The organism is Mesorhizobium sp. M0894 (assembly GCF_040319725.1).
Lineage (GTDB): Bacteria > Pseudomonadota > Alphaproteobacteria > Rhizobiales > Rhizobiaceae > Mesorhizobium.
Genome location: NZ_JAMYOG010000007.1, coordinates 1 through 111,159, shown reverse-complemented (window position 1 = coordinate 111,159; position 111,159 = coordinate 1). Strand labels below are relative to the sequence as shown.

At 61.6% G+C, this 111,159-nt stretch carries 115 protein-coding genes and 1 pseudogene (1 of these 116 only partly in view); 62 read left to right on the top strand and 54 right to left on the bottom strand.

Annotated features, from left to right (window positions below):
• The 6 genes and pseudogenes from NKH91_RS15840 to NKH91_RS15815 form a co-directional block, all read left to right on the top strand.
• Positions 1–591 carry the 3' portion of a TIGR04290 family methyltransferase gene (locus NKH91_RS15840; RefSeq protein WP_352884744.1) on the top strand. The gene continues 171 nt to the left of window position 1, outside the view, so the window shows 591 of its 762 coding nt (coding positions 172–762); its start codon lies beyond the left edge, outside the window; it ends in the stop codon at positions 589–591.
• Positions 584–1,516 (top strand): glycoside hydrolase 5 family protein, encoded by a 933-nt coding sequence (locus NKH91_RS15835; protein ID WP_352850532.1) that lies wholly within the window; start codon positions 584–586, stop codon positions 1,514–1,516. The genes NKH91_RS15840 and NKH91_RS15835 overlap by 8 nt, the downstream gene beginning before the upstream one ends.
• A 20-nt stretch (positions 1,517–1,536) precedes the next feature.
• Positions 1,537–2,601 (top strand): glycosyltransferase family 4 protein, encoded by a 1,065-nt coding sequence (locus tag NKH91_RS15830; RefSeq protein WP_352638939.1) that lies wholly within the window; start codon positions 1,537–1,539, stop codon positions 2,599–2,601.
• A 7-nt stretch (positions 2,602–2,608) separates the two neighbouring features.
• A complete protein-coding gene (locus tag NKH91_RS15825; protein WP_352884746.1) occupies positions 2,609–3,598 on the top strand; it encodes a GNAT family N-acetyltransferase in 990 nt (329 codons plus the stop codon).
• A 59-nt stretch (positions 3,599–3,657) separates the two neighbouring features.
• Positions 3,658–4,314, top strand: a pseudogene (locus tag NKH91_RS15820) (class I SAM-dependent methyltransferase); the annotation flags it as partial.
• 267 nt (positions 4,315–4,581) lie between these two features.
• Positions 4,582–4,800, top strand: coding sequence for a hypothetical protein (locus NKH91_RS15815; protein ID WP_023717099.1), 219 nt, complete (start codon positions 4,582–4,584; stop codon positions 4,798–4,800).
• 379 nt (positions 4,801–5,179) lie between these two features.
• Here the strand turns inward: NKH91_RS15815 and NKH91_RS15810 are convergent, their stop codons facing one another.
• On the bottom strand, positions 5,180–5,764 hold the full coding sequence (locus NKH91_RS15810) for a sigma-70 family RNA polymerase sigma factor (RefSeq protein WP_036244131.1): 585 nt from the start codon (positions 5,762–5,764) through the stop codon (positions 5,180–5,182).
• A 271-nt stretch (positions 5,765–6,035) separates the two neighbouring features.
• On the opposite strand from NKH91_RS15810, the gene NKH91_RS15805 reads away from it, so the two are divergent.
• From NKH91_RS15805 to NKH91_RS15795, 3 genes are all read left to right on the top strand, one after another.
• Positions 6,036–6,239, top strand: coding sequence for a hypothetical protein (locus NKH91_RS15805; protein ID WP_023716611.1), 204 nt, complete (start codon positions 6,036–6,038; stop codon positions 6,237–6,239).
• A gap of 126 nt (positions 6,240–6,365) precedes the next feature.
• Entirely contained in the window at positions 6,366–6,713 is a 348-nt protein-coding gene (locus NKH91_RS15800) for a DUF982 domain-containing protein (protein WP_023716610.1), read from the top strand.
• A gap of 33 nt (positions 6,714–6,746) precedes the next feature.
• Positions 6,747–7,046 (top strand): DUF982 domain-containing protein, encoded by a 300-nt coding sequence (locus NKH91_RS15795; protein ID WP_352638936.1) that lies wholly within the window; start codon positions 6,747–6,749, stop codon positions 7,044–7,046.
• A 43-nt stretch (positions 7,047–7,089) separates the two neighbouring features.
• Here the strand turns inward: NKH91_RS15795 and NKH91_RS15790 are convergent, their stop codons facing one another.
• From NKH91_RS15790 to NKH91_RS15775, 4 genes are all read right to left on the bottom strand, one after another.
• A complete protein-coding gene (locus NKH91_RS15790; protein WP_352638935.1) occupies positions 7,090–7,584 on the bottom strand; it encodes a hypothetical protein in 495 nt (164 codons plus the stop codon).
• Positions 7,585–7,669: 85 nt separating this feature from the next.
• On the bottom strand, positions 7,670–8,260 hold the full coding sequence (locus NKH91_RS15785) for a LysE family translocator (protein WP_352884804.1): 591 nt from the start codon (positions 8,258–8,260) through the stop codon (positions 7,670–7,672).
• Between the two features lie 49 nt (positions 8,261–8,309).
• Positions 8,310–8,495 carry a hypothetical protein gene (locus tag NKH91_RS15780; protein ID WP_352638933.1) on the bottom strand — a complete coding sequence of 62 codons (186 nt, stop codon included), beginning with the start codon at positions 8,493–8,495 and terminating at the stop codon, positions 8,310–8,312.
• Between the two features lie 84 nt (positions 8,496–8,579).
• Positions 8,580–9,410 carry an SIR2 family NAD-dependent protein deacylase gene (locus NKH91_RS15775; RefSeq protein WP_023716605.1) on the bottom strand — a complete coding sequence of 277 codons (831 nt, stop codon included), beginning with the start codon at positions 9,408–9,410 and terminating at the stop codon, positions 8,580–8,582.
• A gap of 323 nt (positions 9,411–9,733) precedes the next feature.
• Here NKH91_RS15775 and NKH91_RS15770 point away from each other — a divergent pair, with 323 nt between their 5' ends.
• The 10 genes from NKH91_RS15770 to NKH91_RS15725 all read left to right on the top strand — a co-directional run bounded on the left by NKH91_RS15770 (position 9,734) and on the right by NKH91_RS15725 (position 18,844).
• Positions 9,734–10,399, top strand: a complete 666-nt coding sequence (locus NKH91_RS15770; RefSeq protein ID WP_502898995.1) for a heme-binding protein — start codon at positions 9,734–9,736, stop codon at positions 10,397–10,399.
• A 71-nt stretch (positions 10,400–10,470) separates the two neighbouring features.
• Complete coding sequence (locus NKH91_RS15765; protein WP_502898998.1) at positions 10,471–12,264, top strand: methanol/ethanol family PQQ-dependent dehydrogenase; 1,794 nt, start codon at positions 10,471–10,473, stop codon at positions 12,262–12,264.
• Positions 12,245–13,114: a substrate-binding domain-containing protein gene (locus NKH91_RS15760; protein WP_352482827.1), complete on the top strand. Its 870-nt coding sequence runs from the start codon at positions 12,245–12,247 to the stop codon at positions 13,112–13,114. Before NKH91_RS15765 ends, NKH91_RS15760 begins: the two co-directional genes overlap by 20 nt.
• A complete protein-coding gene (locus NKH91_RS15755) occupies positions 13,111–13,644 on the top strand; it encodes a c-type cytochrome (protein ID WP_023716601.1) in 534 nt (177 codons plus the stop codon). The genes NKH91_RS15760 and NKH91_RS15755 overlap by 4 nt, the downstream gene beginning before the upstream one ends.
• Before the next feature lie 38 nt (positions 13,645–13,682).
• On the top strand, positions 13,683–14,657 hold the full coding sequence (gene coxB, locus NKH91_RS15750; protein ID WP_352482828.1) for a cytochrome c oxidase subunit II: 975 nt from the start codon (positions 13,683–13,685) through the stop codon (positions 14,655–14,657).
• Positions 14,654–16,630, top strand: a complete 1,977-nt coding sequence (gene ctaD, locus NKH91_RS15745; RefSeq protein WP_352482829.1) for a cytochrome c oxidase subunit I — start codon at positions 14,654–14,656, stop codon at positions 16,628–16,630. Before coxB ends, ctaD begins: the two co-directional genes overlap by 4 nt.
• A complete protein-coding gene (locus NKH91_RS15740) occupies positions 16,627–17,232 on the top strand; it encodes a cytochrome c oxidase subunit 3 (protein WP_352482830.1) in 606 nt (201 codons plus the stop codon). Before ctaD ends, NKH91_RS15740 begins: the two co-directional genes overlap by 4 nt.
• A 40-nt stretch (positions 17,233–17,272) precedes the next feature.
• A complete protein-coding gene (locus NKH91_RS15735; RefSeq protein WP_352547417.1) occupies positions 17,273–17,575 on the top strand; it encodes a hypothetical protein in 303 nt (100 codons plus the stop codon).
• Complete coding sequence (locus tag NKH91_RS15730) at positions 17,572–18,450, top strand: cytochrome c oxidase assembly protein (protein WP_352482832.1); 879 nt, start codon at positions 17,572–17,574, stop codon at positions 18,448–18,450. The genes NKH91_RS15735 and NKH91_RS15730 overlap by 4 nt, the downstream gene beginning before the upstream one ends.
• Positions 18,431–18,844: a c-type cytochrome gene (locus tag NKH91_RS15725; protein WP_023716595.1), complete on the top strand. Its 414-nt coding sequence runs from the start codon at positions 18,431–18,433 to the stop codon at positions 18,842–18,844. Before NKH91_RS15730 ends, NKH91_RS15725 begins: the two co-directional genes overlap by 20 nt.
• Before the next feature lie 3 nt (positions 18,845–18,847).
• On the opposite strand, the gene NKH91_RS15720 is transcribed toward NKH91_RS15725, so the two are convergent.
• The 9 genes from NKH91_RS15720 to NKH91_RS15680 all read right to left on the bottom strand — a co-directional run bounded on the left by NKH91_RS15720 (position 18,848) and on the right by NKH91_RS15680 (position 25,978).
• Positions 18,848–19,651 carry a lanthanide ABC transporter permease protein PedC gene (locus NKH91_RS15720; RefSeq protein WP_023716594.1) on the bottom strand — a complete coding sequence of 268 codons (804 nt, stop codon included), beginning with the start codon at positions 19,649–19,651 and terminating at the stop codon, positions 18,848–18,850.
• A complete protein-coding gene (locus NKH91_RS15715; RefSeq protein ID WP_023716593.1) occupies positions 19,648–20,373 on the bottom strand; it encodes a lanthanide ABC transporter ATP-binding protein PedB/LutE in 726 nt (241 codons plus the stop codon). Before NKH91_RS15715 ends, NKH91_RS15720 begins: the two co-directional genes overlap by 4 nt.
• On the bottom strand, positions 20,370–21,338 hold the full coding sequence (locus NKH91_RS15710; protein ID WP_352884750.1) for a PQQ-dependent catabolism-associated beta-propeller protein: 969 nt from the start codon (positions 21,336–21,338) through the stop codon (positions 20,370–20,372). Before NKH91_RS15710 ends, NKH91_RS15715 begins: the two co-directional genes overlap by 4 nt.
• Positions 21,326–22,504: a lanthanide ABC transporter ABC transporter substrate-binding protein PedA1 gene (locus NKH91_RS15705; RefSeq protein WP_352884752.1), complete on the bottom strand. Its 1,179-nt coding sequence runs from the start codon at positions 22,502–22,504 to the stop codon at positions 21,326–21,328. The genes NKH91_RS15710 and NKH91_RS15705 overlap by 13 nt, the downstream gene beginning before the upstream one ends.
• A 192-nt stretch (positions 22,505–22,696) precedes the next feature.
• Positions 22,697–23,842 (bottom strand): pyrroloquinoline quinone biosynthesis protein PqqE, encoded by a 1,146-nt coding sequence (gene pqqE / locus NKH91_RS15700; protein ID WP_352884753.1) that lies wholly within the window; start codon positions 23,840–23,842, stop codon positions 22,697–22,699.
• Positions 23,812–24,108 carry a pyrroloquinoline quinone biosynthesis peptide chaperone PqqD gene (gene pqqD / locus NKH91_RS15695; protein WP_023716589.1) on the bottom strand — a complete coding sequence of 99 codons (297 nt, stop codon included), beginning with the start codon at positions 24,106–24,108 and terminating at the stop codon, positions 23,812–23,814. Before pqqD ends, pqqE begins: the two co-directional genes overlap by 31 nt.
• Positions 24,105–24,845: a pyrroloquinoline-quinone synthase PqqC gene (pqqC, locus tag NKH91_RS15690; RefSeq protein ID WP_352884754.1), complete on the bottom strand. Its 741-nt coding sequence runs from the start codon at positions 24,843–24,845 to the stop codon at positions 24,105–24,107. Before pqqC ends, pqqD begins: the two co-directional genes overlap by 4 nt.
• 14 nt (positions 24,846–24,859) lie before the next feature.
• Complete coding sequence (pqqB, locus tag NKH91_RS15685; protein WP_352884755.1) at positions 24,860–25,792, bottom strand: pyrroloquinoline quinone biosynthesis protein PqqB; 933 nt, start codon at positions 25,790–25,792, stop codon at positions 24,860–24,862.
• Positions 25,793–25,879: 87 nt separating this feature from the next.
• Positions 25,880–25,978: a pyrroloquinoline quinone precursor peptide PqqA gene (locus NKH91_RS15680; RefSeq protein ID WP_352482840.1), complete on the bottom strand. Its 99-nt coding sequence runs from the start codon at positions 25,976–25,978 to the stop codon at positions 25,880–25,882.
• A gap of 342 nt (positions 25,979–26,320) precedes the next feature.
• On the opposite strand from NKH91_RS15680, the gene NKH91_RS15675 reads away from it, so the two are divergent.
• The 3 genes from NKH91_RS15675 (at position 26,321) to NKH91_RS15665 (ending at position 28,562) form a co-directional block, all read left to right on the top strand.
• On the top strand, positions 26,321–27,517 hold the full coding sequence (locus NKH91_RS15675) for a M20/M25/M40 family metallo-hydrolase (protein WP_352884756.1): 1,197 nt from the start codon (positions 26,321–26,323) through the stop codon (positions 27,515–27,517).
• 166 nt (positions 27,518–27,683) lie between these two features.
• On the top strand, positions 27,684–27,959 hold the full coding sequence (locus tag NKH91_RS15670) for a hypothetical protein (RefSeq protein WP_352482842.1): 276 nt from the start codon (positions 27,684–27,686) through the stop codon (positions 27,957–27,959).
• An 81-nt stretch (positions 27,960–28,040) separates the two neighbouring features.
• Complete coding sequence (locus NKH91_RS15665; protein ID WP_352482843.1) at positions 28,041–28,562, top strand: ferritin-like domain-containing protein; 522 nt, start codon at positions 28,041–28,043, stop codon at positions 28,560–28,562.
• 311 nt (positions 28,563–28,873) lie between these two features.
• On the opposite strand, the gene NKH91_RS15660 is transcribed toward NKH91_RS15665, so the two are convergent.
• The 9 genes from NKH91_RS15660 to NKH91_RS15620 form a co-directional block, all read right to left on the bottom strand.
• Positions 28,874–29,788 carry a hypothetical protein gene (locus NKH91_RS15660; RefSeq protein WP_352493901.1) on the bottom strand — a complete coding sequence of 305 codons (915 nt, stop codon included), beginning with the start codon at positions 29,786–29,788 and terminating at the stop codon, positions 28,874–28,876.
• The gene (locus tag NKH91_RS15655; protein ID WP_352493900.1) at positions 29,785–30,180 is read right to left on the bottom strand and encodes a phage holin family protein; all 396 of its coding nucleotides are present in this window, start codon (positions 30,178–30,180) and stop codon (positions 29,785–29,787) included. The genes NKH91_RS15660 and NKH91_RS15655 overlap by 4 nt, the downstream gene beginning before the upstream one ends.
• A complete protein-coding gene (locus NKH91_RS15650) occupies positions 30,177–30,905 on the bottom strand; it encodes a hypothetical protein (protein WP_245278485.1) in 729 nt (242 codons plus the stop codon). The genes NKH91_RS15655 and NKH91_RS15650 overlap by 4 nt, the downstream gene beginning before the upstream one ends.
• A gap of 270 nt (positions 30,906–31,175) precedes the next feature.
• On the bottom strand, positions 31,176–31,649 hold the full coding sequence (locus tag NKH91_RS15645) for a DUF2269 family protein (RefSeq protein WP_352638917.1): 474 nt from the start codon (positions 31,647–31,649) through the stop codon (positions 31,176–31,178).
• Positions 31,649–32,935, bottom strand: a complete 1,287-nt coding sequence (locus NKH91_RS15640; RefSeq protein WP_352884758.1) for an SDR family oxidoreductase — start codon at positions 32,933–32,935, stop codon at positions 31,649–31,651. Before NKH91_RS15640 ends, NKH91_RS15645 begins: the two co-directional genes overlap by 1 nt.
• Positions 32,936–32,971: 36 nt before the next feature.
• Positions 32,972–33,310 (bottom strand): hypothetical protein, encoded by a 339-nt coding sequence (locus tag NKH91_RS15635; RefSeq protein WP_352638915.1) that lies wholly within the window; start codon positions 33,308–33,310, stop codon positions 32,972–32,974.
• Positions 33,310–33,672: a hypothetical protein gene (locus NKH91_RS15630; protein ID WP_352638913.1), complete on the bottom strand. Its 363-nt coding sequence runs from the start codon at positions 33,670–33,672 to the stop codon at positions 33,310–33,312. The genes NKH91_RS15635 and NKH91_RS15630 overlap by 1 nt, the downstream gene beginning before the upstream one ends.
• On the bottom strand, positions 33,672–34,892 hold the full coding sequence (locus NKH91_RS15625; protein ID WP_352638912.1) for an NRAMP family divalent metal transporter: 1,221 nt from the start codon (positions 34,890–34,892) through the stop codon (positions 33,672–33,674). Before NKH91_RS15625 ends, NKH91_RS15630 begins: the two co-directional genes overlap by 1 nt.
• Positions 34,889–35,287 (bottom strand): hypothetical protein, encoded by a 399-nt coding sequence (locus tag NKH91_RS15620; RefSeq protein ID WP_352638911.1) that lies wholly within the window; start codon positions 35,285–35,287, stop codon positions 34,889–34,891. Before NKH91_RS15620 ends, NKH91_RS15625 begins: the two co-directional genes overlap by 4 nt.
• Before the next feature lie 218 nt (positions 35,288–35,505).
• Here NKH91_RS15620 and NKH91_RS15615 point away from each other — a divergent pair, with 218 nt between their 5' ends.
• Positions 35,506–35,718 carry a DUF2934 domain-containing protein gene (locus tag NKH91_RS15615; RefSeq protein WP_352638910.1) on the top strand — a complete coding sequence of 71 codons (213 nt, stop codon included), beginning with the start codon at positions 35,506–35,508 and terminating at the stop codon, positions 35,716–35,718.
• Between the two features lie 6 nt (positions 35,719–35,724).
• Positions 35,725–35,853 carry a hypothetical protein gene (locus NKH91_RS15610; protein WP_352638909.1) on the top strand — a complete coding sequence of 43 codons (129 nt, stop codon included), beginning with the start codon at positions 35,725–35,727 and terminating at the stop codon, positions 35,851–35,853.
• Positions 35,854–36,067: 214 nt separating this feature from the next.
• On the opposite strand, the gene NKH91_RS15605 is transcribed toward NKH91_RS15610, so the two are convergent.
• From NKH91_RS15605 to NKH91_RS15580, 6 genes are all read right to left on the bottom strand, one after another.
• Positions 36,068–36,853, bottom strand: coding sequence for a GntR family transcriptional regulator (locus tag NKH91_RS15605; protein WP_352884760.1), 786 nt, complete (start codon positions 36,851–36,853; stop codon positions 36,068–36,070).
• Positions 36,854–36,924: 71 nt separating this feature from the next.
• Positions 36,925–37,707 (bottom strand): SDR family NAD(P)-dependent oxidoreductase, encoded by a 783-nt coding sequence (locus NKH91_RS15600; protein ID WP_352884762.1) that lies wholly within the window; start codon positions 37,705–37,707, stop codon positions 36,925–36,927.
• 96 nt (positions 37,708–37,803) lie between these two features.
• Positions 37,804–38,718, bottom strand: a complete 915-nt coding sequence (locus NKH91_RS15595; protein ID WP_352482857.1) for a PfkB family carbohydrate kinase — start codon at positions 38,716–38,718, stop codon at positions 37,804–37,806.
• Entirely contained in the window at positions 38,715–39,914 is a 1,200-nt protein-coding gene (gene uxuA / locus NKH91_RS15590; RefSeq protein ID WP_352884763.1) for a mannonate dehydratase, read from the bottom strand. The genes NKH91_RS15595 and uxuA overlap by 4 nt, the downstream gene beginning before the upstream one ends.
• A 157-nt stretch (positions 39,915–40,071) precedes the next feature.
• The gene (locus tag NKH91_RS15585; RefSeq protein WP_352884764.1) at positions 40,072–40,731 is read right to left on the bottom strand and encodes a ThuA domain-containing protein; all 660 of its coding nucleotides are present in this window, start codon (positions 40,729–40,731) and stop codon (positions 40,072–40,074) included.
• Positions 40,732–40,742: 11 nt separating this feature from the next.
• The gene (locus NKH91_RS15580; protein WP_352884766.1) at positions 40,743–41,840 is read right to left on the bottom strand and encodes a Gfo/Idh/MocA family protein; all 1,098 of its coding nucleotides are present in this window, start codon (positions 41,838–41,840) and stop codon (positions 40,743–40,745) included.
• 265 nt (positions 41,841–42,105) lie between these two features.
• Here NKH91_RS15580 and NKH91_RS15575 point away from each other — a divergent pair, with 265 nt between their 5' ends.
• Complete coding sequence (locus NKH91_RS15575; RefSeq protein ID WP_352884767.1) at positions 42,106–43,014, top strand: dihydrodipicolinate synthase family protein; 909 nt, start codon at positions 42,106–42,108, stop codon at positions 43,012–43,014.
• On the opposite strand, the gene NKH91_RS15570 is transcribed toward NKH91_RS15575, so the two are convergent.
• The 6 genes from NKH91_RS15570 to NKH91_RS15545 form a co-directional block, all read right to left on the bottom strand.
• Positions 43,015–43,416 carry a DUF1801 domain-containing protein gene (locus NKH91_RS15570; RefSeq protein ID WP_198030445.1) on the bottom strand — a complete coding sequence of 134 codons (402 nt, stop codon included), beginning with the start codon at positions 43,414–43,416 and terminating at the stop codon, positions 43,015–43,017.
• Positions 43,417–43,505: 89 nt separating this feature from the next.
• Positions 43,506–43,976, bottom strand: a complete 471-nt coding sequence (locus tag NKH91_RS15565; RefSeq protein WP_352884769.1) for a DUF1801 domain-containing protein — start codon at positions 43,974–43,976, stop codon at positions 43,506–43,508.
• 4 nt (positions 43,977–43,980) lie between these two features.
• A complete protein-coding gene (locus tag NKH91_RS15560) occupies positions 43,981–44,211 on the bottom strand; it encodes a hypothetical protein (RefSeq protein ID WP_023716563.1) in 231 nt (76 codons plus the stop codon).
• Positions 44,212–44,297: 86 nt separating this feature from the next.
• Positions 44,298–44,690 carry a VOC family protein gene (locus NKH91_RS15555; RefSeq protein WP_352884771.1) on the bottom strand — a complete coding sequence of 131 codons (393 nt, stop codon included), beginning with the start codon at positions 44,688–44,690 and terminating at the stop codon, positions 44,298–44,300.
• Positions 44,691–44,764: 74 nt separating this feature from the next.
• Positions 44,765–45,166, bottom strand: a complete 402-nt coding sequence (locus NKH91_RS15550) for an SRPBCC family protein (RefSeq protein ID WP_502898997.1) — start codon at positions 45,164–45,166, stop codon at positions 44,765–44,767.
• 5 nt (positions 45,167–45,171) lie between these two features.
• Entirely contained in the window at positions 45,172–45,495 is a 324-nt protein-coding gene (locus NKH91_RS15545) for an ArsR/SmtB family transcription factor (protein ID WP_023716560.1), read from the bottom strand.
• A 199-nt stretch (positions 45,496–45,694) separates the two neighbouring features.
• Between NKH91_RS15545 and NKH91_RS15540 the strand changes: the two genes are divergently transcribed.
• From NKH91_RS15540 to NKH91_RS15525, 4 genes are all read left to right on the top strand, one after another.
• Positions 45,695–45,937 carry a type II toxin-antitoxin system Phd/YefM family antitoxin gene (locus tag NKH91_RS15540; protein ID WP_352482868.1) on the top strand — a complete coding sequence of 81 codons (243 nt, stop codon included), beginning with the start codon at positions 45,695–45,697 and terminating at the stop codon, positions 45,935–45,937.
• A complete protein-coding gene (locus NKH91_RS15535) occupies positions 45,937–46,362 on the top strand; it encodes a type II toxin-antitoxin system VapC family toxin (protein ID WP_352482869.1) in 426 nt (141 codons plus the stop codon). The genes NKH91_RS15540 and NKH91_RS15535 overlap by 1 nt, the downstream gene beginning before the upstream one ends.
• A 100-nt stretch (positions 46,363–46,462) precedes the next feature.
• Positions 46,463–46,693 carry an AbrB/MazE/SpoVT family DNA-binding domain-containing protein gene (locus NKH91_RS15530; RefSeq protein WP_023676182.1) on the top strand — a complete coding sequence of 77 codons (231 nt, stop codon included), beginning with the start codon at positions 46,463–46,465 and terminating at the stop codon, positions 46,691–46,693.
• Positions 46,683–47,090, top strand: coding sequence for a PIN domain-containing protein (locus NKH91_RS15525; RefSeq protein ID WP_352482870.1), 408 nt, complete (start codon positions 46,683–46,685; stop codon positions 47,088–47,090). Before NKH91_RS15530 ends, NKH91_RS15525 begins: the two co-directional genes overlap by 11 nt.
• A 64-nt stretch (positions 47,091–47,154) precedes the next feature.
• On the opposite strand, the gene NKH91_RS15520 is transcribed toward NKH91_RS15525, so the two are convergent.
• The 9 genes from NKH91_RS15520 to NKH91_RS15480 form a co-directional block, all read right to left on the bottom strand.
• A complete protein-coding gene (locus tag NKH91_RS15520) occupies positions 47,155–48,411 on the bottom strand; it encodes an RNA polymerase sigma factor (protein WP_352547396.1) in 1,257 nt (418 codons plus the stop codon).
• Between the two features lie 118 nt (positions 48,412–48,529).
• Positions 48,530–48,898 carry a YciI family protein gene (locus NKH91_RS15515; RefSeq protein ID WP_352547395.1) on the bottom strand — a complete coding sequence of 123 codons (369 nt, stop codon included), beginning with the start codon at positions 48,896–48,898 and terminating at the stop codon, positions 48,530–48,532.
• Positions 48,899–49,101: 203 nt separating this feature from the next.
• Positions 49,102–49,884 (bottom strand): ABC transporter ATP-binding protein, encoded by a 783-nt coding sequence (locus NKH91_RS15510; protein ID WP_352884776.1) that lies wholly within the window; start codon positions 49,882–49,884, stop codon positions 49,102–49,104.
• Positions 49,885–49,894: 10 nt separating this feature from the next.
• A complete protein-coding gene (locus tag NKH91_RS15505) occupies positions 49,895–50,692 on the bottom strand; it encodes an ABC transporter permease (RefSeq protein WP_352884805.1) in 798 nt (265 codons plus the stop codon).
• A 97-nt stretch (positions 50,693–50,789) separates the two neighbouring features.
• Entirely contained in the window at positions 50,790–51,791 is a 1,002-nt protein-coding gene (locus tag NKH91_RS15500; protein ID WP_352638896.1) for an ABC transporter substrate-binding protein, read from the bottom strand.
• 215 nt (positions 51,792–52,006) lie between these two features.
• Positions 52,007–52,738, bottom strand: coding sequence for a histidine utilization transcriptional repressor HutC (gene hutC, locus NKH91_RS15495; RefSeq protein WP_352547392.1), 732 nt, complete (start codon positions 52,736–52,738; stop codon positions 52,007–52,009).
• Positions 52,739–52,769: 31 nt separating this feature from the next.
• Positions 52,770–53,792 (bottom strand): zinc-dependent alcohol dehydrogenase, encoded by a 1,023-nt coding sequence (locus NKH91_RS15490; protein ID WP_352884778.1) that lies wholly within the window; start codon positions 53,790–53,792, stop codon positions 52,770–52,772.
• A 15-nt stretch (positions 53,793–53,807) separates the two neighbouring features.
• The gene (gene hisD, locus NKH91_RS15485; protein WP_352884779.1) at positions 53,808–55,130 is read right to left on the bottom strand and encodes a histidinol dehydrogenase; all 1,323 of its coding nucleotides are present in this window, start codon (positions 55,128–55,130) and stop codon (positions 53,808–53,810) included.
• An 80-nt stretch (positions 55,131–55,210) separates the two neighbouring features.
• A complete protein-coding gene (locus NKH91_RS15480) occupies positions 55,211–55,984 on the bottom strand; it encodes an SDR family NAD(P)-dependent oxidoreductase (protein ID WP_023716546.1) in 774 nt (257 codons plus the stop codon).
• 197 nt (positions 55,985–56,181) lie between these two features.
• On the opposite strand from NKH91_RS15480, the gene NKH91_RS15475 reads away from it, so the two are divergent.
• Positions 56,182–58,242: a N,N-dimethylformamidase beta subunit family domain-containing protein gene (locus tag NKH91_RS15475; protein WP_352791310.1), complete on the top strand. Its 2,061-nt coding sequence runs from the start codon at positions 56,182–56,184 to the stop codon at positions 58,240–58,242.
• A 55-nt stretch (positions 58,243–58,297) separates the two neighbouring features.
• Here the strand turns inward: NKH91_RS15475 and NKH91_RS15470 are convergent, their stop codons facing one another.
• Positions 58,298–59,152, bottom strand: a complete 855-nt coding sequence (locus tag NKH91_RS15470) for an SDR family oxidoreductase (RefSeq protein ID WP_352482882.1) — start codon at positions 59,150–59,152, stop codon at positions 58,298–58,300.
• Positions 59,153–59,346: 194 nt separating this feature from the next.
• Here NKH91_RS15470 and NKH91_RS15465 point away from each other — a divergent pair, with 194 nt between their 5' ends.
• The 8 genes from NKH91_RS15465 (at position 59,347) to NKH91_RS15430 (ending at position 65,751) form a co-directional block, all read left to right on the top strand.
• Positions 59,347–59,634: a winged helix-turn-helix transcriptional regulator gene (locus NKH91_RS15465; RefSeq protein WP_245278483.1), complete on the top strand. Its 288-nt coding sequence runs from the start codon at positions 59,347–59,349 to the stop codon at positions 59,632–59,634.
• A 280-nt stretch (positions 59,635–59,914) separates the two neighbouring features.
• Complete coding sequence (locus NKH91_RS15460; RefSeq protein ID WP_023716542.1) at positions 59,915–60,268, top strand: hypothetical protein; 354 nt, start codon at positions 59,915–59,917, stop codon at positions 60,266–60,268.
• A 103-nt stretch (positions 60,269–60,371) separates the two neighbouring features.
• The gene (locus NKH91_RS15455; protein ID WP_352884781.1) at positions 60,372–60,734 is read left to right on the top strand and encodes an ArsR/SmtB family transcription factor; all 363 of its coding nucleotides are present in this window, start codon (positions 60,372–60,374) and stop codon (positions 60,732–60,734) included.
• The gene (locus tag NKH91_RS15450) at positions 60,715–61,233 is read left to right on the top strand and encodes an SRPBCC family protein (protein WP_023716540.1); all 519 of its coding nucleotides are present in this window, start codon (positions 60,715–60,717) and stop codon (positions 61,231–61,233) included. Before NKH91_RS15455 ends, NKH91_RS15450 begins: the two co-directional genes overlap by 20 nt.
• Positions 61,234–61,577: 344 nt before the next feature.
• On the top strand, positions 61,578–61,994 hold the full coding sequence (locus tag NKH91_RS15445) for a hypothetical protein (RefSeq protein WP_352493877.1): 417 nt from the start codon (positions 61,578–61,580) through the stop codon (positions 61,992–61,994).
• Positions 61,995–62,097: 103 nt separating this feature from the next.
• Positions 62,098–63,312 (top strand): glycosyltransferase family protein, encoded by a 1,215-nt coding sequence (locus tag NKH91_RS15440; protein WP_352884782.1) that lies wholly within the window; start codon positions 62,098–62,100, stop codon positions 63,310–63,312.
• Between the two features lies 1 nt (position 63,313).
• A complete protein-coding gene (locus NKH91_RS15435) occupies positions 63,314–64,558 on the top strand; it encodes a glycosyltransferase (RefSeq protein WP_352884783.1) in 1,245 nt (414 codons plus the stop codon).
• Positions 64,555–65,751 carry a glycosyltransferase family protein gene (locus NKH91_RS15430; RefSeq protein ID WP_352482311.1) on the top strand — a complete coding sequence of 399 codons (1,197 nt, stop codon included), beginning with the start codon at positions 64,555–64,557 and terminating at the stop codon, positions 65,749–65,751. Before NKH91_RS15435 ends, NKH91_RS15430 begins: the two co-directional genes overlap by 4 nt.
• A gap of 129 nt (positions 65,752–65,880) precedes the next feature.
• Here the strand turns inward: NKH91_RS15430 and NKH91_RS15425 are convergent, their stop codons facing one another.
• Entirely contained in the window at positions 65,881–66,555 is a 675-nt protein-coding gene (locus NKH91_RS15425; protein WP_502898994.1) for a class I SAM-dependent methyltransferase, read from the bottom strand.
• On the opposite strand from NKH91_RS15425, the gene NKH91_RS15420 reads away from it, so the two are divergent.
• The 4 genes from NKH91_RS15420 to NKH91_RS15405 all read left to right on the top strand — a co-directional run bounded on the left by NKH91_RS15420 (position 66,538) and on the right by NKH91_RS15405 (position 71,317).
• Positions 66,538–67,002: a hypothetical protein gene (locus NKH91_RS15420; RefSeq protein WP_352884784.1), complete on the top strand. Its 465-nt coding sequence runs from the start codon at positions 66,538–66,540 to the stop codon at positions 67,000–67,002. The two genes, NKH91_RS15425 and NKH91_RS15420, sit on opposite strands and share 18 nt — an antisense overlap.
• A gap of 17 nt (positions 67,003–67,019) precedes the next feature.
• The gene (locus NKH91_RS15415) at positions 67,020–69,734 is read left to right on the top strand and encodes an ABC transporter transmembrane domain-containing protein (protein ID WP_352715982.1); all 2,715 of its coding nucleotides are present in this window, start codon (positions 67,020–67,022) and stop codon (positions 69,732–69,734) included.
• Between the two features lie 157 nt (positions 69,735–69,891).
• Entirely contained in the window at positions 69,892–70,341 is a 450-nt protein-coding gene (locus tag NKH91_RS15410) for a cyclic nucleotide-binding domain-containing protein (protein WP_254023581.1), read from the top strand.
• Between the two features lie 121 nt (positions 70,342–70,462).
• On the top strand, positions 70,463–71,317 hold the full coding sequence (locus tag NKH91_RS15405; RefSeq protein WP_352884785.1) for an MBL fold metallo-hydrolase: 855 nt from the start codon (positions 70,463–70,465) through the stop codon (positions 71,315–71,317).
• A gap of 90 nt (positions 71,318–71,407) precedes the next feature.
• On the opposite strand, the gene NKH91_RS15400 is transcribed toward NKH91_RS15405, so the two are convergent.
• Positions 71,408–72,184 carry a polysaccharide deacetylase family protein gene (locus NKH91_RS15400; protein WP_352884786.1) on the bottom strand — a complete coding sequence of 259 codons (777 nt, stop codon included), beginning with the start codon at positions 72,182–72,184 and terminating at the stop codon, positions 71,408–71,410.
• Entirely contained in the window at positions 72,181–73,269 is a 1,089-nt protein-coding gene (locus NKH91_RS15395; RefSeq protein WP_352884787.1) for a glycosyltransferase family 4 protein, read from the bottom strand. Before NKH91_RS15395 ends, NKH91_RS15400 begins: the two co-directional genes overlap by 4 nt.
• A gap of 92 nt (positions 73,270–73,361) precedes the next feature.
• Here NKH91_RS15395 and NKH91_RS15390 point away from each other — a divergent pair, with 92 nt between their 5' ends.
• The 8 genes from NKH91_RS15390 to NKH91_RS15355 all read left to right on the top strand — a co-directional run bounded on the left by NKH91_RS15390 (position 73,362) and on the right by NKH91_RS15355 (position 84,181).
• Positions 73,362–74,522 carry a DUF3095 domain-containing protein gene (locus NKH91_RS15390; protein ID WP_352482493.1) on the top strand — a complete coding sequence of 387 codons (1,161 nt, stop codon included), beginning with the start codon at positions 73,362–73,364 and terminating at the stop codon, positions 74,520–74,522.
• 107 nt (positions 74,523–74,629) lie between these two features.
• Entirely contained in the window at positions 74,630–75,973 is a 1,344-nt protein-coding gene (locus NKH91_RS15385; RefSeq protein WP_352884788.1) for a nucleotide sugar dehydrogenase, read from the top strand.
• 51 nt (positions 75,974–76,024) lie between these two features.
• Positions 76,025–77,365, top strand: a complete 1,341-nt coding sequence (locus NKH91_RS15380) for an adenylate/guanylate cyclase domain-containing protein (protein ID WP_023716526.1) — start codon at positions 76,025–76,027, stop codon at positions 77,363–77,365.
• A gap of 164 nt (positions 77,366–77,529) precedes the next feature.
• Positions 77,530–79,425, top strand: a complete 1,896-nt coding sequence (locus NKH91_RS15375; protein ID WP_352884789.1) for an ABC transporter ATP-binding protein — start codon at positions 77,530–77,532, stop codon at positions 79,423–79,425.
• The gene (locus tag NKH91_RS15370) at positions 79,422–81,320 is read left to right on the top strand and encodes an ABC transporter substrate-binding protein (RefSeq protein ID WP_023716524.1); all 1,899 of its coding nucleotides are present in this window, start codon (positions 79,422–79,424) and stop codon (positions 81,318–81,320) included. The genes NKH91_RS15375 and NKH91_RS15370 overlap by 4 nt, the downstream gene beginning before the upstream one ends.
• A 2-nt stretch (positions 81,321–81,322) precedes the next feature.
• A complete protein-coding gene (locus tag NKH91_RS15365) occupies positions 81,323–82,321 on the top strand; it encodes an ABC transporter permease (protein WP_023716523.1) in 999 nt (332 codons plus the stop codon).
• The gene (locus tag NKH91_RS15360; protein WP_352482321.1) at positions 82,318–83,499 is read left to right on the top strand and encodes an ABC transporter permease; all 1,182 of its coding nucleotides are present in this window, start codon (positions 82,318–82,320) and stop codon (positions 83,497–83,499) included. The genes NKH91_RS15365 and NKH91_RS15360 overlap by 4 nt, the downstream gene beginning before the upstream one ends.
• Before the next feature lie 202 nt (positions 83,500–83,701).
• Positions 83,702–84,181, top strand: a complete 480-nt coding sequence (locus NKH91_RS15355) for a class I SAM-dependent methyltransferase (RefSeq protein WP_352493870.1) — start codon at positions 83,702–83,704, stop codon at positions 84,179–84,181.
• 37 nt (positions 84,182–84,218) lie between these two features.
• Here NKH91_RS15355 and NKH91_RS15350 read toward each other — a convergent pair whose 3' ends face one another.
• Positions 84,219–85,634, bottom strand: coding sequence for an adenylate/guanylate cyclase domain-containing protein (locus NKH91_RS15350; protein WP_352493869.1), 1,416 nt, complete (start codon positions 85,632–85,634; stop codon positions 84,219–84,221).
• Positions 85,635–85,838: 204 nt separating this feature from the next.
• Between NKH91_RS15350 and NKH91_RS15345 the strand changes: the two genes are divergently transcribed.
• The 3 genes from NKH91_RS15345 (at position 85,839) to NKH91_RS15335 (ending at position 88,856) form a co-directional block, all read left to right on the top strand.
• On the top strand, positions 85,839–86,663 hold the full coding sequence (locus NKH91_RS15345) for a hypothetical protein (RefSeq protein WP_352884791.1): 825 nt from the start codon (positions 85,839–85,841) through the stop codon (positions 86,661–86,663).
• Positions 86,664–86,737: 74 nt separating this feature from the next.
• A complete protein-coding gene (locus NKH91_RS15340) occupies positions 86,738–87,262 on the top strand; it encodes a GNAT family N-acetyltransferase (RefSeq protein ID WP_023716519.1) in 525 nt (174 codons plus the stop codon).
• A 208-nt stretch (positions 87,263–87,470) separates the two neighbouring features.
• Positions 87,471–88,856, top strand: a complete 1,386-nt coding sequence (locus NKH91_RS15335) for a hypothetical protein (protein WP_352493866.1) — start codon at positions 87,471–87,473, stop codon at positions 88,854–88,856.
• A gap of 547 nt (positions 88,857–89,403) precedes the next feature.
• On the opposite strand, the gene NKH91_RS15330 is transcribed toward NKH91_RS15335, so the two are convergent.
• Positions 89,404–91,875: an adenylate/guanylate cyclase domain-containing protein gene (locus NKH91_RS15330; protein ID WP_352590478.1), complete on the bottom strand. Its 2,472-nt coding sequence runs from the start codon at positions 91,873–91,875 to the stop codon at positions 89,404–89,406.
• Between the two features lie 80 nt (positions 91,876–91,955).
• On the bottom strand, positions 91,956–93,050 hold the full coding sequence (locus NKH91_RS15325; protein WP_352482327.1) for a branched-chain amino acid ABC transporter substrate-binding protein: 1,095 nt from the start codon (positions 93,048–93,050) through the stop codon (positions 91,956–91,958).
• Between the two features lie 279 nt (positions 93,051–93,329).
• On the opposite strand from NKH91_RS15325, the gene NKH91_RS15320 reads away from it, so the two are divergent.
• Together NKH91_RS15320 and NKH91_RS15315 are read left to right on the top strand one after the other, a co-directional pair.
• A complete protein-coding gene (locus NKH91_RS15320) occupies positions 93,330–96,629 on the top strand; it encodes an ATP-binding protein (RefSeq protein WP_352884793.1) in 3,300 nt (1,099 codons plus the stop codon).
• A 19-nt stretch (positions 96,630–96,648) separates the two neighbouring features.
• Positions 96,649–97,329: a redoxin domain-containing protein gene (locus NKH91_RS15315; protein ID WP_023716514.1), complete on the top strand. Its 681-nt coding sequence runs from the start codon at positions 96,649–96,651 to the stop codon at positions 97,327–97,329.
• Positions 97,330–97,634: 305 nt separating this feature from the next.
• Here NKH91_RS15315 and NKH91_RS15310 read toward each other — a convergent pair whose 3' ends face one another.
• Positions 97,635–100,607: a trifunctional glycosyltransferase/class I SAM-dependent methyltransferase/polysaccharide deacetylase gene (locus NKH91_RS15310; protein WP_352884795.1), complete on the bottom strand. Its 2,973-nt coding sequence runs from the start codon at positions 100,605–100,607 to the stop codon at positions 97,635–97,637.
• An 81-nt stretch (positions 100,608–100,688) separates the two neighbouring features.
• Positions 100,689–100,820 carry a glycosyltransferase gene (locus NKH91_RS15305; RefSeq protein WP_084642351.1) on the bottom strand — a complete coding sequence of 44 codons (132 nt, stop codon included), beginning with the start codon at positions 100,818–100,820 and terminating at the stop codon, positions 100,689–100,691.
• A gap of 409 nt (positions 100,821–101,229) precedes the next feature.
• Here NKH91_RS15305 and NKH91_RS15300 point away from each other — a divergent pair, with 409 nt between their 5' ends.
• From NKH91_RS15300 to NKH91_RS15280, 5 genes are all read left to right on the top strand, one after another.
• Positions 101,230–101,895, top strand: a complete 666-nt coding sequence (locus tag NKH91_RS15300) for a DUF3450 domain-containing protein (RefSeq protein ID WP_031193285.1) — start codon at positions 101,230–101,232, stop codon at positions 101,893–101,895.
• A gap of 7 nt (positions 101,896–101,902) precedes the next feature.
• A complete protein-coding gene (locus NKH91_RS15295) occupies positions 101,903–104,560 on the top strand; it encodes an OmpA family protein (RefSeq protein ID WP_352884796.1) in 2,658 nt (885 codons plus the stop codon).
• A gap of 16 nt (positions 104,561–104,576) precedes the next feature.
• Positions 104,577–105,068, top strand: coding sequence for a Rab family GTPase (locus NKH91_RS15290; protein WP_023716509.1), 492 nt, complete (start codon positions 104,577–104,579; stop codon positions 105,066–105,068).
• Positions 105,069–105,071: 3 nt separating this feature from the next.
• Entirely contained in the window at positions 105,072–106,154 is a 1,083-nt protein-coding gene (locus tag NKH91_RS15285) for an adenylate/guanylate cyclase domain-containing protein (protein ID WP_352884798.1), read from the top strand.
• Positions 106,155–106,576: 422 nt separating this feature from the next.
• Positions 106,577–108,802, top strand: coding sequence for a mechanosensitive ion channel family protein (locus NKH91_RS15280; RefSeq protein WP_352884799.1), 2,226 nt, complete (start codon positions 106,577–106,579; stop codon positions 108,800–108,802).
• A 202-nt stretch (positions 108,803–109,004) separates the two neighbouring features.
• Here the strand turns inward: NKH91_RS15280 and NKH91_RS15275 are convergent, their stop codons facing one another.
• Positions 109,005–109,901: a LysR family transcriptional regulator gene (locus NKH91_RS15275; RefSeq protein WP_023716506.1), complete on the bottom strand. Its 897-nt coding sequence runs from the start codon at positions 109,899–109,901 to the stop codon at positions 109,005–109,007.
• Between the two features lie 268 nt (positions 109,902–110,169).
• Between NKH91_RS15275 and NKH91_RS15270 the strand changes: the two genes are divergently transcribed.
• Positions 110,170–110,904, top strand: coding sequence for an SDR family NAD(P)-dependent oxidoreductase (locus NKH91_RS15270; RefSeq protein ID WP_352884800.1), 735 nt, complete (start codon positions 110,170–110,172; stop codon positions 110,902–110,904).
• A 158-nt stretch (positions 110,905–111,062) separates the two neighbouring features.
• Positions 111,063–111,159 (top strand): NAD(P)-binding domain-containing protein (locus NKH91_RS15265; protein ID WP_352884808.1); only part of this gene is annotated, 97 nt, incomplete at its 3' end.

Below are 111,159 nucleotides of genomic sequence, written 5' to 3'. Positions count from 1 at the left end.
GCGGTGCTCGACATAGGCTGCAATGCAGGTTTCTACTCGATCGAGATGAAACGCCGCGGCGCCGGTCGCGTGCTTGGCATAGACTTCGACGAGGCATACCTTGCGCAGGCGCGCTTTGCCGCCGAGGTTGCGGACTGCGACATCGAATTCCGGCAGCTCTCGGTCTACGACGTTGGCGCATTGCGCGAGCGGTTCGACATCGTGCTGTTCATGGGGGTGCTCTACCATTTGCGCCATCCCTTGCTCGCTCTCGATCTGATCCGCGAGCACGTTACCAACGACCTGATGATCTTCCAGTCGATGCAGCGCGGCAGCACCGACGTGCCGGCACTCGAGCAGAATTATCATTTCTGGACGCACGACCTGTTCGACCGGCCGGAGTTCCCAAAGCTGCATTTCATCGAGCATCGTTATGCCGACGACCCGACCAACTGGTGGATTCCCAATCGCGCCTGCACCGAAGCCATGCTGCGCAGCGCCGGCTTCGAGATCGTGCTGCAACCCGAGCAGGAGGTCTATTTCTGCCGCACCGCCGACGTACCGGCCGGCGGTGGCGCCATTTACCCGTCGAAAGGACAGATAAATGATTGAAGCCGCGATGATCTGGAACGAGCCCAACAACAAATCCCACTGGGATCCCGAGCTCGACCCTGACTGGAGCCGCTTCGCCAACATGACAATCCTGGCCGCCGACGCGATCGCGTCGGAGAATCCGGCCTTGACCAAGGTCCTTGGCGGCATCTCGCCGATCGACGCCGCCTTCATGACACGGATGAAGGAATTCGGCGTGCTCGATCATGTCGACGCGGTCGCCGTGCACGGCTTTCCGCTCGACTGGAACCTCTGGCAGATCCACGAATGGCCGCAGAAGATCGGCGAGATTTCCGCTGTCACCGATCTTCCGGTATGGGTGAGCGAGGTCGGCGTGTCGACCTTCGGTGCCGAGGAGGTACAGGCCTGGGGCCTGCGCCGGACCGCGGAACTGCTGATCGGCAATGCACCGCGCATCCAATGGTATAGCCTCTACGACCTGCCGCGCGAATGGGAAGCGACGACGCGCCATCGTGAGGCGGAAGGCTCTTCCTATTACCGCCATTTCTACATGGGCCTGCTGCGCCAGGACGGCACGCCAAAGCCCGCGCTCGAGGAGTTCCTGCACCACGCGCCGGCAATGGGGCTGGTGCAGTGGTTCCATTTCGAAGATCACCGGCTTGACGACGCCGTCGCCTGGATGAAACGGCTCGGCGTCACCAATCTGCGGACCGGGCTTTCCTGGGCCGACAGTTTCAGGCCGAACGCACTTGACTGGTTCGACCGGCAAATGGAGGCGTTGGCCGACTTCGACGTGACGGTCACCTTCTGCTTCACGCCGGAACACCGCGGAATGATGCCGCACCACGCCAGCCCGCCGCTGGTGCCGGCGGAATTCGCCGAGTTCTGCGCGGCAATGACGCGCCGCTATGCCGGCAGCATCGCTGCCCCTTCCGCCGGCAGGCAGCGCGCCTCCGCAGCGTGAGGAGCTTCGGCTCGCCAGCCATGACGCTCACCGTCCTCAACGTCGCCTATCCCCTCGCCCCGGTCGGGCCGGATGCGGTCGGCGGCGCCGAGCAGGTGCTGTCGATGCTCGATCAGGCGCTCGTACAGGCCGGACACCGTTCGATCGTGATTGGCTGCCAGGGCTCGAGCGCTGCCGGCACTCTCATCGAGACGCCGGCCGAACCGGCTGTGCTCGATGAAGCGGCGAAGCGCCGGGCCCAGCGTGCTCATCGCGCCGCAATTGCTACCGCGCTCGCCCGTTGGCCAATCGACGTGGTTCATTTGCACGGCATCGATTTCGACGCCTATCTGCCGGGCGATGGGCCGACATTGGTGACCTTGCATTTGCCGCTCGACTGGTATCCGGCCGACGCTCTCAGCCCGGCGCGGGGGGATCTGTGGCTGCATGCGGTATCGGCGGCTCAGCAACGAACCGCGCCACCGGGCGCCAGGCTGATCGAGCCGATCCCGAATGGAGTGGACATCGACGCGTTGAGCGAACGGCGGGCCAAACGCGACTTTGGGCTGGTGCTCAGCCGCGTCTGCCCGGAAAAGGGCATTCATCTGGCGCTGGACGCAGCCAAGAAGGCCAACGTACCGCTGGTCATCGGCGGCAAGGTCTATCCCTACGAAACCCACACAGCGTATTTTCGCGACGAGGTCGAGCCGCGGCTGGACAGTCGGCGCCGCTTCCTCGGTCCGCTCGGCTTTGTCGCCAAGCGGCGCCTGCTCAACACAGCCCGCTGCCTGGTCGTCCCGAGCCTTGCCGCGGAAACCAGTTCTCTCGTCGCCATGGAGGCACTCGCCTGCGGCACCCCCGTGGTGGCCTTCCCGAATGGCGCACTGCCGGATGTGGTCGAGCATGGCAAGACGGGGTATCTCGTCAGAGATGTCGACGAAATGGCGGAAGCCATCGTTGCCGCACTCGGCCTGGACCCTGAGAAATGCCGGGCCGAGGCGCGGCGCCGCTTTTCACTCGACCGCATGGTCTCCTCCTACATGGACGCCTATCGGGCGCTGGCACGGCTCGGCACAGACAGCGGACAGCTCGCGGCGGCGAAGTGAGCGGGACATGCTCCGCAGCGAGATCATCGACGATGCGGCGGGCCTCGAAGCCCTCAGGCCACCCTGGTGGGAACTCTGGTCGCGCAGTCCCTCGGCGACGCCGTTCCAGTCTCCCGCATGGCTGGTGCCGTGGTGGCGGACATTCGCTCCCGGCGAGCTTGCGACGGTCGCCGTCTGGCGAGGCGACGATCTGGTCGGCCTGGCGCCACTCTATCTGGAATGCCAGGAAGCCGGCGCGCGGTTGCTTCCGCTCGGGATTTCGTTGAGCGACTATCTGGACGTTCTTTGTCTTCCCGAGATCGCCGAACCGGTCGGCGCCGTCATCGCCGGCTCGGTTCTTTCCATCGGCTGGTCACAGTGGATCTTGCCGGATCTGCCGGCCGGCGGTGCCGGCCTCGCCATCAGGCATGCCGCGCTCGAAACGTGCCAGGCTGTCGGCCACGCTGCTTGCCCGGTGCTTTCCCTCACGGGCGATGAGACGCTTCTAAGCTGTGTTCCGGCGCGGCGACGGCGCCAATTGCGCCGCGCCCATAGAGCCGCTTCGAGACGTGGCCGGGTCTCCATCGAGCCCGTTTTGTCCGATCCGCAGACATTCCTCGATCATTTGATCCGCCTTCACACCGCGCGCTGGGCCGGACACGGCGACGGCGTCCTGTCCGACAGCCGGGTGGAAGAATTCCATCGTCAGGCGCTGCCGCAGCTGGTTGCTCAGGCACTTGCCCGATGCTGGCTTGTCGCCATCGGTGGCGCGATCGTGGGCGCTTATTACGGGTTTCATCATCGAGGCCGCGCTTACGCTTACCTCGGTGGCTTCGATCCGGCCTATGCGGAGGAAAGTCCCGGCGCGCTGCTCATCGGCCAGGCGATAAGCCAGGCGATCTGCGAAGGCGCGGAAGACTTCGATTTTCTGCGCGGGCAAGAGGCCTACAAATACAGCTGGGGCGCCGTCGACCGGTGGACGCTGCGCAAGATCTGGACGCGGAGCAAAGGGCGGTGAACGCGACCCGATCGAGATCTCGGCGGGCGACATCAGCAACACAGGTGCTGGAGGAGTGCATGGCAGATGGTGCCGGCGTCGAAGCCGTCATCGCCAGGCTGGCTCTCCGTTTCGAGACAGGAATCGACGCCGTAGAACTGGCGACGATTGCGCAAAATATGCACTCGGCCGACCCGCGAAAGACGGCGAAACTACAGCGGATTGCCGGCCTGCTTCAGCGCAGGCCCGAGATCTTCGCCACGCTGCGCAAAACAGGTGCTGCGGTTCGGCACGAACGCGGGGAGGACGAGACCGACGATGCGGTGGTCAAGCGGCTGGCGGCAGGATTTGACGCGGCGGCGGCGATCTCCCCGGAGGCGAGCGTCCAGCTGTCGTCGCTGGGCAATGAGGAAAAGCTCTCGGCCGCGACGGCTGAGATCGTCGCATGGCTGGAGAGGCGAGGCTTTACCGGCACTGACCGCGACATACTGGACATCGGCTGTGGCATCGGTCGGTTCGAACAGGCGCTCTCCGCTCTATCGCACCGGATCGTCGGCATCGACATATCCGTGGCGATGATCTCGATCGCCCGGCGGCGATGCGCCGGGCTCGGCAATGTAGAATTCCGCCCTACCCGCGGTTTCGATCTTGCCGATTTTCGCGATGCCAGCCTCGATCGCGTGCTGGCCGTCGACAGCTTTCCCTATCTGGTGCTGGCCGGCCTCGCGGAACGGCACTTCATGGAAATCGCCCGCGTGCTGAAGAGGCCGGGCATCGCTGTGCTTTTGAATTATTCCTATCGCGGACAGCCGGCGCTGGATCGCGCCGACGTTCGTAACTTCGCCAATGCAAATGGCATGCAAGTCCTCGTCGACGGGGAAAAGCCGTTCCGGCACTGGGACGGCGATGCCTTCCTGCTTACGATTTCCGGCGGAACATTGCGGCCCAACGCTGGTTCGGATGCCGAACGGGAAAAGCCGCTCGACAGTATGAAGGAGGACAAGATGGCGTCCGGCAGCAAGAAGCACATCGGCCGCGGCAGTCACGGCAAAGGCGCTGGCGCTGGCGCGATGACCGATCTTCCCAAGGACAAGATCGGAGAGAACGCCGTTCTGTCCAACAGAGACAAGAAGCAGCACACCAAGGAGCGTGGGCTCGACGGCAATCGGGTCAAGTCCGAGCAGTACCAGGATCATTCAGCGGATCGGCGGCCTGAAAACTGATCGTTGCGGCGGCATGTGGCTTGCAGCCGGCGAGCAATTGAAACGCAGCGAGAGCCCAACTGCTGACCAAGCTGTGCAAGGACCGAAGCCGGTCGCATGGAATAGCCTGCAAATTCTTGCAAACTCGCACTGTTGCCACCAGAGTGAGGTGAAGGGACCAACATTTGCCAAGAGAACGCGATGTCTCGCTCAAGGGAAGATTCCGTCAGCACGCGTGCCGATCTGACGATAGACCGGGAAATCGCTTCTTTGCTTGCGGCCATCGAACAGGAAAGGGTTCCTGACCGGCTGACCAAACTTGCGATCGAATTGCAGCACGCGCTTGTGGAAAGACGATTGCGCCAAACCAGCAACTAACGTCACATGTATATTAGCTATATTAGCGGCGCCTCTCGGCTTCGAAGTCCAGTTGTCCTTCGGACAGGTAGCTGCGCCTTTCCATCAGCGTTTGCGAGGAACTTTCGCCAAGGTATTCCAGCACGCCGGCGCGTGCCCTGTTGAGCCGGCTTTTCACCGTTCCGACTGCGCAACCACATATTTCGGCCGTTTCCTCATAGCTGACGCCCAGCACGCCTATCAGCATCAGAACCTCGCGCTGGTGCTCGGGAAGGCTCTGGATGGCCTGGTGGACTTCCTTGCCCTGTACCGACCATTCCTGCGTCGCTTCCGAGATCGGCCGCAGCGAAGCGCAGTCGAGCAGGCCTGGCGCTTCCCTCACCGCGGCTCTGACACGCGTGTAGTAGGTGTTGCGCATGATGGTGAACAGCCATGACTTCATGCGCGTTCCAGCTTCGAACTTGTCGATGTTGGCCAGTCCCTTGGTCAGCGTCTCCTGGACCAGGTCGTCGGCATCATCGGGAGTGCGGCAGAAGGTGCGGGCGAAAGCCCTTAAAGCGGGTATGAGGTGGACGATGGAAACTTCTTCGGTTTCGCGGGTCGCGAAGGCGTAGGCTGTGGGTGGCAATGGTCCAGCTCCCGTCCAGAATGAGTTCGTGAGCGCAGACCAGTTAAATGCATTGGGCGAAAGATCGTTCCGGTTGGCGAAAATCACCTGGCTCCAGAAACCGGAGGGGGTTGGCTGGGCGATCCAGCCGACGGCGATATTTTTGACGGAACAACCACCGGTGTCGCGGAGTTCGAATCGAGGTCGTGCGAAAATCCGGGGCGCCGCTACTGGCGCGAGCCTTGGCCGCCACCTCAAGGACAGCCCGCCACCTCAAAAACAGGAGGAATCCATGACAGGAAACAAGCACGTTAAAGGCAAAACGCCGGCCGATAGCGACCTCGCCAACGATCCCGGCATCGGCAGTTCCAAGGGTACGATCAAGGAGGGCGACCGGCTCGATCAGGGCGACAACACGTTCGAAGGTGATGTCGAGAACGACACCACGCCCCAAGGCGGTATCAATCCCCGGCAGAAGATGCGGACCAACAAATAATGGCACGACCGGCCGCCGCACGATCGAACAAACCCGCTGCAACCCGTGCAGCAATCCCGCGTTAAAGAGCATCGGCCTCTGTCCGTCCCGAGCGTTGATGCGACAGGCTCTTTCGCGGAGACACAGATGACAAAAAAATCGTTTGGCCGCCCCGTTCCAATTCTCGTCGGCCTTGGTTTCCCTCGCCATGTCGAAAATGTCTGGCAGGCCTATGACGTCTTGAACGAATGGCCGAGCCGCGGCCCGGCGCACAAGGCGGCGTTCGACGCCTGTCGCGCCGGGCTGGCTGACGAGGTCGATACCCAGACGGTGCGCGCGGCGTTCGAAGCATTCGCCCGCAAGGCGGGCATTCTGGCGCACGATATGACGACCGAAACACCAGCACGCATTACAACACCTGCGAAGGCTCACGACGTTTGGCTAAAACGCCCATCGGACGGCCCTCCAGACCCTGGAGAAACCCAGCTTACTTGAAGCGGCCAGCTTGCTTGAACCGGGAGGAATACGGTGCTGAGAATAGAGTTCGATACTCCTGTTTGCATCTATTTCGGCAAGCCTGGGCGATCGCGATTGGTCAGTTCCGTTTTCGAAGCATTATATTGCCTGAAAAGCGAGAAATGGCCGGCGCGCAACGCGCCGCTGTCGCTGATGGCGGCAGATTTATTGAATCGCGCCCGGACCGGTGAAATCACGGCCGCCAAAGCCCGCCAAGCATTTGTCGACGCCGCTTGGGAGGCGAACATTCTTGTCGAGGGCGAGTCGCATGATGCGCATGCCCCGACAGCCTTCATGTCCGACATCGAGTGAGCCGGCAGGCTGCCTCCCGGCAGTTCCGTCCAGCGCCAGCTTATCACGAATGGCTGGCGTTCTCGGCCTTTTTCTCGCGCTGCTGCCTGAGGACCTCGTCGGTTCCAACGAGCTTCTTCGATCCGCCGGGGATCGCGGTGGAGACGACCGACGGCGGGTCGCTCGCCGGGAAAGAATCCTCCAGACCAGCCTGCAACTGGTCTTCCAGCGTCTGCGGCTCTTCCGAGCGGCCAGGGGTCCTTCGGGTGTCTACATTCTCCAGCGGCTGTGTCATGTCCGGTGAAGACCTGACTTCTCGAATCCAGCCATAGAGCTGTTCGATGGCAAATTCCTTCATTGTGTCGAAATCGGCCTTTTCGTCACGCGATGCCTCGATTTGGTCGACCATGGTCTTTTCGAACCGTTCGAGGCTCTCGCTTCCACACGCCCGGCAGAGACGCACCAGTGCCTCGCGCAATATGAGCGGCGCAAAGTGCGCCGTCGCCTCGAGCCTGAGCTGCTGCAAACGCTCCGGGGTGGCGGCTTGGACCTTCGACATGCTCGACCTCTTCGCCTTGTGGAGCATGTCAACGAAAATTGTCGGCGGATGTTCCATGACGCACCGCCGGTGCATCGCTCGATCCTCAGCGGTGTGCGCCACCACCGAGTGCCATGCGGATACCGAGACCGACGACGAAGCAGCCTGCCACGCGCTGCTGCCAGAGCCTTACCTTCGGTCGCCTCATGATCCAGGCCCCGAGCGTGCCGGATGCGAGCGCATATGTGCCCAGCACCAGCACACCGGTCATCTTCTGGGTGCCGCCGAGCAGCAGCAATTGCAGTGTAACCGATCCGCGAGCCGGATCGACGAACTGTGGAAGGAAAGCCACCATAAAGGTTATCGGCCAGGGATTTACCAGATTGGCGATCATCCCTTCGCGCGCAGCCGCGAGCGGCCCGACGGCCGCAGACTTCTCGACTTCGACGCCGTCCGACGGCAACAATACCAAACGTGATCCAAGCCAAACGAGATAGGCCGCGCCCATCCAGCGAAGCATGGCAAAGGCAAGGGGCGACGCCTGGAGCAGCGACGATATGCCGAGGGCAAGGAGCGGCAACTGGACCATGCCGGCGCCGAGGGTCATGCCAAGAACGGTGAACAGGGCAACCTCCCGGCCCTGCCCGATGCCACGCGCCATCACCAGCAGACTGTCAGGCCCCGGCGGCATCTGCATCAAGATGACCGTCCCGAGAAAGGCCGCCCAAGAGGCGGGATCCATGCCGCTACTTCGCCCAGGTTTGGTAAAATGCCTTCGCGCTATCCTTCAACCGACCGGCATCTCGCATCATCTTGAGCGCTTCATCCCTGGTCAGGCCGCATTTGCGGGCAAAGAAATTGATCTCATAGACCTGCTCGGCCGACAGGCCATGTTTGATATGCACTCTTCGCTTGTGTTTGCGTTCGTTCATACAGGCTTGATCCCGTGAGACTTAGCCTCCCCAACTCACATCGGGCCGGCCGGTTCCCCACAGCTTCGTCACGGCGCAGGCTTTTCAGGCGCCGTCGGGCCGGCCGACCTTGTCCTTGAGTTCGTTCAGGAATGCGAGCAGCGCGTCCTCTGGATCGTCGGCATCCTCGGTCAGCATATCGATGCCCCAGCGTCCGAGGACGGCCTCCTGGACGATGCTCGGCTGCGGCATGAAGATGAAGGATTTTGGCCGATTCTTCTCATAACCGGACCGGCGCCAGGTCTGCCAAAGCCTGTGCAGCAGCAGACGGATGTTCATATCGGACATGCTGTAGCCGATGAACAGGATGGTACGCCCGAGCGCGTCGGCGCGAAACTTCACGTCGAGCGCCGAATCGAACGAAAGCCGGTCGAAATAGTCGGTCTCCGCCAGGACTAGGGATTTGTCGTCGTCGAAATCGCCGTGGAATTTGATGATCTGGGTGACCTCGCCTGTTGTCTTGGGCAAGTCCTTTGCATTGGCCACTTTCACAAAGGGCCGGCCATGGATCTCGAAGGCAACCTCGAGGTTGCGATCATAATTGGTGGTGTAGATGATCGGAAAATCGAGCGACACGATAAGCTTGTGGATCGCCGAGCCCCGCACTTTTTCCCGCGATACGCTCCATTCGCGATCCATCCAGCTGCGCAAAGGGCCGAGGCTCCCCTGCTTCAGCCGGTAATATTCGGCAAGGGCCTGATAGTTGGCCTCCGGTGCGCCGATCATGTCCTCGTCGAGGCCGAGCTCGTTTTGCATGTGCTCGATGAGCTTTTGCCAGGACGGCAAGCCGACGCTCATCGACACTCCGGCTCCAACGAACAAGATCGCTCGTCGCTCTTTCACCGATTGAGCCAGTTGCTCGACTGCAGACAGCATCCGACACAACTGCGAACAGCGCCCTCCGTTCCGGCCGAGCCCGGACCACCGCGGGAATAACTCCAATTTGCGGTTGAATGAGAACGCCATGATCAACTATCCCGAGCGCCAGCCGCCGAGTTTGGCCGACGGAATCCGACATTTATTTCATTCCATTTGGCACTTCTGCGCCTCTCGCGCGTTGGGAGTGTTCAACAAAGACGGCGCAGCTAATGGATCGCCATCGGATTGTCTCAGTAGCATTATGTCTGTTCCTGCTTACAATCGGCGCCGTCCAGCAAAAGGCTTGGGCTCAAGCACCTTGCCCGGCCGACCATGACAAATTGCTGGCCGCCCTCAAGGCCAACGTCAAAGCCAGCGGCGGCCCCGGCAATGGCGGCTTCGATACCAATGAATGGGCGGCAATCGTGGCTCGCGACGGAACTGTCTGCGCCGTCGCCTTCAGCGGGCCTACCGCCGACGCCCAGTGGCCCGGCAGCCGACTGATCGCCGCCGAAAAAGCCAATACGGCCAACGGGCTCAGCCTCGCGCAGATGGCTTTGTCCACCGCGAACCTCTACGCGCCGGTGCAGCCGGGCGGTCCTCTATTCGGCCTCCTGGCCACCAATCCGGTCAATCAGGCGGCAGCCTATGCGGGCGATCCTTCTACGTATGGAAGCTCCAGCGATCCATTGCTGGGAAAGCCCATCGGCGGTGTCGTCGTGTTTGGCGGTGGCCTGGCTCTCTACGACGGCAAGGGGATCGTCGGGGCCCTCGGGATAAGCGGCGATTCCTCTTGTGCCGACCACAATGTCGCCTGGCGGGTGCGGGCCGCACTCGGGCTGGACAAGGTACCGGCCGGCGTCAACCCAAACCGCAAGGACGCTATCATTTTCGACCTCGATCCCGGCGGCAAGAGCGCTTCCGGCTGGGGCCATCCATTGTGTGCCGGAACCGAGGCGGACCTAGCCGCAGAGCTTGGCGCCGGTGTCGGCGGGTCGATACGCTAATGAGGCAAGTGCGACAGGTGGCAGCGAAAACCAGTGTGTCAGCCAAAAGGGGAGAAAGGCCAATGGCTGCGATGCTGGGATGGACGCTGCTGGCAGGCTTCGCGCTAGTTACCACGGCGGTTGCTCAGTCAACGTCAAGCTTTGCGATAAATCCGCCGTCCGCGGCTGCTCCGCCCGACGACGGCCAGTGGGCGATGCCGGCAAAGAACTACGCCTCGACCCGCTACAGCGAACTTGCGGAAATCACCGAGGACAACGTCAAGCACCTGCAGGTGGCCTTCACATTCTCCACTGGCGTCAACAAGGGCCAGGAGGCTGCGCCCCTGGTCGTCGGCAACACGATGTACATCGTGACGCCGTTTCCCAACATCCTCTACGCGCTTGACCTTACCAAGCCCGGCGCGCCGATGAAGTGGAAATTCGAGCCCAATCCCGAGCCTGCGGCGCAGGGCGTTGCCTGTTGCGACGTGGTCAACCGCGGTGCGGTCTTCTTCGACGGGCGCATCTATTTCAACACGCTCGACGGCCATACCATCGCCGTTGATGCAGCCACCGGCAAACCGGTCTGGAACACCCATATCGGCAACATCAATATCGGCGAGACCATCACCATGGCGCCGCTGGTGGTCAAGGGCAAGGTGCTGGTCGGCAATTCCGGCGGCGAAATGGGCGTGCGCGGCTGGATCAAGGCGCTCGACGCCGGCGACGGGCACGTCGTCTGGACGGCCTACAACACCGGCCCGGACGCCGAGGTGCTGATCGGCCCCGATTTCAAGCCGCATTACGACATGGACAAGGGCAAGGATCTCGGCGTGACGTCATGGCCGCCCGATGCGTGGAAGATCGGCGGCGGCAATGTGTGGGGCTGGATCTCCTATGATCCGGATCTGAACCTTATCTTCCACGGCACCGGAAATCCCGGCCCGTGGAATCCGGATCTGAGGCCCGGCGACAACAAATGGACCGCCGGCATCTTTGCCCGCGATCCCGACACCGGCGCAGCCAAATGGTTCTATCAATGGACCCCGCACGACCTCCATGATTACGACGGCATCAACGAGCAGGTGCTGCTCGACATGACTTGGCAGGGCAAGCTCCGCAAGGTCCTGGTCCGACCGGAACGCAACGGCTATGTCTATTTGCTGGACCGCACGACGGGGGAGGTATTGTCGGCGGTGCCGTTCGGGCCTGTCAATTCCAGCAAGGGCGTCGACCTCAAGACCGGCCGGCTGATTGTAAATCCCGACAAAAAAACCGGCACCGGTAAGGTCGTGCGCGACATCTGCCCCACCGCATCCGGGCTAAAGGACTGGCAGCCTTCGGCGTTCTCGCCAAAGACCGGCCTGCTCTACATTCCGCACAATAACATGTGCATGGACGAAGAAGGCGTCGAGGTGAATTACATCGCCGGGACGCCCTATGTCGGCATGAACGTGCGCATGATTCCGGGGCCGGGCGGCAATCGCGGCGCTTTCACCGCCTGGGATGTCGCCGCCGCCAAGCCGGCGTGGAGCCTGAAGGAGAACTTTCCGGTGTGGAGCGGCGCCGTCGCCACCGCCGGCAATGTCGTGTTCTATGGCACGATGGAAGGCTGGTTCAAGGCGGTCAGCGCCAGGACCGGCGCGCTGCTTTGGCAGTTCAAGACGTCGTCCGGCATCATCGGCCAGCCGATCACCTATCGCGGCCCAGACGGGCACCAATATGTCGCGGTCCTTTCGGGCGTTGGTGGCTGGGCTGGGGCGATCGTATCCGGCGATCTCGACCCGCGCGACGCCACCGCCGCGCTGGGCTTCGTCAACGTCATGAAGGATCTGAAGGATGTAACCACGCCGGGAGGTACGCTGTATGTGTTCCGGCTGCCTTGAGACGATCGGCCGAGTTGCGCGGCCACGGAGAACGCGACCGCGGCGGCTTGCCGCCGCGGTCGGTGCACTGGCGCTCTCGCTTGTTGCCCCCCTTGCCGATGCGCGCGAATTGAGAATCTGCGCCGATCCCAACAACATGCCGTTCTCCAATGCCGCCAGGGAGGGCTTTGAAAACAAGATTGCCGAACTCGTCGCCGAGGAGCTTGGTGCGACTGTTTCCTACACATGGTGGGCACAGCGGCGCGGCTTTGTGCGCAACACGCTGAAAGCCGGCCTGTGCGATCTGGTGCCCGGCACACCCGCCAATCTCGAAATGCTGCGCACCACCGCGCCCTACTACCGGTCTTCCTACGTCTTCGTGACACGAAAGGATGCGCCGGAAATCACGTCCTTCAACGATCCTCGCCTGCGCGATCTGCACATCGGCGTCCAGCTGATCGGCGACGACGGCGCCAACTCGCCACCCGTCCAGGCGCTCGGGCGCCGCGGCATCGTCGGCCATCTCATCGGCTTCCCGGTCTATGGCGACTATTCCGCGCCGAACCCGCCAGCGCGCATCATCGAGGCGGTGGCGAATGGCGACATCGATGTTGCCGTCGTCTGGGGACCGTTGGCCGGCTACTTCGCCGCCAGGCAAAAAGCTCCGTTACGAATTACGCCGGTTGCGCCGCGTATCGACGGTCCGCTGCTGCCGATGATCTACGACATCTCGATGGCCGTGCGCCGCGACGACGATGCACTGCGCGGTGAGGTAGACGCAGCTATTGCCAAACACCGCGCCGAGATCGATACGATCCTGGCGGAATATGGCGTGCCTCGCCTCGACGGCGCCGGGGCGGCAGTGCGATGAACCGCGGCCTTCCATGCTTGCTGTCGGCGATGCTCGTCCTTGCCGCTTGCCAGCGCGAGGAACGCGACACGCGTCCACAGTCGGTGCTCGGCTCGGGCGACCAACCGGCGGCCGTGACGGCCCTCGAGCCGGGCGGCCAACGGCCGGCCTCGTCCGACAACAAGGCCGGCGTGTTCGAGGCCAACGCCTTCCACCTCAGCGAGGGCAAGCGTCTGTTCAACTGGTTCAACTGTTCCGGCTGCCATGCCAATGGCGGCGGCGGCATGGGCCCGGCCCTCATGGACCAGAAGTGGCTCTATGGCAGCTCGATCGAAAGCATCCACGCCACGATCAGGGACGGCCGGCCGAACGGCATGCCGAGCTTCCGCGACAAGATCCCTGACGACCAGATCTGGGAGCTTGCCGCCTTCGTCCGCGCGCTGAGCGGCAACGCGCCAAAGTCCGCTGCGCCGAGCCGCGACGACGACATGATGCCCCATCCATCCGAAAATCGCCTGCCGGACGCCGCGACGCTGGGGAAGTCGCCGTGAACCGCCTTCTTTGCAGGGTGTGCTGCAGCACAGCCTGCATGCTGCTCCTTGCAGGATGCAGCGGCTGGCAATCCGCGCTCGACCCGAAAGGCCCGGCCGCGGGCGAGCTTGCATGGCTGATCTGGTTCTTCACCGCGCTGTGCACGGCGGTCTGGCTTCTGGTGATGGCCGTGCTGATTACGCCATTGGCCCGGCGCCCGGCGCCGCTCGGCGATCCGCTTGTCCTCGACGCTGCCGCCGAGCGCAGCAAGATGCGAATTGTCGTCGCCGCACTCGCCGCTACCGCCCTGATCCTGGTCGGCCTGACGCTGCTGAGCTACTTCGCTAACCGGACGCTCGCCGCCATCGGCTCGGATGCGGCGCTGACGATCCGGGTGACCGGGCATCAATGGTGGTGGGAGGTGCGCTACGAAAACGATCAGCCGAACCGCATCCTGACGACCGCCAATGAAATCCACATCCCGGCGGGGGAGCCGGTGCGGCTTGTCGTGACCTCGACCGACGTCATCCATTCCTTCTGGGTGCCGAACCTCTCGGGCAAGCTGGACCTCATTCCAGGCCACGAGAACGTTCTCGATCTGAAGGCGGACAAGCCCGGCGTCTATCGCGGCCAGTGCGCCGAGTTCTGCGGCGCGCAGCATGCCAATATGAGCACCTTCATCGTCGCCGAACCCCGGCCCGTCTTCGACGCGTGGCTGAACGATCAGCTGCGGCCGGCGGTCGCTCCTGCCTCTGGCGAGGCAAAAGCCGGCCATGACCTATTCCTCAAACGGCCTTGCGTGATGTGCCACAAGATCGGCGGCACCATCGCCGGCGGTACGGTCGCTCCCGACCTTACACATATCGCAAGCCGGCAGACGCTCGCTGCCGGAACGCTGGCGATGAGCCGCGGCAATCTCGCAGCCTGGATAGCCGATCCGCAAGGGATCAAGCCAGGTGCCCACATGCCCGTGGTGGGACTAAACGGGGACGAGCTGAATGCGATCGTAGCCTATCTCGAAGGCCTGAAATGAGCAGCGCCGACCTAGCCCATGAGCGTGACCTCGCCCAGCAACGCGCCGCAGCACAAAAGGGTGACCTAGCTCCCGAGCACGACGGTCCTCGCGATACCGGCCTCGACGACGCCAGCCTTGACCGCTGGCTGGCGCGGACATGGCAGACGGCACCGGGCATCATCGGTGCGCTCTCGAGCGTCGACCACAAAATTGTCGCGCGGCGCTACCTGATCACCGCCTTCTTCTTCCTGTGCCTCGGTGGCCTCAGCGCCGTTGCCATGCGCATCCAACTGTCGGGGCCGGAGCGCGGGCTGATCGGGCCCGACCGCTACAACCAGCTGTTCACCATGCATGGCGTAACCATGATGTTCTTGTTTGCAGTGCCGATCGTTCAGGCGACTGGCATCTACCTCGTGCCGCTGATGGTCGGCACCCGCAACATCGCCTTTCCGCGCCTCAATGCATTCAGCTTCTGGATTTATCTCTCCGGTGGCCTCTTCGCCTGGGTGTCGTTTGCACTCGACATGGCGCCCGACGTCGGCTGGTTCTCCTATGTGCCGCTGTCCGGCCCTGAATTCGGGCCAGGCAAGCGTTCCGACGTGTGGGCGCAGATGATCACCTATACCGAAGTGTCGTCGTTGGCGGTCGCGGTTGCCACCATCGTCACCGTGCTGAAGCAACGCGCGCCGGGCATGTCGCTGGACAAGATTCCGCTCTACGTCTGGGCGCTGCTGGTCACCTCCTTCGTGATCGTGTTCGCCATGCCGGCGGTCATGATCACGTCGACGTTCCTGATCCTCGACCGGCTGGTCGGCACCCATATCTTCAATCCCGCCGAGGGTGGCGACGTACTGCTCTTCCAGCACCTGTTCTGGTTCTTCGGCCACCCCGAAGTCTACATCATTTTCCTGCCGGCCACCGGCATGGTGTCCTCGATCATCGCCGCTTTCGCCCGGCGTCCGGTATTCGGCTATCTGGGCATGGTTCTGTCGCTGATTTCGGTCGGCTTTCTGTCGTTCGGCCTGTGGGTCCACCACATGTTCGCAACCGGCTTGCCGAAGCTCGGCGCGAGCTTCTTCACCGCGTCGAGCATGCTGATCGCCATCCCGAATGGGCTGCAGATCTTCTGCTGGCTGGCGACATTGTGGGACGGAAAGCCGATAGTCAGGACGCCGCTGCTGTTCGTGTTCGGCTTCTTCTTCACCTTCGTCGCAGGCGGCCTGACCGGCGTGATGCTGGCCTCGGTCCCATTGGACCTGCAAGTGCACGACACCTATTTCGTGGTCGCGCATTTCCATTACGTGCTGATCGGCGGGTCGGTGTTCCCGCTGCTCGGCGCGACCTATTTCTGGTTCCCCAAGATCACCGGCCGGATGATGAACGAGCGTCTCGGACGCTGGCACTTCTGGCTTGCCTTCATAGGCTTCAATGCGGCGTTCTTTCCGATGCACATTGTCGGGCTGTGGGGCATGCCGCGCCGGGTCTACACCTATCCGGCGGAGCTCGGCTGGGGCAACATCAACCTGTGCATCACAGCCGGCGCGGTCGTCCTGTTCCTGAGCTTCGTGCTGTTTACCATAAACCTGGTTCACAGCGCCTTGAGGGGCGCGCCGGCCGGGGACAATCCCTGGAATGCGGGCACTCTGGAATGGGCGACAATGTCTCCGCCGCCTAACTACAATTTCGCCCATATTCCGGTGGTTACACATGCCGAGCCGCTGTGGGCCGAACGCGATACGCTGCCGGTGGCGACTGGGCTTCGTGTCGACGTGCGCGAACTTGTTATTTCGACCGTGGCAGAGGCGCATCCCGATGTGCGCGAGAAGTCGGCGACGCCATCGATCTGGCCGTTATTCGCCGCCCTCGCCGTGGGCGCCACCTTTCTCTATTCGATCTTCAGCCCGTGGGCGGTGGTCTGGGGAGCCGGGCCGATCGCCATCACCTTGATCGGCTGGTTCTGGCCGAAAGGCGATCCGGAGGACGAGGAATGAAACAGCGCCCGGCCGCGGATCTTTCCGAACTCCCGACCTTCGGGCTCGGACCGCGCAGCCCGACCTGGTGGGGCACCCTCGCCTTCATGGCGCTTGAGGGCACTGGTTTCGCGCTCGCCGCAGGCGCCTATCTCTACCTTGCCTACCTGTCCCCCGAATGGCCGCTCGGCGTGCCGCCGCCCAACCATTGGCCGGGCACCATCGTCATGCTGTTGCTGCTCGCCAGCGTGGTGCCCAACCACATACTGAACCGCTACGCCGAAGCCTGTGCCATGGTGCCGGTGCGCATCGGCCTGCTGGTGATGTCGCTGCTCGGCATCGCACCGCTTGTCGTGCGCTGGTTCGAATTTCCGGCCCTCAACATTTATTGGGATACCAATGCGTATGGCTCGATGCTGTGGGTGCTGCTCGGCCTCCACACCACACATCTGATCACCGATGTCGGCGACACGCTGGTGCTGACGGTTCTGATGTTCACGCGCCATGGCTATAGCGGCCGGCGTTTCGGGGATGTGGGCGACAACGTCTTCTACTGGGATTTCGTGGTCGCGACCTGGATCCCGATCTATCTGTTTATTTACTGGACGCCGAGGCTGGGTTGAGATGCGTGCGGTTCGGTACGGAACTTCCTGGGGTGGGCTGTTGTCGGGGCCATTGGCCTGGGCGGTATCGACGCAACTGAACTACGCGGTTGTCGAGTGGCAGTGCGCTCACAGGATTGCGATCATCCCCGTCATTGCGTTGGTGTTGGCGGTGCTGGCCTTGCTCGGCGGCGCGCTTTCGTGGCGGGCGCGACAGCAAGGCGGCGCCGCCTTCAAACCGGAGCGTACGCGCGGCACCGAAGATTTCGTCGCCAATGTCAGCATTCTAAGCGCGGTGCTGTTTACGCTGGTAATCGTCATGCAGGGCGCTGCCTCGCTCATTCTTGACGGCTGCATACGATGAGCTTCGAGGCGCTCTTCTCGACCTCGATCTGCTACGGTGCCGGCGCCCCTCAGGCGGGTTGGACGCTGGCGCTGCCAATTACGCTGCCGTTGGCAGCGATCGCACTGCTTTACACCGCTGGAGCCGCTCGGTTGTGGCGGCGGAGTGCTCGCAGCCGCCCGTTGCGGCTGTGGCAAGCCCTGCTGTTCGCGGCCGGCTGGGTCATTCTGGCAGCAGCGCTGGTCAATCCGCTCCATGCATTGGGTGAGCGCGTTTTCACCGCCCATATGATCGAACATGAGCTGCTGATGGCGGTGGCGGCGCCCTTGCTGGTCGCCTCCTGTCCGGCCGCGGCGATGATGTGGGCATTGCCGATCAAGCTGCGGCAGGCGCTGGGCACAGCCGGGCACGCCAAGATGCTGCGAGCGGTTTGGGTCGCCATCAGCCGCCCTGCAGCCGCCACCGTCCTGCACGGCGTCGCGATATGGGCGTGGCACGTTCCGGCCCTGTTCGAGGCAGCGCTTGGACAGGGTGCCCTGCACTATGCGCAACATGCCAGCTTCCTCGGTAGCGGCCTGCTGTTCTGGTGGGTGCTGCTGCCGCGCCCCGGCCGCGAACAAGCCTATGGCAGCGCGGTCATGCACCTTTTCTTCACCTCGCTGCACACCGGCCTGCTCGGAGTGCTGCTGCTGGTCTCGCCAAGGCTGTGGTACCCGGAAAACGCCGCCGGCGCAGAATTGTGGAGCCTTAGTCCGCTCGAGGACCAGCAACTCGCCGGTTTGGTGATGTGGGTTCCGGCCGGCCTGATCTATGGCGGCGCGGCGTTGCTGCTGGCTGGCCTGTGGATCCGCTCGAGCAGCCGAAAGGAGGCGCCGCATGCGCTTCACGCTGTCTAAAGCCATAATCGGCGCTGCGGTAATTGTCGTGCTCGTTGCAGCCCTGGCCGGGATTGCGTTGTACTTCGAGCAAAGCCGTCGGGTCGAGCAGAAGGCAGACAATGCGACCGGCGGTGTCGGCGCCCGCGCCATACCGATCATGATGGCCAATGGCTGCGCCGGTTGCCACACCATCACCGGCGTTCCCGGAGCGCAAGGGCTGGTCGGCCCGCGCCTCGACGCCAGCTTGGCCAACCGGGTTTACGTCGGCGGCGTCTTGTACAACAAGCCGGAAAACTTGATCCGCTGGATCCGTGCGGCAAGGGAGATCAGCCCGCATACGGCAATGCCTTCGACCAGAATTTCCGAGCAGGAGGCGCGGGACGTGGCTGCCTACCTCTATTCGCTCAAATGAAAGTCATTGCTCGCCGCGTCGCGACCACAGACCACGACCGGGATCATAAGCGGCCGCCGCGGCGAGGAAGAACACGACGAGGCAGGCCAGAACTACTTGGCATGAGACCGGCTCGAAGCGCAGATAGAGCGCGAAGCGGATCAGCTCGACTGCATGGCTGAACGGATTCAGCGCTGCGACCGTCGCAAGCACCGGACCAGCCTCGGCAAGTCGCCACAGTGGATAGAGCGCGGTCGAGGCGAAGAACATCGGAAAGATGACGAAGTTCATCACCCCGGCGAAATTCTCCATCTGGGCCGATACTGACGAGACGAGCAGGCCGAAGGCGCCAAGCATCAGCCCGGACAGGACCAGCGCCGGCAGAACCGCGAGATAGCCGAGCATCGGTGGCCGCACGTCCCAGTAGCGCGCGATCAGCAAGAACAGGTACACGAGCGGCAGGCCGACGACCACACTGGCGAGCAGGCGAGCGCCGAGCAGATACCAGCGCGGCAGCGGCGCGGTCAGCAACAGACGCATGCTGCCCATTTCGCGGTCATAGACCATTGCCAGCGAACTGGCCATGGCGTGGAACAGCAGCATCATCGCGGCCAGCCCGGGCACCACATAGACTTCATACAGCACATAAGTCTGGTAAGGCGGCGTGATCGACAGGCCGAGCACGGAGCGGAAGCCGGCGGCGAAGATGGCCAGCCATACCAATGGCCGGGCAATCGCCGAGATCAGGCGGCCGCGCTGGCGCAGCGTGCGAAGCAGTTCTCGCTGCAAGATGCCGATGAGCGCCCGCAGCGCATGACGGGTTATCATGCCGACTCCGTCAAGCGAGCGAACGCGTCTGCCATGCTGCCGACGCCGAGTTCGGCGGTAATGCGATCGGCGCGGCCTGCCCATCGCACCCGGCCGCCGTGAAGCACGACAACATCATCTTCGGCAGTCACCTCCTCAAGGAAATGCGTCGCCCACAATACCGCAATGCCGCGTTCGCGGCATAAGCCGCGAACATGCTGCGCCAGTGCCCGGCGCCCGGGCACGTCCAGTCCGGTGGTCGGCTCGTCGAGCAGGAGAAGGCGCGGCTGGTGCATGAGCGCACGGGCGATCTCGACACGCCGCCGCTGGCCGCCCGACAATGAGCGGATGGGATCGCCGAGCCTGTCGAGGACTTCGAGGCGGCCGAGTTCCTCGCGTGTTCGGACCTTGGTAACGTCGGCGGCAAGACCATGCAGGGCGGCGTGATAGCGTAGGTTCTCGCCCGCCGTGAGATCGAGATCGAGCGTCTGCTGCTGGAAGACGACGCCCATCTGGGCGAGCGCGGTCGCAGGGTCGGTGCGCATGGCGTGTCCGAACACTTGCACCGAGCCAGAACGAGCGTGATAGAGACCGGTAATCAGCGAGAACAAGGTGGTCTTGCCGGCGCCGTTGCGACCAAGCAGGATGCACATCCTGCCCTGCTCGACCGAGAAGGAGATAGCGTCGAGCACCCGCCGGTCCTTGAAACTGTGCCCCAGATTGTCGAGCGACAGCGCTTTCATGGCCCAACCACGACGCCCCACGGACCGCGCCCGACCGGCAGCGATTTGACCACCTCTTCATTCTCAAGGTCGATGACCGAGATATCGCCGGAATTGCCGTTGGCGCTGAATAGGCGTCTCTGATCGTCTGCCAGCGCGACGTGCCATGGCCGCTGGCCGACAAGATAAAGGCGGCGCACCGCCAGCGTGGCCGTGTCAATCTCGGCGATCCGGTTTGCGGGACCCAGCGCGACATACGCAGTGCCGCCGTCACGCGACATCTCGATGCCGACGGCCTGGACGCCGTCGCGGCGAATACCCGGCACCTCAAACTGGACCTTGCCGGTTTCAGCCCGTGTTAAGGTGTCGAAGACCGTCACCGTGCCGCGGTTCTCGGAAGAGACCCAAAGCCGCTTTGCGTCCGGGGAGAACGCCGCGGCGCGCGGTCGCGTGTCGACCAGCAAATTATCCACGAGATCGAGCGTGCCGGCGTCGATGAGATGCAGCATGCTCGTCGTCTCCGAGGTGCAGGCGACGTAACGGCCGTCCGCGCTGACCGCCATTCCCTCGGGCTCGACACCGACATCGACGTTGCCGATGACCTTGGCCGAGGCGATTTCCACTACCGAGACCAGATTGTCGTTCTCATTGGCGACAAACAGCCGCTTGCCGTCGGGATGCACGACGAAGAATTCCGGATCGGCTCCCGAAGGCAGTTGGCCGACCACTCGTCTCTTGGCAAGGTCGACGACATCGATGCGATTGTCGTCGCCGACAGCGACAAAGAGGGTCTTCTTGTCAATGGAAAGCGCCAGTCCGCGCGGCCGCCGTCCGACGTCGATCGTTGCCGAGAGGCTCATACTTGCCCCGTCGACGACGGCAACCGCATTGTCCTGTTCGTTCGACACGTAGACGGTTTCGGCAGCAACAGGACCGACCGAGATAAGCACGGACACCACCAGGAGGATTGCGGTCAAAAGCGGCATGCGCTCTCCTCGAGATCGATGCCAAGCGTGTCGAGCGGCGTCCGCTGATGCAGGAAGCCGGGCTGCGGCGAGGCGGAGACCAGCAGGCGAGGCCCAGCAATCAGGATCGGCTGCCGCAGTTGCCCGTCCCATGGACGAAAACTGAGCCCTTGGCCTTTGAAACCGGGGAGAAGAAAATCGTCGCCGCGCATGTAGCCGGCGATGGCTGACGGATCGACGCTGCGCAGCCGCGTCGCGGCCTCGCCGACGCTGCGCACGGCGAGCCAGGCGGCATAGTCGCTCGGCGTCATCCATCGCCCCGCCTGCTTCCGGAAGCGGTCCTGCAACTGCGTCGCTCCCCATTCCTCGGTGACGGCGTTCCAACCGGCCGCAACCAGCCCTTGCGTGCCGGCGACCGGTCGCGGCAGTGCCGTGCGGTCATCGAGATAGGCGCCGAATTCGTCAGCCTCGTCGGCGACGACCAATACATCGTAATCGGCGACCTGCGTGGCGGCCGGTATTTCTGACTGCAGCGTGACATGGCCGGTATCAGCGCGTCCGTTCGCCGGACGGAACGTCCATGGCTGGTCGACGGTGATTTCGGCCCCGAAACGTTGCGCCGCGCGGCGAAAAGCGGCGGCCATCGCCTGGTCGGCAGAATGCGTGCCGACAAGCAGGAACCAGCGCTGCCAGCGCTTCCACACCAGGTACTGCGCCAGGCCGTCGGCGAGCATGGCGCGGCTTGGAATGGTGTGTAGCAGGTTCTTCCTGCAGTCCTGCTGGCGCAGCGCATCGTCGGTAGCGCGGCTGTTGAACAGCAGCATCTTCTCGGCGCCAGGCGCCGCAAGCGCCTGCGTGAGCGGCACAGCGTCAAGATCGGCGACGACAAACGCAAGGCCGGCGCCAGCGAACTGGCCTATCGCGTCCGATGCCGCCTCGGCGGGCTCCAGCACTCGCTCCTCCAGCCGGAAATGCTGGCCGAGAAAGCGCCCGGTCGTATTGTCGTCGGCGATGCCAAGACGTGCGCCTTGCAGCCCGTCATCTGTCGCGAACTGGTCCAGCGGACCCAACTGTAAGGGCGGCTTGCGCGACTGGCCGAGATAGCCGATTACCACCGTCTGAGGCTCGGCAAGACCGGGAGCAGCGACGAAAAGCAACAGGGCAAGAACAGCAAGCGCCAGCCTCATTCCGCTGCAGCTCCCTCTCCCGCAGTGACTGACCGAGGCGGAGTTGGATTAATTCCCCGCCATTGAAAAGGTTCCACTCTGGATATTCACGGCCTTGTGGTGACGGCTGGTCAGATCTGGATCGGCCTCACCTTGACTGTTCCTTCCAGCCGCCGAGTGAGAACGAGGGTAGCCCCGGACTCTTGATCGAGATCATGTGCGGCCGATACGGCGAAAGGCAAAGGGCGGGATGGGGTCTCCGCCGGTCCTCGCATCGGACGGCGGAAGCGTCTCCTCGAGCAGCATCGCCATCCGGGCATGGAGGGGCGACCTGACGCATACGGGATCGGCCGCCGCAGCATCGCCGGCCAGCGCCAGCGCCTGGCAACGGCAGCCGCCCCAGTCGACATCACGGCGCTCGCAGCTGCGGCAGGGTTCCAGCATCCAGTCCGTCCCACGGAAGGCGTTGAATGCCTGCGAGTCCCGCCAAATGTCGGCCAGCGGCCGAGAGCCGAAACGCTCGAATCGCAGCGATGGAATGGTCATCGCAGCATGACAGGGCAGCACCAAGCCGTCCGGTGCGATGACGAAAGCATCGCGCCCCCAGCCGCCCATGCAGGGCTTGGGATAGGTCGCAAAATGATCCGCCACCACGAAATCGATCTCCAGCACGCCGACAAGACGTGCCCGTGCGGCCTCCACGGTCGCGACCTGATGCTCTATCGAGGCGCCGTCGGGCAGCAGATAGCGACGATTGAGCAACGCCCAGCCGGCATATTGCACGTTGGCAATCTCCAGCCGCTCGGCGCCGAGCGAGAGCGCCAGGTCGATGTAATCGGGAATTTCCGCGATGTTGTGCCGATGGATCGGCGCATTGATCGTCAGCGCCAGTCCGAGGGCCCGCGCATGTCTGGCGGCAGCGAGCTTTTGCGCGTGGGCGCCGGAATGGCGTCCGATCCGCGCGGTGGTTTCGGCATTGGCACCCTGGAAGCTCACCTGAACATGGTCTAGCCCCGCGCTGGCAAGTGCTTCCAGACGGATGCCGGCAAGGCCGACGCCGGCCGTGATGAGGTTGGTGTAGACACCGGTTTGCGACAGCGTTGACACGAATTGTTCGAGGTCCCGGCGCAGCGTCGGCTCGCCGCCCGAAAGATGCACTTGAAGAACGCCCATAGCCGCCACTTGCTCGAACACGTCGAGCCAGCGTTCCGTCTCCATTTCACGGTCGGCTTTCAGCAAATCAATGGGATTGGAGCAGTAGGGGCACTGCAGAGGGCAGCGATGCGTCAGCTCAGCCAGCATCGCGATCGGAGGGAACGGCGCCTGCGTCACAGCCGCACCAACAGCCGGTCTGCCCATTCCTGCAGGAAGGCGCCGACGTCGGCGTCGATTTCCTGGCCCTGACCGTCATATTCGCAAGCAAGCTCCCTCACAATGGCACTGATTGACGTCTTGCCGTCACAGCGCCGGAGGATGTCCAGTCCGATTGCATCGGGCCACAGAACGCGCTCAGGTGCCAGCACCGCCCAGGCATTCCGGACGGGATCGAAACGCAGGCGTACATAGGGCGCGAGGCGCGGGCGAGATTGCGCCGATACAATCCCTCTCCGGCGGTCCGCTGTCATCCGTTGGTCTCCGGCCGGAAGCAGCCAGGGGGTATGACGCCGTCATGCCCATATGCGTAGTCGAGCGCGTCGAGCATCGCCCAGAGCACATCGCACTTGAAGACCAAGGCGTCGACAACCTTCTGCTGACGTTCCGGCGTGTCGGCATAGCGAAGCACGTAGCCCAGCGCGAAATCGGAATCGCGTGCGGCCTGATCGGGCCGCCGATCGAAATAGGCGAGCGTGTCGGCCCTGACGAAGTCGTATCGCGCCAGCATCGCTGGCACGCGTTCTGCGATAATATCGAGCGAGAAGAGTTCGGTGAGGGAGGAAGCAACTGCTTCGAGCAGCGTATGGGACGCGCAGAAATTGACATACGCCTGCACCGCGAAGCGTGTTGCCGGCAGCGCCAGCCTTTGGCTTTTCACCTCTTCCGACTCAAGGCCGAGCGACGTCGCGAGATGCAGCCAGCGCGCAATTCCGCCACTCCGGCCGTCCTCGCCGTCATGGTCCTCGATGCGCTTGCGCCATGCGGCCCTGAATGCCGGATCCTCGGCGTGGGACAGGATGGTGGCGTCCTTGCGCGGAATGGCCGCCTGATAGCAGTAGCGGTTGAGCGCCCAGGCCTGCAGCTCGGTCTTCGACATCGCTCCCTCCACCATTCTGCGATGGTAGGGGTGTCGGTTGTGATAACGCTCGCGGCCGACCTGCAGAAGGACTGTGCGCAAATCTTGTTCATTGAGGCCGCGGCCGACCACGTCGGAAAAATCGTTCACAGCATGAGCTCCATCCGGTCTTGCGCAATCTCCCATCCAGCTGCGCGCACCGCCGCGTGTTCGGGCGATTCCTCGTCCAGAACCGGATTTGTGTTGTTGATATGGATGAAAATCCGGCGGTCGACCGGCAGGTGGTTCAGACATGCGATCGCACCGTTCGGTCCGGACATGGCGATGTGTCCCATGCGCGCGCCGGTCTTCACGCCCACGCCGGCCGTGATCAGCTCGTCGTCCGTGAACACTGTGCCGTCGAGGAGAACCATGTCGGCGCCGGCAATCCGTTGCCGCAGCGATTCATCGACGGCTGTACAAGCGGGAATGAAGAGCAGCGAGCGGCTCCCCTCCATCAGACGAACCCCGATCGTGCCGCCATCGGCGGAACGGAGCTCCGGATCCTGTCGGCCGCCATCTTCAAGAAAGAGCGCCACCTTGCCAGGAAGGGAAAACACCTCGATGCGGATGCCGATTTCCGCGCCCTCGGCATCGCAAAGATCGATGAAGCCTTCAGGAGGAAGGCAGCGGCGCGAAACAATCTGAGCATCGAGGACATCGAAGATCGAATTGGAGGCGATAACCGCCAGAACCTGCTCCGTTGCATAAAGAGCGAAGGGTTGCCGCTCACGCAAGCTGAGGAGCCCCGAAATCTGGTCGATCTCGGCGCCGGTCAGGACGACGGCTGCCAGCGGTGTGGCGCGTGCCGACATCTCCGGATGCGGTTGGAGTTCAGGGTTTTCAGCAATCTGCTGGCGGATATCGGGAGAGGCATTGAAAAGCACCCAGTGTCGCCCGTCTGGAGATGCCGCAACACTCGTCTGAAGACGCGGGCGGACCCCAGGATTACCCGCCCGCGCGGCCCTGTTCAGCCTGTCGTTGGCGTTCCACTGAGGAAAACCGCCACCCGCGGCGGACCCGATGATCCTAATCCACACGCCGTGACAAACTCCGCGTTTCTCTATTCCAGCAATGTCGCGAACCGGTCGAGCACAGCCGATGCCGTACCCGCCGGTTGCGTAATGTCATTTCTTTGTGGTGATTTCGGCAGGCAAATAGCGCGATATCTCCATTCCCGCCGCGACTTCGCACATGACGGGCTTCTTCCAAGTCTTCTTCTTCATGTCTTTCTCCGATCTGGCTGCCTTGGAAATACCGCAGCCAATCCCATAAGCACGCAGCCCAAGCTTTGTTCCCGACAGGGTATGCGAGGGGTGCTCTTTCGGATTGGGCGTCGGACGCTCGCGTCAAAGAAAAGACAGATCAACCGAAAGCGGAACCGGGGTGGCGGATGTTCGCGCGAAGCTTACAGCATCGGCCGGCCACCTGTGACCAGAAGCAAGCCCCGGTGAAACAACCGGCTTCTGACGAAGCCAGGAGGATGTAAGCCGGCGCAACGCAACTCTTGAGGAAATCGCCCTGCTGGCGCTAAGCTCGTTCTCCTGCATCTTGTATCGGGCACAATGATGAACGGTGAGGCGAAAAGCAGCCTGTCCGGGCGCGCCATGCGCTGGGCCATCGCATTGACCGAGGAGAAGAGCGTCACCGGGACCGGCGGCGAAGCCTCGTTCGGCCCGTGGCTGGCAGACGAGTTACGCCGCGAAGCCGCGTTTCGCCACGCGGAAACCTGGACCATAGAGGTCGAGCCGGAAGATGGCCGCCATTGCGTGGCGATGCTGGTCCGCGGTACTGGCCGCGCCACCATCGTGCTGACCGGTCACTACGACACCGTCACGACGCGCGACTATGGCGATCTGGAGGATCTGGCCACCCAGCCGCAACAACTCACCCAAGCGCTAAGAAAAACTTTGGCCATGGCCGAGGCGCCTGCCGTGAGGCGGGCGCGGGACGACTTCGCCTCGGGGGAGTTTCTCGCCGGCCGCGGGCTGCTCGACATGAAGGCCGGTTTGGCCGCCGGGCTGGCGGTTTGCGCCGCATTCGCCGAAAGCACCAAAGCGGCGGGAAACTTTCTGTTTATCGCGGTTCCCGACGAAGAGAACAATTCTGTCGATGCGCGCAAAGCGGCACAGGTTCTCACCGAGATAGCCGGCGAGCACGAGTTGGACATCTTCGCGGCGATCAATCTCGATGCGATCGCCGACGACGGGGACGGCAGCAAGGGTCGCGTCATCGCGCTTGGAACGGTCGGCAAGCTGCTTCCGACGGCCCATGTCGTCGGCGTTCCCGCGCATAGCGGCTTTCCGTTGAGTGGCCTGAATGCGGCGACCATTGCCGCGGCCATAGCCGCCCGGGTGGAATGGGCATCGGAGCTGACCGACGACTCCCGGTCGCTTCCGGGTACACCGCCGAGTCTGCTCAGCATTCGCGACGGCAAGTCCGGCTATGACGTGACCACGCCGGCTGCGGCGTTCGCCACCTTCAACGTGCTGAGCTATCGCCGGACGCCGGATGAGGTGCTCGAACGCTTCGACCGGCTTTGCGCCGATGCTGCTTCGGCCTGCCTGGCGGAGTTGAAGCGGCGGCGGCACTTCCAGCACGGCAGCGCCGCGATCGATCTCCTCGAAACAATCCCCCTGCATCGTTACGAGGCAGTGCTGGACCGTCTCGACGCGGAGGCAAGATCGAGGCTTGGCGCCGTTGGGGCTTCGCTTGCCGCCCGCGATCTTCCACTGCCGGAGCAATGCCGGCTGGTCACCGACTAGGCATGGCGATTGAGCCGCTTGCCGGGACCGGCAATCGTCACCGGCTTCGGCTCGATACCTTACTTGCCGACGAACCTTTCGGACCGGCCGGCAGCGGCGCGGCTGCGGGCGATCGCTTCGGACGTCGCGGCCGACGCAAGCGCCCGCTATGGCTCGGCAATCGGCTGTGCGGATTTATTTCGCCGGCATCTCGGATATGAGCTTCTTTGGCGAGGCGGCCGAGTCCGGTCTCAAGGTCGTCGCCCGCAACACGCCGATGTGGCGGGACGGCATTCGCTGGCCGAAGTCAGGTGGGCTAGCCAACATTCCCACCATCAATATCGGTCCGTGGGGACGAGACTACCACACGCCGCCTGAGCGGCTTCACATCGGCTATGCTTTCGACGTCCTGCCGCAGGTCGTGAGCGATGTTTGTGCAGCGCTGCTTAAAGAGCAAGGATAGGTACGAGTCCATCAAATCTCGCCAGGAACAAATCGGCGAAGCCGAGGTTTGGTTCTACAAATCAAATCGCGAGGAAATCCTATGGACACTGACGTCAACTCCGAAACCCGTTCGATCTTCATTGTTGGGCTGCGCAACGCCCACGCCATGGAGAACCAGGCACTTTCGATCATGAAGCCTCAGGTCAAGCGGATCGAGAACTATCCGCAGGTCGCCGATCGCCTGCAGCAGCATATCACGGAGACCGAAGGGCAGATCGCCCGGCTGGAATCCATTCTGGATGGCCTCGGCGAGGACCATTCCACATTGAAAGACACGGCCATGTCGATGGTCGGCAGCATGGCGGCGATGGGACATTCCGTAGCCGGCGACGAAATCCTCAAGAACAGCTTCGCCAACTTTGCATTCGAAAATTACGAGATCGCCGCCTACAACTCATTGCTCGTACTCGCCGAAGCCGGAGGGTTTAGTCAGGCAACCAACTCTCTTCAGCAGAATCTCAGCGAAGAAGAAAAAATGGCCGACTGGTTGAAGCAGAACCTTCGCGCCGTCACCTTGCAATACGCCAGGCTGCGTGAGGCGGGAGAGACCGCCAAGAGTTAGGCCGCCCCGCTGGGGAAGAGGAATTCCTGACAACCACCCCAGCCGAATTGACGGGGTGGTTGTTTTTTCTGGGATCGGAAGTGCTGCTAAGGACCGCGCGCCACGCGTCGGCCAGACACGCTTCCTTGGAGCCCGAAGAACCGAACGGATTCAGAGCTAAGAATCCGAACGGATCGGAGCGCCCCGGTTCTGATGGCTTGAACGCCGCGATCCCATTTGTCTGCGGAAGGTTGCGGACTCCTGGCCGACTTCGATGTTCCCACCGCAAGGCGACCCGCGGTCGAAATCACCAGGAACGACCGGTGGCAGCGCTATGACGTCGATTTGGGAGCCTCGTCGGTCTCCGGCAAACGATCGCGAATGGCTTCCTCGGTTTTGCTTGCCGTCTTTTTCACGACTTTCTCGACGCGGTCGACCAACGTCTCGGCATCGCCGCTGGAACCCTGTCGGTCAGCCTCTTCCTTTACAGTCTCATATGCTTCGGCGGCGACCTGCTTGGCTTGTTCCACGCCTTCTTCAAAGACTTCTTCGGCACTGTCACGAAGCTTGTCGCGGTAGGGGCCGAGTTGCGCGTCTTCCGCGGCGGTGTGAGGCAGCATCACGCCGATGGCGGTGCCCACGGCAAGGCCCACCGCGGCCATTGCCAGAGGTTCGCGCTGGAACAGGTCCTGCGCCGACTGACGCACCCGCCCCGTGATATCGGTGGCGGCCGAGCCGACCTGCCCGGCCGTGCTTGTCAATCTTTCTTTGGCGCCGCTCGCAACGTCTGCCACAGCCTCAGTCGCACCGCCTGCCACGGAAGCGACCGAACGAGCGGCATCGGAGAGCATGGAGCCGGCGGAACCTTCGCCCTCGGCACCGTACTCATCGCCGCGTGAGCCCTGCCAGGCCCCGCCCAAGCCCCTCTGGTCAGAGAAGTTTCGGGTGGCGTCATGTTCCCTGCCGGTCGAATAGGCACCAAGTGCTGAACTGTCTACCGACGTGCCCTTGCCAAGCATCAGCCAGGCCAGGCCCGCGCCGACCAATGTAAGCGGCAACGGATTGTCCCTGACCTGAGTCTTAAGATTGCTGAGCATGGCGGATCCCTCGCCGCTGAACATCCCGGTGAATTCGTCGATCAGTTGGCCCGGTGTCATCTTGCTGCGGATCGAGTCTGCGGTATCTGCCACTCTGGCGCGAGCAATATCAGCATCGCGTTCCAACTCGGCTGCGGATTTGTCGGTCATCTTATCTGTTCCTTGATCACGCGTGCGTCGCGTTTAAGTTGGTCTTGTGTCCGGTCGGGGGTCAACTCGGAGGGAGCCATGCTTGCCTTGCCGGACCGCAAGAGTACGACGCCCAGTACTGCCACCACGACGCCGACCAGCAGCGAGGACCATCCGGCCCCCAGCCCGGCGCTCGCCAAGGCAATCACCAGCGCCTGCAAAAGCACCATCAGGGCGGCAAGCAGGCAAATGACGCCTCCCATTACCTCCACGGCGCCGGCGCCGACCTTGCTTACCTTTTCCGACATTTCAGCCCGCAACAGCCTGCTTTCGGTTTGAAGCAGTGTTGTGACCTGCTGTGCCAGATCGCTGACAAGGGTTGTCAGGCTGCGAGTGTCCTGATTGTCAGTCATGGGTTTCGCTCCAGGCTTGCATTGGCCCAGTCATCGCCGGACTGATCGGATCCTAGCGGGGCCGGCTCAACTGCCTCTGCCGATTGCCATCCGAACTCATTCGAGCGAGGACCCGTCTCGGGCGCCCGGCCTGTTTCCGACTGGCCCGGTGCTCCGGTTTGGGCAGAGGGTGGCGAGCTCTTGATGAACCGCCCCAACGCGAGGCCTGCCAATACCGAACCGGCGATCAGCGCGCCCGAGTTTTCGCGGCCGAACGACTGAATTTCGCCAAGCACCTCGTCGAACGGTTTATCCTTCAGGGACGAGGAAAGCCGCTCGAGCCCGCCTGCGGCGTCAAGGGCGAATTTCGAAGCGGTCCGTTGATCATTGTTGGCAAGATGCTCGCTTGCCGCGCGCAATGCGCCGCTGAAGGCCTTGAGGTTGGCGCTCACGTCGCGCTGCGTTCCCTCCGCCTTGTTGAACAATGCTTGCTTTGCTTCCGATGCGTAATCTCCGGCTTTCCTGGTGATCTCGTCACGCGCATCGTGGAGCGCTTCCGTCGCGGTCTGCTTTTCCCGTTGTAGTCTTTCCGAAAGCTCGCTTCTGGCTGTCTCGAAATCGGCCGGCTGACGGCCCTGATCGTCCTGGTCCTGCATGGTGTCTCCTAGTGGAATCCGAGGAAGGAGAGGATCGCAAGCACGACGACGACGAGGCCGATGAGATAAATAACACTGTTCATGGCGCAATCTCCTCCACTGCGCACCGAACTTGCCTGTGCTTCCCGTGTTCCCTCGGACGTCATCTTTTTTGGTAAGCGAAGCCTAACCCGCCTCAAGACGGGATCTTGTCCTGTGCCGATGGCGGTGAGCGCGGTTGGAAATGATACGAGACCGGACTCCGGTGCGACTTACAGGTCGAGACGCAGGTCCGTTCCGGCAGATATTCGCGCTGCCTGGGCCGGGAATTTTTCCGCAGTGCTTTGACTGGGCATTATCGCAGTGGGACCTGCCTGCGACCTACCACTCGATTGCTGGCCGCGCGATCATCAGCCAGAAAATTCCGAGTACGGCAGCGAAGGCGGGGAAGCCCAAGGCGAACCACAGCCAGAAGAGCCGATGATAGCGTGGCGGCAACGGCGCGCCTGCAGCGGCGGCTTGCGAGGCCAGCTTGCGCATCTCAATCTGCATCCAGACGACCGGGAGCCAGAACATTCCGGTGAAGACATAGAGCGCGATCGAAAGCACGATCCAGCCCTCCGACAGCGAGTAGCCTGCCTGCCAGGCGAGCGCGGCGCCCGTCAGCGGCTGCGCGACGACGGCCGTCGCTGTGAAAAGAAAGTCGGCTACGACGACCATGCGCGCCACCGCCGCAACCGTTGACGTATTGCCCGTCCTGTGGGCGAGCAGCATGAAGAAAGCGATGCCGGCGCCGGTGCCAAGCAGCACGGCTGCGCCGATGACATGCAGAAATTTCAGCAGGAAATAGAGCATCAACGCTCCTCCAGCACTGCCAACGCCACAAAGTGCAGCACCAGAATCGGCAACACTTTGAGGAACGGCCCAAGCGGTTCGTTCCACAGCTCCGGGCGCAGGAAACTTCCGACGGCCAAGTAGAGGAGCGAGAGCGCGATGCCGCCATAGAGGCCTTTTCGCGTCGTCGACCGCCAAGCTATGAGCGCGCCGATGGCGATGTCGGCCAGAGCGCCGACCATCACGGTAGGTGCCGACAAGATGCCAGCCCCGGTGCTTTGCATCAGATCGATGCCACCGTTATAGCCGGTGGTCAGCGACACAACACCCGTCACGATCCAGAAGAAGGGCAGGACGACGAAGATCGCAGGCTTGATGAAATACAGGCGGGCAAACCATTTTTCCTGCACCGTTGCTGGATTGAGCGCGAGGAAACCCGCCAGGGTTTGCGGCCGTATGCCGGTCAAGGCGGTCCAGTTGGAGGGATCTCCAACCGCCCCTCGGGCGATCTCCCTGGCCGCGTTGGTGCGCATTGGTGGGCGCCAGCCGAACATCGCGGCAAAGTCGCCGAGGCGGTAGAGGAGGCTCGCAAGCGGTTCCGGAAGCACAAACGTGGCCGCTGGGGCCCAGCCGAGCCATCGGCGATAGCTGCCGACGACCTCGTCCAGGGTCAGCTGTTCGGGACCGACAAGTTCCAGCACGACGCGAGACGGACTGGCGGGAGCGAGAAGGAAGACGACGGTTGAGACCACGTCGTCGAGTTGTACCACCTGGAGCCGGCCGGTGCCGGGCATGGACGGCAGCACCGGCAGCGAGGCGAGACCCCGAAACAATGCGCTGGCTCCAAACACCGGCCGCCCGAGCACCACGGACGGGCGCAGGATCACCCAGTTCAGATCAAGCGCCATTAGCGCTTGGTCGCCGGCCACTTTCGTCGCCGAGAACGTCGAAGGCTGCGCCCGATCGACGCCTATCGCCGAGAAGTGGATCACCCGGGCAACCCCTACCCTCGCACAGGCGAGGAAGAGTGCTGCCGCCGCATCGCGATGGACTTCCCGCGTCTTTTCACGGGGGCTGTCCTGCAGAACGCCGGCACAATTGACGACGGCGTCGATGCCCGTGAGATGCGGCAACCAGTCTTCGGGCTGCAGCGCCACCGCGATGTCCAGCACCAGCAACTGATAATTGCCGGCCCGGTTTGCGCCGGGGCTGCGGACCAAGCCGATCACCTCATGCCCTTCGGAAAGAAGGCGTGCGACGACCGAGGCACCGATCAGGCCGGTGGCGCCGGCAACCAGAACTTTCACACTGGACCCCATTCTCCGACGGCGGGACAGTATCGTTCATTCCCGCTTATCGCCCTCGATACTCCCCTTCATAGCGGAAAGTTCTTCCTTCGTGCATAACAACCGCGGCCGCGCCGGGTCGGAGATGTCGAGCTTGTCCCAGGGAATGCGGTACATGCTGTCGCGACTGCGCATTCGAAAGACGTCGAGGACCGCAATGCCGATGGCCGAAGCGGACAGGCGCTCGAATGCTGCGTAGATGCCGACATGGTACTCGGTAACCACGAGGTCATCGCCATCCGGTTCGGCGCGTATCTCCTCGATATGGCCGATGCTTTTGCCGCGCTGCGAAAGCACATTCCTGCCAGCCAATTGCTCAAGATTGACGGTGGCCATCACCCAGCTCCCGGGATACGCCCAATGACATGATCGCGCAGCCAGTTCTGCCAGTCGAAAATCGCCGTTTCGCGGACGTCGATATCGAACTCGATGTCGACGCCGATGTCGCGCACCTTGTTCCATGCGATGCGGTGCGGCTCGGCATGGCGCCTGCCGCCGAGCCTTGCCGCAAGCCGCGCCATCCAGCGCCCGGGCCGCTCGCCAAGCCGGCGCGCCAGCGTGATCGAACCGAGCTCGACCGCAATAATTTTTGGCGGCTTGCCTGGCCTGAGTTCGGCCACCAGCCCGTCCACCTTGCCGATCTTGACCTGCTCGCGGTCGACCACTTGCTTGTCCAGGATGTCGCGCAGCAAATCCATCAAGTGCCTCCGAATATCTGCAAAGGAATAGTCACGACTGCGAGCACGAAACCGAGCGCTATGATGAAGATGACCGCGGCATTCGCGATCAGGCCATTGCGGTGCTCGCCGACATAACGCTCGTCGTTCAGCAGGAAGAGGAACGGAACCACGGTCAGCGGCAGGCTGGCGGCCGTCAGAGCCATGGAAAAGATGGTGAGCTTCAGCGGATCGAGACCCAATGCGATCGGAATGGCGGCGAGAAACAACGAGATCGTATAGACGGTGCTGAAGCCGGGATCGTCGCGCGGTTTCAGGTCCTCGCCCCAGGTCCAGCCGAAACCCTGCGCCACAAGGTACGCTTGCTGCAGGCCGATTTCGAGCGCGGCGCCGAAGCAGGCAATGCCTAGTGAAGCAACGAACAGGACGAACCCGCAGAAACCGAAGATTTGAATCAGCATCAGCGGCAATTGGTGGTAGTCGTCGACCTGCTCAATGCCGTGCGCTGCCAGCACGAGCGCCGCCACGATCAACACGCCGATCGAGATAGTGCCGCCAAAGCTCATGCCCAGGCCGGCAATGGCCCGATTGGCTCCGAGATAGCTCTTGTCCCACTGGTCCTCGATCGCTCCCGACGAATAGAACATGAACAGATAGGGCGAGATCGACGCACCAAGAATGCTGACCGCCATGAACCAGTAATTGGCCGCGTCGTGCTCGGGCAGGGTAGGCACGGCACCGGACGCGACCTGCCCCCAATCGGGCTTCAGCATGACGGCGCCAACCACGAAGCACAGCGTGACCAGGCCGAGGAACGCGACGCCCTTCTCAATGAAGCCGAACGTGCCTTTCCAGAGGAACAGCCATGCCAGAAAAGCGACTGGCAGGGCCCACCACTGAAAGCCGATGCCGGTGGCGAGTTCGAGCGCAATGGCAACCCCGCCAATCTCGGCCGCCATGACCAGGAAGTTGACCAGCAAAGTCGCAAGCAGCGGCCACAGAAAGGCGTTGAAGCCAAACCGTTCCCGGATCCCGTCGGCGATGGTGTGATGGCTAACGGCGGCGAAGCGTCCGGCCATTTCGACCAGGAATATGATGCAGATCGTGCCCAGGACGACGGCCCATATCAGCTGAAACCTGAACGCGGCGCCGGCCTGAGCTGCGGTCGCCATTGATCCGACCTCCAGAAAGCCTCCAACGCTGGTGACGACGCCGAGCGATATTTCGAGCAGCTTCTTCATGATTTCGGCGCGAAATATTTCGCATAGGACGTGCTCAGATCGGCGGCGGCGGCCCGCAGATCCTGTTGCGCGTGTTCCACGTCCGAACGGTTGCCGTCCTGCACTGCGGTCGCTGCGCGTGTCACCGCCGCCGAAAGCCGTCCGACCGCTATCGTCAGACCGGCTTGCTCGCTGGGCTCAGGCGACTTGGCGGACTGGATTTGCGCACCGGCATCGGCGAGTGCCTTGCCGACCGATTGCAACGTGCGCGACGTGTATTTCGAAGGGGCTGCCCCAGCGACCCAAGCCTCCAGGACCAGCGCTGCGGTCTGTGTGGCGGAAGCCGCGATTTTCGACTGCTGCTCGACCTGGTCGGAAGGCGTGCATGCCGTCAGTACAGATATTATCAGCAGCAAGCACAGGCGGTCTGGTCGAAGACCGACGGCTGTAACGGCATTTACAATACGTGGTTGTAGCGTTGCTGCCACACGATTGTTCTCCCCGCACCAAGCGACTTCGGCGTGAAGTTTGATCTAGAGCGCCCGGTGATCACGTCAACTGAACCGGATGAACGGCGCTGACAGCGCGGAACAAACCAGCGATCGCCGGATTAGGTGAGGAGGAGGCAAAGGCCATGGACAGGGAAGAGCGTATCAGGCAGCGAGCCCATAAGATCTGGGAGCGCGAAGGCCGTCCGCAAGGACGCGAGCGCGAGCACTGGGATCAAGCCGTGCAGGAGGTCGAAGCCGAGGGTTCCGAGGCCGAACGCGGTCCGGTCGTGCCCGATCCAACGGTCGGAGCCGCCTCCAATCCCGAGGCGCGCGGCAGCAAGCGGCGGGGGAAGTGAGGCCCGATGCCTCGTCTCGTCGCCTGGATCGTGGTCCTACTGGTCGTGCTGTTCGCCGCCTGGCTGATGATCGGGCGCGACAGAACCGGCGGCGGAGGTCAGCCCACGCCGCACGCAATTGATCAAAATGGATAGGAGCTGACATGATGGCAACCGATACTCATCCTGAACAAGACCCGGCGGAAGGATCCCGATCGATAGTCGAAAAGCAGCTCCGCAAGGAGCAAGGCGGCGAGGGTCAAAATCGCAAAGCCGAGGCAGCTTCCGACAAATCCGGCAGCAAGACCAAGACGCCTTCGGAACCGCCGAAGAAAGGCCCGGGCTTGGATTGAGCCGGCAGAAAGCGGGCTCACACTATCGGTTGGCGTTCGGCCAAACCGACCGCAGCGGCTTCGGTCCTCTTTCCCGTCAAGGTTGGTGCCTCGAAATAGTGGGGGTAGCGCTGCTGGACGATTTCGAGCACCTCGAAGATGCGGCGAAGATGCATCCGCATCGCCTCTTCCGCCGCAAGCGCTTCGGCCTGCTCGAGCGCATCGACAATCCGCCGATGCTGGCCGAGAACCACCGACATGCTGTCGAGGCGCGGGAAAGATAGAAAGCGGAAGCGGTCCATGTGCAGCTTCGCCGCGCTGATGTCGGCCCAGAGTCCAGGAAATCCGGCATGGCTGGCGATGTGCTGGTGGAACAGCTCGTCCGACTTGAAGAAGCGCCTGTCGTCCGCAATGGAGGCGAACGTCTCCTGGACCGCCAGTTCGCCTTTGAGCACGGCAAGCAGGTCGGCACGGCGCGGGTTCTCGACCGCGCGCTTGATCAGGCCGACCTCAAGCGATTCGCGCAGGAACTGCGATTTCTCGAGATCGGCGATCCGGAGCGGCGCCACCATGCTGCCGCGCTGCGGATAGATGTCGATCAAGCCAAGACCGGCCAGCCGGGCGAGCGCCTCCCTGACTGGCGTGCGGCTCACGCCAAGGGCTTCCGACATCGCCTTTTCAGAAATCAGCTCGTGCGGCTTCAGGCGGAAGGTCAGGATCTGGTCGAGCAGAACCTCGAACGTCCTGGCCGCGACTGAAGCGCCGGGGCCGGTTTCGCCCAGTCGCCCCTCGCTGATGGTCCGCATTCCCAAAAGACCCGCCATCGGCCATCCCTTTAAGGGCTCTGCAGCTTCAAGCCGTTCATGAAATGCCTGCGCAAGCAGCAGCGCCGGCATCATTCCTTGCGCGGAGAACCGCCGATGCGCGCCAGCAGCCCGCCATCGACGCGCACGACCTCGCCGGTTACGAAGGAGGCATCGTCGGACAGCAGGAAGGCAACGACGGCGGCAATCTCCTGCGGCCGGGCGGTACGGCCGAGCGGATGCATGTTGTCGAGGATGCGCAGTATCTCGTCGGGCTTATCGTTGAGCTTGACCGCATCCCGCAGCATCGGCGTGTCGACCGCGCCCGGAGCAACGGCATTGACGCGCACGCCGAGCGGCGCATAGTCGACGGCCATCGATTTGACCAAGCCGATCAGCCCGTGCTTGGCCGTGCTGTAGGCCAGAACCCCTTCCTGGCTGGCTAGGCCCTGCACCGAGCTCATATGGACGATGGCACCGCGGCTTTGGCGCAGCAGCGGCATCGCCGCGCGCGACAGCAGATAGGCAGCTTTGAGGTTGACGTTCATCACCTCGTCCCAAAGCGCCTCGTCAGTGGTCTCCACCGTTCCGTAACGCTGGATGCCGGCATTGTGAGAAAGCATGTCGAGCCCGCCGAACGCGGACCGGGCAAGCTCGACGGCGCGGCCGCAGGCTTCAGTGTCGGCGGTTGAGCCAAGCACGGTGTGCACGGTCACCCGGTGCGCCGAAAGTTCTGCCGCGACCTCGTCCAGCTGGTCGCCCGCCCGATCGAACAGGATCAGGTCGACGCCTTGCTCGGCCAGCCTTTCGGCGACGGCACGGCCGATGCCCATGGCCGCGCCGGTAACCAGCGCGCGTTTTCTGAATTCAGCCATTTATCCTCCCAAGAACAGTTGCCGATCGACTACCATGGTAGTCGATCGGCACTTGACGTGCTCTTTTCCCACGAGCCGGCCCAAGCGTGTTCGGCATCATGCAGATCCTTGTAGGAAAGCCAGCGTTTCCGCGCGCGTCGGTGCGCCAAGACGTCCGCCAAAGCGCAGGCATTTCAGCGCGGCGGCGGCGCTGGCCACTGCTATGGCCCGCTCTTCGTCCCAACCTTCGGCCAGACCGAGGGCGAAGGTGCCGTGAAACACGTCGCCTGCCGCCAGGGTGTCGACGGCTTCGACCCGCGGCGACGGCAGGTGACGGACATCATTGCCACCCGGGTGCTGGAACGCGGTGCCGTTCGCCCCATCGGTGACGGCCACGAAGGCGCCGGTCCGTTCGCCGAGGATAGCAACGGCAGAACCGGCGGATATCTCCGGACCGCAAAGGATGCGTGCCGCCGGCAGCGAAGCAACGACATGCGAGGCGATCGGCAGCAGCCGGTCGAGCACCGGTCGCGACGCGACATCTGCGTCAAGGACCGCCGGAATGCCGTATTCACGAGCTTTCGCCAGCGCCAGGGCGGCGGCTCCGGGCCAGCGGACATCGACCAGCACGGCGTCGAACTGGGAAAAATCCGCGGGTGGAAGGCGGTCCGGATCGGCTTGCGTGACGGCATCGTAGAAGGGCACGATCATACGTTCGCCGGCGGCGTCGACCAGGATCGTAGCAATGGCCGAGCGGCCGCCCTCGACCCTGCGCACCAGCGAACAGTCGACCCGCTCCGCCTCCATCTGGCCAATGACATCGCGGCCGACGGCATCGTCGCCGACGCTTGCCCATAGCCAGACCTGTCCGCCCTGGCGGCTGGCCGACGCGGCGGCGCTAGCCGCCATGCCGGCCGCGATCTGCACGGCCTCGCTTGGCAGGAACTTGCCGGCGCCGGAGGGCAGGACATCGAGGCGCAAGATCGTGTCGTAGGTGAGCGCGCCGACACAAAGCAGGCGGGGCGCCGTCATTGCAGCCGGTAGCCGCGCTGATGGGCAATCGCCGTCATCACGCCTCTCAGTTCGGCAAGGCCGCGAAGACGGCCGATCACGGGGTAGCCGGGATGGGTGTGCCGCGCGGCGTCATCGATCAGCTCGTGGCCATGATCCGGGCGAAACGGCAGCAGCGCCGCCGGTTCACCGGCGTCGCGACGGCGTTGCTGCTCGTCGAGCAAGACCGAGACCACCGAAACCATGTCGACATCGCCGTTCAGATGCTCGGATTCCATGAACGAGCCGTCCGGGTCCTTGCTGACATTGCGCAGATGCACGAACTTGACCCTATGCGCAAAGCGCCTGGCGATGGCAGGCAGGTCATTGGCCGGATTGGCGCCCAGCGACCCTGTGCACAAAGTAAGGCCGCTATGGGCCGATGGCACGGCATCCAGGATAAAGGCAATGTCGTCGGCGTTCTTGACGATCCGGCACAGGCCGACGAGATCGCGCGGCGGGTCGTCCGGGTGGATCGCCAGCGTGACGCCCGCCTCTTCGGCGGCCGGCAGCACGTTTTCGAGAAAACGGACGAGGTTCTCGCGCAGGCGCTCATGCGACAGGCTCGACTGCTCGACCACCACTTCGCGCAATTCCATTATATCGTAGCGCTTGAAGGCGCCCGGCAGGCCGGCCATGATGTTGGCGAGCAGACGCTCTTTTGCCGTGTCCGGCGTCGTCTCGAACCATTCGCTCGCCCGCTGGAGAACATCGGACGCATAGTCGCGCTCCGATCCCTTGCGCTGCAGCATGTAGCAATCGAATGCGGCAAGCTCGTGCATGTTCATGCGGAGCGCCCGTCCGCCGCCCGGCAGCGGCGCAGCCAGGTCTGTGCGGGTCCAGTCGAGGATCAGCATGAAGTTGTAGCAGACCGTGCGCACGCCGCAGGCGCCGAGATTGCGCAAGGTCTGCCTGAAATTGTCGTAGAGCCGGTCAAGATCGCCGCGGCCGAGCTTGATGTCTTCGTGCACGGGGACGCTCTCGACGACGCTCCATTTCAGGCCCATCGCCGGATCCGCCTCGATCAGCGCCTGGCGGTGCCTGATGGCGTCGATCGGCCAGACTTCGCCGTAAGGGATGTCGTGCAGTGCCGTCACGATGCCGGTCGCGCCGGCCTGCCTGGCATGGGCAAGCGTTGCCGCATCGCCCGGGCCAAACCATCGCCACGTCTGCTCCATTCGACCCCCAACTGCGGAATTCCCCGATGACCGGTGGTGTATTGGATGCTACCATGGCAGTCAATCGATTGCAGTTCGGGGACCCTGCGAGATACCGTCGGGGGCGGCTTTGCTCCTTGAAAAGACTGCAACGACACCTGGCGTTCAGATCGAACGACTACGCAAGGTCCGAGTTTCGGCTGGCCCAAATCGCGCCGCGTTCGAACATCGTGCGCATTTGCGGCACGGCGAACTCATCGGCGGTGTGGCCGAGCGCGCTATAGAAGACGCGGCCCTTGCCGTAGCGGCGCTTCCAGACGACCGGCATGACGACGCCGGCGATGAAGTCGAGATGCTCGCCGGTAAACGTCGTTGTCGCCAGCACCGCGTTGGTCGGATCGACATGCATATAATACTGCTCAGAACGGTAGGCGAAACTATCGATGCCTTGCACGATCGGATCGTCTGGCCTGGTGATATCGACGTGATAGTCGATGATGTTGCCGGGATGGGCGACCCACTGGCCGCCGGTCATGAACTGGTATTCCGGCTCGTTGCGGAAGCTGTCGCACATCGTGCCGTGAAAGCCCGCAAGGCCGGTGCCGGCCCCGACGGCGCTGGTCAGGTTTTGCAGCTCCGGCTTTTCGATCGTCGACATGGTGATCACCGGAACAATGAGAGCGAGCTTGCCCAGCTGCGGATCGGCAAGCGCCGAAGTCCCCTGCTCCAGCTGCACGTCGAAGCCGTTGCCGGTCAGCATCTCCTTGACGATTTCGGCGCTTCGGGCCGGGGTGTGACCTTCCCAGCCGCCCCAGAAAATCAGTGCCGTCTTGCTCATCGCATTATTCCCTATTCCAGAATTCCGAAAGGCAGGTCGGCGCGCATCGGCGCCGGCCGGGCGCAGCCATATCTGAGATCGACACGCTGCCCTGTCTCTGCTGAAGAGATGATCGATTCCATGATTTCCAGGACATGGAGGGAAAGCTCGAGACTGGCGCGGTGTTGCCTGCCGGAGACGATCGCCTGCGCCATGTCGGCGAGGCCGAGGCCCCGGTAATTGCCGTCGCCATAGGAATGGATCTGATCGGCCACCGTCCAGTCGCCCTTGCGCTGGCTCGTCCTGACGTCGCCCTGGAACTGGTTGGGGTCGGAGACGATCATCGAGCCGGTGGTGCCGTAGAGCTCAATGTGATTGTGATCGTGCTTCCAGACGTCGAAGCTGGTGGTGATCGACACCGCCGCGCCATTCTCGAATGCGAGCAGGCCGGAAATATGGGTCGGCACCTCGACCTGGATGGTTTCGCCCTGGCGCGGTCCAGAACCGATGGTACGAGTGGCATAGGATGACTTCGCCTGCCCGGTCACCGACTTTACCGGGCCTAGGAGATTGACCAGGCAGGTCAGATAGTAAGGTCCCATGTCGAGCATCGGCCCACCGCCGGGCTGATAGTAGAAATCTGGATTGGGATGCCAGAGCTCGTGGCCGGGCACCTGCATGAAGGCAGAGCCGGCGACAATGCTTCCAACGGTGTCCTCATCGACCAGCCGCCGCGCCGTCTGGTGGGAGCCGCCAAGAAAGGTGTCGGGTGCGCAGCCGATACGCACGCCCTTTTCGCGTGCGGCCGCGACGAGCCGCTCCGCGTCGCTGAGCGTCGTTGCTAGCGGCTTCTCGGAGTAGACGTGCTTGCCTTGCCCGACAGCCTGCAAACCGACCGGCACGTGATGCTGCGGCGTGGTCAGGTTGAGCACGATCTCGACGCGGGGATCGGCTAACAGCGCCTCGATCGGCATGGCAGCCAGGCCGTAGGCCGCTGCCTTGGCCTCAGCTGCCGTCCGGTTGATGTCGGTGACGCCGACAATGTCGAGCACCGGGAATTGTGGCGACGCCTTCAGATAGGCGTCTGAAATGTTGCCGCAGCCAATGATGCCGACACCGATCCTCCGCATGGGCTTCTCCTCAAAAGGCGGCATTGATGAAACAGCAGAACTCGTTTGTCACCCCCTTTTCGGCCAGGCGATGTTGTCCCGTGAAAAGGATTTACCTCGAGAGCCTCAGAACCGCGGCCCGATCACAATCGCGCGCCTATGCGCGAGCCGCTTGCTTTCGAGGTCGAACGCCCGGTACTCAGCAACACTGCTTCATGTAGCTTGCTCGACATTCTTGATGCCGGCGTTGAGCACTGCACCGATTTTCACCGGTAGAAGGACGCACATGATCCGCCCACAAGGAACCATCGCACCGATCCTGACGCCGTTCGAAAACGACGGCCGCATTGCCCGCGACCTCTGGATATCACACGCCAAGTGGGTGCTGGATCAGGGAGCGCATTTCCTGTCGCCGTTCGGTACCACGGGCGAGGCGTTGTCCGTCTCGTTGCGCGAGCGCATGCAAGCGCTGGAGTGGCTGGTCGAGGCCGGCATTTCGCCAAGCCATCTGATGCCCGGCACCGGTGTCACAGCACTTGCCGAAACCGTCGAGCTGACGGCGCATGCGGTCGGTCTCGGCTGTGCCGGGGTGATGGTGCTGCCGTCGTTCTTCTATACGGCCGCCGGCGACAACGGACAGGCCCGCTACTACAGCGAGCTGATCGAACGGGTGGCGAACCCGGCGATGAGGATGATCCTCTACCACATCCCGCAGAATTCCGGCGTACCGGTGAGCCCGGCGCTGACCGCCCGGCTGAGCGAAGCGTTTCCCGATGTCGTGGTGGCCTACAAGGACAGTGCCGGTGACTGGAACAACACCGCGGCGGTCATTGCGGCAGCCCCAAAGGTCGCGGTGTTTCCGAGCTCGGAAGCACAGCTGACCAAAGGCCTTGCCAATGGTGCTGCCGGCTGCATCTCGGCGACGGTCAATTTGAATGCCGCGGCGATCCGGGCCCTCTATGACGCAGCGCGGGCGGGAGAGGACACTACCGACGCGGAGGCCGGCATCAAGGCGTTCCGCAAAATCATCCAGGATGCCGGCCTCATCGCTGCGATGAAGGCGGTCCTGTCAGTACGGTCGGGCGACAGGCGCTGGCTGAACCTGCGCGCGCCGCACGAGAATGCAACGCAGACCAGCGGCGAAGCTTTGCTCGCCGCTCTCGGCCCGCTAGCCGACCATATCGGCCGGAGCTGACTATCGGGCAGCGTTCAGGGCGGCAGCAGCGCGTATCAGCGCCTTGAACGCATTCTCATCTATAGCCTCGCCCTCACGGATATCGATGGCGCGCCTGGTGTTGCCTTCGAGGCTGGAGTTGAACAGGCCTGAAGGGTCCTGCAGCGAGGCGCCCTTTGCGAAGGTCACTTTCACGACGTTCTTGTAGGTCTCGCCAGTGCAGATTATTCCGGCGTGCGACCACACCGGAACGCCTCGCCACTTCCACTCCTCGACCACTTCCGGGTCGGCCTGCTTGACGAGAGCGCGGACATGCGAAAGCGTCTGGCCTCGCCAATCGCCCAGCTCGCTGATCCTCGCATCTATCAGCTGAGAGGGAGAGTTGCCTGCATTTCCTTCCATCGAGCCACTCTTCATCGTCATTGTCGCTTTCCCTAGGGTTGTTGCCGCTCGCCCGTCACATGAATACCGCTAGTCGGCACCTGGTTTGCGGGAATGACTGGCATTCCCGCTCACATTCGCTCGCCCGGCAATTGGCTGGCTTGCTTCACCCAGGCGGCCAGTTGAGTTTCGTCCAGCTGGTCGTCCTCGCGGATATCGAGGTAGCGCACGTCCTTGTGCTTGGACTCGCCTGGAGGGACAGGATGCAGCGACGCGCCGCGGAAGAAAGCCAGCTTGATGTACTTTGTGAAGCAATGGAAGTTGAGGAACCAGCCTTGACCCTCTACGCCATACAAGGGCGAGTTCCATTTGACGGCCTTGCGCACGTTGGGCACGCTGCGCACGATGAGCGCGTCGAGGCGGCGCCCGACGTCGCGTTTCCAGCCCGGCATGGCCGCGATGTAGGCTTGCACAGGGGCGTCGCCATCGGCCTTCGCTATCTGCGGGTTGCCGCCTGCGAGGAGGACCGGCTTGGCAGCGGCAGGGTTGGCGGCGGGCTTCTTCGCGACCGCCAATGACTTGATGGACGTCTTGTTGGCCATGCGTTCACTCCAATGCGCCGGTGCCCCCTGCGTTGCGCCACTTGGGAGCGTAAGGCAGCACGAACATGTACAGACCGGTAAGCAGAAGCAAGCCGAGCGGAAACAGCGGCAAGAGGTATACCCAGTAGGCGGGTTCCTTGCCTGCCCCCAGGCTGATGAAGATAGCGGCGACGACCGCCGCAAAGATAATCGACAGCCAGCGGTGGATCTGCCGAACCCATTTGTTCCAATCCATTGAGACCTCCTCTGAAGACGAACCGAAGCGGATCGGCGGCCCGTTTGGCGACTCCCGCCGGGCAGCCACGCCACTGAACGCGTGCCTTACCAGCGCGCCAGCTGGGTGATTTGAACGAGATTGCCGCAGCCGTCGTTCAGCTGGGCGATGGTCGAGCCGGTTACTTCGGTCGGCGGCATGGTGAATTCGGCGCCGCGCGCTTTGATACGCTCGTAGTCGCCCTTGATGTTGTCGCTGAAGAACATGACCGCGGGCTGGCCCTGCTGGAACATGGCTTTCTGGTAGGTCTTTGCGGCCGGGTTGTCATTGAGCGCGAGTTGCAGCTCGGCACCGTCCGGCTCGTCGGGTGATGCGACGGTCAGCCAGCGAAACGGCCCATTGCTGAAATCGGCCTTCTTTGTAAAGCCGAGCGTTTCGGTGTAAAAGCCCAGAGCCTTTTCCTGGTCATCCACGTATACTTGGATCAACTTGATCTTCATTGGCTTGCCTCCATTATCGCCCCGCCATCTGCCGCTCTGTAACAGAGCCCCTGCTTGAATAGCGCCCGCGGACCTCAGTCCGTCCGCGCCAGAACCTGCTCCAGATCGTCAAAGAACCTCGGCCAGCCGACTTTGGCACCCCGGAAGTAAGGCTGCTGATCCGTCCGGAAGCCCGACTGCTCCATGCGCAAGCGGACCCCGGTACTCGTGGGGGTGAGGGTCCAGGAGACGACACTCTTGAGATCCTTGGTATCCCACGTGTAAGTCAGCGTTCTGTTCGGCTCGACCGTCTGGACCTGACATTCGACAGCGCCCCACTCTGCGTGAAGGTTGAAACGGTGGTCCGCGACAGGCTTGAAGTCGTTTTTCATGAGCCACTCCTCGATCAAGTGTGGTTGCGTGAGCGCGCGCCAGATCTTCTCAGGCGGATAAGCGATCTCCCTTTCGACAATGACGGAGAGTGTTTCGGTCGCCATTTCGTTCACTGGTCCATCCTTTTGAGCAGGTCTTCGAGGTCGTCGAACCGGCTCTGCCAGAACCCGGTCATCTGGCTTGTCCAGTCGATCAGGGGGGCAAGCGCAGCAAGCTGCGCGCTATAGTGGGTCTGTCGTCCTGCATGGCGGTCGCGCACCAGCCCCGCCTGCCTCAAAACCCCGAGATGCTTCGACACGGCCGGTTGCGAGATCCCGGCCTGAGCCGTCAGAGCCCCGACCGTCTGCTCTCCTTCGCGACACAGTCGCTCAAAAATAGCGCGCCGAGTCGGATCGGCAAGCGTTCTGAAGAGTACATCGTGAGCGTTTGGCATTGGGATCGATAACCCTTCGGCTATTGATCGATGTATAACCATCGGGATATGTATTAGTCAAGCGGAAAGCGGCATAATTCTCGTTGCAGGAGCGATCACCTGCTTCGCTCACGCAGCCAGTTGCTCATTCGCCGTACTCTGCGCTGGAATTGTTAAGCGTGATGCGCTATATGACCATCTACATGGTCAGGAGCGTGACATGGGCGTGGTCAATCTGGCGGACGCCAAGGCACATCTGAGCGAGCTCGTCGACCGGGTCGAGGCTGGAGACTCGATCGACATCACCCGGCGTGGCAAGCCGGTCGCCCGACTCACGGCTGTGGCCCGCCCCCGCAGGCGGATCGACGCCGTCCTGCTCCAATCCCTGACCGCAACCATGCCTCTGCAGGCTCAGGCCGCCGCCGATCTGGTGCGATCGATGCGAGATGGCGATCGCTATTGATGCTTTATCTCGACACTTCGCTGATCGTAGCAGCGCTATCCAACGAAGCCATGACCGCGCGCGTTCAGGGCTGGCTGGCGGAGCAGGACCCAGCGCAACTTGTGATCAGCGACTGGACCATCACCGAGATGTCCTCCGCCATGGCGATCAAGCTTCGGACCGGACAGATTGACCTGGAGCAGCGCGCAGCAGCGCTCGCGATGTTCAACAAGCTGGTCGCCGAGAGCTTCACCGTGCTGCCGGTGACGGGCGGGCATTTTCGGGTCGCCGCGAAATTCGCCGATCAGCATACGCTCGGGCTTCGTGCTGGCGACGCCCTGCACCTCGCGACGGCATCCGAGCATGGCGCCACGGTGCGAACCCTCGACCAGCGGCTCGCCGAGGCAGGGCCGATACTCGGCGTGCCGACGCAGTTGCTGGCATGATCAAGGCTCCTCCTTCAAATGCATATATCCCGAGTTGCCTTGATCTCGACCACTTCTGGATATACATTTCTCCTGGCGTATATCTAGGAGAGGAAGTGGCATGCAGGTCGCCAAATGGGGAAACAGTCTTGCGGTCCGCCTTCCCGCCGCTGTGGTCGAAGCGCTTGAACTCAGGGAAGGCGATGAGATCGAAATCCATGTCGCTGACGCCCGCCAGCTTGGCGTGGCGCGGAAGCCCGGGCGCGAGGAGTTGCTGAAGCGTCTCCGCGCCTTCCGTGGTCGGCTCCCCGCTGACTTCAAATTCGATCGGGACGAGGCGAATGCCCGTTAGTTTTTTTGATACCAATGTCCTACTTTATATCGCGTCAAGCGATACGGCGAAGGCTGATCGGGCCGAGGCGGCCATCGCTGCTGGCGGGGCGATCAGCGTGCAGGTTCTCAACGAACTCGCCAACGTCGCGCGTCGGAAGATGCAAATGTCATGGACCGACACGCATGCGCTGCTGACCACGCTGCGCGGCCTGTTGACGGTTCATCCGCTCACGCTCGAGACCCACGAAACAGGATTGAGGCTCGCCGAGCGGTACAGCCTTTCTACCTATGACGCGATGATCGCGTCCGCGGCGATTCACGCTGGCTGCGATACACTTTTGTCAGAGGATATGCAGCACGGAATGGCGCTCGGCGATGGCTTGCGCATCGTTAATCCCTTTCGCGTTGCGGGTTGATCTCGCTCATTGAAGGCGGCTTTCGGCCTTGCCGAGCGGCGTTTCAGGCACCGAGGGCGATGCTTCAACCACAAGCGTCGGCGCGGGCGAGGAGAAAGGCCGCTTCCCGCGCGTTGCGGGTGAGCTTGGCCGCCGCCTCGAATTCGGCGCGGGCCTCGGCCAGCCGGCCGGCCCGAAACAGAAAGTCGCCCCTCGCTGCCGGCAATGGCGCATAGTTGCGCAGGGCGGCGGCGCCGGCAATCTCGTCTACCAGCCGCAGGCCCGCCTCAGGCCCGAAGGCCATGCTGTGGGCGACCGCTCGATTGAGATCGACCACCGGCGAGGGCATCACTGCTCGCAGCCGGTCGTAGAGGGCTGCGATGCGGGGCCAATCGGTATCGGCCGGACTGCGCGCCCGCGCATGGCAGGCTGCAAGCGCGGCTTGTAACGCATAGGGGCCATCGCCCCCGAGAGCTTCGGCGCGGGCCAGCGCGTCAAGGCCTCGGCGGATCAGCAGTTGGTCCCAGCGTGCGCGGTTTTGCTCGGTCAGGGTCAAGAGGGCGCCGTCCGGCCCGATGCGTGCGGGCAGGCGCGATGCCTGGATTTCCATCAGAGCCAGCAGGCCGAACACTTCGGCATCCTCGGGCATCAGCCCCGCCAGCATACGGCCCAGCCGTTGTGCCTCCAGGCACAGGCCCGGCCGGACAAGGTCGTCGCCGGCCGTGGCAGCATAGCCTTCATTGAAGATGAGATAGATGACCTCCAGCACCGAGGACAGACGCGCCGCACGCTCGGCACCGCGCGGCACCTCAAAGCTGAGCCCGGCCTTTCCGATCGTCTTCTTTGCGCGGACGATGCGCTGGGCGATCGTCACCTCGCTCGACAGGAAAGCACGGGCGATCTCGTCCGTCGTCAGACCGCCGATGACACGCAGCGTGAGCGCCGCGCGGGCGTCGGCCGAAAGTACGGGGTGGCAGGCTGTGAAGATGAGGCCCAGCAGCTCGTCGCCAAGATCGTCGTTGATGGCCATTTCGATCACCTCGGCCGCGCCGTTGCACTCGCCGTCAAGCTCCCGCGCGATCTCTTCATGCTTGCGCCCGCGCATCTTGTCGCGACGGATCGCGTCGATGGCGCGGCGTTTGGCGACCGTCATCAGCCAAGCGCCGGGATTGGCCGGCACGCCGGCCCTGGACCATTCGGACAGAGCTATGACCAGGGCGTCTTGCACCAGCTCCTCTGCAAGGTCGACATTGCGCACGAGGCGGACCAGACCCGCGATGAGCCGGGCCCGTTCAATGCGAAAAATCGCTTCGATCGCCTGGTGCGTCTCGCCTGCAGTCATGCTGCCTTGTCGGCCAAAGCCATAACGGAGGCAAGCAGATTGCGGCCGACAGTCTCGGTTGCCGCTGAGTTTCTCGCGCGTTCGGTCATGGATTTCCGTGACCTCCGGCGTCAGATTCTCATTGCCAATCAGCCATCTCGTACAGCGGCCGGATTTCGATCTCGCTCGGTCCCGGCATGGGATTGGGGCAGCGCTTCACCCAGGCGACCGCCTCGTCCATGTCCTTGACTTCCCAGAGCCAAAAGCCGGCGACCAGTTCGCGGGTCTCGGCGAAAGGCCCGTCGATGACCGTCCGGCGGGGACCATCGAACGCAACGCGCTTGCCCTGCGAGGAGGGCTTGAGGCCGTCGGCGTCGAGCAGGATGCCGGCATTGCGCAGCTCGTCGTTAAATCTGCCCATCGCCTCCATCGCCTCCTTAGCCTCGGGCGTGGGGAGAAAGCCCTTTTCGCTGTCCTCGGTAGCCTTCACGAGCACCATCACACGCATCGTCTGTCTCCTTGTTTGAGCCGGCCTCATAGGCTGGCATCGGAACGACGAACGGAGTTTAGGAAATCGACATTGTCCTGCAAATTTTTTTGAGGTTGAGGAGAAAGACGCCGATGGCCGCTCCCTGGTCAGGAATTGCGATGGCGCGATATCGAGATTGGGCGCAACGCTGGTCGTTGATTGTAAGTAATTGAGTGGCCCGCCTAAACCATTTCGGGACGTTTTGAAGCCTCGCGGATCGCCTTGTGCACGCTGCGCTGCAAATCCATGAAGGCCGGGGTTTCCATGACCTCTTCCCTGCGCGGGCGCCCGATGTCGACATTGAAGGTCTGCATGATGCGTCCCGGGCCGATCCCCATCACGACGATGCGGTCGGACAGGTAGACGGCTTCTTCCACATCATGGGTGACGAAGAGCACGGTGAGCCTGTGCTCCTCCCAGATCTGCGTCAGGAGTTCCTGCATCTGATGCCTGGTCAAGGCATCGAGCGCGCCAAAGGGCTCGTCCATCAGAAGCATTTTGGGTCGATAGGAAAGAGCACGCGCTATGGCCACACGTTGCTTCATGCCGCCCGAAAGCTCAGACGGATAGCGATTGGCGCTGTGCGGGAGCTTGACCAGATCGAGATGCTCGCGTGCTATCCTGCGGCAGGTCGCGCGATCATGACCCGCGGCCTTGAGCGCGAACTCGATATTCTGCTGCGCCGTCAGCCAGGGAAGCAGGGTGTAGGACTGGAAGACGACGCCGCGGTCGAGACCCGGCTGCAGGATCGGCGAGCCATCGATGGCAAGACCTCCTGCGTCGAAATCCTGCAGTCCGGCAACGATCGACAGCAGCGTGCTCTTGCCGCAACCCGACGTGCCTACCAGCGAGACGAACTCGTTGTCGGCAAGATCGAGATTGATATCGCGCAACACTTCCGTGCGCCGCGCGCCCGTGCCGAAGCTCTTGTGGAGACCTTTGATCCCCAATTTGGGCAAACTCATCGGCCCGGCCTCATTGCACGTGGCCCTCCTGCCGGAACAACACTTTTCCCAGTGCCTTCATGACCTGGTCGGTGATGAGACCAAGCACGCCCAGCAGCAGGATGTAGCCGATGATGGTGTTTGTCTGGAAATAGCGCTGGGACACGGTGATGCGGTAGCCGAGGCCTGATGTCGCCGCGACAAGTTCCGCCAACACCAGCCAGGTCCATGCCCAGCCGAGACTGATGCGCAGCGTATCCCAGATGCCTGGCAAGGCGCTGGGAACCACGATGCGCGTCAGGATCTTGCGATCCGGCAGGCCGAGCGTCCTGCCAAGGCCAATGAAATCAGCGGGAACCCGCTTCACATTGTCCATGATCATCAGCACCTGCTGGAAGAAGGTGCCGATGAAGATGATCAGGAACTTCTGCGCATCGCCCGTCCCGGACCACAGGATGGAGATGGGCACGAACGCGACCACCGGCATGTAGCGGATGAAATCCACAAGCGGCTCGATCGCCGCTTCCCAGGTCCGGAAGCTGCCGATCAGCACGCCAATCGGAATCGCCAGGGCCGAGGCGATGAGGAAGCCAATGGAAATACGGTATATCGAGGTCCTGAGATCCAGCCACAGCGTGCCGTCACCCGCGAGCTTGCCGAGTTGGGTCACCACGCTTCCCGGCGAGGGCAGGAAAATCGGCTTTACCAGCCCCAGCCCCGTTGCCGCCCACCAGGCGAGGCCGAGGCCGGCAAAGACGGCCACCGCTATCATCAGGAAGCGCGAGCGTGCGATAGGCGCGCCGATCCCGGAGGATCGGCGACGGCGCATCGGCTGTTTGGTCACCGGCCCCGGTGCTGCGTGAGACGGGCTTGGCTTGGTCGCACGCTGCTCGGACATTTGCGTCACCACCGCGAGCCGGCCCTCGTCATTTCGCGGCCTTGACGAATGACGGGTCGATCATCTGCTCCGGCGTCACGTCCGCCTGAAGCAGCCCGGCGTTCTTGGCGGCCGCCTCGACATCGGCGAATGTCTTGGTGGAAAATTCGCCCGTCAGCGCATCCTTGTTTTCGGCGAGAGTATAGTAACGCACGCCATCAAAGGCGGTGTTGAGGTCTTCGACGCTCGAACCGACCGCCTTGGAGATGATCGCCCGGCCGTCGGGCGTGTCGGCGTTGTAGGCCTTCAGGGCCGCATCCCAGGTCTTGATCATGGCAAGCACCTGGCCGGGACGCGACTCGATCACCTCATCGCGCACCACGAACACGTCGCTGATCAGGCCGGGATCTTCGCCCGCGGTGAAGAGCAGCTTGACATCCTTGTTCTGCGCCCTGGCCGCGGTGAGATAGGGCTCATAGGTAACCGCGACCGGCACCTGGCCAGCGATCAACGCACTGCCGGCATCCGCCGCCGGCATCGGAACCGGCTGGACATCGGCGATGGACATGCCGTTCTTGGCCAGCGCGTATTTGAGCAGGATGTCGCTCGTCGTGCCTTCCTCGAAAGCGACCTGCTTTCCCTTGAGGTCAGCGACGGACGCGATGTCCTTGCCGGCGATCATGGCGTCCGCCGTCATGCTGACGTCGAGCAGAAGCACGATCTTCACCGGCAGGCCGGCCGCAACCATGCCCATGGCCGTGTGGGTCGCGATATTGGCGGCATCGAGCTGGCCGCTGGCCAAGGCGGCGTTGATGTCCTTGTCCTCGGCGAAGTTCACGATCTGTACATCGGACAGCCCGTTTGCCTTGAACAGACCCTTGGCTTCGGCGACGTGCCACTGGCCGTAGCCAAGCCATGGCTCGATGCCGATCTTGAATGTTCCTGCCTCAGGCGTCGCCGGAATGGTTGTATCGGCCGCGTAGGCCGCCGGGGCGAACCCGACGGCAGCAACCGTAACGAGTGCCCGAAATTGTCCTGCTAGGTTACGCATCGTCTTGTTCCCCTTGATGATCAGGCCGCTTTTTTTGAACCAAACATCCGGCCTGGTGAGAATGCGGGCTTCTGCTCTTGCGGCACCGTGCCTCGGCATCTTAGCGTCAGTTCAACCGAAGTACGACGACACTTCAACGTCAGCAACAGCGGATGTCAAGGCTAAATACATACATGCATATACAAGTCAGACCTCTCTGAATCGCTTCACTGCGATCAGGTTTTTTTGGACGGAGAATACCGACTGCCAAGCGAGTAGCGGCTTCCAACGTAAGTCAGCTTGCTGATCGTGGCAACGACGGCGCCCGTCCATGTCCGGCGATGCAGAAGCAGGCAGCAGCTGCCGGCATCGATGCCCAGATGCCGCGCCGTTTCGGCATCGGCAGGGGTCGCCGAAATGATATGCTCGACCTCCGTCACCGGGGTTTTCTGCATGAGATAGTCGTAGGTTGCTGTCCTGGAAAAATCCTGCTTGTCATAGTCGGGTATCAGGCCCGGATTGACGAAGCGCTCTTCCAGTTGCACAGGCAGGTCGTTCTCGAAGTTGACGACAATGGAATGATAGATCGACGCGCGCTTTGCGAACTCGAACGAAAGCGCGAGTTCCTTTGTCGGCATGATCTCTTCGAGGACGATAACCGCGGAGCGATGCCTGTTTCCCCGCGCGACAATTTCCGCTGCGATGTTGTTGATTTCGATCAGTGCGGATTGAGGTCGAGGTGGCGCGATGAATGTGCCGACGCCCTGGAGCCGGATCAGAAAACCCGCAGAGGTCAACTCCCGCAAGGCACGATGGACCGTCATCCGAGACACGCCGAGTGTCGCCACGAATTCATTTTCGGACGGCAGCTTCCGATCCTTGCTCCATCGCCCCGTTCCGATGTTCGTCAGGATGTAGTCCTTGACCTTCTCGTAAAGAGGGCTGGCGGTGTCGGGCAAAGTGATCATTTCAAAAATCCTTTCCGGCAACGTTCGGAAATCACACGCGCCCGGCAGACCGCATCCGGATGATTGTTTTCAAGCCATCGCCCTGCCCCGCCAACAGCCGCTCATAGGCTGCGGGAACATCATCCAGACCGATCTCGCGGTCGATCAGTTCGACCATGGGCTCGGTCAATTCGCCGAGCATCCGGATGGCGTCGGGAAGCTCATCTGCAAAGGCGTGGCATCCCAGCAATGTGATTTCGCGTTCAACCAGGATGTTGGGATCGATATCGAGGCGCCCATGGAATATGCCGACCATCGCAACGGTGCCGCCGGCATCGAGAACGCCGAGCAGCTGGCAGAGTGCTGCGATACTGCCGGTCGCTTCGACGGCAGCGAGCAAGGGGGCATCCGCGGTCGCCGCGGCAATGGCGTCCCGGTTCAAGTCGACGATGCTGGCGTCTGTCACCCGCGCCACCCGGGGGCATCGGCCAGGGTTGCGATCGGCGACGAGCACGGTACCTGCGAAGGTTCGAGAGAGCAGCAGCGCGGCAAGACCGCCAATGGTGCCGCAGCCGACGACAAGAACGGAGCCGACCGTTTTCGGCAGACGCCGCACTGCATGCAACGCTACAGCCAGCGGCTCGGCCATCGCCGCGACCCGTTCGTCAAGCGCGGTATCGACGACGTGCAGCAGGCGTGCGGGCAGAACCGCTTGTTCGGCAAATCCGCCGTCGCATATTTCGCCAACAAAGCCCAGCGACGTGCAAAGATGCCGCCTGCCTGCATGGCATTGCGCGCACTCTCCGCACCAGAAGCGGGAATCGGCGACCACTCGGTCGCCAACAGCGACGGTGTCCACGCCCTCGCCGATGGCGATCACCGTGCCTGTCAGTTCATGGCCTGCCGTCGAAGGCGACCGGCTTATCCACTGGCCCGTGCGGAAGTTGTGGAGATCGGAACCGCAGATGCCTGCGGCATCGACCCTCAGCTTCACCCAGCCCACCTCGGGAGCGCCTGGCGCGGCGATATTCTCGACGCGCAAGTCGCCGGGTCCATGGAGTCGTGCCGCCCTCATCATCATCGTTTCCGCTCAGCCGGCGAGATAGCGATCGCGGATCTCCGAAACCGCGTTCTCGTGCGAGCTGAACCCTTCGTAACGGGCGAGCCTGCGGGCATGCAGTGCGAGTTCCGGATAGGCGGCCGAGGTCACATAGCCGACTGATGATCTCTTGACGAAATCCGTCACAGAAAGCGGTCCGAAGGTTCGCGCCCACCGGCTGGTCGGCAGCACCGCATTGGGCCCGAGGACGAAGTTGGCGAGGGTCACCGGGGTATGCGGCCCCATGAGGATCTCGGCGGCTTCTGTGATACGTCCGAGATGCGCAAATGGCTCCGTTGACAGAATCTCGAGATGCTCCGGCGCATAGTCGTTGATGAAGCGGTAGCTGTCCTCCAGCGATTCGGTCAGCACAATACCGCCGCGTTTTCCGGTGAGCACGGCGCGCGAGAACTCCACGCGCTGTTCGGTCATCCGGGACCAGTGTTCCGGTATCGCAATCAACGCGGCTTCGGCGACCTTGCGGCTGTGCGTCACCAGATAGGCGGACGAATCCGGCCCGTGCTCGGCCTCGATCAACAGGTCAAGAGCGGCCAGGCCGCCGTCGATGCTGTCATCGGCAAAGATGATCGCTTCGGACGGACCGGCGGGGAGACCCGTGTTGACGATCGGGGACAACACGCTCTTTGCCGCCACTACCCATGGGCTCCCCGGTCCGACGATCTTGACGGCGGGCTTCACAGTCTCGGTTCCAAAGGCGACAGCGGCAACCGCATGGGCGCCGCCGCACTTGTACACGGTCTCCACGCCGGCGAGGCGGGCGGCAACCAGCGTCGCGGCATCGACGGAACCATCCGAAGTCGCAGGCGTCACGATCGCGATCTGCGGAACCCCGGCAATCACCGCCGGAACCGAGGTCATCATCGTCACCGAGGGGAAGGCGCCTTTGCCGCGCGGAACATAAAGCGCAACCGAAGCGATCGGTGTGTATCGGTCACCCGCATAGGCGCCAGGCCGAACTTCCTTGAGCCACATCGTCTCCGGGCGCTGCTCCTCGTGGAAATGCCTTATGTTCTCGATGCCAAACCGGATACTCTCCACGACATCCTTGTCGACCTTGTCGAATGCCGCATCGAACTCCGCTTCCGAAGCTTTCAGTCCACCGTCGGCAACATCGGCTTTGTCGAGCTCGCGCGCAAACCGGAGCAAGGCCGCGTCACCTTCATTCTTGACGGCCTGGATGATTGGACGGACCTTTTCGATGAAGGAAGACAGATCTCCTTCGGCGCGTTTAAGTAAATTGGCGCGCTGATCGACACTGAGGGATGACAGGCGGTGGAAGCTGACGTCAGACATGGCGGCTCCTTTTCTTAGTACGCAATCACGGTTAGCGCTTGTCGATCACTTCTGGGACAGGTCTCCAGTCCCTGAAGCCTTCAAATCGATGCGAGAAAGCCTCCATCCACGGGAATGGACTGGCCCGTTATGTAGGCTGCCGCATCCGAAGCGAGGAACACCGCGATTCCGTGCAGGTCCGAGAGATCACCAAAACGGCGCTGCGGAATCTTGGCGAGCATCGATTGCTGCCATGCCTCGTTGCTGTAGAACACGTCTGTCATCGCTGTCCTGAAATAGCCAGGCGCGATGGCGTTGACCCGGATCCCGAGATCGGCCCACTCCGCCGCAAGCGCCCGCGTCATGCCGAGGAGGCCTGATTTCGACGAGCCGTAAGGCACCGCCGTGGGAATCCCGACCTCGGAGGTCAACGAGCAGAGATTGATAATGACGCCGGGCCGTCCGGCGTCTCTCATCTGCCGCGCGGCGGCTTGGGCGCAGAAGAAGGCGCCTTTGAGATTCGTATCGACAATCCTGTCCCACAAGGCCTCGTCGACATCGAGCGAGGGCCGGACCTCTTCCACACCCGCATTGTTGACGAGAATATCGAGACCTCCGAGCAGGCTGCCGGCCTCGGCTGTCGCCGCCCGGCATTGGTCGACATCGGTGACGTCCAGGGCGATGGCATGCGCGGCCCCGCCGGCAGTGCGGATGGCGGCCACCGTCTCCTCGAGCGAGGCCACGCTGCGCGCCGTGATCGCGACGTCGGCGCCGGCTGCGCTGAGCGCCTCGGCGATGCTGCGCCCGATGCCACGGCTTGCGCCGGTTACAAGCGCCTTCCTGCCTGACAGGTCGAAGAGAGATGCGTTGCGCATGTCATCCTCCTTGGTAATGTCGCGCTTGGACCGATCGCGTCGAGACTATCCGAATGCAGCTTATCTATACAAGCATGTACATCATGGCGGTAGTGCGCCATGCGGAACTTTGCTTGTCAGAGCGGCAGCGTATTGGCCGGCATCGGACCGGTCTGCGCGGTTCGCCGCAGCCCATCTGGAGTTCATCGGGAGGATAGATGAAGCGCGCAGTAGACCACGACGCGATGAGCGTGGTTGGTTATACCACCCCCTGGAGTGCCAAAGCAGGCCAGCAGATCAACCTCAGCCTGTCATGCGATCGGCCGATAAAGGCCACACGAATTTGCCGACTCGACAAGCCGGCTCCGGAATTTCTGGCCTGGCCCATCGAAGCGGTGGGTGAACCACGGCATCGGCATTTCGACCAAGGGTCGTTCCTGTTCGTGCGAGCCGGCGAACTGGCCAAAGTACAAGCCGTCCACGGCATTCGTTTTGAGCTGTTCCTCACGCGCAACGGAGGTGCGCGTACGATCCTGGAAGCAGGCGCCCTCGGGCTGCGCCTCCGCGACGGCGCATTTGCCCTGGAAATCGGCGGCGAAACCTTTGTCGAGAGGAAGGCGCCAACTGGTGTGTGGCTCACTGTCGAGTTGGATCTGCGGCAGGAGCAGCCGCGTCTGCGGATCAAATCGCATGATCTCCTCGCGCCTTACGAACTTCGTGAAGGTTTTGGCAGCCCTGCGCGGAACCTTCAAGCGCACGGCATCCATTTCGGCGCAAGTGCTACTCACCACGAACCTACCCTCAACGCGAAATTTGCCGCGATCCGGCTCGAGACACCGCAGGGGACCATTGCCTGGGATTTCCCGACGCTGTTACCAACGCAGCCGATCCTGTCGTCGGGCAGAGCAGATCCGCTGCTCCTCGATGTGATCAATCAGCCAGCCTTCTGCATGACTTCGGCACGCTGGGACGGATCGAGCTTCGAACCTCGCTTCGTGCCGTCGCACTACGACGCTATCCATTGCCACGACGACGACATCGGCCCGCTTGAGTGGCCGGCATCGCACTGCGTGACAATCCCTGAAAACGCACGCCCAGGCGTCTACGCGTTCCAGATCGAATGGGAGGATAGCTACGAACGCGTGGTGTTCTTCGTCACCTCATCACAGGTTTCGTCGCCGCTGTTGTATCTCGTGCCGACGGCCACCTATCTCGCTTATGCGGACGAATATCTCCCAGATCATCTTTATGAATGGAAAAGCGACGACCGGGGACATCGCTTCGCGGTCGCCAACAATCTGAAGTCTCTTTACGACTACCACTCCGACCTTAGCGGCGTTTCTATCTGCTCCTACAAAAAGCCGAAAGTGACGCTCAGGGACGATTACGATTATCCCCTCTGCGGCTGCCCACACAATTTGCCGGTCGATCTGCACTTCCTCCGATTCTGCCACGACAATGGAATCGTGTTTGACGTCATGACCGATCATGATTTGCACGAATGCGGTATAGACGGTCTGCGTGGACACCAAGCGGTCGTCACCGGCAGTCATCCCGAATATATGTCGATCGAGATGGAGCAGGCGCTGCGGCAGTTTGTGGCCGAAGGCGGCAGCATCGCCTATCTCGGCGGAAACGGCTTCGCCGCCACTGTGGCTTTCAAGGACGATCTGATGGAGCTGCGGCGCTCGCCGCTGGAGGCCGGCCGCACGTGGGACGGCCCGGTCGCCGAACAAGCGCTGTCGATCACCAACGAACCAGGCGGCTATCTCCGCTCCCGTGGCCGCGGCGAATTCTCGCTGATCGGTGGCGCGATCTCACTGATGGGATTCGAAGGCGCACGCCCCTTCACGCGCACTGACGAAAGCCATGAAGCAGGATGCGCATGGCTGTTCGAAGGCGTTGAAAATGCGACCTTCGGTTCGGACGGCATCGTGCTGGGCGGTGCCGCGGGCTACGAAGTGGATGCGACGGATCCAGCCCTCGGCACATCCGCGGACACCGTCGTGATCGCGCGTGCGACGGGATTTCCCGACAGCTTCTTCCAGGATCCGACGCGCTGGTGCGAGGGCGGGGATACGCAACGCATCGCCCGCCGCTGCGCCGAAATGACCCTGCGAAAGCTCGCAGCAGGCGGCTTGATCTTTTCGGCAAGCTCGGTTGCCTGGTGCGGCGCGCTGCCAGCCGCAGGCGCCATGAACGATGTCGGCAGGATCACGTTTAATCTGCTTAACCGCCTCGGCGCGACGAAAGGAGAACCCGGCCGAGAAAATCGATAAGCTGATTGGTCTCATTACGAGAAAGACCGCATCCTCAAGTCGCTGAGCCCAGCCTTCAACCGCGCAATGCGGCCGCGACGAGGCTTTGCATCGAAGTGGTCGGACGACCGATCAGCCGCCCGAGGGCGCCTCCGTCATCGAACAACGCTCCGCGTGAGGCTGCGGCGTCGGTATCGGCCAGAAGCGCAGCGAGGTCGGCCGGCAGCCCGGCCCCCGCCAACACATCCTGATAGGCGGCTTGGGAAAAATCGTTGTAGGCGATAGCCTTGCCCGACTGCCGCGAGACCTCCGCCGCAAGCTCGGCGAGCGTAAAGGCTTGGTCTGCGGCGAGCTCGTACGTCTTTCCCGCATGGTCGTCGGTCGTCAGCACCACGGCTGCGGCCTCGGCATAGTCCCGCCGTGCTGCGGACGAGAAACGCCCGTCTTTCGCGGCGCCGACGAAGGCGCCGTGCTCCAGAGCCGCCGGAAGCGCCAGCAGATGGTTCTCGGTGTACCAGCCATTGCGCAGGATGACGGCGGGAACGCCCGAGTCCGCGATGACCTCCTCCGTCTGCCGGTGCTCGATTGCGAGCGTTGCGGAAGACGTGTCGGCATGCAGCATGCTGGTGTAAGCGATCAGCGAAACTCCGGCGCGTTGGGTTGCCTCGATCACCGCCCGATGCTGCGGCAGGCGGCCGCTGACCTCGGTCGACGAAATCAGTAGCAGTTTCTGGACGCCGGCGAAGGCCGGGGCGAGCGTGTCGGGACGGTCGTAGTCCGCCTCCCTTACGATCACACCGAGCTCCGCCAGATCGCTGGCCTTTGCCGGATTGCGAACCGCCGCGACGATCCGGTCGGCGGGAATGGTCTTCAGCAGTGCCTCGATCACGAGACGGCCAAGCTGTCCTGTTGCTCCAGTTATTGCATACATCGTTCAGTCCATTTCGTGGTTGTGTGATTGGAGAGTCTTCGAATAGCGGCCATCGTTACCATTGGAAACCACGTATCTTGCGGTTACCGCCATTTTCCGGTAACCAACTGGAAACTCCTCGAGAAGGGTGTGCGATGGTTCTCAAGGCGCGAAAGAAGGTGAAGGCTCCCCCCGGCTGCCCCATGTCGAGATGCATGGCGCTGCTTGGCGGCTGCTGGACACCCGAGGTGCTCTGGTCCCTGAGCGAAGGCCCGCGTCGGTTCTCGGAACTCCGCCGCGATATCCCAGCCGTTTCGGCGAAGGTACTGACCAGCAGACTGCGGGATCTCGAGGAGCGCGGCGTCCTCGGTCGCAACGTGATGGCGACCTCGCCGCCGACGGTGGAATATGAGCTGACCTCGTTGGGGCAGGAGCTGCTGCCGGCTATCAGGTCTATCGTAGAGGTCGGATCGCGCCTGCTGCTCGGTGATTCTGTTCTTTAGAGAATCGCGAGCACATCAGAGAATCGCGAGTTTGTGGCGTCGACACTACTTTCGGCCTGCGCTTAACAGCGAGGATGACGCTTGATGTGCGTGTTGATCTGGTGGTGGAGCAGTTCCGCCCGCCCAGGTCAGCGTTCAAAATAGATGGCCAACCTTAGCCTCGGGTCATCATTTCGGACTGAAAGATACGGAGCGCCAAAGGGTGGTAATGCGCAGTGACTTGGGCCCACCAGGAGTCTAAGCTAGCATGCTTCTGCCAGCACGAAGAAAAAACCGCCGCATGCCCCGCTTTCTTGCCGTCTACACCATGAAGCCCGAAGACCTCGCCCGCTTTCGCAGCCTGCCTAAGCCCGAGCAGGATACGATTGATGCCGTCGGCTTACAGCTGTGGGCGGACTGGGAGGAGAGAAATGCCGCATTTTTCCCCGATCGCGGCGGCATGGTCGGTAAGACGAGGCGCGTTACCAGGGACGGCATCGCCGACGCCGTGAACCCTTTCTGCGGTTATATTGTCGTCGAGGCCGATACCATCGATGCCGCCGCCCGCCTGTTCGAGAACCACCCGCATTTCACCGTCTTCCCAGGAGACGGCGTGGACATCATGCCCTTCCTCACCGACCCTGCTCCGACTTGAACATCCGCTAATCGCTTGCGATTTCCAGAAGGGGCGGCCGGCAACGCAGCCCACTCGGCCTCCCCTTGCACGCCGCCAGCCCGTCTGTTAAATACTGAACCATATGGTTCAGTATTTAATGCCCCACCTCGATGCCTCATTCGCCGCGCTCTCGGACGCCACCCGGCGCGGCGTTTTGGAGCAACTCGGACGAGCAGACGCCTCGATCACGGACCTTGCCGAAAAGTTCCACATGACCGTCACGGGCATGAAGAAGCACGTCGGCGTCTTGGAGAAGGCGGGGCTCGTCACCACGGAGAAGGTTGGGCGCGTGCGGACCTGCAAGCTTGGCCTACGCGCACTGGAGGAAGAGGCGGCATGGATCGAGAGGCACCGCCAGCTCTGGGACGCACGCTTCAACGAGTTGGACAAGGTTGTCGAGGAATTGAAACGGAAGGAGAAAGTCGATGGACGAAACAAGAGCTAGTGAGCCCACCCCCATGCAGAACCGCACGATGGTGGAACGGAAGTCCGACCGGGAGCTGGTCGTTACGCGAACCTTTGACGCGCCGGCACGCACCGTGTTCGAGGCTTGGACCAAGCCCGAGCTGTTCATGCGGTGGTGGGCACCGAAGTCGATGGGCATGTTCCTGCGTTCCTGCGAGATGGATGTTCGTGTCGGGGGCAGGTACCGTTTGGTATTCGGCCACGATGCCTCAAACCCTGACGAGTTCTTCGGTAGGTATATCGAAGTGACACCGCACTCGCGCCTCGTCTGGACCAATGACGAAGGTGGTGACGGTGGACCCATCACCACGGTGACCTTCGAGGAAAAAGGTGGCAAGACGCTGCTGGTCATGCACGAGCTCTATCCCTCAAAGGAAGCTCTCGACGCTGCCGGCACCGGGGCGGCGGATGCGATGGGCGAGACGTTCGAGCAACTGGACGAGCTTCTCGTCACGCTAGGCGCGAGCGTGCGACGGTGATGAAGTCGTCGATCTCCCGGTCGGCAGCCTGGATCTTCAACTAGGCGGAAGAGAACCCCGACGAGATCGTCGCCGCCCTCTGTGAACCTACGAGGCCAATCATCAAACTCATTGAGGTTTCGCCAACTATCGGGACCAATCGAGTGATTTTCGCACCTCGCGACGTTCGGCGACGCGCTCAGGTCGTCTCAAAAAGGACCGTCACCGCCCCAGCTAAGGCATTAGCCAGAGGCCATAGCGATCGACAAGTAACCGGTGTTGCACACACTCTGCCGCAGGCGGTGTGTTGTGAGCGCTGGCGTCCACTCGATTCCTGCCGAAATTCCGGCTAGCTTGGGCGATAGATGGCTCAGTTCTGGTCGGTGAATCATAATCAGACCGCCCGTCAAGAGATTGATGGGCAGCACTTTTGGTCCCCCAAGACCGAGAGCAATGGCGCGCGAAATGAGTTCTACAACAACATGCGCCGTGCGACGCCCGGTGACCCTGTCCTTTCGTATACCGATCAAGCAATTGACTATATGCGCAGGATAGCGGAATTCGCTTTCACCGCTCGGAAACCAATCAAGTTCGGAGAGGCCTTATTGGAATCAAGAGCGATGACTTCTGCCGATCTTTTGGACACCGCTTTCCCCTTCGATCCATCCCAAAACAACAACAGGGAGTCTCGACCCGCTCCCGCCGAGGCGATATTCGCCAATCCATCTAGTTTCGGACTCAGGCAATCAGAAAGTTATCTGACAGGCATTCCACAGAAGTAATACAAATTGAAAATCGCGGCCTCATGTTTCAAAACCAGGATGGTTTCGAAGCCGGCGGGTCGCTCACGGTCCTCAAAGCGAGAATTCTAAGAGACGTTCAACAATGACCCAGCACGCAGAAAACGCTCGAATTCTCATGTACAGCCACGACACGTTCGGGCTCGGCCATTTGCAGCGCTGCCGGACTATCGCGCATTCGCTGGTCGAGGATTTCCGCGGACTTCAGGTGCTTATCATTTCGGGTGCGACTATCGCTGGCGCCTTCGACTACCGCGCCCGTGTCGACTTCGTGAAGATCCCCAGCGTCATCAAGCTGCGCAACGGCGAATACACCTCGCTGGAAAAGGACATCGATCTGCATGAGACGCTAAGGATGCGCCAGTCGATCATCCGCCATACAGCTGAGACCTTCCGGCCGGATATCTTCATCGTCGACAAGGAACCGCTCGGCCTGCGCGGTGAGATCGAGGACACGCTGTCCTACCTCAAGACGCGGGGCACCACTCTCGTGCTTGGCCTGCGCGAGGTAATGGATGCGCCGCATCTGCTCGAAGCAGAGTGGGCACGCAGGGATGTGATGCGCAAGATAGGCCTGTTCTACGACAAGGTCTGGGCCTATGGCCCGCCGGATTTCTACGATCCGTTGACCGGCTTGGATGTGCCGCCGGCTGTCAGGGCAAAGATGAGGTTCGTCGGTTTCCTGCAACGGAGCCTGCAGCGGAACGAGTTGCCCGGCCACCGGCCCGAGGGCGACTATATCCTCGTTACTACCGGTGGCGGCGGTGACGGCGCCGAACTGATCCACGACGTCATCGATGCCTATCAGCAGGATCCGCAATTGCAGCATAGGGCCCTGATCGTGCTTGGGCCTTACATGCCGGCGCGCAAGCGCAACAAGCTGCTCAAGAAGGGGTCCAAGATCCCCTACATCAAGATCATCGAGTTCGACAACCGCATGGAAGACCTGATTGCCGGCGCCAAGGCGGTAGTGGCGATGGGCGGTTACAACACCTATTGCGAGATACTGTCTTTCGACAAGCCGGCGCTGATCGTGCCGCGCGTCGAGCCCCGCCAGGAACAACTGATCCGCGCTCGGCGCGCAGCCGAACTTGGCCTCATCGAGATGCTTTTGCCGGAGGAAGCCAAGGATTCCCAGCGGTTTGCCGATGCACTGGTGGCGCTGCCGGACCGGCCCCACCCATCACAGAGCAATCCGCATCTGACGCTGGAAGGGCTGCCTCATATTTCCGAAATCGTCGCGGAACTGCTCGACCGGCGGGTCGGCCATCACCTTTCGGTCATTGAAGGAATGACCTGAGTTGCAACATCGCAAGATCGTCGTGGTTCTGAAGGGCTATCCGCGGCTGTCCGAAACCTTCATCGCGCAGGAATTGCTCGGTCTGGAGCGTGCAGGGTTCGACCTGATACTCGTCGCGCTCAGGCGGCCGACCGACGAAAAACGCCACCCCGTGCATGACGAGATCAAAGCGCCGGTCCATTATCTGCCGGAATATCTGCATGAAGAGCCGCTGCGCGTGCTTCGCTCGCTGTTTGCCTATCTGCTGCGGCCGTGCTTCTGGCGCACGCTCGGATCGCTGGCTGCCGATCTCCCCCACGACTTTACGCGCAATCGCGCGCGCCGCTTCGGGCAAGCGCTCGTGCTGGCGGCCGAATGGCCGGAAGACGCGGGCTGGCTGCATGCACATTTCGCGCACACACCGGCATCGGTGACGCGCTATGCCAGCCAGCTTCGTGGCCTGCCCTGGACCTGCTCGGCCCATGCCAAGGACATCTGGACTTCGGCGGACTGGGATCTGGCCGGCAAGCTTTCCTCGGCGCGCTGGACGGTCACCTGCACGAAAACCGGCTTCGACCGTCTGAAAAAACTCGCTAACGGCAACTCGTCTATACATCTGAGCTATCATGGGCTCGACCTTGATCGCTTCGGCAGTTTCGGCGAGGCGCGAAAGCAGCATGACGGCTCGGCGCCGGACGAACCGGTTGTCGTTCTGAGTGTCGGGCGCGCCGTTGAAAAGAAAGGTTACGATACGTTGCTGCAGGCCCTTGCCCTGTTGCCCGGTGATTTGGCGTGGCGTTTCGAGCATATCGGCGGCGGCGAGGAACTGGAGCGGTTCAAGGCGCTGGCGCAAAAGCTCGGACTGGATGGTCGCGTCTCTTGGAAAGGCGCGCTTGCGCAGGAGGAGGTGCTTGAGCACTACCGCCGCGCCGACATCTTCGCCCTGGCCTGCAGGATCACCGCAAATGGCGATCGTGACGGTCTGCCGAATGTTCTGGTGGAGGCGGCCAGCCAGCGGCTTGCCTGCGTGTCGACCGATATTTCCGGCGTGCCGGAGCTTTTATCGCCGGATGAAACCGGGCTGCTGGTTCCGACGGAAAACCCAATTGCCCTGGCACAGGCGCTGGATCGCCTGATCCGTGATCCCGTACTGCGCGCCCGCCTCGGCGACGCCGCAGAGCGGCGCGTGCGCGGCAATTTCGATCATATGGCAAGCATTGGACAGCTCAAGGAACTGTTCGAGCGGGAGTGGCGGGCCGCCGAATGAAGCGGCTGCGCGCTTTCTTCTATGTCCAGCACCTGCTCGGCATCGGCCATCTTGCGCGCGCCAGCCGCATTGCGGCGGCTCTGGTCGATGACGGGTTTGACGTGACCGTCGTGACCGGCGGAGCGCCGATCGCCGGGTTTCCGGGACTCGGTGTAAAATCTGTAATCCTGCCACCTGTCACCTCCGGTGATGAAGGATTTTCCGGACTTGTCGACCTGGAGGGCAACCCGATCGACGATGATTTCAAGAAATGGCGTTCAGAGATGCTGCTGCAGGCATTCCGGGATTGCAGGCCTGATATCGTCATTCTCGAGGCGTTTCCATTTGGACGCCGACAGATGCGTTTCGAACTCTTGCCGCTGATCGAGGCCATCGACGCGACGTCGCCCAGACCGCTGCTGGCGACGTCCGTCCGTGACATCCTTCAGGAGCGCGTCAAGCCGGGCCGAAACGAGGAAACGGTCGATCTCATCAACAGGCATTTCGACCTTGTTATGGTCCACGGCGATCCGGCTTTCGCAACCATCGATAAGACATTTCCGCTGGCTGGGACGATCAGGGCCGAGGTCACCTACACAGGGCTCGTTGCCGCGCCGCCCTCGCCCGCGGCCTCCGAGCGCTTCGACGTTCTGGTGTCGGTTGGCGGCGGGGCTGCCGGAAAGAGCCTTGTCAGCTCCACCATCGCAGCGGCGCGGAATGCCAACAACGCTCGGAAATGGTGTTTGATCACCGGCCCAAACCTGCCGAAAGACGAATTTGACGCGATCGCACGCGATGCCACGCCGGGCCTGTCCATCTTCCGGTTCCGCGAGGATTTCGCCAGCCTGCTGACAGGCGCCCGCCTGTCAGTCTCGCAGGCGGGTTACAACACGGTCTGCGATGTCCTGCGCGCGGGTTGTCGCTCCCTGCTCGTTCCATTTGCAGCCGGCGGGGAAACCGAACAGACGGTTCGCGCCCTGATGCTCGAAGAACTCGGTCTTGCAACGGTGCTGATGGAAAAGGACCTAACGCCTGAAGGTTTGGCGCAAGCGATCGAACAGGCGCTTGTGAGACCGACGCCATCCGCGCATCGTCTCGATCTGGAAGGCGCGCGTCGCTCCGCGCAAATCCTGCACGAGCGGTATCGAACATGGTCCCTAAAAGTGGAGCCCGGTTTCGGAAAAGCTCATGATCAAACAGACGATAGATCCTAGTCCTACTGCGTTACTGACTCAGTAGGACTAACGCACGTCGCGTCTGGTAAGATTCGTGCGACGCGCTTCAAGTCCTGTTTTTATGCATGTCGTTGTCCCAGAACCGCTATGCACTTTGGGCGAAATACATTAAACAGTTCCAATCAGCATGAAGCGCGTATAATTTTTTGTCGGCAGTTCGCCGGAGAACCGCACCTCCCGTAGCGCCGCCATTGCTTCGAAGGCTGCAAGTGAAGCCACGCAGTTGATGTGCGTCGGCTCGCTGAAGTAATCGTTCGATTGCAGCAGTACATTCGTGCCCCGCGGAAGCAGAGCAAGCCAGGCGCGCAGATCGGCTATGTGTTCGCAGCTCGTATTGACTATCAGGTCGGGCCGGATGGCCGCATAGTCGAGTGCGTACATATCTGCCGTTAGCGCCCGGAACCGGTCGCCGGCTTCCCGGTTGAGGGTCCGGGCGACCGGCGCGACTTCGGGATCGATGTCGATGCTATCGACCGCCGCGATGTCGAAGCGGGCGTCGTTGAAAAGCATTGCCGGCAATACGCCGTACCATCCACCCAGAACCCATATGCGCCCGAACCGGCCGCCGCAGCTTTCGAACAGCCTGTCGAGCGCCCACATCTTGCAGACGACCTGCTTGTGGTTGAAGGCGTTGGCGATATCGGCCTTCGGATGCTTGGTGACGACGCGCGCCAGCCCTGCCACGAGAGGGCAGTTGACATAAGCAGCAATTCCCCGCGTGAGGTCCAAGGCTTGCTCGTGCCAGTCCATACCGGCATTGCGTGGTTGCGTGACATCCATCATATTTGTCTTGTATGTTGGGATTTCGGGCGACACAACGCAATCTTGCCTCCCGCAAGACTGTTTGATTCCGCGGACGTGATTATGCTGCAAGCCGCTTGGCTATTGCCCGGTGCCGGAGAGAGCCTGTTGCATCTGTCCGGATCATCGGCGTCCATCCGCCAGCACCAGCCGCCCAGCTGCGGCCTCGTGCTGCTCGGCTATTCGCCAAAGCCCTGCGGAAGCCGCGAACCGTCTGGCCAGCTGCTGTCTTCGCTGATCAACAATGCCCATGTCGTTGTCATCGACCATGCGCCGGAACTGGATCGCGCCGCCTCGCAGGTTCCTTGCATCGTTGAGCGCAGGACAATGTCCGTGCACTGCAGCTTCGAGCTTGTCGTTGGCGACGAAGAAATTGCCGATACGCCATTCGCCAGCAGGTGCGTTTACATCCTGCATCCTTTCAACTGAAGGGTCCGCAGTCGCATATGGAACCCAGCCTAGCCCGCTATATCTGGACGCACACCAAGAAGCAGCAGCTCTGGATATTGATGATCGTCGTGCTTTCGATGGTCCCGTATTTCATGTCCTTCGACCTACCGAAGCTGATCGTCAACGGCCCGATCCAAGGTAGGGGCTTCGAGCAACCGGGCGCGACCCAGCCATTCATGAGGCTACACTATAACCTGCCGTTCATTGGAGAGGTCCAGTTCTTCTCCGGTTTTCAGCTCGACCGCAAGGAGACCCTGTTTGCCCTGAGCCTTGTGTTCCTCTTGCTAGTCGTCATCAACGGCCTGTTCAAATTCTACATCAACACCTACAAGGGCCGCCTCGGCGAACGCATGCTGCGACGTATCCGCTTCGATCTGGTGGACCGTGTGCTGCGTTTTCCGCCGGTCTACTTCAAGCGGGTGAAATCCGCCGAAGTGGCGACCATGGTGAAGGACGAGGTAGAGCCGCTGGGCGGCTTCATCGGCGACGCCTTCCTGCAGCCGGTACTGCTCGGCGGCCAGGCGCTGACGGCCATGCTGTTCATCATGATCCAGAACGTCTGGCTCGGAATGATAGCGGTCGTGATCGTGGTGATCCAGATCGTACTCATCCCGCGAATGCGGCGGCGGCTGATCGTGCTCGGGCGCCAACGGCAGTTGACGGCGCGCGCGCTTTCGGGCCGGGTTGGCGAAATCGTCGACGGCATCGGCGCGGTTCACGTCCACGATACATCAAACTACGAGCGCGCCGACATAGCTGCCCGGCTCGGGCTCATCTTCAAGATCCGCTTCGATCTTTACCAATGGAAGTTCATGGTGAAGTTCCTCAACAATTTTCTCGCGCAGCTCACGCCCTTTCTGTTCTATATGATCGGCGGGTATCTGGTCATCCAGGGGAGGCTGGACGTCGGCCAGCTCGTGGCCGTGATCGGCGCCTACAAGGACCTGCCCGGACCGATGAAGGAACTGATCGACTGGGATCAGGATCGGCAGGATGTCCAGGTCAAATATCAACAGGTCGTTGAACAGTTCACCGTCGAGGGTCTCATCGCGCCGAAAATCGGGGCATTGACGATCGACGATCCTGATCCGATGACCAATCCCCTATCGGCGATCAATCTGTCTATAGCAGACGATGGCGGTGCAATGCTCCTCAACCGTATCTCCCTCCAGGTCAAGCCGGGTGAGACGGTGGCGCTGGTCAGTACCGCAACAGGTGGAGCGGAGGCGCTTGCAGAAGCCTTCGCGCGGCTGAACTGGCCGGACAGCGGAAGGGTCGCTTCGGGCACCGACGACCTGCTTGAACTCCCCGAAGCAGTAACCGGCCGGCGCATGTCCTATGCCTCGTCGGATGTTTTCCTGTTCCAGGCAAGCCTCCGCGACAACCTGCTCTACGGGTTGAAGCATGCGCCGCTGACATCGGTGCCTTATGACGGTGCTGCGGCAGACCAGCACCGCTGGAACATCCACGAGGCGCGCCGGTCGGGCAATCCGGATCTCGATATCCACAGCGACTGGATCAACTATGCTTCCGCTGGCGCTACCGGCCCGCACGACCTCTTTGAAGCCGTGCGCCGGGTGCTCGACGCGGTTGTTCTGTCGCGCGACATTCTGGATCTTGGCTTGCGCTCTTCGGCCGACCTCACGCGTCACACGGAGCTTGCCAGGCGGATCGTCGAACTGCGTGCGGCGCTGCGAACCCGGCTGGAACAGGAGGGGCTGAGCGGACTGGTGGTTCCTTTCGAACCGGGCGCCTACAACAAGGAAGCAACGATCGGCCAAAACCTGCTCTTCGGCGCTGCCGCCGGCCCGGAACTGGCCGACAGGGCCCTGGCGGCCAATCCCTATTTTGCTTCTGTGCTGAGGCAAGCCGGCCTCGACCGCACGCTCTACGAAATGGGCTTGGAGATCGCCAAACAGGCGATCGAGCTGTTTGCCGACCTGCCGCCCGATCACCAGTTCTTCCAGCAGCTCGCCTTCATGAGCGCCGAGGAGATACCCGCCTACGAAACCTTGCTGCAACGGCTCAAGAACCGTCCTCACGAGGCGGTTTCGGAGAACGATCGCGCCATGATCGTCACCTTGAGCTTTGCCTACATCGAGCCCCGGCACCGCTTCGGCCTGCTGAGCGAGGAGCTGATGAGCAAGATCGTCGCTGCACGCAGCCAGTTCTATGAAAACCTGCCGCCCGAACTGCAAAATGCGGTCGAACGGTATGATCCTGCCAAATATATTGCCGCGGCCACCGTCATGGATAACGTCCTGTTCGGGCGTGTGGGCAACAACCATCCCGACGCGCCGGACCGCATACGCTCCATCGTCTATGACATTCTCGACGAACTGGGGCTTTATGCTGAACTTCTGGATGTCGGCCTGGACTTCAACGTCGGCTCCGGCGGCAGGCGGCTGACCGGTGGACAGCGACAGAAGCTCGATGTTGCCCGGGCCCTGCTCAAGCGTCCCGATTTTCTCATTCTCAACCGGCCACTTTCGGCGCTCGACCAGCGCATGCAGGATAAGGTGCTGCGAAACGTGCTCGAGGAAGCCAGGCGCGACGGCCATTCGCCGGCAATTGTGTGGGTCGTGACGAATCCGGCAATGGCGATGATGTTCGATCGCGTTATCGTCTTCGACTCGGGTCAATTGGCGGAAGACGGAACACACGAGACACTTTTGGCAGGGAACGGTATCTTCAAGGAACTGTTGTCATAGAGCAACGGACATTCAGATGGGATCATTCTGCCGGTGCACGACATCGGGCTCGCCACCTTTCGCGTGGTTTGTCTCGCCGTCTCGAAAAGAGAATTGATTCCATCTGGGCGTCCGTTGCTCTAGTCTGGCAAACGCGAATTTTGGAAGGTTTGCGACAATGCTGCTCAAGGATGAAGTTGGAATGCTGCAACGCGTTCCCTTGTTCTCTGCCATCGAGCCGACAAAGCTCAAGCTGCTTGCGTTCACATCCGATCGTGTGAGCTACAGCGCCGGCCAGATCCTTTTCCGGCAGGGCGACGAGGGAGACGCCGCCTATGTCATCCTTTCAGGCAGGGCGGATATTCTTGTCGATTCCGACAGCGGACCGATAAAAGTTGCCGAACTGGAGCCAAATTCGATCGTTGGCGAGATCGCCATATTGTGCAACAGCTCCCGCACTGCCACCGTCAGAGCGGCAAGTCCGCTGGAAGTCCTGAGAATCCGCAAGGATCATTTCCTGAGGCTTATGAGGGAGTTCCCGGAAATGACCATCGAGATATTGCGGGTTCTTGCCGATCGCCTAAGCCATACGACCGCGGATCTGATCGACGCACGAAGCGCGAAATAACGAAGGACGTGCGCTCGATCCTCGCCGTCGTGACGGCACTGTCCTCTCGCTGAGAAGATCACCCGGAGAAAGCCTGTCTCGCCTAGCAGCAGTTGTTTGGATATGATGGCGAAGGGGTAGCATGGACGACAACGTTTTCCTGGTCAGGTTTTGGGGTGTCCGCGGCAGCATTTCGGTATCAGGGCCAGAATTCTCTCGCTATGGCGGCAACTCAATCTGCGTCGAGATGCGATGCGGTAAGCATACGCTTCTGTTCGACGCAGGCTCTGGCCTACGGCCTGCCGGCGCGGCGCTTCAGGCGTTGGGCGTGACCGATTTCGACCTGCTTTTCACCCATTGCCATTACGATCACATCATCGGGCTGCCGTCTTTTGCGCCGATCTATGACCGGGGCGCCAAGGTTACGCTTTGGTCCGGGCATCTTGCAGGACACATGACGACCCGGCAGATGGTCGATGAGTTCATGCGGCCGCCGTGGTTTCCGGTGAAACTGGAGATCAGCAAGGCAAGCCTCGACTATCGCGATTTTGTATCCGGAGACGTGCTTCGCCCGCGCGAAGGGGTGGTGGTCCGAACCGGCAGTCTTATCCATCCGGGCGGCTGCATAGGCTACCGGGTCGAATGGGGCGGCCGCGTCGTGGCGGTGATCACAGACACTGAGCACGAGCCGGACAAACTCGATCAGACGGTGCTCGGCCTGATCGAAGATGCCGACCTCGTCATTTACGATTGCACCTACACCGAGGAGGAAATGGAACGCCGCCGCGGTTACGGGCACTCGACATGGCAACAGGGCGTCAAGCTCTGTGAGGCGGCCGGTGCGCGGGGGCTTGCGCTGTTTCACCACGATCCGACACGCACCGACAAGGAACTGGACAAGATCGAGAAACTGGCCAAGGACAGGTTTACCGGCGCTTTTGCCGCGCGGGATGGCCAGACGCTCAAACTTCCAGTCTTATTGCGCAAAAAGCGCTGAGCTATTTTCCTCTAGAGCGCTTCACCGTTTCACAGAAACGGCGAAGCGCTCTATCTCTTTATTTTGACGCAATTCCAGACGGAAAATCGTTCACACTTTTCCTGGAATTGCTCTACCGGCGCTGCGCCCGATCAATGTCCTGATCGGAAGCCATGCGCAGGCTTCAGTCCGTGCGGTGACGGCGAACAGCCGTTCGAGGAAAAGCCAGGCCGATTCATCGTGTACGAGATGGTGGGTGAGCAGACCGACCGGTTCGCCGCCATCGAATGCATGCTGCAATTGCGCGATGATAGCCTGAACCAATAGGCCGTGATCGCGGCAGCTGCGCGTGCCATGCCAATCCATGATGTCGACATTGCTGTTGATGACCGCCAGTGAAGCGCGCCTCGGCGGCCCACAGACCGACAATGCCGCAAATCCTATCGATCCAAGGTCGGATACCAAGCCGGCGTCAATCCTGTTCCAGGGTGGCACCAGCATCGGAACGGTACGTGCGCCGTGCAGGCCGGTTACGTGCGACAGCCCGCGAGCCAGATCATTGAGCACCGCCTCGCGTGGCCGATGCGCGCCGAGCTCCTGCTTTTTCTGGTCCTCGGGCGCATGATTTCGGTGCGCCCAGCCATGGATGGCGACCGTGGCATGCGGCGCCTCGTCAAGCCGGACGGCAAGCTTCTCATCAGTCAGGGCCGGAATGACGGCCAGAGTCACCGGAACCGCGAATTCACCGGTGAGGTCGAGCAGCCGATCAAGCGCAGGCGTCGGACCCACGGCGTCATCGTCGCGCAGCCAGAACTCTGCCTTGCGGTCTGCCCGTTGCCGGCACGCCAGTTCTTCCACCAAGGGCTGCCAGATCTGATCGGGTGTCATGAAACCGGGATCTTCGCAAGGAGTTCGGCCAGCCGCGCCACTGCAGCACCGAGGGAACGTTCTTCGAGGATGAAACGTCTGGCTTCCGCGGCCATGATGGTTCTTTCGTCGTTACGGGCCAGAAGCCTTTCAATGGCAGAAGCGAACGCCGCAACATCGCCCGGCGGGGTGAGAAACCCGGTCTGGCCATCCCGCACGACCTCCGGCACGCCGGCGATGTCCTGAGCCACCACCGGAAGGCCGGCGGCCTGTGCTTCAAGATAGGCAATGCCATAGGCCTCGCCGCAACCCGGCCAGACGTAAATTCCCCCACTGTAGAGGACATCCGGCACGGCGGCTGGCTCAATCGCGCCAAGCCATTCGATACGGGCGGCGGGCAAGCCGGCGAATTGCGCTTTGACCTCGTCACGGGCAGGCCCATCCCCGACGACCAACATGGTCCAGGGCAGGTGGCCGATCGGACCGAGCGCTTGCGCCAGCATGCGATAGCTTTCGACTTTGTCGCCCGGGCGCATCATGGCGACGGTAACGAGGCGCGTCGGACAACTCCGTGCCGGCGTTTCCCGGAATACCGATGTGTCGATGAAGGGCGAAAGCATGCCGAAAGCGGCGTCGGGAATCGCATCTGCCAGTCCCTGACGATCCCTTTGCGTGAAGCAGATGTTCAGCGCTGCCTGTTCGACAGCTCGCGCCACCAACGCTTGCGTATCGGCCCACAAACCGGTGTTGTGCCGCCTCGAATAGGAGGCTTCCGCTGTCACATAGGGGACACCAAAGGCCAACGCCAGCTCGGGCCCGATCAGGTCGGGCGCCTTGTAATAGGGATGATAGGTGAACCACAGACCGGGCTTGCCGTCACGATCCCAAAGCCTTGCCAGCCGCGCGGCTTCCTCCCGGGCCTCGACCTTGAGCGCGTCGAAACTTTTCGAATCCGGTTCGCGTAGATAGAAGCGTAATTCGGATGCTAGTTCGACGCTATGCCCTCCATGCTCCAGCGCCTTGACCAGCATCCGTGCCATCTGGCGGTCGCCGGAGGCAACGGGATGATTGGGCGACTTCAGCGGCGCGTAGAAGGCAATTCGCATCGCCGGACCCTATCATCGGAAAGCCTGCGCAAGTCAATTTCGAAGCATGATCGACTTCACCTTCAAGCAGTGGAATGTGCTATCTGATGCTCATGGAAACAGCTGCCGCGTCCGATCCGTTTGTCGCTTCCCTGCCGGTCTTCGCAAAGTTCGAAAGCGTTGCCGATATCGATAACTATCGGCCTCTCCCCGATGGCTGGGCGCTGGCCACCGCCGACATCGTCGGCTCGACCAAGGCGATCGGGGCTGGGCGCTATAAAACCGTCAATATGGCCGGTGCCAGCGTCATTTCGGCGCTGCTCAATGCGCTGGGTCGGCAAGATCTTCCCTTTGTCTTCGGCGGCGACGGCGCGCTCGTGGCATTTCCCGGCTCGGCGCTGGAGATCACCCGCAACGCGCTGGCGGCTGTCCAGAGATGGGTGGCGGACGAACTCGACCTGACCTTGCGTGCCGCAATCGTGCCGATAAAGGATATCAGAGCGCAAGGCCTCGACGTTCGCGTGGCGAGGTTCCAGGCCTCCGAAGCGGTCTTCTATGCCATGTTCGCCGGCGGTGGCGGCAGTTGGGCGGAAGCCGAGATGAAAGCGGGGCGCTACCGCATCGATCCAGCGCCGGCCGGCGCGCGGCCGGATCTGACCGGCCTCTCGTGCCGCTGGAACCCGATCGAAGCCCGGAATGGCGAAATCGTCTCGATCATAGCCATACCGGGGGCGTCGCGCGACTTGCGCGGTTTTCAGTTTCTGGTTTCCGACATCATCGCCCTTGCCGGCAGGCAGGAACGCGATGGCCACCCGGTGCCGGTGAACGGACCGGACTACAGTTTGCTGCCCGCCGGCCTCGATATCGAGGCGCGCGCCACGGCGCCGGCAGGACGGCGATGGCTGTCGAAGCTGTGGATAGTGTTCCTGATGACGCTTACGGCTGTTACCGATAGATATGGCTGGACGATCGGCAAATTCGATCCGAAGATCTACAAACGCGACGTGGCCAGCAATTCGGATTTCCGGAAGTTCGACGACGGCTTGAAGATGACCATCGACGTTGACGCGGATGTGTTGCAACGGATCGAGAACCGGCTGAAACAGGCGGAAGAGGCGGGCATCTGCAACTATGGCCTGCACCGCCAGAAATCGGCCTTGATGACATGCCTCGTCGCCTCGCCGCTGCAGCGCGATCACGTTCATTTCATCGATGGCGCCGCCGGCGGCTATGCGATGGCTGCAGCAAGCCTGAAGGCGAAGGTGCCGGTCTGACAGCTTGCGGACATCGATTTTCCGCAATATGCCTCGGGGTTCTTGGGACCAAGTGAGCCTCGCCATGGAAGCGGACGGGTCTGTCCGAATTAAGGGAAAGCAGATTTTTGGACGCCTCACGATCGACATATGACCGTCTTCTGAACCGGATTTCGACGCGCGCCGCGCAAGTCGGCGTGATCGGACTGGGGTATGTCGGGCTGCCGCTGGCGGTTGCGATCGCACGCGCCGGCTTCCCGGTTTCCGGCTTCGACGTCGAAGCCCAGAAGGTCGAGAGCCTGAACAACGGCCAATCCTATATCGAGGCGGTGACCTCGACAGCCCTTGCCGGCCAGGTGGCGAGCGGACGGTTCCGCGCCACTGCGGATTTTGCTGAACTGGCCGTCTGCGATGTCATCATCATCTGCGTTCCGACACCGCTGACGAAAAACCGTGAGCCGGACCTCTCCTTTGTCAGGAACACGGCAGGCACCATCGCGAAGCATCTGCGTCTCGGCCAGCTGATCGTGCTGGAATCGACCACCTATCCCGGCACCACCGACGACGTGATCAAGCCCATACTGGAAGAAACCGGCTTGCGGTCGAAGATGGATTTCTTCCTCGGCTTCTCGCCCGAACGCGAGGATCCCGGCAACCGAAGCTTTGAAGTCGCGACGATCCCCAAGATCGTGGCAGGCGACGGCATTGAAGCGGCGACACTCGTTCAGGCTTTCTACCAGGGCGTGGTCAAGACCGTTGTTCCGGTTTCCACCACGGCGACCGCCGAGGCGGTCAAGCTGACGGAAAACATCTTCCGCTCGGTCAACATAGCCCTGGTCAACGAGTTGAAGGTCGTGCTCGGTGCGATGGGCATAGACATCTGGGAGGTGATCGAGGCGGCAAAGAGCAAGCCCTTCGGCTACATGCCTTTCTATCCCGGCCCCGGACTTGGCGGCCACTGCGTTCCGATCGATCCCTTCTACCTGACGTGGAAGGCGCGCGAATATGAACTGCCGACCCGCTTCATCGAGCTGGCGGCAGAGATCAACACGGCTATGCCGCGTCATGTGGTCGATGAACTGGCGAAGGCGCTGGACCGGCGCTGCGGCAAGGCGCTCAGCCGCTCGCGCATTCTCATCATCGGGCTCGCCTATAAGAAGAATGTGCCCGACATCCGCGAAAGCCCCTCATTGCGGCTCATTGAACTCATCGAGGAATGGGGCGGCAAGGCGGAATTCCACGATCCGCATGTTACGGAGATCCCGACCACACGGGAGCATATGGCGATCAAGGGGCGTCGCTCGGTCGAATTGACCGAGGCGGCCTTGAAGGATTTCGATGCTGTCGTCGTTGCAACCGACCACGACGCGATTGACTATCAGGCGATCGCGGATCACGCTCTTCTGATCGTCGACACACGCAATGTTTTTGGCCGCCTCGGGCTAACCCGAGAGACGGTGGTGAAGGCCTGACGGCGTCCGAGCCGGCGAATTTGTGGCGGATCAAGGAGATTTCGAGATAGCATGAGCACAGCGCAAGCAGAAATTTCTGCCATTCTCATGGATAAGGTTGCCGATTGGCTGACCCAATCGGCGCTGGCGGGCGACGACCTGGAAACATTGGTAAAGGGCTTTTGTGAACGGCTGGCTGCTGCCGGCCTGCCGTTGAGGCGGGTGCATTTGAGCTTTTCGATGCTTCATCCGCTTTATGACGCGCTTGGCTTCACCTGGCTCCGCGGCCAGGGCTTGGAAGTAGAAGGCTTCCGTCATGACGACGGCGTTCCTTCCGACAGATTCCTGACCAGCCCATACTACCATCTGCTCAGCCACAAACTCGACCATCTGCGGCGCCGGCTCGACCCGTCGGTGCCGTCTGAATTTCCTGTTTTCGATGACCTCAAGCTTATGGGCGTCACCGATTACATGGCTTTCGTCCATCCGTTCAGCGGCAACACCAGTCAGGGCATGATCGGGTCTTGGTCCACCGACAGTGCTGCAGGCTTCAGTGACAACATGATTTCGGCGCTGCTGCGGATCCAGAACCATCTCGCTATCGCAACCAAGATGGCGGTGCTCACCAAGCTCGCCGACAACATGATGACCACTTATCTCGGCGGCGACGCCGGCAGGCGGGTGCTGGACGGCCAGATCAAGCGCGGCGAGGGCGACACAATCCGGGCTGCACTGGTCATGGCCGATATGCGCGGGTCGACAAGGCTTGCCGAAACCTCCGGCCGCGAAATCTATATCGATACGCTGAACCAGTTTTTCGATGCCATTGCTGCACCTTTCAATCGCAGAGGCGGGCAGATCATGAGTTTCCTGGGGGATGGCTTCATTGCTGTCTACCCTTGCGAAAGGCACCGTGCGCAGTCCGAGATCGCCTGCCGGGCTGCCCTTGCGGCAGCGCACAAGGCCACCGCGCGCATGATGGATCTCAATCTGCGCAGAAAGGAGCAGCGGTTGGGCGACATTAAATTCGGCATCGGCCTGCATGTCGGCAATGTGATGTTCGGCAATGTCGGGCTTTCCGACCGGCTCACATTCTCTGTCTTCGGCTCGGCTGTAAACGAGGTCCAGCGCCTTCAGACCCTGACCAAGAAATATTCGCACAGCGTTCTCGCCAGCGAAGATTTCGCCGGCTATTGCAGCGCCAACAACTGGCTGACGCTCGGCAAGGAGGAACTGGCGGGCATCAAGCAGAAGCTGACGGTGCTTTCACCCGATTTGTCGGGTGCTCTTGCACTCGATGAAGACGGTGCGCTGGAGCCGATTTACGACCGAATATCGGACGCCGAGCAGGTCATGCTGCTTCATCGCGATGCCGCGCGGCTGTCGGCGGGCGACCCGAGGAAGCTCCAGTAACCGCCACGATCTGATCCGAACGCGTTTGGTATGCAGTCCGGTCGCCGGTTCCGCCAGGGAACTGGCGACTGTTCGAATCCAAGTTGCTCTAGGCTGGCAATGCGCTAGTCTCGCTTTTCTGGGCCTGCCGACCGGCAGGCCGCCAGAGTGGGGCTGGTGTGAGAATGAATTTGGGCGTTGATCTGCTGCGGATCGAGGATGTTGGCATCTCTTTTGCCATTATAGGGGGACCGTTGCATGCCGTCAGGCGTGCAAATCTTCGCGTCCTGCCCGGCAAGGTTACCGCGCTTGTGGGCGAGTCCGGTTCCGGAAAATCGGTTCTCAGCCAGGCAGTTATGGGCATTTTGCCGAACACAGCCCATATCCGCGGCCGTATCCTGTTTTCCGATCCTGAAAAGCCCGGCACGACGCAGGATATCCTGCAAATGCCGCGTGACGGACCCGAAATCCGGGCGTTGAGAGGCAGCCGCATCGGCAAGATCTTTCAGGAGCCGATGACATCGCTGTCGCCGTTGCACACGATTGGCAATCAGGTCAGCGAATCGCTGCAGATTCATACGCCCATGGCTCGGGTGGAGCGCAAGGCGCTGACCAAGGAAATGCTCGGCCTTGTCGGCTTTCCCAACCCCAAGCGCGCCTATGACATGTATCCCTTTGAACTTTCGGGAGGATTGCGTCAACGCGCAATGATCGCCATGGCGCTTATCTGCCGGCCCGCCCTGTTGATCGCCGACGAGCCGACGACGGCGTTGGACGTCACCATCCAGGCGCAAATCCTGCAATTGCTGCGCGAGGTTCAGACGAAGCTGAACATGGCGATGCTGCTGATCACGCACGACCTTGGCGTGGTCGCCAATGTCGCCGACGAGGTGGTGGTCATGTACCATGGCGAGATCATGGAAGCGGGACCTGTGGAGGCGATATTCCGCCGGCCAGGTCACCCTTACCTGAAGGGCCTGATGGCAGCCGTTCCGCATTTCGACCTGAAGCCTGGCGAAAGGCTAAAGGCGCTCCGCGAGGTGCCGGTGAATGTCGGGAACCTGCTCGGCAAGCAGACGGCGCTGGCATCGAAGGGGCCGGACGACATCCTGCTGTCGGTCAGCGATCTGACAAAGACCTTCACGATCCGCAAGTCCGGATGGTTCGGCGGAGATCATCAAACCCCTGTTCGCGCCGTGGACGGCGTGAGCTTCGATATCAGGCGGGGTGAGTGCCTGGGTCTTGTCGGCGAAAGCGGCTCCGGCAAAACCACGGTCAGCAAGATCCTCATGCGGGCTGTCACCCCTAGCGGCGGCTCTGTGATCTTCAACGGCCGCGATGGTCCGATCGACGTCTTGGAAGCCGAGGGAGACGCGCTGCGCCTGCTGCGCGCGAAAATCCAGATGGTCTTCCAGGACCCGGTTTCGTCGCTTTCACCTCGCATGACGGTGGAGAACATCTTGAGCGAGCCGCTGGAAATCCATCAACGTGGCAATGCCGCGTCCCGACTCGCCACGGTCAAGAGCCTGATGCAGGCAATCGGGCTCGATCCGCGCTTCATAAAGCGTTATCCGCACAGTTTCTCCGGCGGGCAGCGTCAGCGTATCGGCATCGCGCGCGCGTTGGCGCTGGGACCTGAACTCCTGATCTGCGACGAGCCGGTTTCGGCACTCGATGTCTCTGTCCAGGCGCAGATTCTGAACCTTCTGAAGGACCTGCAGAAGGAACTGGGCCTGACCTACCTGTTCATATCCCACAACCTGGCGGTGGTGGACTACATGGCAGACCGCATCGCGGTGATGTGCGGCGGGCGTATCGTCGAGCTCGCGCCGCGCGAAATTCTGCTTAGGAAACCTATCCACCCCTACACGCGCTCACTGGTCGCCGCAGTACCTTTCCCCGATCTCGACAGGCCGATGGATTTCAAGACGCTGAAGCTCAGCGGCGCTTCCGACACCAGCGCATGGGGACCGCAATTCCGCGACGAGGGCGACGAGGATATGCTGTTGCCGCTCGATCTTGGCGGCGGCCACCTGGTGCTGGCCCGACGTTCGGCCGATGTCAGCGAGCTACGCCATTGATCAGCCGGCGCACCGTCCTTGGGCTCATGGCTTCGGCATTTCTGCCGGGCACGTTGCGCGCCGGCGATCTGGAGCCGGAATTTCTTCAGCCGCAGCTGAAGGCCAGGGCGCTGCCGGCCCTCGCCGAACGCCTGCCCAAGCGCCCGCGCGCATTGAATCTCGCTGCGATGGGTCGGCAGCCCGGCCAGTATGGCGGCACGCTGCGCACGATCATCGGCAGCCAGAAAGATATCCGGATGATGACGATCTACGGGTACGCTCGCCTGGTCGGCTATGACGAAAAGCTTAACTTGCAAGCCGACATTCTCGAAAGTTTCGATGTAGCGGATGATCGTGTCTTCACTTTCAAGATACGGGAAGGACATAAATGGTCTGACGGTAGCCTGCTGACGCCGGAGGATTTTCGCTATTGCTGGGAAGATGTCTGGCTGAACGACGAGCTTTCGCAAGGCGGGCTCGCCCCGGCCCTGCTGGCGGATGGCAAGCCGCCACGCTTCGAGATCGTCGATCCGTCGACGGTCCGCTATAGTTGGGATGCGCCCAATCCCGACTTCCTGCCCAAGCTCGCCGCTGCTTCGCCGATATCGCTTGTTCTGCCAGCCGCCTATCTCAAGCAGTTCCACAAGAAATACCAGGATCCATTCCGGCTCGCCGGCCTAATGAAGGAGAACCGGGCCCAGAAATGGACGCTCCTGCATATCCGCATGTCGCGGCAGTATCGCCCGGAGAACCCGGAACTGCCGACGCTCGATCCCTGGCAGAACCGGACCAAGCCGCCGGCCGAGCAATTCGTCTTCGAGCGCAACCCGTTCTTTCATCGAATAGACGAGAATGGCCGGCAACTGCCCTATGTTGACCGGATCGTCATGAATGTCAGCTCGTCGGCGATCATCTCCGCCAAGACCGGTGCGGGCGAGAGCGACCTGCAATGTATGGGAATTGACTTCAGCGATTACTCCTTCCTGAAAGACGCGGAGAAGCGCTACCCTGTGAAGATGCATCTCTGGAAACGCACACAGGGTTCGCGGCTGGCGCTGCTGCCCAATCTGAATTGTGCCGACCAGGTGTGGCGTGGCCTTTTTCGTGACGTGCGAGTGCGCCGCGCACTTTCGCTCGCTGTGGACAGGCGCGAGATCAATTTGGCTGTGTTCTACGGATTGGCGCAGGAAAGTGCCGATACGGTCCTGCCGGAGAGCCCGCTCTACCGGCCGGAATTCGCGAAAGCCTGGGTCGCCCATGATCCCGACCAGGCCAATGCCCTGCTCGACGAGGTCGGGCTTCAGGCGCGTGACGATGACGGCCTGCGGATACTTCCCGACGGACGCCCGGCGCAGCTCGTAGTGGAAACGGCCGGCGAAAGCACGCTGGAAACCGACGCGCTCGAGCTCATCACCGATCACTGGCGCAAGATCGGCATCGCCCTGTTCATCCGGACTTCGCAGCGCGACATCTTCCGCAGCCGCGCGCTTGGTGGCCAGATCGTGATGTCGATGTGGTCGGGCATCGACAATGGCGTACCGACCGCCGACATGAACCCATACCAACTGGCCCCCACCGTCGACGACCAGCTGCAATGGCCGCTCTGGGGTGCTCACTACTTGTCTCATGGCAAGGTCGGTGAAGCGCCCGATCTTCCGCCTGTGGTCGAGTTGATGGCTTTACTCAAGCGCTGGAACGCATCGACCGAAGCCACGGAGCGCGCCGAAATCTGGAATTCAATGCTGTCGATCTATACCGATCAGGTGTTTTCGATCGGCACGGTGAACGGAACGCATCAGCCGATTCTGGCGTCCTCGCGGCTGCGCAATCTGCCTGACAAGGCGCTCTACGGCTACGACCCGACCGCCTATTTCGGTGTCTACATGCCGGATACATTCTGGCTTGGAGAGTCCTGAGCGTGCTTCGATATTTTGTCTGGCGCATCGCCGTGATGGTTCCAACGCTGCTGGTCATATCGGCACTGGTGTTCACGATCATCGAACTTCCACCAGGCGACTATTTCGACAGCTATGTTGCCGAGCTTCGGGCTCAGGGCGAAGCGGTGGATTCCGATCGCATCGAGATGATGCGCAAGGAATATGGTTTCGACCAGCCACCGGTCATTCGCTACTTCTACTGGGTCGGCGGGATGCTGCACGGCGATTTCGGCTATTCCTTCGAATATGAGCTGCCGGTTCGCGACGTCGTCGGGGACCGAATGTGGCTGACCGTGCTGGTTTCCTTCGTCACGATCATCTTTACCTGGCTCATAGCCTTTCCGATCGGCATGTACTCCGCCACGCATCAATACAGCTGGGGCGACTACGGCCTGACTTTGTTCGGCCTTCTCGGCCTAGCCATTCCGAACTTCATGCTGGCGCTGATCCTGATGTATTTCGCCAACATCTGGTTCGGCACGTCCATCGGCCATCTCATGGACCAGCAATATCTCGGCGAGCCGATGAGCTGGGCCAAGGCGAAGTCGATCCTCGCCCATCTCTGGATCCCGGTCTTGATCATCGGCACCGGGGGCACGGCAAGTATGATCCGGCGGCTGCGCGCCAATCTGCTCGATGAGCTACATAAGCAATATGTCGTGACCGCGCGCGCCAAAGGCCTTCATCCCTTCAGGGCGCTGGTCAAATATCCGCTGCGCATGGCGCTCAATTTCTTCATTTCAGACATCGGCTCTATCCTGCCGGCCATCATCTCCGGCGCCGAAATCACGGCGATCGTGCTGTCTTTGGAAACGACCGGGCCGATGCTGATCAAGGCGCTCCAAAGCCAGGACATGTATCTGGCAGGGTCGTTCCTGATGTTCCTCGCCTTCCTGACGGTCATCGGCGTCCTGATTTCCGACCTGGCGCTGGCGCTACTTGATCCGCGAATTCGTTTGCAAGGCGGCAGCACCAAATGAACACGCAATCGCCGCTGCCCGCTCCGGGTGCCCCACTGCAACACTACGTTTCCATCGCGCCCTTTGACCTGCAGTCGGTCGAGGTGATGACGCCGGAGCAGTCGAAGGTCTTTCAGGCGTCGCAGTTGCGGCTGATGTGGTGGAAATTCCGGAAGCACCGGCTTGCCGTCATATCCGGCATATTCCTGGCGGCGCTTTATTTCGGGATACTGATCTGCGAGTTCCTGGCGCCCTACAATCTGCACACGCGCAACATGGACTACATCTATTCACCGCCGCAGCGGGTGCACCTGTTCCACAACGGCCAGCTCGTCGGGCCGTTCGTCTATGGCCGTCAGATGACGCTGGATATGGACACGCTCAAGCGGAACTACATCGAGAAACAGGATGATGTTCAGCGGATCCGTTTCTTCTGCAAGGGCGACAGTTACCGGTTCTGGGGCCTGATCGAAGGTGACAGGCATTTTGTCTGTCCTGCCGAAAACGGCCAGCTCTTTCTGGCGGGCACTGACAGGCTGGGGCGCGATGTGCTCTCGCGCATCATCTATGGTGCACGCATTTCACTGACAATCGGCCTCGTCGGCATCAGTTTCAGCTTCCTGCTCGGCATTGTCATCGGCGGACTGGCCGGCTATCACGGCGGTATCTTCGACCTGATCGTTCAACGGATAATCGAAGTTCTGCAATCGATCCCCAGCATTCCGCTATGGCTGGCACTGGCGGCGATCATGCCGATAACCTGGAGTCCGATCCTGATCTATTTCGGCATCACCGTCATCCTCGGGCTGCTCGACTGGACCGGACTGGCGCGGGCCGTGCGTTCAAAGCTTCTAGCCTTGCGCGAGGAGGATTACGTTCTGGCCGCGCAATTGATGGGCGCCAGAAGCAGCCGCATCATCGGGCGGCATCTCATTCCCGGCTTCATGTCGCATCTGATCGCGACGGCGACGATCTCCATACCCGGCATGATCCTGGGCGAGACGGCGCTGAGCTTCCTCGGGCTCGGCCTGAGGGCGCCGATAACCAGCTGGGGCATCCTGCTCACCGAGGCGCGCAGCGTCAGCGTCATCGCGTTCTATCCATGGCTGCTTTTGCCGATGCTCCCCGTCATTCTCGTCATCTTGGCGTTCAACTTCCTCGGCGACGGCTTGCGGGACGCCGCAGACCCCTACAAGTGAGATCGCTATTCCGCCGCGCGCCGTGCCGCCGACTCGACCCGGTATGGTCCTTGTCAGCGGCCTGTTGGCTTGTTGCAATGTTCATCGTTCGCCTCGGCAAGACTCGATCTGGGTTTAACACGTCGGCGTCGGGTTTCAGCCGCGAAACGCTCTGGTCGGGGGCAGTTGATTTCGTGGACTGGTTCAGGACATACAATCGCACATGAGTCGCCTCGACAGTTTCATCCGGAGGATGACCGCACAGCGCGACATACTCGATCATGTCTGCGCCGAGGTGGCGAAAATGGAGGGGCCTGTGCTCGAGCTCGGCCTCGGCAATGGCCGGACGTTCCACCATCTGCGCGAGCGCCTGCCCGGACGCCGGATCGTAGCGTTCGACCGCGCACTTGCCGCACACGCCAGCTCAATTCCCGAAGCGGAAAATCTCGTGCTCGGCGAAATACGCGAGACCGCGAGCAGGTTCATTGGCATCGACGCCGCTCTTGTTCATGCCGACATCGGCACTGGCTATGAAGATCGCGATGCAGTGACCCTTACCTGGCTTCCCGATCTGACCGCGCGCCTGCTTCGCGTCGGCGGCATCGCGGTCAGCGGCATGCCGTTAGATCATCCGCAGTTGCAACGCCTCCCGCCGCCGCCTTCGGTGCCCGCCGATCGTTATTTTATCTGTAGGCGCGTGTGAGGGGCCGAGACGATCCAAATCTTCAGGGGCCAAGCCTTCAGGGGATCGTATATACTGCTATCTCCCGCTCAATGCCGCGCAGCGAGACCTCGTGGGGCACGGGCGTCAGCGCCTTCCTGTGCAACAGATCGGCGGTGAGATTGTCGTCGACCACCGCCCGAGTGGCGAAGATCGCCTGTGCGTTGGCAAGGTTCTGGACCCGCGAAGCAATGTTGACCGTCTGGCCGAAATAGTCCTGTCGGTCGTTCATAGACACAGCAATGCAGGGGCCGGCGTGGACTCCGATCTTGAGCAGCAGATCCTCGCGCCCGCTCTTGTCGTTGAGCGTACGCATGGCATCGCGCATCCTGAGGGCGGCAGCAATCGCACGATCAGGCGTCACGAAGGTCGCCATCACCGCATCACCGATCGTCTTCACTACCGCGCCTGCCTCCGCTGCGACGATCTCGTGCAGAACCTGGAAATGCACGCGCACGAGATCGAAGGCTGAAAGGTCGCCCACCCGCTCGTAAAGCTCGGTCGATCCGCGCAGGTCGGTGAACAGGAACGTCAGGCTGGTGATCTTCAGGCGCTGGTTAATGTCGAGTGTATCCGTGCGATAGAGATCGCGGAATGTCTGGTTGGTGAGCAGGCGCTTGGCGGTCAGGAAGGGCCGGCGTTTTCCCAGGAAATCATGCAATGCCTGGCCGGCTATGAAGACCGTCGGCAGCACGCGGGTGTCGGTCCTGTTTTCCAGCGAAATGCGCAACGGGCCGGGTTGCATCTCCAGCGTCTGGTTCTGGACATGGTCGCGGTCGAAGGCCAAAGAGAGGCTCCGGCGCTCCTTTGTTGGTTCGCCCTTCCCGTCGATGAACTGCGCTGAATGGGTGACCGGCTCGAAGACGATGATGAATTCGGACGGAAGCTGTATGGGCAGAACCGCCTTTTCACCGGGCGCAAGCTCGATATCCTCCAGCGAGAACGCTTCCATCTTTTCCGCGAAATCCTCTTCCGGCAGATCGACGCCGGACGCCCAGTAGATCTGGCGGAAATATTCCGCCACCGGCAATTCGTGTGGATTGTGGGCGGCAATCCTGCGCACGCGGGGACTGACGGTGAATGTCACCTCGACCATCTCGTCGAGGGTGGGCGAATAGCCCTCGGAGCACAGCGCGCAGGTGTATTCGTCCTTCTGCAGGGTTTTCAGCGTGGCGTTGGTGTCGAGCACGCCGCCACAGCCGGGGCACAGAACATTCCAGGAAATGTCGAAGATGCCCACCCGCGCCGCATGGAGAAAGGCGCTTATGGCGCGCTCCTCGTCGAGGCCATGCTTGCTGGCGAAGGCTGGCGCATTGATGCGGCAAAGTTCGCGGTCCTCGCCCTCCGCGATGGTTCGCTTGATCGCGTCGATCGCCTGTGGATCGACATCGGCCGATTGTCGCAGAAGCGAGAACAGATCCTGAGCTTCGTTCATCGTGCAGGTTCCGGAAAATGCGCCCCGAGGCGTGTTGACCGGACCGGTCTTTGGTCCGAGTGCTCCATCTTACTTCGAAACAGATCGTACGGCCATTCGAATGGATAAGCCTGGTGACCGTCCAATTTCCATTCGGCGGATTTTCACCGGCCGCAAGCAGCACTATGATGGTCCATGGAGCATTCATCTTTGGGATTTTCTCCCATGCCGACATCCAACAACCCGCCATTTCCCACGGCCCTGCGCCTTTTCTCTGCGGTGGTCATCATCGTCCTGATCGTAGGCGCCGGCCTGTTTTTCGTGCCTGTTCTGGTCAAACCGGGCTGGCCTTGGGCCGTCACGCCGTTCAATGCGCGCTTCCTCGGTGGCTTCTACACCGCCGAAATGGTCGTGATGGCGGCGCTGCTGGTCTGGAATCGCTGGTCGCCCGGCAGGCTCGTGCTCGTCATGGCCTTCATCTTCACAGTCATCGTGTCGGTGGCTTCGTTCATCAATCTCGGTTATTTCAACTTCGAGCGCAAAGCGCCCTGGCTGTGGTTTTTGGTCTATCTTGCTTCGGTCGCGGTATCCGGGCTGTTCCTGTGGCGGGCCAGGGCCCGTCCTTCTGCAAAAGGCGTGACCTTAAATCCCGCATGGCGCGGCTACATGCCGGCGGAATCCGCGATCCTTGGGCTCTATGGCGTCGGCCTGTTGCTGTTTCCCCTGACATTCAGTGGCATCTGGCCATGGCCGATCGATGCCTTCCACGCTCAGGTCTACAGCGCCATCTTCCTCGCCGGTGCGGGCGGTATATATCTGGTCTGGAGAAGCGCGCCGCGCGAGGAACTGCTGGTGCTCGGCTTGGCGCAGTTTCTGGTTGGCCTGCTTGCAGTCCTCGGCGTCGCCATCACCGACGCTGCGGTGCACCGGATCGACTGGACGGCGACCGGGACATTGTGCTGGCTCGTCCTTTTCGGCTGGATCGGCATCAGCGGCGTCTTCAAACTCTACGCCGCCTCCCGGTATTTTAGCTCGCAATCGGCATCATAGGTTGCAGAGACGGCTGGATTTTCAGGTAACGTCCGGTGCATCGTACCGGGCCGATTGCCTTCGCCGGGAACGCCATGACCAGCACGACCTCGCCACCCTCCGAGAAAATCCAGCCGCAGCTCCGGTCCGTCCGGCCAAGCGATGCGGAGGCGCTTTGCGCTATCTTCAACATGCCGGGCTTCCGCTGGGGCACGCTCAGGATGCCTTTCGAGATGGTGGAGCAGGTGGCGCGGCGTATCGCCAAGTCCGGCCAGGAAACCACCTGGATCGTTGCCGAGCTGGACGGCAAGGTCGTCGGCCATGGCAGCCTGGTCGTGCAGGGTTCGCCGCGCCGTTCGCATATCGGCGAGATCAATATCGGCCTTGACGATGCCTTTGTCGGCAAAGGTATCGGCTCCGCCATACTTGGCGCGCTGCTTGACGTAGCCGACAACTGGCGCGCCCTGAAGCGGGTCGAATTGACCGTCTATGCCGACAACGAACCCGCCCTCCGTCTCTACAAAAGCCACGGCTTTGAGGTCGAAGGCCGGCATGTGAAGGCCGGCTTTACCGACGGGCAGTACCACGACCTCCTGAGCATGGCCCGCCTGCGGTTTTAAGATCCGCTGGTTTGGCCTTAACTGTTTAGCCAACCTAACAATTCGTGCCGAGTCGGCGAACAGGCGGTTGCTTATGGAGAACTCCGTAGGAGACGGTCATTTCGGCTCACACCATCTTGATCGAGTTGACGATCTATGTGTGGGCCGGCCGCATCCAGCAAGTCTGGTCTCCCTTGGCGTTTGCACCGCAAGCGGCTAGACGGGACCAATGACCGCCGTCCTTGACCCAACGCCTACGCCTCCGGTGGAAATTCTGGCTGTGCTGTCGCTGCTCTGCCCGGAGGTCGTGCGCGACATCGAGCAGAACTGGAATGCACCGGTTTCCGATTACGCCCGCCATCTGTGGCGGCCGGTGGCAAGGCCTGCATCGGCCCCGGCGATCGCTGCCCGATCGATCCTGCGCGAAGTCTTGCATCAGCGCCTTGGTGTGATGATGCAGCCTGACGAGATCGGCAAGACCCTCGACGAGTTCGAGTACAGACCGGTGATTCAGTCCGGCCTGCACTGCCTGCTTCTGATGGACCGGATCACCTTCGATGCCCTCCTGCTTGCCTGGCTCGGCGCGGTCGAAAACGGGCTGTCGGCCTTCTTCGGCTTCATGGGAACGACGATGACCATGGAGACAATTGGCCGGGAGGGGCCGGGATGGCTCGATGTCGGCGACGACAAGGTCAACCTGTTTGGCATCGGGCGCCACAAACTGTGCCGCAAAAGCGCCTGCGTGGCCGGTCCCGTTTCCCTCAACAAGCGCGCGCTTGAGGCGGTGGGCGATGAAACGGATGCCAGCCGCTGGCTGGGCACACTGCTTGCCAGCCAGGACAAGGTGTTTGGAACCGCCGCCGATGCGCTGACAGCCCTCAACGAGGATCTGGTCGCCAATTGGGATCGTGCCGGCATGGCCCTGCCGGTTTTCATCGATGATCGGCTCGCCGCGGCTGCCATGGCACGGCATCTAGAACATGACGGCAGCCTTCTTTCCAGGCTGCTCATTGAACCCGCAAGACGCCAGCGTCTCGAACATGCCTTGCAAGAGGCCGCATCGAGCCCGTTTGGCAGATTCCTGCCCAATGCCACGGACTATTTCTGGGGCATCCGCGAGGAGCGCGTGCGCAAGCTCGTCCTCGAGAACGGGCACCTGATCGAGCCTGACAGGCCGCATGGTCTTTTAATCCCGTTCGAGCGGCTGCATCTCAAGCAGGGGCTGCTGGACGGCGTGCTGCTGCCGAACTTGTTCCTGACGTTCCTCGTCCTTGCCATATTGCCGCGCGTGCGGGTCGTGGGCGGCCTGAGACAGATTGGCTATGTAGCGCTTTTCCACTCGATCCTTCTGGCCGTGCTAGACGAAAACGCGCCGGAAGAGCGCGATCTGGCCGCTGAGCTGCAGGTTCGGGAAAATGCCTGGGGCATGCGGGTCATCGATGAAAAGATCTCGGTCCGGGAGCAGCTTGCCGGCCTGCCGGAAGGGGCGCTCTTCCCGGACCTGCTCCGACAATACCGTTTGCGGACATTTGCCGAGACGACCGACGACCTGAAACTGGTTCGCGAAAACGCCCGATGGCGCAAGATCGGCCGGGCAGAGATCAAGCCGACCTGAGCCTCACTTCAAGCCTTATTTCAGGTTGATTTTCTGGTGAGCAACCGCAAGCGACGGCGACTATCGGTGTGAGCCTCTGGCGTCTGGTCCGGCCGCTTTCCTTGACGCTGATGCGTTTTGGGATTTCGACGACGGCTTCCGCCTCGACAGTCATATGGCTTGCCTGAGAGCCGTCTGCAGTTCAAGGCCTGACCTGACATGGCCTCACCTGTCATTGCACGACACCGGCCTTGCGGAACCCGTCCACAGCGAGTTCGAAATCGGCAATGACTGCTCTATCATGCTTTCGGACGTTCGACACTGTCACGCCGAGCGGCCGCTCTGGGTCAAACTTTGCCGTTTAAGGCGGCGCCCCGGAACGGGCAACTTGCGCCATATCCGGACCTTGCCAGTGATGCCGTGAATGTTAAGTCTCGGCTCCGATGCGGACGTTCCGCCCGAGTTCAAAGACTGACCGCGACCGTTCTCCTTCGCATCGACAGCGCCAATAAGCTGCGTCCCACATCCTACTCCTTGCGTCCATGGAAGGGTCGTTGTGAACCAAGCCCTACTGCCCGGGCTTGTGGGAAAGCCGATCCAGCGCGTCTCGAAGCGCAGTGGCGGCATCGTCACGCTCGTCAGCGGACATCAGCTCCGGTTCAAGTTCCAGCCTGAAGTGCGGCAGCTCGGTTCGAACGGCGTGACAAGCGCCGGCTAGATTGGCCTTCAGATCGATGACGCGGTAGGTGGCGACGGGATAGGCGATCCCCTTGACCTGGACATGCCCCATCTCCTCACAGTCGATCGTGTTCTTCACTTGCGCAAACGTCTCGTAGGAAATGAGGACGGTCCCCGGTGGCGCCTCCTGTTCCAGGCGCGAGGCGAGATTCACGGCGCCGCCGATTATCGTGTAATCCATCCGGTCCTCGCTGCCGAAGTTACCGACAGTGCAGTAGTCGGTATGGATGCCGATGCGGCAGCGCAGCGGTGTCTCAATTCCAATGTCACGCCAGATTTCGGCAAGTTCGCTCATCCGCTTTTGCATGGTGAGAGCCATCTGCACACACGCCAGCGCGTCCTCCTTGACGCCGCGCGTCTCAGGGTCGCCGAAAAACATCAGGATCGCGTCGCCGACATATTTGTCGATCGTCGCGCCGTGATCCGAAGCAATTTTCGACATTTCCGTCAGATAGTGATTGAGGAGCTGGGTGAGATCCTCGGATTCCATTTTGTCAGTGGTCTCGGTAAAGCCGGCGATATCGGAGAAGCATATTGTCAGTTTCTTCCGCTGGCTGGCGATTCTAACGTCTTGGCGGCCGGCGAATATCGAGCTGTACACTTGCGGCGCCAGGTATTTGGCCAGCTTGTTGGAAAGCGCCTCGAGAGCCGTGGATTTCTCTGCGAGGTTCTCCTCTCGTTGCTTCAGCTCAGTGATGTCCGAATAGACCGCGACCGTGCCGCCGGCGGTGATCCGCCGCTCGCTTATCATGATCCATCGCCCGTCGCCTCGCCGCTGCACCCACGGTTCGCCTGGGTTGCGGTGCCGGGAGAGCCGCTCGGCGACCCATTCCTCGAGCCGCCCCTCGGCATCCTTGATGTAGCCGCGCTCAGCGGATCGGCGAATAATGTGCTCGAATGTCGTGCCGGGCATCAGTTCGATCGCAAGGTCGCTGTAGAGCAGTTCGCGGTAGCGGCTATTGCTGAGGACAAGCCGGTCCTCCCCGTCGTACAGCGCGAATCCCTCGGAGATACTCTCGATCGCATCGATGAGCCGTTGGCGCGCCTCAGCGACATCGCGCAGGTTCTTTTCCTCGACCTCGACTGCGGTGTCCCGGAAGAGCCTAAGCGCTTCGGCCATCCGGCCGATCTCGTCGCGGCCCGCGGCAGGCAGCGGCGCACGAAGATCGCCGCCGGCGATTGCGAACATGCTTTGGCTCACCTCTCCCAGACGGGCGAGAAGGCTACGGTCGACATAGAGCCAGACAACCAGAACGGAACTCAAGAGGGTGAGAAAGGCGGAGCCAAGGACAACTCCGGTACCGTAGCGCTGGACCGTCGCGGCTTCGAGACCGGACGCGGTGATCTCGCGGTCTGCCGCGGCGACCAGGCGATCGACGGCAGCGGTGAGACTGCGCGACAGCCGATTGTTTTCGGCCAGAAGCTTTTCGCCCTCTGCGAGCACTGCTAGCTCGTCCTTGCGCGCCTTCGGGATGCTGTTCCCGCCGTCGATCAATGCCTTGAACTCGCCGACCCGCTGTTGGAAACGGGTTCGCAGCCTCTCGTCGATCTCGGTGGAAACCGTGTCGAGAACGGCGAGCGACCGGCGCAGCGGAAACAGGATCAACGTCAGATCGTCTGGCGTTGGCGCGTCCGTCGTCTTGACCAGCACGTCATTGACCGCCGATATCTCCTGCTGCGCTTTCTGCTGCGGAATGTAGGCCGCAATTGCCTGGACCAGGTCGGCCGCCGCCGCCGCACCGCGATCCGGCGCGAGCGACGTGTCGGCTGTAACCGCCTGCCATTGCTGGAGCTTGGAATTCATCACGAGGATACCGGGCGCCACAAGACGCTGGCTTGCATTTGTCGTAGCCGACAAGCGGCGTAACAGTTCTTCTTTGCGCGCCACCACTGTGAGGCGGGCGACAACAAGGTCGTCGAGGGCGTTGAGGTTGCGCCGCAGACCAAGAACTGCAGCCTCGATCTCAGCCACCACCGCCGTGCTAAGCGTGGCACCTTTGAGTGCGGCAAGCAGTTCCTCGAGGCGCGTCATCTCGACCCCGACCGCGGCGGAAACCTCGCCGTGCTGAGCTTTGCTGGTCGAAGTAAGTACGGCGGGCGCAGAGGCGGCTACCCGCTCTGCCTGGCGCGACAGCTGGAGGGACGCGAGCGCCAACGGTACCCGATCCTTGGTGATGCGGTCGACGACCTCTCCTACCTGGAGGAAGGCATAGAGAGCGGCCGCTGTCGCGAGTACGGCGAAGGTGCTGATGCCGAAAAAAGCGAGCAACAGACGGCCACGTATGCCGAAGCGTTCAAGCATAACGGCGACACATAGCTCTGAACGGTCCAGCTAACTCGATCTCCATCAGCTGTCTCAAGCGGCGACGGCATCGGCGGTCCTTATTCGACCGGCACGTACTCTCCACCTCGCCAGACGTACCATACCCAGTTTTGGCTCGTGAGATCGCCCTTGTTGTCAAAGTCGATACGGCCCAACACAGTATCAAATTGATTGCCGCGCAGCGCCGCTATCACGGCTTGGAGCTCTAGTGAGCCGGCCTTGTCCACTGCCTGCGACCAGGCCTGGACGGCGGCGTAACTGAGCAGCGTGTAGCCTGCGGGCTCGAAGTTTTCAGCCCGGAACCGCTCGACGACCGAGGCGGCTTCGGGATTTCGGCGAGCGTCCGCGGGGAACGTGAAGAGGGTACCCTCAGCCGCGGGGCCGGCGATCAAAGCAAATTCCTCGGTCGCCATGCCATCGCCTGAGACTAGCTGAACCGTGTAGCCGCGGTCGCGCGCAGCGCGAACCATGAGTGCGACCTCGGCATGATATCCGCCGACATATGCCACGGCGATGTTCGCAGCCTCTAGCGCAGCGATCTCGGCCGAATAGTCGTTCTTCGCGGGTGTGTATTCCTCGTAGATCGCTTCGACTACGCCGCGCTTGTTCAGCTGTTTTCGAGTCTCGTCAGCAAGACCCTTTCCATAAGTGGTGCCGTCATGAAGGATCGCAATCTTGCTGTTGCTCCAATGCTCGGCCAGGTAGTTGCCGGCCACGATCCCCTGCGTGTCGTCGCGACCAATGACTCGAAAAACGTTGGCGCGGCCTTGTTCAGTCAACAGCGGATTGGTTGATCCTGGTGAAATCTGCAAAACGCCCGCCGCCTCGTACACCTTCGATGCTGGGATCGAGGCTCCAGAGCAGTAGTGCCCGACGACGAGCACCACACCATCACCCACCAGTTTCTGGGCTGCGGCGACCGCTTGCTCGGGATCACAGAAGTCGTCGGCCGTGATGAGCCTCATCTGCTGGCCGAGTACGCCACCCGTCGCATTGATGTCGGCCACGGCCATCTCGGCGCCACGCTGCGCCTGCTCGCCGAACCAGGCGAGCCGTCCCGTCATCGCAGATGAAACCCCAATCAGCACCTCCGCCCGCGCGGAGCTGAACGCGGCCGCGAGAACTAAGATCGCCATGGCGATGATGCGGTGCATGTGTGCACCCCCTTAACTGTAGCTTACGCCAATCCCGTCAGAGCCGACAGCCCCTTCGGCAAGCGCGGCTGTCTCGGCGGCGTTCGCGGATCCGACAACTATTGCGCCTTCAACAATGCCTGCCCGCAGCGCCCTGCCACCGGACCCACACTGATCGCTCGATGCCCATTTGCGCTCCCGCTTGCCGGTCGACGACTATCGGTGCATCCTTGCGAATAGCCTGGCCGTGAAGTGCGTGGCGAGGTCACGCCGGGACGGCCTCTAGTGAGGTCTTGTTCGATGGACTGCTCGGGCTGCGGTTTCGAGGTTGAGGGCGGTTACGCCTTCTGTCCGAGGTGTGGCAGGCGCCAGCCCGTGCCATGCGCCAGTTGCGGCTACCCCTGCGCACCTGATTTCGAGTTCTGTCCGAAATGTGGGGCAAACGTCGGTGCGCCCGCAAAAGTCGTCGAACGGCCTGCTCCGACACCAAGCCGGACCATTGTGCCGCCTTCTCGAACTCCATCGATGCTTCCGGACATCGAAAGCGAAGAAGGGCTGCATCCCTTCTCTGACGCCGATCGCCGGACGGTAACGGTCCTGTTCGCCGACCTTTGCGGCTTCACGACGCTCAGCGAGCAGCTCGACCCCGAGGTCATGCAAGCGCTGCAGAACAAACTGTTCAAGGAATTGACGGCGGCCGTGCGAAACTTTGGTGGTTTCGTCGACAAATTCATCGGCGATGCACTGCTCGCGTTGTTCGGTGCGCCGGTCGCGCATGAGGACGATCCCGAACGTGCCCTTCGCGCCGCTCTCGACATGATCGCCCGGACGGCGCGGCTCGGCGAAAGCACCCCCCACTCCGGCTCGCCTCTGTTGCTCCACATCGGCATAAACACTGGTCCGGTCGTTACTGGCGGATTGGGCATCGGCACCGCCAAATCCTATTCGGTGACCGGCGACACAGTGAATACGGCGCAACGCCTGCAATCGCTGGCCGCACCGGGTGAGGTGCTGGTAGGCGAGCTCACTCACAGACTGACCCGGCATGCCTTCTCTTACGAGTCGCTGGGTGATGTCGTGTTTCGCGGCAAGGCTGGCAGTGTGCTCGTCCATCGACTGGATGCACCGCTTGCGACGCCGCGTGCAGCGCGTGGGCTCGAGGCGCTCGGCCTCAGTGCGCCGATAATAGGTCGTGGTGCGGAGCTCAGTAGAATGATGGCGAGCCTTGACCAGGCGTGCAGCGGCTCGGCCCAACTCGTCCGCCTCGTCGGAGAAGCCGGTATCGGGAAATCGCGGCTGGTGAAGGAGTTCGTCGCCCGCGTCGGCGACGAGGATCGTTTTCGCAACGTCGCCGTGCGGCTGGCCACGTGCTCACCGCTGGGCGAACAATCATTTGGCGCCTTGGGCGCAGTGGTGCGCAGCGCTGCCGGGATGATGCAAAACGACAATGGGGACGAAATGCGGGGGAAGCTCGCAGGCTTGCTTACCGATCTCGGCCTGCAGGGCGAGGAGGCGAAGCGGCTGATGCCTTTGCTCTACCATGTGCTCGGCCTTGGCGACCCCGATGCCACCTTGCAGCATGTCGAACCCGAGCAGCTGCGGCGGCAAATTCTCTACGCAGTCCGCACAATCATCGAACGGCGGCTTGCGTTGTCGCCGCTGTTGATTGTCGTCGAAGACCTGCACTGGGCTGACGCCGTGTCGCTTGAGGCACTACGTTTCGTGATGGACAGGTTGGAGCGCACGCGGTTGATGTTGCTGGTCACGCATCGTCCGGCGCCGGATAACGACCAGCTCGACTCAAGTCGGGTCAGTCACACAGCGCTCAGGCTTCCGCCGCTCAGCAGTGATGACGGACGCAGCCTGCTGGCGGCGCTTTTCGGCGAGAGCTGGGTAAACTCCGCAGGAGGGCTTCTCGACCAGATTCTCGAGCGCGCGGGCGGCAACCCCCTTTTTTTAGAGGAGATCGTTCGCGGCCTTATCGATCGCGGTGTACTGATGCGAGAGGGCCAGCGATGGCGGACTGTGGCAGGCGAAGTCGCAACCGGCATCCCCGCCACTATCCAGGCAATGTTGCTTGCCCGCGTCGACCGGCTGCCCCAAGAGGTGCGCCGGTTGGCCCAGGAGGCCGCGGTAATCGGCCCGCGCTTCGATGCCACACTTCTGAAAACTGTGACAACCGACCCCGGCCGGCTCGAAGCCGGCTCCGAACTGCTTTGCGATGCGGAAATCATCGAGGAAGTTGCCGGATCAGGCTCGGTCTCGTCGCAAAGCTACCGCTTTACGCAAACATTGCTGCAGGACGTGATCTACCAGAATCTACTCCTGCAACGGCGGACCGACATCCACGGGCGGGTCGGAGCTGCCTTGGAGCAACTGTTCGGCGACAAGCCGGAGCGGCTCGAGGATTTGACCGTGCTCGGTCATCATTTCGCACAGAGCGCCGAGCGGGAGAAGGGCGCGCATTACCTGCAGGCGGCGGGCGATCGCGCTCGCATGATATACGCCAACGACGACGCCCTTCGTTTCTACGAGCGAGCACTGACTGCGTTGGGCGCGATCGGGCAAACACCGCTCAAACTGGCAATTGCAGAGCGCATTGCCGATTTGAGCGGCCCGGCAGGCCGCCGCGAGATCGCGCACCACCATTACGAAACGGTGTTGCAGGTATACCGCGAGTCGGCCAATCGCGTCGCGTCGGCGCGAGTTTTACGCAAGATCGGTCGGCTGCTCTGGGACGTCGGCAAGCGGGACGACGCAGAATCCCGCTATGCTGAAGCGGCAGCGCTCCTCGATGGAGCGGATGCCCCGATCGAGCAGGCGCATCTCTGGCAAGAACGTGGCCGACAGGCGTTCCGTAGCGGAGATCACGCTCTCGCGGCAAAATGGGCAGACGCGGCGCTGGATTGCGTACGCACTCTGACAACGGAGCATGTCTCCGAGGTAGGGCGTGATGCCACCCTTGTGACCGCCGAGGCACTCAATACCAAGGCTGTTGCGCTGGCTCGCCTTGGGCGAAACCGTGAGGCCGTGCGTCAGGTTGAGCATAGCATTGAATTGGCCGAAGCCGCCGGTCTACTGGGCGCGGCCTGCCGCGGCTACACCAATCTCGGCGTGCTTTACACGACCATCGATCCGGCGCACGCGATGGAGGTCTGTCGGCGCGGTCTTGAAGTGGCGCGCCATATTGGTGATTTGGGTTTCCAGGCGCGCCTCCTCGCCAATCTGGCGGTCGCTTGTTGTACTTTCACGGATCGCTGTCCAACGGAGGGCGTACCTGCTGCCGAGAAGGCCATCGAGATCGACCGGGCGCTCGACCAGCGCGAGCACCTGCCGGTGCCGTTGATCGTGCTTGGGCAGATCCACCAGTGCAACGGGCGTCCGGAGCTGGCGGTTGGCTTGTTCCACGAAGCACTGGACGTAGCCCGCGAAACGGGCGAACCCCAACTGCTGTTTCCGTGCTATGATGGTCTTGCAACGCTTAATCTCGACCTCGACAATCTGGCCGAGGCCGAACGCTACTTTTCCCTGGCGCAGGGTATATGCGCCCAGCACGGGCTCGACCCGGAAGCGCTTGTGGTGCTGCCTTTTCTCGACTAGCCGGGGTTGGAGGTGGAAAATGTCCGCGCGTAGTGACTTGGTACCGCTTCAACCGGGCGACCGTGCGCCGAACTTGATACTCGACGCCATTACCCAGGAAGGCAAGATCGCGCTTGACGACTTTCGCGGCCAAAAGCCGGTGCTGGTCGGCCTGTTTCGAGGTCTGCATTGTGCGTTTTGCCGGCGCCATATCGCCGCCCAGGCGCGGCTTGATCCGGAGCTGCGCGAAAAGGGCGTGGAGAGCCTGACGGTGGTCAACACGCCAATCGAACGGGCGCGTCTCTATTTCCGCTACCATCCGATGCCGAATCTGCTTGCGGCCTCCGACCCTGAACGCGCTTCACATCGTGCTTTTGGACTGCCCAATCTCGAATTCACCCAAAACGAGACGAACTGGCCGTACAAGGTCTCGATGGCAGCGGCAAAGGATATGCGGGTCGATATACCAGGCGAGTTGCCCGGTCCTATGGACCCCATTGCGGCCAGCGAAATCCTTAATAAGAGGGACCATTACGAACTGACCGAAGCCGACGAGCAGATGATGGCAACGGGACACGGACAACTGGTCGGTCAGTTCCTACTGGATCGGCAGGGGATCGTCCGCTGGAGCTTCACGGAGGTTCCAGAGGGCGGGCGATACATGTTTGGGGCGCCAAGCCCGCAGGAGCTGATGTCAGCCGTGTCCCAAGTGGCCCAATAGACTTGCGAACGAGGTAAACGGGCGCGGCACTGAACAAAAAGCGGAACCAATTTGTTACAAATCTAACATTGGCCTCGACGAGCCAGAATGTACGGTCCTGGCAATGCTTTCTGTCGCCTCTGGACTAGCGATGTCCTCTGTGGATGGCTCCTGTATCGTGGGGTGGCTGCGACAGCACCCCTTCCAACCGTCAGAACGCTGTCGTCAACAACAACAATCTCGAAAGAGCGCGCAGCTGCGGAGCGTCTCGTCGATTGTATCTTGCGCATTGTGAGCAGGAATGATGACACTGACAAGCTCACCGTTCATTCGAGCACGGCCTCGATACGGGCAACAAAGTAATCGAGCGAGCGATCCCCGCGAATCTCGATCCGCGGAAGGTCGATGGGATCGCAATCGAGGTCCGCCGGCCCGTGTCTGCCGCCGAAGCCGATCCGATAGCCGCACTCCTTGGCCAGCCTGCCAAGCCGTCGGTCGGTGACCGAGAAGGGTGCCGCGAACGCCGTGGTTGGCCGACCGGTCCACCGTTCGATGAACATACGAGAGCGCAGGAGTTCGGCGGCCAAGTCAGAGCTCGACAGACCATCGATCGCGCGATGCGTCGCCAGATGGCTTCCGAAGAACGCACCTTCGCCGGCGAGGCGTCGCACTGTCCTGGCGTCCATAAGCTGCGTCGGCGGGCCACTGTAGGCGTCCCACTGTGCACTTTCACCCACCAGGTCCGTCACCAGGAACACTTCCGCGGTCAGGTCGTTCGCGCGCAAGGTCGGCCAGGCATGGTCGGCAAAGTTCTGGAAGCCGTCATCGAAGGTGATGAGCACTGGGCGGCCAACGAAAGGCTGACGGTTGGCGATGAACCATTCCAGCTGCTCGGACCTAATCGCGTGAAAGCCATTGGCGCGCAGCCATGCCATTTGGCTGGCGAATGCGGCGGGGGTGAGCCGAAAACGGGCGAGCGCGGCCGGACCTTCATCGGAGACGCTGTGATACATGAGGACGGGGATACGCTGTCGCCGCTCGCTACGTGCGACGTCGCGGCGCAAGGCCCGCGCCCCACCCCAGACGATTTTTCGCGCGACCCCGATTTCGACGGGCGCGCGGATTGGCACATGATCAATCGTCGGTTCCGTCGCCACGTAGCCTGGTGACAGGCGGCGGAAGCGGTCTATGCGGTAGAGTTCGGTCTGGATCGATTGCTCGAGGACGAGGCCGTCGGTCGCTGCCAGCGTCTCTGAGATCGCTTGTGCACCGAATGTATTCCAGTCGAAGCCCGTCCTTTCAACATTGTCACGTAGCACGAACGCGTGTGCGCTGATGAAACTGCCGCCAGGCGCCAACGCCTCAACGAGTTTTTTGGCGATGCGCCGCAACTCGGCGAGATCATCCAGGTAGTAGAGCACTTCCGAACAGACGATCAGATCCATCTCACCCGGCAGCGTGTCGGCGGAGAAATCCAGTACGCCGAACTCAACGTTCGGCTGATCGCCGCATCGCGCGCGCGCCCGCCCGATGGCTACGGCGGAGATGTCAGTTGCGGTCAAATGGCCCACCCGCGGCGCCAGCTGACGCGTGAAGTGGCCCTCCGCGCAGCCCAGCTCAAGCGCCCATCCGATGGGACCGGCAGGCAAAATTTCGAGCTGCCGCTCATATTTTTCCTGCTCATAGGGCGAGCCGTAGTTCCAGGGATCCTCGGTCGCGAAATGGCGATTCCAGAAAGACGTGCGATCATTGTCGTGCCCATCCGCGGCCCGTGCACGGCGCGGCGCTGCTAGAGGCTCTGTAGCTTCGGCGCTCGACCCAACCAGCGCCTGCGCTTCCGCGGCCAATCCCGCGAGTTTGCCGAAATGGCTGTCCCGATCAGACCGGCGTCCCGCTATGGACAACAATGCCTCGGCTGCAAACATGTCTGACTTGTCGGCACCGACGCCCTTTTGCGGTGCATGTACAGGTGATCGCCTCGCAAGCGGCGCGGCACTGTGCATAAGCCGCTCAGGGGGCACGAAATTCAGGATCAACTCAGTCCAATGACGCCTTGTCACTTTCCCGAGTACGCCGAACTGTACGAAAGCCTCGATCTGGCCATCCATCATCAGATAAGCATAAATTTGATCGATTCCTTCCGGAAGCTCGATCGAGGTCGGATTTCGAGCGTCGACGCGAATGCCGAGTGTCCGCGCCAGTTTGCGCGGCGCGGCAAGATCGTCGAAGTCGAGAAGCATTTGCTCGAGGTGATACTGGACGCGGCGACCCGCTACGGGATCGTCCCAGACCTTGCCGAGTTCGATGATCAATTCGGTGAGGGAGCCGCCGAACCTGTCCCACTTGGCAGCCAATTGCGCTGGCACCGATAGGCTTCCTACCATAAGGCCATCGAAGACCACCTTGGCGATCTCACGCGCCCACTTACGTCCTGCCGGGAGCGCGCGCAGGGACTGCGGGTTGATCGAGCGCGAGCCGCAGCCGCAATCCGATGCGGCGTTCCACAACGCGAACCACGCGAGTGCTTCGGAAGCGGTGCGGCCGTTCGCTTCGATCGCTCCATTGGCGTGAGCCGATGCTGGGTGTTTGACCCTGGGATCAGCAGAAAAACCGCGGGCGATCACGATTTCCGCATCTGCCAGCATCTGCGTCGAATTGCGGCTGAGCGAGTTGGGGCTGACCCGATGGAAAGCGAGCGGCTCGTCGACCATCACCCAATTTTTGCCTAGACGTGCGAGGCGCTGCCACAGATCCCAGTCCTCGCAGGTGCGCAGCGACACATCGAAACCGGCCAACTCGACAATTGTCTCCCGGTCGACCAGCAGCGCGTGAATGGCGATGGCACACCGGCGGGCGAATGTCTCGAAGGGCTGGATCGCAACCTCCGTTGCGATGCTCGACGGGGTGAGTTCGCCATCGGGCATCACGCGCCGAGAACCGCAATAGGCGGCGACCGCATCGGGCGCTGCTTCAAGTGCGGCCAGCATTTTCGCAAGGAAGCTGGCATCCACCCAATCGTCCGCATCCAAAAACATGAGCCAGTGGCCGCGCGCTGTCGAAATCCCGCTATTGCGCGCGCCGGCGGCGCTGTACGCGCAAGAGCTTAACGTCCGAAATCGGGCATCGTGCTCCACATAACCGGCGATGATCGCGGGGGTGCGGTCCGTGGAGGCGTCGTCGACGATGATCGCCTCCCAGTCCATTATTTCCTGATCGAGAAGGCAATCGAGTGCGCGCGCCAGCGTTACCTCCGCGTTGTGCGCAGGAACCACGATTGAAACCAAGGGATTAGGCGCCACGCCGTCTTACTCGCGCCCGGTTCGAAGGTAGAACAAGATGCGTCGATCTTTCTCGGCATAGGCCGTCACAATCGACGCCGATCAGTCCATCGACCCATCGTCTACCACGACTATATCCAGTATCTGGTAGGTCTGCCGGCGGATGCCGGCAAGCGTTGCGCCGACGGTTTGCTCGGCATTGAGCATCGGTACCACACCGCCTTGCGGTAGCATTGTCCTGGATCATCGAGCTTTCGTTTTCTTCGGCAAGAGTCGGCGAATGTCAAAACCGGATGACGGCATCGGCTGGCAGCACTGCCCTGTCAAGATCGGGGCGAATTAGAGGCAGGCGAAAAAGACTTGAAGACAGGCCGAATGGCAAGCGCGCATGCCCGACGGCTTAGACTGAGGCCGATGCGCCGCGGCATTTCCTTTCGCGCATTTCATCTGCAAAAAGATGATCGCGGGCGAGACGCGAGCGTAAGCTGATCCGGATCGAGCCGCATGTCCAAATCTACCCGAATGGGGACGCACGAAACGACTTAAGCCGAGAAGATTCCGGCTTGCGGGTCGGCTATTTTGCTGACATGTTTATCAGTTGCTAAATTAGCGCTGTGACAATGTTCAAAAGAAGGGGCATGGGATGGCCAAGGAATCTTCGAGTACCGCTTCTTCGGCAAATAAAGCGGACGCAAATCTGATAAGTAATGCAGACGGAAACGGGCTGACCTTCGTGGCGGGCCAGGCTCGCGAGAGCGGGGCCCCCGGCGACGCTGTAGGTGTCGACAAGATACGTGATCTGCTGTTCGGCAACCAGATGCAGGACTATGACCGCCGCTTTTCCAAGCTTGAAGAACGGGTCTTGCAGCGCTTCAAGGATGTCGAATCCGAGGCCAAGCGCAATCTTGAAATGTACGAGTCAAATGCAAAGAAGCAGGTCGACTCGCTTGCCGCGCAATTGCGGAACGAAAAAGACGCGCGAGCCGACGCCGACAAGGAGATTGACCGGAATCTTCGCGAGCAAAATCAGGCGCTTGAAAAGCAGGTGCGGGCGTTGTCGGATCAGTTGAGCGAGCTTGAGCGCGAAGTTGCGGACCGGATAAATCGAAACGACCATTTGCTGCGTGAGGAAATCAAGCAAAAGAATGAAAGCATTCAGATGCTGATGGAGAAAATGTTTTCCGATCTCGGCAATGTCAAGACCGACCGAAATCTTTTGGCTGGCCTGTTTGTCGAGGTTGCAAAATGTCTAAATCAGGATCCCGTCGGCAGCAAGAGCAACTCGGAGCGTACCTGGAAAGTGAGTTGATCGGAACTTGACGTCGACCGTCGACCCAATCAGCCTTCCTCAAAGAGCAGCTTCGAACGATACAGAGATTGATCGCGAGGCTCTGGCTCGCCTTTTGATCGAAATTGCCCGGAACGTTGATCCGGACTATCGTGCGCGTCTCGACGGAATCCCAACCGCCGATCCTCGCATGGAAACGCTTCGCCAGTTGCTGGTCGGCCGCGAAATTTCGGAGCTTTCACGAGTTACGCACCTGCTCGACGAACCTGAGCAGCTTGCGGCCGCAGTGGGGGGCGTCCTCCCCAGTGCAGCCGCACACGCGTCTCATGCGCAACTCGGCGAGGCCCTTGCGCCAGTTGTCGAGAGGGCTGTGCAACGGTCCATCCAGAAAAGCCCGGGCACGCTGACGGATATATTATACCCGGTGTTTCTGCCGGCTATTCGCAAGTCGATCGGCGAAAAGATCGACCAAACCTTTCAGTCGCTGAATGAAACTTTAAGACATATATTTACTTGGCATGGGCTCAAGTGGAGATTTGAAGCTTGGAGAACGGGGGCAAGCTTCTCAGAAGTTGTTCTCAGGCATTCTCTTGTCTATCGTGTAGAACACGCCTTTCTCATTCACCGCAATTCCGGGCTTTTGATCAAGCATGTAACTGCCGAAAACGCAACCAGCGAAGATCCTCAACTGATCTCTTCGATGCTTAGTGCAATTCAGGATTTTGTAAAAGACTCGTTTAACGAGAAAGAACAGAGCGGCCTTGACACTATTCGTTTCGGGGAGCTTCGTCTCTGGTCGGAAGTTGGACCGTTTGCGACCCTGGTTGCGGTGATCCGGGGAAATCCGCCGGAGGAATTACATGAAATAATTCGCGATGTATTGCTTCGCATCCATGATGAATACTCACAGGCTCTAGAGCAGTTTGACGGCGACAGTTCGCAGTTGGCTGGCGTCGAGACGCAGTTGCAGACCTGCGTTGAACTGAAGCAGGAGGAATCAAACCAGGGATTTCCGTGGCTGGTAGTGGCTGCAATCCTGCTGGTTTTGATTCCTGCGGGCGGTTGGTTCTTTCTTTCCTGGCAATCCGGGCAGCGTTGGCAGGCGTATGTGTCGCGACTGGGGACCCAGCGGGGCATCATCGTTGCCGAACAAAAGGTGCGCGATGGCCAATTCTATATTGCCGGCCTGAGAGACCCGCTTGCCGCCGACCCGCAGTCGCTGTTGGCCGGAACGCAGGTCGATCCCGCCCGCGTTCATTCACGCTGGCAATTCTATCAGAGCCTCGAGCCGGAGTTCGTGTTGAAGCGGCTAACGGCGTCGCTGGTTCCGCCGGATTCAGTACGACTTTCGATCGTCAATCATCGCATCGTTGCCGAGGGTGAGGCTCCCGACACCTGGATAGATCGCGCACGCGCAGCGGCCCGACAGCTTTCGGCAGGCGGACCGGAATTCGACATCTCCAGAGTTCGTGATGTGAGCCCCGAAGCACGCGCGGCGGAGCACTGGCAGACTTATCTGTCGCGATTGGAGGCCCAACCGGGAATCATCGTCGCCCAACAAACGGCGAGGGGCGGACATTTCTATATTTCCGGCCTGAGAGACCCGCTTGCCGCCGACCCGCAGGCTCTGCTGTCCGGAACGGAGGTCGATCCCGCCCGCGTTCATTCGCAGTGGCAATTCTATCAGAGCCTTGATCCGAAGTTCGTGCTGAAGCGGCTGATAGTGTCGCTGACCCCGCCGAAATCGGTTCGGCTTTCGATCGTCGAGGATCACATCGTTGCCGAGGGTGAGGCTCCCGACACCTGGATAGATCGTGCGCGCGCAGCGGCCCGACAGCTTTCGGCAGGCGGACCGGAATTCGACATCTCCAAGGTTCGTGATGTGAGCCCCGAAGCACGCGCGGCGGAGCACTGGCAGACTTATGTGTCGCGACTGGAGGCCCAAGCGGGAATCATCGTCGCCCAACAAACGGCAAGGGGCGGACATTTCTATATTTCCGGCCTGAGAGACCCGCAGGCCGCCGACCCGAAGGCTTTGCTGTCCGGAACAGGGGTCGATCCTGCTCGCGTTCATTCACAGTGGCAATTCTATCAAAGCCTTGATCCGAAGTTCGTGCTGAAGCGGCTGATGGCGTCGCTGGCTCCGCCGAAATCGGTTCGGCTTATGATCATCAAGGATCGCATTGTTGCCCAGGGTGAGGCTCCTGCCGCATGGATAGATCGGGCGCGGGTCGCCGCCCAACAGCTGTCCGCGGACGGACTCTCTCTAGAAATCTCCGAGCTGCGTGAGTTGACCCCTCCGCAACTCACTCATTTGAGGGAGGCTATTCAAGCGGTCAACATTTTCTTCGATTCTGGCAAGGCTGTACCGGGACCAGAGCAACTGCCGGTTCTCGACAATTTGGCGAATCAGTTGAAGCAATTGGCCAAGGACGCCCGCAACGCAGGCGTGACAGCACAGTTCATGTTGACCGGCCATTCGGACGAGACGGGCCGTGAAACGGCCAAATTGTCGATCAGCGCCGCGCGCGCGGAAACAGTTCGTGCGCTTCTCAAGAAGCGCGGCGTCGATCCGGAGTTGCTCTTGGTTCGCGGCGCGGGCACCTTTGAGCCAGCGGAGATTGAAAATAGCCGAACGGGGAACTCCGCCAACCGCAGAGTTTCGGTTACGGTAAACTTCCACTAGGGCGGAGCCCAGGAAATTGCAAAAGAAGATCTGCATGTTGGGCGGGTTCGCTGTCGGAAAGACGAGTCTGGTTCGCAGGTTTGTGCAAAGCATCTTTTCAGAAACCTACTTGACCACGGTGGGAGTGAAAATCGACAAGAAGAGTGTCGCATTCCCGGACAAAACCGTGGATCTGATTTTGTGGGATTTGGCCGGCGAAGACGATATCGGCTCATTCCGCGTCAGCTATGTGCGAGGTGCGAGCGGGCTCGTGCTTGTCGTCGATGGAACCCGCGCCGCCACTCTCGCCGTGGCGCTCACGTTGCGCGAGCGGGCCGAGGCTGAATTCGGCGCTATGCCGTTTGTATTGCTGCTCAACAAATCCGATCTGGCCGATCGGTGGGCAATATCGGATAGTGAAATTAACGAACTGAGGCAACTTGGATGGCAAATCTATCTAACAAGTGCGCTTTCGGGTGAACATGTTGATGATGCGTTTCGTCAGCTTGCTTCGATGGTCGCAAAATAGACCATGCATGAATTGCCAAGAGAAGTCAGAAGCTGGATTTACGATTTCTTCTACAACGAGCGCTCCGTCGCATATCTGAAAATCGACGCCCAGCTTTGCATAGCTGCGAAGGGCGGCAACGTTAAACATTACGGACTCTCATCAGTTCGCATAGGTAAGCCTGTTGCCGAGCAGCTTGAATTCATGGAAGGTTTGCTGCCCTGCCCGGAGCTTCCATATCATATGGCCATGGTCGAACTGCCCAGCGGGCGTGTCGCGGACCTCCATCTTTTTGCTGACAATGCCTGCGTGTGGCTGCTCTTTCTTGACGCCACTGCCGAACGCGACAATAGGCAGCGACTTCAACAGAAGGCTTATGAAATGACGCTCCTGCAAGAGAGGGAGCGTCAACTCAACGAGAAATTACAATCGATGAACGAGGCGTTGAGGGCGAGCCAAGAGGGATTGTCGCGTGAATACCAGCGCGCCGAAGCCCTGCTCCTCAACATTCTTCCGGCGTCTATCGCGGAGCGGCTAAAAGCGCACGAAGAAATTGCAGACAACTACGCAGAGGTGAGTGTGCTTTTTGCCGACATCGTCGGTTTTACGGAAAGAGCGCGGAACGTCGGAGCCGTGACGACGCTCGCTATTTTAAATTACTTCTTCAAGGCGGCGGATCTGCTCTCGGAGCGATACGGCTGCGAAAAGATCAAGACAATCGGCGATTGTGTGATGGTGGTCGCTGGCCTGCCCGCCGCGCGATCCGATCATGCGGAAGCCCTTACGCACTATGCACTTGAACTGCGGAAGGCGGTTAAGCTCGAACGCTTCGCAGGAGAACCGATAAGACTCAGAATTGGAATTCACTCAGGACCAATCGTGGCGGGCGTTATAGGCAAAAGGCGGTTTGCCTATGACCTATGGGGCGACACCGTTAATCTCGCCGCACGTATCCAAACGTCCGCGGAGCCCGATGAAATCCGTATTTCGGATGCAACTCATCAACTGCTTGGACAAAATTTTGCTTGCGACCCACTCGCGGAAACGGAATTGCGTGGTACAGGTCGTGTGCGAATGTGGCGGCTCCCGGGGGAAATCGGATCCTGATATCTGACGTCGCCATCGTTCTTCCCTGCACGGTCATGCGCCCAGTTTCCATCACATAGCCTCGGTCGGCGATGCCCACCGCGGCATACGCGTTCTGGCCTGGGGGATCCTGGTGCCGGGTCTTTTACGCCCAGCATCACGGATGCGCAGTTCATATAACGGCTGGAGGCTGGGCCTAGGTCGGAATGCCCTCCCCCGGCGGCTAAGTAGACACCGCGAAGTACCCGGCGTAACGGTCTGGGTCGAAACGATGACGTCTTGCACCGCAACATCGGTTTCTTCAAGGTAGGGCAACAACGGACATAGATGTCGTTGCTAGCCGATCTGACCGGAAGGTTAACAGCACGATGCCACGCATCACTCGACGATTGGGGGCCAGGAACCTGGCGCGCCTGGCACGGCGTCTCGGAGACCTGACTGCGATGTTTGCCCTGATTGCCAGGCCGCTCGTCTTTGGGATCGCCCTTTTGTTGACAGGTCAGGCACAGGCGCAGGCGCCGGCGACCGCCCCGCCTGAAAGGGTCAAACAGCTGCTCGACCTTCTCGACGATCCGTCAGTGAAGGCCTGGGTGGCCGAACAGCGAAATCAGGACGCCGGGTCAACGGGAGCGCCTGCCGAGACAGGAGTTTCGCCGACCGACGCATCGTCCGGCGCCGTGGCCGCACCCGGCCAGATGAATACGATGGCATCCTCGACGCTCGATGGGATCAGGCATCATATCGAAAGAATCGTGCGAACTTTGCCCTTGCTGCCAGGCCAGTTCGCGCGCGTTCGGGCAGAGACGATGGAGGATATGTCCAGCAAGGGGTCAGCCGCCGTATTTGTGCTGATTGCGATGTTCATCGCTGCCGGCCTGGCACTCACTTGGGCAACGTTCAAGTTCACCCGTCCATTTCGTCTTTGGATTATCGCGCAACCGAAGGATACGCCGATTGGGCGAGCCAAGAAGATTGGTGGTCGCATGCTTTATTCCAGCATGCTGATCGTCTCTTTCGCACTGGGCAGCGCCGGCGCGTTCATGTTGTTCGACTGGCCAATGCTTATCCGCGAGATTGTACTGACATTTCTGATGGCGGCAGTCGTTACATGGGGTGTGCGCATGTACGTCATGGCCACGCTCGTCCCTTCCTTCATGAACGTCGAGAACGCCGTCGAGGTTCGTGCTTTGCCGATCACCAACGAAGCGGCTGACCATTGGTCCTATTGGCTACCCCGGATCGTCGGCGTCTTCGCCTTCTTCGGCGCCGCGTTTATCCTCTTGCCAGGTCTCGGCATCGATCAGGACGGAATGATGGTCCTGTCACTGGGCGCCGACTTCGTGCTGCTGGTGCTCCTGCTGCTCGCGATTTGGCGTCGGCCAAGAACGCAGCGAGACGGTGCGCGCCACATCGGTCACACGGAAGCGACATGGCTATTGACTGCTTATTTCGTCGTCCTGTTCCTGCAGCGCATCGCCGGCCTTAATACATACTTCTGGTTTACCTTCGCCGCATTCTTCCTGCCTTTTGCAATCGTGATGACGCAGCGCGGGGTTAATTTCGTTCTGCGACCAGGTTCGGAAGATGTCGGCCGGCCTACGATCCCGGCGGTGACGATCGCTGTCATCGATCGCGCAATCCGAATGATTTTCATCTTGGCGGCGGCTTACTTTCTCGCACGTGTCTGGGGTCTGGACATGCAATCCATGCGGGACAGCGATACGACGACGACGTTCATATTGCGCGGCTTGGTCAATGTCGTGGTCATTGCCCTAGCAGCCGATTTCGGCTGGTCGATCATCAAAGCTTTGATCGAACGAAAGCTGGGCATCGAAACACCGCACCCTGTGATCAGCGACGAGGATGTCCCGGTCCTCGATCCGCAGCAGGCGCGGCTGCACACGCTCTTGCCGATCCTCCAGAACATTCTGCTCGCATCGATCATCGTGATGGCGGTGCTTATGATGCTCGCCTCGCTGGGTATCCAGATCGGCCCGCTGATCGCCGGCGCTGGCGTCGTCGGCGTCGCCGTGGGCTTTGGGGCACAAACCATCGTCAAGGACGTCATTTCAGGCGTGTTTTTCCTGCTCGATGATGCGTTCCGTGTCGGCGAATACATTTCATCGGGCAATTACAAGGGTACTGTGGAAAGCTTTTCGCTGCGCTCGGTGAAGCTGCGCCACCATCGTGGTCCGCTGTTCACGATACCTTTCGGTGAACTCGGGGCAGTCCAGAACCAGAGTCGTGATTGGGTTATCGACAAATTCAACATCACCGTTGGTTATGACACCGATATCGACTTCGCTCGCAAGCTGATCAAGCGGATCGGCCTCGAACTGGCGGAAGATCCCGAGTTCAAACACTGGGTGCTCGACCCGATCAAGATGCAGGGCGTACAGGAGTTCGGCGAATACGGCATCGTATTGAGGGTCAAGGCCACAACCAAACCGGGAGGCGCCTTCGGTATGAAACGCAAATTCTATGTACGCCTCCGCCAAGTCTTCAAAGAGCAGGGCATCGAACTCCCATTTCCGACCGTCCAGGTCCAGGGGCTACAGAACCCACATGGGGCAGAGAATGCGCCGTTGGAGATCACACCCGAGTTGAAAATGGCCGTTGCGCAGTCGCACACTATTCGGCGCAGAAAAAAAGCCAGCACACCGGAGTAGGAAAGCTGTGACACCTGCCGGTCACAGCGTCGCTTTCCGCGCATCGCCCGTGGCAGGGATACTCTTCTATCTTCAACCGTTAAGACGAAAAAGACGGTCTCGAGGCAGTCTACAACCAGAGTCCGTCCCGAGATTTACATCGGGCTGCGTAAGTTGATACAGCGGTACGCTCGAGACAGCGCCATCGGCTACCTGCCGCGCGTCAGTCACGCGATAAGGACCGTCCCGCGAGAAGCGGCGCGTACGCGGCGAGCCTGCGGGATACGAACTCGGTGAAGAGCCGCACGCGCTTTGTCTTGCGTGTCTCCCCCTGTGTGAGAAGCCAGAGCGTTCCGTACATGTGCAGGTCGGTGCCCGGCACCCTCACCAGTAGGGGGTCGGCATCTCCGACGAAGCACGGCAGTGTCGTCATCCCGAGCCCTTGCCGTACTGCAACGATCTGCGCCTCGCCGTCCGTGGTCCTGAACGGAACCCCCGTGGTACGAACCTCACCCTCGCTGGCCCAATCCGGGATGCCATGAATGCTTATGACGATCCACCGGATGGGATCAGGCGCGCCCGCACGCCACGCGGCTAGTCGATCGCGAGACATGTAGACGCCGCCGAACAGCTCCGGTCCCTTCAGGCCGTGAAGATTGAGCGGCAGGGTTTTGCGGTCGTAGACGACGCGGATCGCGACGTCGGCCTCCCGGTTGGTCAGATTTGCCAGCTCGCCGGACGACAAGATTTCCATCTCGATGTCCGGATGCAGACGCGCGAAATCGGCGAAATCCGGCATGAGCAGGTGTGTCGCGAGGGGCGGTGCCAGCGTCACCCGCAGAAGCCCGCGCACGCTCTGGTCGCGCCCGAAGACGCGCGTCTCCAGCAGGTGCGACGACACTTCCATCTGGTCCGCGAACTCGAGGACCTCCTCGCCCGCAGCCGTCAGGCGGTAGCCCGAAGGCAGCTTTTCGAACATGTGCACCCCGAGGCGTTCCTCGAGCTGGGCGACGCGTCGCAGCACGGTCGAGTGGTTCACACCGAGGCGCTCGGCGGCAGCCCGCACGGAGCCTCCGCGCGAGACGGCAAGAAAGTAGCGAACGTCATCCCAGTCGATCATGGTGCAATCCGGCACCGCGCGGTGCGCCTTCCAAAGCCCGTATCTAACACATCGAACAGCAGTACGGGCGGTCATCATAGCCTATGTCGACGAGCGCGGGCCAATTTCGAACGGCGGACGCCGATCGTCGCGGCTGGCCTCAGTCGTCCAGCCGGATCGATTTCGCACCACCGATGTGCGCGCTTCCGCACTCAACACCTGACGCCTGCGGACCCATTTCGAGGTTCTCGGAGGCAGATGCTGTCCCGACACCACGAAAGGAGAAGTCATGGGAAAGCTTGAGGGTAAGGTTGCAGTCATCACGGGTGGATCGAGCGGCATGGCGCTGGCGAGCGCCAAGCGGTTCGTTGAAGAAGGCGCCTATGTTTTCATCACGGGCCGGAGACAGGGGGCGCTGGACGAGGCCGTCAAGCTGATCGGCCGGAACGTGACCGGCGTGCGCGGCGATGCGGCCAATCTCGACGACCTCGACCGCCTGTTCGATACAGTCAAGCGGGAAAAGGGCAAGATCGACGTCCTGTATGCGAGCGTCGGCACGGGCGAAGCCGTCCCACTGGGCGAGATTACCGAGCAGCATTTCGATGCGACCTTCGGCCTGAATACGCGCGGCACGCTGTTCACGGTGCAAAAGGCATTGCCGCTGTTCAACGATGGCGGATCGATCTTCATGACCGGATCAGTTGCTTCGGTGAAAGGTTTTCCTGGTTACAGCGTGTATGCGGCGAGCAAGGCGGCGTTGCACGCATTCGCACGCGGGTGGCTCAACGAGCTGAAGGGCAGGAATATCCGGGTGAACGTGCTGCACCCGGGGCCGATCGCCACACCGATGCAGGACCAAGTTCTCGACGAGGAGGGGAAGCGGATGTTCGAATCCCTGATCCCGCGGGGAAAGATGGGGCGTCCTGAGGAAATTGCGACGGCCGCGCTGTTTCTTGCTTCAGACGATTCGAGCTTCGTGAATGGGCTGGAGTTGTCTGTCGACGGAGGCTTCTCGGCCATCTGAAATCGCGGCGGATCGCGGGAAGCGGCTGACCGGCGGGAACTAGCGTGTCCATGATGGAACGCCGGGACGTCTACGCAAAGGACGCCACACAGTAGAACGGATAACCCAGCGCCGTTGAGGGCCGGGGAATCAAGACCAATACGGATCGGAGAAGCACTATGAGCTACGCTATTGTAGGATTCGGTGCGGTAGGCCAGGCCCTCGCCCACGCCTTCGCCCGTAAAAACATCGACGTGACCGTCGCGAGCCGCCGGC

Bases quoted from the DNA above. Each gene is read 5' to 3' on its own strand.
- NKH91_RS15835 (WP_352850532.1), top strand. From the start codon at position 584: ATGATTGAAGCCGCGATGATCTGGAACGAGCCCAACAACAAATCCCAC.
- NKH91_RS15830 (WP_352638939.1), top strand. From the start codon at position 1,537: ATGACGCTCACCGTCCTCAACGTCGCCTATCCCCTCGCCCCGGTCGGG.
- NKH91_RS15825 (WP_352884746.1), top strand. From the start codon at position 2,609: ATGCTCCGCAGCGAGATCATCGACGATGCGGCGGGCCTCGAAGCCCTC.
- NKH91_RS15815 (WP_023717099.1), top strand. From the start codon at position 4,582: ATGGCGTCCGGCAGCAAGAAGCACATCGGCCGCGGCAGTCACGGCAAA.
- NKH91_RS15805 (WP_023716611.1), top strand. From the start codon at position 6,036: ATGACAGGAAACAAGCACGTTAAAGGCAAAACGCCGGCCGATAGCGAC.
- NKH91_RS15800 (WP_023716610.1), top strand. From the start codon at position 6,366: ATGACAAAAAAATCGTTTGGCCGCCCCGTTCCAATTCTCGTCGGCCTT.
- NKH91_RS15790 (WP_352638935.1), bottom strand. From the start codon at position 7,584: ATGTCGAAGGTCCAAGCCGCCACCCCGGAGCGTTTGCAGCAGCTCAGG.
- NKH91_RS15785 (WP_352884804.1), bottom strand. From the start codon at position 8,260: ATGCAGATGCCGCCGGGGCCTGACAGTCTGCTGGTGATGGCGCGTGGC.
- NKH91_RS15780 (WP_352638933.1), bottom strand. From the start codon at position 8,495: ATGAACGAACGCAAACACAAGCGAAGAGTGCATATCAAACATGGCCTG.
- NKH91_RS15775 (WP_023716605.1), bottom strand. From the start codon at position 9,410: ATGCTGTCTGCAGTCGAGCAACTGGCTCAATCGGTGAAAGAGCGACGA.
- NKH91_RS15765 (WP_502898998.1), top strand. From the start codon at position 10,471: ATGCTGGGATGGACGCTGCTGGCAGGCTTCGCGCTAGTTACCACGGCG.
- NKH91_RS15760 (WP_352482827.1), top strand. From the start codon at position 12,245: ATGTGTTCCGGCTGCCTTGAGACGATCGGCCGAGTTGCGCGGCCACGG.
- NKH91_RS15755 (WP_023716601.1), top strand. From the start codon at position 13,111: ATGAACCGCGGCCTTCCATGCTTGCTGTCGGCGATGCTCGTCCTTGCC.
- coxB (WP_352482828.1), top strand. From the start codon at position 13,683: ATGCTGCTCCTTGCAGGATGCAGCGGCTGGCAATCCGCGCTCGACCCG.
- ctaD (WP_352482829.1), top strand. From the start codon at position 14,654: ATGAGCAGCGCCGACCTAGCCCATGAGCGTGACCTCGCCCAGCAACGC.
- NKH91_RS15740 (WP_352482830.1), top strand. From the start codon at position 16,627: ATGAAACAGCGCCCGGCCGCGGATCTTTCCGAACTCCCGACCTTCGGG.
- NKH91_RS15730 (WP_352482832.1), top strand. From the start codon at position 17,572: ATGAGCTTCGAGGCGCTCTTCTCGACCTCGATCTGCTACGGTGCCGGC.
- NKH91_RS15725 (WP_023716595.1), top strand. From the start codon at position 18,431: ATGCGCTTCACGCTGTCTAAAGCCATAATCGGCGCTGCGGTAATTGTC.
- NKH91_RS15720 (WP_023716594.1), bottom strand. From the start codon at position 19,651: ATGATAACCCGTCATGCGCTGCGGGCGCTCATCGGCATCTTGCAGCGA.
- NKH91_RS15715 (WP_023716593.1), bottom strand. From the start codon at position 20,373: ATGAAAGCGCTGTCGCTCGACAATCTGGGGCACAGTTTCAAGGACCGG.
- NKH91_RS15710 (WP_352884750.1), bottom strand. From the start codon at position 21,338: ATGCCGCTTTTGACCGCAATCCTCCTGGTGGTGTCCGTGCTTATCTCG.
- NKH91_RS15705 (WP_352884752.1), bottom strand. From the start codon at position 22,504: ATGAGGCTGGCGCTTGCTGTTCTTGCCCTGTTGCTTTTCGTCGCTGCT.
- pqqE (WP_352884753.1), bottom strand. From the start codon at position 23,842: ATGGGCAGACCGGCTGTTGGTGCGGCTGTGACGCAGGCGCCGTTCCCT.
- pqqD (WP_023716589.1), bottom strand. From the start codon at position 24,108: ATGACAGCGGACCGCCGGAGAGGGATTGTATCGGCGCAATCTCGCCCG.
- NKH91_RS15680 (WP_352482840.1), bottom strand. From the start codon at position 25,978: ATGAAGAAGAAGACTTGGAAGAAGCCCGTCATGTGCGAAGTCGCGGCG.
- NKH91_RS15675 (WP_352884756.1), top strand. From the start codon at position 26,321: ATGAACGGTGAGGCGAAAAGCAGCCTGTCCGGGCGCGCCATGCGCTGG.
- NKH91_RS15665 (WP_352482843.1), top strand. From the start codon at position 28,041: ATGGACACTGACGTCAACTCCGAAACCCGTTCGATCTTCATTGTTGGG.
- NKH91_RS15660 (WP_352493901.1), bottom strand. From the start codon at position 29,788: ATGACCGACAAATCCGCAGCCGAGTTGGAACGCGATGCTGATATTGCT.
- NKH91_RS15655 (WP_352493900.1), bottom strand. From the start codon at position 30,180: ATGACTGACAATCAGGACACTCGCAGCCTGACAACCCTTGTCAGCGAT.
- NKH91_RS15645 (WP_352638917.1), bottom strand. From the start codon at position 31,649: ATGCTCTATTTCCTGCTGAAATTTCTGCATGTCATCGGCGCAGCCGTG.
- NKH91_RS15635 (WP_352638915.1), bottom strand. From the start codon at position 33,310: ATGGCCACCGTCAATCTTGAGCAATTGGCTGGCAGGAATGTGCTTTCG.
- NKH91_RS15630 (WP_352638913.1), bottom strand. From the start codon at position 33,672: ATGGATTTGCTGCGCGACATCCTGGACAAGCAAGTGGTCGACCGCGAG.
- NKH91_RS15625 (WP_352638912.1), bottom strand. From the start codon at position 34,892: ATGAAGAAGCTGCTCGAAATATCGCTCGGCGTCGTCACCAGCGTTGGA.
- NKH91_RS15615 (WP_352638910.1), top strand. From the start codon at position 35,506: ATGGACAGGGAAGAGCGTATCAGGCAGCGAGCCCATAAGATCTGGGAG.
- NKH91_RS15610 (WP_352638909.1), top strand. From the start codon at position 35,725: ATGCCTCGTCTCGTCGCCTGGATCGTGGTCCTACTGGTCGTGCTGTTC.
- NKH91_RS15605 (WP_352884760.1), bottom strand. From the start codon at position 36,853: ATGGCGGGTCTTTTGGGAATGCGGACCATCAGCGAGGGGCGACTGGGC.
- NKH91_RS15600 (WP_352884762.1), bottom strand. From the start codon at position 37,707: ATGGCTGAATTCAGAAAACGCGCGCTGGTTACCGGCGCGGCCATGGGC.
- NKH91_RS15595 (WP_352482857.1), bottom strand. From the start codon at position 38,718: ATGACGGCGCCCCGCCTGCTTTGTGTCGGCGCGCTCACCTACGACACG.
- uxuA (WP_352884763.1), bottom strand. From the start codon at position 39,914: ATGGAGCAGACGTGGCGATGGTTTGGCCCGGGCGATGCGGCAACGCTT.
- NKH91_RS15585 (WP_352884764.1), bottom strand. From the start codon at position 40,731: ATGAGCAAGACGGCACTGATTTTCTGGGGCGGCTGGGAAGGTCACACC.
- NKH91_RS15580 (WP_352884766.1), bottom strand. From the start codon at position 41,840: ATGCGGAGGATCGGTGTCGGCATCATTGGCTGCGGCAACATTTCAGAC.
- NKH91_RS15575 (WP_352884767.1), top strand. From the start codon at position 42,106: ATGATCCGCCCACAAGGAACCATCGCACCGATCCTGACGCCGTTCGAA.
- NKH91_RS15570 (WP_198030445.1), bottom strand. From the start codon at position 43,416: ATGACGATGAAGAGTGGCTCGATGGAAGGAAATGCAGGCAACTCTCCC.
- NKH91_RS15565 (WP_352884769.1), bottom strand. From the start codon at position 43,976: ATGGCCAACAAGACGTCCATCAAGTCATTGGCGGTCGCGAAGAAGCCC.
- NKH91_RS15560 (WP_023716563.1), bottom strand. From the start codon at position 44,211: ATGGATTGGAACAAATGGGTTCGGCAGATCCACCGCTGGCTGTCGATT.
- NKH91_RS15555 (WP_352884771.1), bottom strand. From the start codon at position 44,690: ATGAAGATCAAGTTGATCCAAGTATACGTGGATGACCAGGAAAAGGCT.
- NKH91_RS15550 (WP_502898997.1), bottom strand. From the start codon at position 45,166: ATGGCGACCGAAACACTCTCCGTCATTGTCGAAAGGGAGATCGCTTAT.
- NKH91_RS15545 (WP_023716560.1), bottom strand. From the start codon at position 45,495: ATGCCAAACGCTCACGATGTACTCTTCAGAACGCTTGCCGATCCGACT.
- NKH91_RS15540 (WP_352482868.1), top strand. From the start codon at position 45,695: ATGGGCGTGGTCAATCTGGCGGACGCCAAGGCACATCTGAGCGAGCTC.
- NKH91_RS15535 (WP_352482869.1), top strand. From the start codon at position 45,937: ATGCTTTATCTCGACACTTCGCTGATCGTAGCAGCGCTATCCAACGAA.
- NKH91_RS15530 (WP_023676182.1), top strand. From the start codon at position 46,463: ATGCAGGTCGCCAAATGGGGAAACAGTCTTGCGGTCCGCCTTCCCGCC.
- NKH91_RS15525 (WP_352482870.1), top strand. From the start codon at position 46,683: ATGCCCGTTAGTTTTTTTGATACCAATGTCCTACTTTATATCGCGTCA.
- NKH91_RS15520 (WP_352547396.1), bottom strand. From the start codon at position 48,411: ATGACTGCAGGCGAGACGCACCAGGCGATCGAAGCGATTTTTCGCATT.
- NKH91_RS15515 (WP_352547395.1), bottom strand. From the start codon at position 48,898: ATGCGTGTGATGGTGCTCGTGAAGGCTACCGAGGACAGCGAAAAGGGC.
- NKH91_RS15510 (WP_352884776.1), bottom strand. From the start codon at position 49,884: ATGAGTTTGCCCAAATTGGGGATCAAAGGTCTCCACAAGAGCTTCGGC.
- NKH91_RS15505 (WP_352884805.1), bottom strand. From the start codon at position 50,692: ATGCGCCGTCGCCGATCCTCCGGGATCGGCGCGCCTATCGCACGCTCG.
- NKH91_RS15500 (WP_352638896.1), bottom strand. From the start codon at position 51,791: ATGCGTAACCTAGCAGGACAATTTCGGGCACTCGTTACGGTTGCTGCC.
- hutC (WP_352547392.1), bottom strand. From the start codon at position 52,738: ATGATCACTTTGCCCGACACCGCCAGCCCTCTTTACGAGAAGGTCAAG.
- NKH91_RS15490 (WP_352884778.1), bottom strand. From the start codon at position 53,792: ATGAGGGCGGCACGACTCCATGGACCCGGCGACTTGCGCGTCGAGAAT.
- hisD (WP_352884779.1), bottom strand. From the start codon at position 55,130: ATGTCTGACGTCAGCTTCCACCGCCTGTCATCCCTCAGTGTCGATCAG.
- NKH91_RS15480 (WP_023716546.1), bottom strand. From the start codon at position 55,984: ATGCGCAACGCATCTCTCTTCGACCTGTCAGGCAGGAAGGCGCTTGTA.
- NKH91_RS15475 (WP_352791310.1), top strand. From the start codon at position 56,182: ATGAAGCGCGCAGTAGACCACGACGCGATGAGCGTGGTTGGTTATACC.
- NKH91_RS15470 (WP_352482882.1), bottom strand. From the start codon at position 59,152: ATGTATGCAATAACTGGAGCAACAGGACAGCTTGGCCGTCTCGTGATC.
- NKH91_RS15465 (WP_245278483.1), top strand. From the start codon at position 59,347: ATGGCGCTGCTTGGCGGCTGCTGGACACCCGAGGTGCTCTGGTCCCTG.
- NKH91_RS15460 (WP_023716542.1), top strand. From the start codon at position 59,915: ATGCCCCGCTTTCTTGCCGTCTACACCATGAAGCCCGAAGACCTCGCC.
- NKH91_RS15455 (WP_352884781.1), top strand. From the start codon at position 60,372: ATGGTTCAGTATTTAATGCCCCACCTCGATGCCTCATTCGCCGCGCTC.
- NKH91_RS15450 (WP_023716540.1), top strand. From the start codon at position 60,715: ATGGACGAAACAAGAGCTAGTGAGCCCACCCCCATGCAGAACCGCACG.
- NKH91_RS15445 (WP_352493877.1), top strand. From the start codon at position 61,578: ATGGCTCAGTTCTGGTCGGTGAATCATAATCAGACCGCCCGTCAAGAG.
- NKH91_RS15440 (WP_352884782.1), top strand. From the start codon at position 62,098: ATGACCCAGCACGCAGAAAACGCTCGAATTCTCATGTACAGCCACGAC.
- NKH91_RS15430 (WP_352482311.1), top strand. From the start codon at position 64,555: ATGAAGCGGCTGCGCGCTTTCTTCTATGTCCAGCACCTGCTCGGCATC.
- NKH91_RS15425 (WP_502898994.1), bottom strand. From the start codon at position 66,555: ATGATGGATGTCACGCAACCACGCAATGCCGGTATGGACTGGCACGAG.
- NKH91_RS15415 (WP_352715982.1), top strand. From the start codon at position 67,020: ATGGAACCCAGCCTAGCCCGCTATATCTGGACGCACACCAAGAAGCAG.
- NKH91_RS15410 (WP_254023581.1), top strand. From the start codon at position 69,892: ATGCTGCTCAAGGATGAAGTTGGAATGCTGCAACGCGTTCCCTTGTTC.
- NKH91_RS15405 (WP_352884785.1), top strand. From the start codon at position 70,463: ATGGACGACAACGTTTTCCTGGTCAGGTTTTGGGGTGTCCGCGGCAGC.
- NKH91_RS15400 (WP_352884786.1), bottom strand. From the start codon at position 72,184: ATGACACCCGATCAGATCTGGCAGCCCTTGGTGGAAGAACTGGCGTGC.
- NKH91_RS15395 (WP_352884787.1), bottom strand. From the start codon at position 73,269: ATGCGAATTGCCTTCTACGCGCCGCTGAAGTCGCCCAATCATCCCGTT.
- NKH91_RS15390 (WP_352482493.1), top strand. From the start codon at position 73,362: ATGGAAACAGCTGCCGCGTCCGATCCGTTTGTCGCTTCCCTGCCGGTC.
- NKH91_RS15380 (WP_023716526.1), top strand. From the start codon at position 76,025: ATGAGCACAGCGCAAGCAGAAATTTCTGCCATTCTCATGGATAAGGTT.
- NKH91_RS15375 (WP_352884789.1), top strand. From the start codon at position 77,530: ATGAATTTGGGCGTTGATCTGCTGCGGATCGAGGATGTTGGCATCTCT.
- NKH91_RS15360 (WP_352482321.1), top strand. From the start codon at position 82,318: ATGAACACGCAATCGCCGCTGCCCGCTCCGGGTGCCCCACTGCAACAC.
- NKH91_RS15355 (WP_352493870.1), top strand. From the start codon at position 83,702: ATGAGTCGCCTCGACAGTTTCATCCGGAGGATGACCGCACAGCGCGAC.
- NKH91_RS15350 (WP_352493869.1), bottom strand. From the start codon at position 85,634: ATGAACGAAGCTCAGGATCTGTTCTCGCTTCTGCGACAATCGGCCGAT.
- NKH91_RS15345 (WP_352884791.1), top strand. From the start codon at position 85,839: ATGCCGACATCCAACAACCCGCCATTTCCCACGGCCCTGCGCCTTTTC.
- NKH91_RS15340 (WP_023716519.1), top strand. From the start codon at position 86,738: ATGACCAGCACGACCTCGCCACCCTCCGAGAAAATCCAGCCGCAGCTC.
- NKH91_RS15335 (WP_352493866.1), top strand. From the start codon at position 87,471: ATGACCGCCGTCCTTGACCCAACGCCTACGCCTCCGGTGGAAATTCTG.
- NKH91_RS15330 (WP_352590478.1), bottom strand. From the start codon at position 91,875: ATGCTTGAACGCTTCGGCATACGTGGCCGTCTGTTGCTCGCTTTTTTC.
- NKH91_RS15325 (WP_352482327.1), bottom strand. From the start codon at position 93,050: ATGCACCGCATCATCGCCATGGCGATCTTAGTTCTCGCGGCCGCGTTC.
- NKH91_RS15320 (WP_352884793.1), top strand. From the start codon at position 93,330: ATGGACTGCTCGGGCTGCGGTTTCGAGGTTGAGGGCGGTTACGCCTTC.
- NKH91_RS15315 (WP_023716514.1), top strand. From the start codon at position 96,649: ATGTCCGCGCGTAGTGACTTGGTACCGCTTCAACCGGGCGACCGTGCG.
- NKH91_RS15305 (WP_084642351.1), bottom strand. From the start codon at position 100,820: ATGCTACCGCAAGGCGGTGTGGTACCGATGCTCAATGCCGAGCAAACC.
- NKH91_RS15300 (WP_031193285.1), top strand. From the start codon at position 101,230: ATGGCCAAGGAATCTTCGAGTACCGCTTCTTCGGCAAATAAAGCGGAC.
- NKH91_RS15285 (WP_352884798.1), top strand. From the start codon at position 105,072: ATGCATGAATTGCCAAGAGAAGTCAGAAGCTGGATTTACGATTTCTTC.
- NKH91_RS15280 (WP_352884799.1), top strand. From the start codon at position 106,577: ATGTTTGCCCTGATTGCCAGGCCGCTCGTCTTTGGGATCGCCCTTTTG.
- NKH91_RS15275 (WP_023716506.1), bottom strand. From the start codon at position 109,901: ATGATCGACTGGGATGACGTTCGCTACTTTCTTGCCGTCTCGCGCGGA.
- NKH91_RS15270 (WP_352884800.1), top strand. From the start codon at position 110,170: ATGGGAAAGCTTGAGGGTAAGGTTGCAGTCATCACGGGTGGATCGAGC.